The organism is Leptothoe sp. LEGE 181152 (assembly GCF_032906605.1).
GTDB classification, from domain to species: domain Bacteria; phylum Cyanobacteriota; class Cyanobacteriia; order Phormidesmidales; family Phormidesmidaceae; genus Leptothoe; species Leptothoe turfae.
The window spans coordinates 1-115343 of sequence record NZ_JASATU010000062.1; the positions used below are offsets into that span (position 1 = coordinate 1).

Consider the following 115343-nt stretch of genomic DNA (forward strand, 5'->3'; position numbering starts at 1 on the left):
ATCCATTGTGATGCACCTTAAAAACGATGGTTTGTTTTTCAAGGGTTCATCACCTTTCCTCTTTTGGCAATACGTTCAGCGATTCGGCATTGAGCATCGTGCCTTTTATTTGGCCTAAATTTAGGTACGTAGAAAGAGGTAGGCTCTCGGATATTTGGGAAGATTTAAATCTCCCTATACCAACCCTGCAAACACCATCCAAGACATTTGTTCAAAGCCTAGGCAGTGGGGGTAGTGCAACGAACTTTGATTCAAATGTTCATATTTCTAGTCAGCTAACGACAGATGAGCTAGCAGAACACTACTTAGGACAGATGCATCAGGCTGGCTGGCAGCAGCAAGCAGTAGCACAATCAGACAAATCACTAGTCAGTGTTTGGACCTTTACAGACGACTCGGGTGTGCTCTGGCGGGCGTGGTTAACCCTAATTGCGCAAACTGAAACAAATCAATGGCATGGTTCTTTGTCCGCATTCACTGAAAATAGGGATGTACAGCATATAGAAGAACCAGCTCTTGATTTTTCCGAGTAGTACGCATAGACTAATTTTAGTGACCTTCTAGTTCATATGATCTAGATTGTGGAATCATTGGTGATGGCTCATTTTCCGGAGGTGCTATGGGCAGCAAGCTTCTAGTTCGTGATGAGACCACATTGGGGCAAAGCAGCCATAGCCTGATGCTGACTTTCTCAACGGAACGTATTACCGTTCAAGAGCTGATTCGTAGCCGTATTTATCAAGAAGTTAAAGATTATAACGTCAAACTGTCGGATCATTTCCATGGCTTAGTAAAACCCACAGAAGCAGAGCAGACGCTAAATGGATATAAGTTGCGTCTGCCTAGGAAGATTGATTGGGAAAAGCAATATGAACAGGCTATTGAGGCATTTTTGGGTAATGGCTTTATTGTGCTTGTTGATGATCAGCAGGTGGATTCTTTAGAAGAACAGATTGAAATTCGGTCTAATACTTCGGTCTCTTTTCTCAAGCTGGTACCGTTGGTAGGAGGTTAATGTGTCTAGAAAACACTTTGATGATAGTATCTCCGTTGTGCAGTCGCTAATGAAGGAGCCAGATTTCCAGTGGCATCAAAAATTACAAGAAATCAATTCTGGGAGCCAGGTTTTAGCTATGAGCCCAGAAGAGCAATCTTTGGTAGTACTTGAGATTGCAAATCAACTATCGTTATGCAGTGACGATGATTGGAAATCTCGTTCTAATCTGCGACAAGCAATCTCTGAGTTGCTTGTAAAGCCACTGCCGATGGCCCATGATCACCTGTTGTTGTTATTCAAGTATTTAGAAGCGTTTGCCTACCCTTGTGAAGAGAAACAAAATAGGAACTCTTGGCATAATGAAGATGCCATCATTGAGAATTTACCCGCATTAGCTGAAACCGTTGAACGTTATTCGAAAGATAACGAGTTGACATCAGAACTCCAAGCAGCTATCGAGACACTCTGCTCAAAGTTGGAGGGCGGTCATATATATTACCGTCGGGAAATCTCTCAACTCAGGATAGCCAGCCAGCTTTTGCCTGTTGTCTCTGGGGAGGCTTGGTCAGATGTGGCAATATCGGATTTGTCAGCTCTATCAACAGCACAGTCTGATTGGAAAAAGTTGCTTATTATCTGTGCCAGTGCTAGGCAGTCCAAACCCAGTGCGAAATGGAAGCGTGTATCAGCGGCTGCGTTAGATAAGGTCGGTCACGAGGATTTTTGCCAAGCTATTGTGAGATGGTTCCCATTGGTTGATAAACCTCGTACTCAACCAATTAGACATTATGAAGATCAGAGTCATCTACTTCATGAGGTTAATGTAGATATTCTCAAAGGCTTAGTCTGGCTGTGCACCAATTTTGAGACGGCAGATATTGTTCGAGCAGTGGGTGCTTTGGGTTTATCTGCCTATCGACGAGTCAAAGGAGTCGGTGAACGCTGTGTCCGATTAGGCAATGCCTGTGTGTGGTGTTTGGGACAGATACCGACTGAAGAGACCATGGGGCAGCTGGCCATTCTCAAAGCTAAGGTTAAATATAGGGGGGCTCAGAGAGAGATTGCTAAAGCGTTGACGGTTATTTCCAATAGAACAGGGCAATCGCTAGAAGCCTTAGCTGAAGAGGCTGTTCCTACCTATGGTCTCTCAGAAGTTGGCAAAAGACAGGAGCAATTTGGAGACTTTACGGCAACGTTGTCAGTTGTCGACACTCAAACGATAGAATTTGCCTGGTATCGGCCAGATGGGAAAAGACAAAAATCTGTACCAAAGTTTGTTAAAGAACATCATCCTAATGAGCTAAAAGCGCTTAAACAAGCAGGAAAGGATATTAAGAAACTGTTGTCGGTGCAGTGCGATCTCATTGAGAGCAGTTATCTTCAACGTCGCACCTGGACCTATGCAACCTGGTGTAAAACCTACCTAAACCACCCATTAATAGGGATTTTAGCCAGACGCCTTATCTGGCAGTTTCATATCCAGGAGCAAACAATTCCAGCCATTTGGTGGCAAGGCCAGCTTATAACGGTAGAGGGAAAACCGCTGGAGGAAATACAACCAGACACTACGGTAGACCTATGGCATCCTCTAAATATGGTCACTGAACAGGTGTTGGCTTGGCGTAGGTGGCTGCTAGATCATCGAGTAAAACAACCCTTTAAGCAAGCCCATCGAGAAATTTATCTATTAACTGATGCAGAAAAAACAACAAATACTTACTCTAACCGATTTGCGGCACACATTATCAAGCAGCATCAATTTAATAGTTTATGCAGAATTCGAGAATGGGAGAACTATTTAATTTTATCGTTTGATTGCCGTGAACCGGGTTCACAAGCGCGACGACAACTATCTGAATGGTCACTACAGGCAGAATTTTGGATTGAGGCCATTGTTGATAATGCTGAAGATCCATACGGCGCATATCCATATCTCTCTACAGATCAAGTCAGGTTTTATAATACTGATGCACCTGATACTCCAATATCCCTATCAGATGTTCCAAAACTAGTATTTTCTGAGGTGTTGCGTGATGTGGATCTATTTGTAGGCGTTGCCAGTATCGGCAATGACCCCAACTGGCGACCTGGTCAGCAGCAAGAGCGCTACAACACTTACTGGCAAAATTATTCATTTGGGCAACTGTCAGAAACTGCCAAAACGCGACGGCAGCTTTTCGAGAACCTGATCCCTCGTCTGAAAATAGCTGACTGTTGTCACGTCACAGAGCGCTTTTTAGTTGTTCAGGGCAAACTACGAACTTACAAAATTCATTTAGGAAGTGGCAATATTCTTATGGAGCCAAACGATCAATATCTCTGCATCGTACCGGGTCGTACATCCAAATCTAATACTACGAATGTGTTTTTACCATTTGAAGGTGATGGCACCACAGCAATAATCTTGAGTAAAGCTTTTTTACTCGCTGCTGACGATAAAATTAATGACCCTACGATTGTTTCGCAGTTAAAACTCAGGAGTCTATCTGCTTGAAATCTCATCAGGCAGTATTAATGTGTGGAAGCTGGATAAAAGAAAAGCCCCCACTTATAGGTAGGGACTTAAAGAACTGAACAATCAGGGAATAGTGTGCGAAAAAAATTATTCGCTTTCCCTACTTTTTCTACTTGTCATCCAGGGCAGCAATACCGGGTAGAGTCTTACCTTCTAGCAGCTCAAGGCTGGCACCACCACCGGTAGAAATGTGGCTCATCTTGTCAGCAACACCCACTTTCTCAACAGCGGCAACGGAGTCACCACCACCGATGATGGACATGCAGCCATTGCTGGTAGTAATCTCAGCTAGAGTGTTCGCTACAGCTTCAGTACCCTTAGCAAATTTGTCGAACTCAAATACACCCATGGGGCCGTTCCAGATAACGCCCTTGCAGTCAGCCAGAGCAGCCTGAAATACCTTAATGGAGTCGGGGCCGATGTCTAGACCCATCCAACCATCGGGAATCGCTTCAGTACTAACGGTTTGATCGTTGGCATCAGGAGCAAAGTTGTCGGCAACCACCACATCAGTAGGTAGCAATAGCTCAACACCCTTCTCCTTAGCTTTAGCTTCCAGTGCCTTAGCCAGCTCTAGTTTGTCTTCCTCAACTAGAGACTTACCAACATCCAGGCCACGAGCCTTGTAGAAGGTAAAGATCATGCCGCCGCCAATGAACAGTTTGTCCACTTTCTCTAGAAGAGTTTCGATGACGCCAATCTTGGAGGATACCTTGGAACCACCTACGATGGCAGCAAAAGGACGCTGAGGACTATCTACAGCGCTTTGTAGATACTGAAGCTCTTTCTCGATGAGTAGACCACTAACAGAGGGGCTAAGATATTCAGTGACACCTGCAGTAGATGCATGGGCGCGGTGAGCAGTACCAAAGGCATCGTTGACATACATTTCAGCAACGGAGGCCAGGTTCTTCGCAAACTCAGAATCGTTGTTAGTTTCGCCATCGTAGAAACGTACGTTCTCAAGCAAAGCAACCTGACCATCAGACATGCCATCGACAGCAGCTTTAACTGCGTCGCCAATGCAGTCGTCACACTTGATGACATCCTGGCCTAGCAGCTCAGAAAGACGAACAGCAACTGGCGTCAGACGCATGCTGTCAACAACTTGACCCTTGGGACGTCCGAAGTGGCTGCAAAGAATCACCTTAGCACCCTTGCTGGTCAATGCTTGGATGGTAGGCAGTGCAGCACGAATCCGGGTGTCATCAGTAATTTTGCCTTGATCATCGAGGGGCACGTTAAAGTCTGCCCGCATCAGCACGCGCTTGCCTGACAGATCAGCCGCTGACAAATCAGTCACGGATTTCTTTGCCACAGAACTATCCTCCTTATCTCCTAATGCAGTTTTGTTACGTTACGTACACCCCACTTCAAAGCTAGGACAAGCTTGATTACCCTAGATGTAAAGCGTTGATACATTTTCGTTACTCACTAGGTATTATCGCTTATTGCGGCTCTGATTTTTGATCGAAGTCTGAGGGTTTTCCCACGTTATGTTTAAGACCGTTCTATTTCCGATAGATGCTAGTCCCGAAGCTCAACAGGCGGCTTTTAAGACTGCGGAGTTAGTGAAACATCATCACAGCCATTTGATTTTGCTGTCGGTCGTTGAGACCTCAAATGGGCACAATGCTCATCCTGAACAGGCTTCGCCTGAGGCGGTTGCCCAGCTGCTAGAGAAAGCGAAGGCTGTATTTACCAGTCAAGGAATTGAGACAGAAACCATTGAGCGAGAGGGCAATCCTGCGTTTGTAATCTGTGATGTGGCTGACGAGATGTCGGCGGATCTAATTGTGATGGGCTGTCGTGGTATTGGTCTGACCCCGGAAGGGCAGTCGGAAAGCGTCAGCAATCGGGTAATTAACCTGTCACCCTGTCCGGTGATGGTGGTGCCATGACTTCGCCGTCTATTCAGTGGTATCCCGGTCATATTGCTAAGGCGGAGCGCTCTTTGAAGGAGCAGCTAAAGCGCGTTGATGTGGTGCTGGAAATTAGAGATGCGCGTATTCCCTTGGCCACCCATCACCCTGAGGTGGATGATTGGATTGGGGATAAATCGCGGGTGCTGGTGCTGAACCGAGTAGATATGATTTCAGCGGAGGCGCGGCAGTCCTGGCAAACCTGGTTTAAAGAACAGGGGCAGGCGGCTTACTTTACCAATGCAAAGCAGGGTAAGGGGGTGCAGAACCTGCTGCGGGCTGCCCAGGATGCGGGCAAGGCGATGAACGAGCGGCGTTTACGCCGAGGGATGAAGCCGAGACCTGTGCGGGCTGTGGTTATTGGCTTTCCTAATGTGGGGAAGTCAGCTCTGATCAATCGGCTGCTAAAGCGTAAAGTTGTGGTGAGTGAGCGCCGGGCAGGGGTAACACGACAGTTGCGCTGGGTAAGGATTTCAAATGAAATTGAATTATTAGATGCTCCGGGTATTATCCCGCTGAAGCTCAATGATCAGGAAGTGGCGCTAAAGCTGGCAATTTGTGACGATATTGGCGGTGCTGCCTATGACACGCAGCGGGTGGCGGCTGCGTTTTTGGATTTGATTCAGGCTTTGGACCAATGGGATGAATCGGGGGGGTATAAAGGTGCGATCGCATCTCGCTACGACACCCCATTAACCTCTGAGACTGGCGAATTCTATACGGGGGAAACCTACTTATCAATATTGGCCCAGCGTCATAACGATGATTTAGAGCGAGCGGCCCATCAGTTGCTCAATGACTTTCGCAAAGGCCATCTAGGTAACCTGGTGTTGGAATTACCTCCAGTACCGGTGGTCGAACCCACATCATCAGTTGCTGTTGGTCAATAGCATATCGTGTCCCTAAGTGTACGTTTGACGTGTGAATCTTCGACAAAGATTAAATTCATCCATCGGTTTGAGATCACGTACTGAGATAGGATGCGGATCAAATGGGAAATCTTGATGGGTAATAGTGACAGATAGCCAGGCACGATTACCCAAAAAGGGACACAAATCAGATCGGTGAATTTATCTAATGCCCCCACGACCAAGGTGTCGGTCATCGCCCCAGATGTTTCTGGTGGTGGGATGACGCGTGTTTATCTAGTCAGTCAGATTCTGCAAAAACTAGGGCATGATGTCGAGGTCATTGGCTGTCAGTTTGGGGATGTGATTTATCCACCGCCCCCTGACACGTTGTCGGTGACTGCGGTGCCAGGCCAACAACTGCCTCAGTTTATTCAGTCGGCCACTCAGCTACTCAATCAGATTCGGGGCGATGTAATTTACGCCATTAAGCCTCGACCAACGAGTCTTGGTATTGCCCTTTTGAAAAAGATGTATACTCGCCGACCCGTTTTACTCGACATGGATGATTGGGAGTTGAGTTGGTTTGGGGGAGAGGACTATGCTTATCGTCCAACGGTTAAACAGTTGGCCCGTGACATTTTTAAGCCCGATGGAGCGCTGCGGGATTTGGAGCATCCCTTCTATATATCGTTAGGTGAACAGTGGGTGCGGCAGGCCGATGTGGTGACAGTCAATAACCAGTTTTTACAGCAGAAGTTTGGTGGCCATTATCTACCTAATAGTAAAGATACGGATATTTTTGACCCAGCTCGTTTTGACCCAGCAGTCAGTCGGCAGACCTACGGGTTGTCTGACTATCGGGTGTTGATGTTTCCAGGTACAGCCCGTCCCCATAAAGGGTTGGAGGATGTGTTAATGGCCATGGATCAGCTAGACCAGCCCGATTTACGGTTAGTCATTGTTGGTGGTCGTAAACCAGATGGCTACGAAGATGACCTGATGGCTCGCTGGCCCCAGTGGTTGATTAAGCTGCCGCGATTTCCCTCGGATCAAATGGCGGAGGTGGTGGCTGCTGCCCATGTGGTGGTGGTGCCCCAGCGAGATACATCGATAGCTCGCGCTCAGTTTCCCATTAAACTCACTGACGGCATGGCGATGGCCAAACCCATACTGTCTACCACGGTGGGGGATATCCCTAAAATTTTGGGAGATACGGGCTATCTTGTAGCGCCCTGTGCTGCTGATCAACTGGCCCAGATGCTACAAACTATTTTAGATAATCCAAAGCAAGCGGCTGAGCGCGGGCGTCTGGCACGGGAGCGTTGTATTCAACACTACAGTGTCAATGCCATGGCAGAAACCCTAGGGCCTTTGATCCAGCAGTGTGTGAAGAGGCAGCCACGGAATCAGTTAGGCTATAAGCAAAATTACAGGCGTATGGAGAGTGGCCGCTAATTGCTTGATTTAAACAATATCCATACATACGTATTCAAAGTTATATTTCTTAAGCGTCGCCTGCCTACTTATTCATGTCTTCCACCCGCTTATTACTTCAGTCGGTTCTCAGATATCCAGTTCTGTTATTTTTTACGATATTACTGGGTTTTTCAGGGGCGCTATTTAATGGTGTAAGCACCTTGTTGATTGTGCCAATCTTACTGGAGCTGTTAGGGCAAGCGGCGCAGTACGCAAGATCTCTACCGCCGATTTTGCAGCGCTTTATTGGCATATTTGATGGCCTGCCTGACAATGCGCGTTTACCGGTGATGGCGTCCGCTGTAGTCGGTGTCATTGTTCTTAAAAGTCTTTCGGCCTATGCCAGTGCTCTGACAGCTGGCACATTGAATCGAAAACTAGCGATGTCGCTGCGGCAACGGGGACTTAGGCTGCTTTTAGATGTGGATTTAGGGTATTTTGCCAGGACTAAAATTGGAGATCTGATTAACCAATTAAACGTTGAGGTGAATCGCACCACCATTGCCATTCGAAATTTGGTGCGCATCATGGTAGTGATCATTACGATCACGGTGTTTTTGATCTTGTTGCTGCTGACTTCTTGGCAGCTGACGCTGATTTCAATCGTGACACTGGGGTCGGTTACCCTGCTGAATCAGTTTGTCGTTAAACGCTCCAAGTCCCTGGGTAAAGAACTGTCTAAAATCTCCAAGGCGTATTCTTCGCGTGTGTTTGAGATTTTGTCGGGTATTCGTTTGGTGAAGGCAACAGCCAATGAAGAGCGAGAATATCAACGTTTAGACAAAATTATCGTCGAACGAGAAAGCGCTGAGTTTAACTCCCAGCTGATTTTTGCGGGTATTGGTCCTTTTAACGAAATTATTAATATTCTGGCGTTGATACTGATCACTGTACTGGGTCGAATGGCCTTTAGTAATCAGCTTGAGGTATTTTCATCGTCGTTGCTGACATACCTGATTATTTTATTTAGAATGCTGCCTTATATTGGTCAGCTCAATAGCCAACGCAGCACTTTAGCGAATACTTCGGCCAGTGTTGAGGTTGTGACTGCCTTGCTCCGGCGAGATGATAAGCCGTTTATGCCTCGGGGCGCTCAGCCATACCGAACTTTACAGGAAGGTATTCGGTTTAACCAGATTCGATTTAGCTACCCAGGCCATGATCAGGAGGTTTTGCAGGGGATTGATCTGTTTTTGCCAAAGGGGCAAACCCTAGCTTTAGTCGGTTCTTCAGGGGCAGGTAAGTCCACATTGGCGGACTTATTACCCCGATTTTATGATCCCACCCATGGGTCAATTGAGTTGGATGGTGTGGATCTGAAGACCATAGATATACATAGCTATCGTTCTAACTTAGGGATTGTCAGTCAGGAAACCTTTTTGTTTAATGCGTCTGTGCGGGAAAACTTGCTATACGGTCGCCCCGATGCCACAGACGAGGAACTTAGGGCAGCGGCTAAGCAGGCCAATGCCTATGAGTTTATCGAGAACCTACCCCAAGGCTTTGAAACCATGATTGGCGATCGCGGTGTATTACTGTCTGGGGGACAGCGCCAACGGTTAGCCATCGCTAGAGCCCTGTTGCAGGATCCTGACATTTTGATTTTGGATGAAGCGACGAGTGCTTTAGATACGGTCTCGGAACGGTTAGTCCAAAATGCAATTGATGATCTCAGTCGTGGCCGTACCACGCTGGTTATAGCCCACCGTTTGTCCACTGTGCATAAAGCTGACCAAATTGCGGTCCTAGATCGAGGCAAAGTAGTGGAATTAGGGACCCATACTGAGCTATTGGAGAAGAGGGGGGCCTATGCCAAACTCCATGCGATGCAGCTGACTAAAAGTATTCGTGAGAATGCCAATGGCAGTGGCACCCTTGTGTCGAATGTTTTGCCTGTTTACCGTAAGGCGATTGGTAAGTCATCCTATGAGTTGCGATCGCAGCTAAACTCCATGATTGGTCTGCTGGCGTTGATCCAGGACGATGTTGATGACCCCTATGAGCAAGCAGAGCTGATGGTTCATGCCCAGAACATCGCCATTGACCTGCTCAGTGTTGTGGAAAATCTCGAATCCATTAGCACACCTGTGAGTAAATCCCAACAAACCGAGGCGTCTAGTCCAGCACAATCCACCCCGTGATGCTGACAGGTCTGTTCTCTCTAGCATTCCATCTTGTCTGACCCTGTATTTTTAATGTGATTTTTTATACTTAATTACCCATTGGACGTCCTATGAAGCGCGGTATATACACCCTGGCAAACGATGTAGTTTACGACCAGTTGGTCGCTCTGCTCAATAGCATTGAACAAAATTCGGGGCATATTCCGGTCTGCGTGATTGCCTACAACGACCAGATAGAGAAGGTCGCTGCTGAAGTCGCCAAGCGAGAGAATGTATCTCTGCTGAATGACTCTGAACTATTTAAATTTTGGGAAAACTTTTCACTACGGGTATGGCAAACCCATCCAACGGCGATACAACAGTGGAAAGCGTCAGGTGTGAAAACCCAATTTTATCGAGTGGGAGAAAACCATCGCTATGTTTCCTTTGACCCGGCGGCTCCTTTTGAAGAATTTATTTATCTAGATGCTGACACGTTGGTAATGCAGCCTCTGGACTTTATGTTTGAGCGTCTAAACCGTGCCGATGTCGTGGTTTATGATTTTCAGTTCAAAGACCTCAGCCACATTTTTAATGTCAATTCTGACAAACTGACCACGGTACTGTCCGAGGAACGACTCAAGCGTGACATCTTTTGTTCTGGTTGCTATGCCTCTAAGCGCAGTCTATTTCCTGAAGCAGAGCTGGATCATGTGGTAGAGACCCTGGCCCAGGGGAATTCAGATGTGCTGTACATGGGAGCGCCCAATCAATCGCTGCTGAACTATATGGTGCAGATTAATGATCATACTGTTCACAATGTGGCATTAGAGTGGCGTGCTGAAGGCAAAGCGACGGGAAATGCAGTTTCATCGAAACATTTTGAGGAGAAAGACGGTCTGGTTTACGACGACGGTAAGTTGTTGAGCTATCTGCATTTTATTGGGCTGTCCTCAAAGATATTTCGTCGCGTTTGTGGTGGTGAAAACCTTGATTTTCCGTATCGTAAAACGTTTTTGCACTATCGATATTTACATGAGCCCATGCCAGAGTTTCAGGGCAAACCCCAGCAATATAATCAGCCACCGTCCCTACAGAAACGACTGATGAAAAAGATTGGACTTACCTGAAGGGAGGACTATTGATGATTGGTAAGAGAGGTGTGTATATTGTTGCGAATGAGAAGGTGGGGGACAATGCGATCGCACTCCTCGCTAGTCTGCGCCTTCATGATCCGGATGTACCGGTATATATGATTCCGTTTAACGATGACTATCAATCGCTGTTTCAAAAACTAAATACACTTTACCAAGTGCAGCTCTTTCCAGATCTAGCTTTTCTTGAGGCGTTTACCCAAAAAATTAGCGAGATTTTTCCCCGTGATTTCTTGGCACTCCCCAATAAAATGCGCAAGTTAGCAGCCTGGTTTGGGCCGCTGGATGAGTTTCTTTATATAGATACCGATATTCTTTTTTTTGAGCCAGTTTCTGATACCCTCGCCTATCTAGATCAAGCAGATTTTATTTGTTGTGATTATCATTTCAAGGGTCGTAAACTGCGTGATGTGTTTTCGCCCAGTGTGATTGAACGAGGCATTTTTCCTGAAGATATTGTCAATTCTGTTTTTAATAGCGGTCTCTGGGGGGCTAAAAAAGACACCATCACCCTTCACCAGATGTATCAGCGTTTAAGCGAATGTGCCCAAAATCGCGATTATTTTGATTTTTCGGGGGGCACAACAGACCAGCCCATCATGAATTATCTGGTCCTCAACAGCATCGATACACGGCTCAACATTGTTCAAGTGAAGGCTGATGAGCCCGGCAGCTGGGGAGGGATGCAACACTTTGTATCCCGAGACCATGCTCTCTACGATGGCGATACACGGCTGCGTTATTTGCACTGGGCGGGCACACCGATGAGATCGGGGGGGCCTTATCGAGACCTGTGGGAATATTACCGCTACCTCGATGATCCGGATGGTCGTCCGTTAGCTGGCAAGTCCCCATCTCAATTACAGCGTCAACCGATCCGCAAACTTAAACAAGCAATCGGTCGGTTGGCTAGACGGATGAAGAAATAACGTTTCACCCATAGTGGGCAGTACCCACCCTAAAACGACCTATGAATCTTCCTCGCTGTTCATTGTCCATCATGGTGGCTCGCACCGATATTCCATTCATGATGGAGACGATTCCCCACCTGGTGCACACTAGCCATTATCCCTTTGTGGAGCGGGTGTTGTTTTTAGATACGGCCCCTTTGACGGGGGATAAAGTGGGGCGACCCGGCATTGGTACCTTAGAGCAACTGCGGGATAACTGTGCCCAGCTGATGGAAATGGGGGTAGTGGATCGGCTGGTTGATATGGACTATGACAACGCCTATCGTCAGCGAGTCTATAAAAAGCACTTTGGCTCTGTTCCTAAACCCACCCACAACTGGAAGGGCTATCCCATTCTGGGCACAATTTTCTCTTTAGAAGAAACGGTGGGTGATTATGTGGTGCATTTTGATAGCGATATGCTGCAGCATCAACAGCCTGGCCACAGCTGGATTACTGAGGGCATAGAGCTAATGGACAAGCGACCCGATGTGTTGTTTGTCAGGCCTTTATCGGGGCCACCACGGGCTGACGGTACCATGAACCAGCGTGTGCCCTATGAACAGGACGATGGGTTCTATCGGTTTAAGTTTTTTGGCAGCCGTGCTTATCTGATTAAAAAGCAAAGCTTCGATGCATTTCTACCAATTCCTGTCCTGTGGATGGACTATAAAAACGAATGGCTAAAGCAGTTACCACCCAGGGTGCTGACCTGGTTAAATTACTGGACCGGTCGTGGCAAGTTAGATTCTTGGGAGGTGATGATTTCTCGGGAGCTTGAACGCACTCACGGTTGGCGGGCAACACTTTCAAATCCTGATGCCTGGACGCTTCATCCTGTGGTACGGAGCCAAGATTACATTGCCGCTTTGCCGCAAATTATTAATGCCATCGAACAGGGGGAATATCCTGCTGGCCAAGAAGGCTATTACGACCTCAACCTCGATCTGTGGTTAAACAAAGTTGTAGGGGCGCACAGCCGTGCGCCCCTACAACTAGAGGATTCCTAATCTTGTCTACGCCGCTCGACTAGGATACTGGTGCAGATATTCTAAAAAGTGAGCCCAGTTAAAGCTGCGGGGATCCTGTCGAGAACCTGAACGATCAACCGCTGCATGGGTGGTAATCCGTGCCTCAGGAATTGTTGTCTGGGCCATTAGCCAGGCTAAGGACTTATACTGCGCATCCGTATAACCACTGTGGGTAGAGGCATTATCCTGGCCATCGGAGGGGGTGACTAAGGAAATGTGATACGCAAAGTTATTGACAGATGACGCAAACGCGGGATTCGTCACAGCGGTTTCAGGACCGTTGGGCCCCTCAAAGACAGAGTTACCTGCGCCAAAGGCCCGTTTTTCAGGAGGGACAACATAGATAACCGTGCCATCGCGGTCAATGATGCTGTGGTAACTCACCTGGTCTTCGTCCCGTGGGTGATACGTTTGAAAGGTATTAATCGCACTGTTGGCGCTCCATACGGTTTCGTGAAGCACGGCCAAAAATTCATGGTTGAGGGGCTGACCATAGGCATCGACATCGTATCGTTCGCCATAGTTCGATGGGTCAGCCAGTTCTACCCGCTCAAGGGGTCTATAGGTAGGGTTATTTTCCGCCGTGTATATGAGCCCATGGTTAGCTGAGGGCACGTTAGCTCCTGTCGGCGCTACTTCTACGGTGTAAGAGGGGGCTGCTGCTGCTATTCCCTGGGGTGGCCCAAAAAATACTTTGTAGGTCGTTGCCAATACCATTGTCACTACCATGGCTAAACAAAACGCGCCTACGTATACCCCAATTTTGAACCAACGACGATCACCCATGAAAGTTTTTAGGAAAGAACCGGATGGTGAATTTGTATGTGCTCATTAAGGTAATGCCTGAATGGCCAATACTTCAAAGAATATTACTCATTTTTTCTAGAATATTGGGTTTGTTCCGATTGTTGAAGTAGCCAAATGAGCAAATTATCTAAATTTGTTGAGGGTATTTAGGCAAACCGTTGATGTTTGGACAGCTTAGCGGTTCTGACGATGCATAAACTTTCGATAATACTGTCGATAAGCGATTTCAATACGGCCACCATAATCTGCGATCGCAGCCCGCTGCCGACGATATAACCCTTGAAAGACATTGGCAAAGAACAGAGTCACCATGGCGACCACTAAGCCAAGGGCTGTGGAAATCAATGCTTCGCCAATGCCTGCTGTAACACCGGATGCCCGAGCCGTACCCACATCGCCAATTTGCAAAGACGACAGGGCCTGAATCAACCCTAAAATAGTGCCCAGTAGTCCCAATAAGGGGGCGAGACCAATGACGGTTTCAAACACAGTACTAAACCGCTTAAGCATCGGGATCTCTGCTTGAGCCGCGCTCTCTAAAGCCAATTTAAATTCATCAGGGGTGGCCTGCTCTAGGGACAGCGCCGCCAAAAAAATTCGCACCATGGGTAACGACGGCTGCTGCTTTAGTTGTTGAATCGCTGCCTTAGGCTGCTGGGCATAATCTACTAGAAACGTATTGACCACACGTTCCTGGTGCTGAGAAATCTGCCACCAAAACCAGCTCCGCTCCAAAATTAGAGTCACTACTAAGATTGATGCGACCAGTAGTGGCCAAATGACGACCCCACCAGCCTTAAAGAGTTCTGAAATTCCCACTGATAGCTCCCTGTTGGTTTTTGGCAGTTTTTGCTATTTATAAAGCAAAAAAACGAAGCTTGCGATCGCAATCGCTATTTATCGGCATATTGCAGCTTAATCCATGATAAGGCTCGATAATACTGACATTTAAATGCTGACATTGAATACCTCAGCGGTAATAATCTGCGTTTATGAGCATTTCAAGACATGTGCTTTTATATAGCATTTTTAACCCTTGTAAACTTATTTGCCAATGACTTTTAGTTAGGTGTCAAAACCTATTATTTTCACGTCAGGATTTCAATAAATACCCACTCAATTTTTAATCACATTTATTTTCTACTTCTTGAGAAGAAATTAAGTTACAGCCATATCGCTTTCATCTACAAATGCCTCATGTATGATGAAAACAAGCCTTTATTTAATGGCGTGTGTACTTTGATTGGTGGGTTTAAAGGACAATTCAAGACAGGCTCAAAATTGTGCATGGCTAAGTAATTATTCGCTGTGTTTCTTCCCCTAGGAGCCCTTTGTAAACTCTTGACAAAATATCCCTCAATTGCCCTTGAATACTGGGGGTTCGTTAAAGGGCAATACTAACCACAAGTTAGGGGTGTAAATCATAATAAATTGGATAGGATTAAATCATGTTGAATCACCGTAATACCCTCAGTCATGACACTGGATTTACGCCAGAGCAAGTATTAGAAAATCGTGGTAGGGTTGCCATTTTTATTGATGGTTCGAATCTGTTTTATGCAGCGCTTCAGCTTGGAATTGAAATTGACTACACCAAGCTGCTATGCCGATTAACCGCAGGTTCTCGATTGTTTCGTGCTTTTTTCTATACAGGTGTTGATCGTACTAATGAAAAGCAGCAAGGGTTTCTACTGTGGATGCGCCGCAATGGATACCGAGTCATTGCCAAAGATTTGGTACAGCTGCCTGATGGGTCTAAAAAAGCTAATCTAGATGTTGAGATCGCTGTCGATATGATGGCCCTTGTCGGCTGTTACGACACAGCTATTTTGGTGAGTGGTGACGGAGATTTGGCCTATGCGGTTGATGCTGCTAGCTATCGTGGCGTCAGGGTAGAGGTGGTCAGTTTGCGCTCTATGACCAGTGACAGTTTGATCAATGTATCTGACCGCTATATTGATTTAGACGGTGTCAAAGACGATATCAAAAAGACTCCACGCAGCCACAGCAATGGCTATACCTATCGCCCACTCACTGGTTTGAGCGTTATGGAAGAAGAGGCAACCAGTGAGCCGGGGTAAGAACCGTTATCCGTTAGGATAATCTGGGTGACTAGATTATGTACTGGCACAACTAACGCTGTATGAATAAATGGTATCGGTTTGCGGTGATTGCGGCGTTTGTTGCTGTGATAGTCGTAGCTGTACGAACTTGTCAATCGTCAGGAGATACCCTGCAAAGTCTTCAAAATCAGGACGGCACTGAACAAACCGAAGCAGAACTAACGCTTAAAGATGTCACCCTAGAGCAGCCTGACGAGAATGGTGGGCTGCTTTGGCGTGTGAAGGCAAAAGCAGCTACCTACAGTCCCGATCGTCGATTAGCTAGCGTGAAGTCCCCAGAGGGTGAGCTTTTTCAAGACGGAAAGTTAGTATACCGAGTCAAAGCCGATCAGGGGGAAATCCGAGAAGATGGCAAGTCAATATTTTTGCAGGGCAACATTGTCGCCACTAATCCAGACAATCAGCTCACGCTCAATGGCAATAGTTTGGAATGGATCCCCGCAGAAGATCTACTGTTAGTGCGAGACCGTATTCGTGGCGATCATCCCCAGCTCAAAGCCACAGCCCAGGAAGCCCGACTATTTAATAAAACTCAGCGTCTGGAGTTACTCAACGGTGTGGTTGCTAAAACTCAACAAGAGCCTTGGATTGGGTTTGAGTCAGACAAATTAGTATGGCAGCTAGATGCTGAAAAACTCGAAACAGACACCCCCCTAAAGGTAGAGCAGTATGTCTCTGAAGATGATTCTACGGTGACTGATCGCTTAGTGGGTAAGCGGGGAGAGTTTGACCTGGCACAGCAACAAGCCACATTACAGCAGCAGGTACAGCTCAACGCATTTGAAATTCCTTTGCAAACCAATAGTGATATCGCTGTTTGGGATGTGGAGCCAGGTATTATCACGATTGATAAGCCTGTACGCATTCAGTATCCCGAGCGAAAAATCACGGCTAATGCTAATCAAGGCCGTCTAAATTTGATCACTGAGATTCTTGTCTTAAATGGCAACGTTAGATCCGTCGATCAAACCAGACAATCCCTGTTAACGGCTGACCAGCTCACTTGGAATATCAAGACCCAGGATATAGATGGGCAAGGCAATGTGAGCTATCGCCAGCAGGATCCTGCTGCCACGGTGAACGGTGATCGTGCGGTCGGTAACCTAGAGCGGCAAACGGTGGTCGTTACTGGTCGCAATGTCGTCACTGAGATTGTGCCTGAGGCGGTTGAATAATCTCATTGCGTTTAGGATCGCCTAAACGGTACGGCTCTTGATTGAACTGTAGTGTAGCCTTAATGGGATTGGGAACTTGATTCGCCTTACCCCACTGTTTTTCAAGGGAAGCTAGCAACCGATCCTGACGGGCACGCAACGTTTCTAGCCCTGAGCCGTAGTTAATAATGGCAAACCAGACAATACCCTTTTGCTCAGTGGGAAAAGCCCCTGCCAGCGCGCTAACCACGGCTAGGCTCCCTGTTTTGACTGAAGCATTGATGGGTAACGTACGGTCGATCAAGGTGCCCGTGTCGGTGCCAGAAACTGGAAACAGGTCGGCGAAGTTGAGATTGTAAGGCTGTAGTCGGTTCTGAATTGCTTGCATAAGTATAATCACGGCACGGGCTGAGAGTTGATTGTCTTCTCCCAAGCCCGAACCGTTAATCAGACTAATTTCACCAGGAGTGACTCCCGTCTGCTCGGCAATTTTGACCACATTGGCTGAGCCACCGGATAGATTAGCGATCATCTCGGCCATCACATTGTTGCTGTAGATATTCATCGCTTTCAGAATCACTGCTAGCGGTAGTGACTTGTGGCGTACCAACCAGCCTGAGGCCTGATTGATGGTGGGTGCTGCAGAGGCTATCTGTACTGGTCCTTGGATTTGCAGTGTGGGTTTAGGGGTGCCGGGTGGCAGTGTGGCGTATTGTTTCTCTACTGCCCAGCCCCAAGCAGCAGAGTTCATGGCCTGTTTCAACATTTCCCCTGATGCCAATGGGTCTGTGTTGAAATTCATTACAAACTGATCAATGACAATTAAGCTACCCGTGACCTGTTGAATACCAAGCTGCTGTAGTGTATTCCCCAAGGCAATTCCCTCTTCCCAAACAAATAGGGGATCGTAGGCCCCTTTGATAATGAGATTGCCCTGGAGGGTGCCGTTGGTGATGGTTCCTTGCCAGCCGATAAAGGTTTCGAACTGATGATTGACGCCATAGGTCTCAAGGGCAGCTAAGGTGGTGGCCACTTTAGTTAAGGATGCTGCCGGTAAGCGACGAGATTCTTGGTGACGAGCCACTGGATAGCGCCCCACATCGACGGCCACACTTTGCTGGCTAGCCGTAAACCCCAGACTCGTTAGGTCTGCTACATAGCCATTAAGGATGGTCTCAGCGACCGGATCGGCTGCTAGTTTTTGCTGGAGCCATGGTGATTCCCAGGTCGGTCGGATATCAATGTCGGCGAAGTTGATGCTGCCCATTGGTTGCCAAGGACGGGGACCAATGAGAGCGGAGATGAAGGCTAGTTGGAAAAGCCAGTTCACAGCAGTAGAGTATCAGCAGTTTTACTGGCTAAAGATACACTAGTAATCGACTAAAGGCAGTAGTTAATTGACGGGTTTATCTTAAAGATACCCATGGGCAATCGGGAGATAGGGGATGGCTAAAGCAGCGAATGATAACCAGTGGTTGCGGCGATTACCGCTGATTGTAGGCAGTGTGGGCGGTACGTTGCTTATGCTAAATCGGCTGTTAACCCCCGTTGTGACTGACTCCCAGGCGCGTGCTGATGTGGTGGGTGTCTTTTTAAGTGCAATTTTGATTTTGACAACATTGCTGTGGCGTCAAATTCAGCCGGTACCACCAGAAGCTGTGATTTTAGAAGGGGAAGAAGGCTTTGAGTTAGCAGATGGTCTGTCGGAAGATGTTGCTACTGAATTGGCCTGGGCTTCTCACCTATTGCTGACCAATACGGTTACTCGTTCGTTGGTGGCTTACTACGATGGTCAGACATTGATGCGGCGCGGTATTCTTGGTCCCAATAAAGAGGTTGAAGTTGGCCCCATTATGGAGCGTACGCTGACTAGAAAACAGCCGGTTTATTTGGTGAATCTTAAACTTTATCCTGGTAAGGTTGAATTCAATTATTTGCCTGAAAACACCCAAGGAATAATTTGCCAACCCATGGGGGAAAAGGGGGTACTGGTTTTGGGGGCCAATGCGCCTCGCAGCTACACTAAACAGGATGAAAGCTGGGTTGAGGGCATTGCCGATAAGCTAGGGGCTAGTTTGGATACGCAGGCTACTCGTGAAGTGAAGGCCTGAGGCGATGGTCTTGTATTCTGTCTATTGTGCTAGTGAACAGATAGCAGGAGTAAAGAGCCATGGCCAAGTTTGTGATGTGGGGGAGCTACTGTGAGAATGCTCTGGAGAAACGCACCCCTTATCGTGCAGATCATCTCGCTGGACTGCAAGCACAAAAAGAAAAGGGCGTGTTGACCTCGTTGGGGCCAACAACCGATAACAGTAAAGTGTTCGGTACCTATGAAGCTGATGATGAGGCCATAGTTCGGCAGCTAGTGGAGAATGATCCTTATTGGGTTAATGGTATTTGGACCGAGTACGAAGTGTACGAGTGGAATAAAGTCTTCTAACGCTGGCATCGGTCGCTGGCATCGGTCGCTGACATCGGTCCAATGGCTCAGGATATTGTCTTCGTCTTTGTTTGATTGTTAGGCATTTGGTTAATATGCTCAGTTGTTGTCTAGTGCGCCTGTTATAGGCACACTAGACCAGCTATAGTCCTAAGCTTCGATGGATTGCTTCCGCTTACGAATAGCCGCCAGCCCTAGTCCAATTAAGCTCGGCAGTAGAGCCGGTGTAGGAACCTGTTGGAGTACGGCAAACTGAACATCAGATATGTCAAAGGGGGTGGGTATACATTCGTAGAAATCAGGGCGATCGCAAGAAGCGGCAAACACAACCTCTTGATATACCTCGTCTCCGTAGTCTCGAAACTCGGGAGGAATGGTGGCAACAAAGGCAGGATCATACTTGATTCCAATGAAATCGAGGCCAACGAAGCGCTCACCAAATAGATGTGCGAACAGGGGACCTTTAGTTGCATGCTGTGTTGCTAGATCTACGGCGAGTTCCTCGTTCCCGTAAAAGAGCTGTTTTTTTAGTGTGGGCAAGACATCTTCATATGTCTCACCAGAAATTGTTGAAACAGAAAATTCGCGGCTACCAATAAAGATATTGGCGGCAGCAGCAGGTGTTGTCGTCGAAAGTATGGCAATGCCAGCCGCAACTAGTGCCACAGAAGTATATTGAGCTTTCATCGAGCTTAGCTCCAAAACAACAAAGTAGATGTAAGCCACAGCTTTTACCACTTTGCCAAGATCTCATAGACGATTTGACGAGAGAGATTTGGCGAGTTTGAGATCGCAACAAGGACGTGACTCGCGATCGCACACAGACAATCAGCACAGACGAGCACTGCATACAGCCCCATACCATCAATCAGGTCACAGCGCTACGTTATTACTGAGTCAAAAGGGCGCAGACTGAGATGAACCAGTAGATGAAAGCTGTGGGATAGATGACAACAATACAGTGATGGACACCACTGGAAAGTGGTGGGCAACCCTTACGGTCGATTATTTAGTTACTACGCAATGAACGTAACTCGTCAGGCAAAAGCTGCATCATAAATTCACTCAGTTGGGCCTGACGCGCAGCAGATTGGCAAAACGTGATGCACGGGCACAACTTTAACGAAACAGTGACCTTTGCAAGCGGTGCTAATGGACAGTTAGTGATGCGTCTAAAGCATGGTTAACGCTTATCGAGGCACTTAAACACGTCTATTCTGACCTCTGAAACCGAATAATGAGTGGTGGGGAATGTTAGTGTTTGTTTAGCTCTGCCTAAGTCCATTGGATTCAAATCCCACTATGGTGACCTCCCCCAGTCAAATTGCTGCCGTTAATACTCGGTATGAGTTATCGGTCGTTGTGCCTATTTATAACGAATATGACAGTATTCCGTTGCTGGTGGAAAAAATTACCAACGCAGTTCGGACCATGGGGGTTTCCTATGAGTTGATCTGCGTGGATGATGGCTCAACGGATGGTTCAGCGAAGCTACTTAAAGCCCTGGCCAAAGAACGCCATGATTTGCGGGTGATTTTGCTACGACGTAACTATGGCCAGACTCCTGCCATGGCAGCTGGATTTAACTACGCTAGGGGGCAGGTGATCGTCACCCTGGACGGAGACTTGCAAAATGAGCCTGCAGATATTGCCACGGTCTACCAAAAGCTGCACGAAGGCTACGATCTGGTAAGCGGCTGGCGTAAAGATCGGCAGGACAATGCCATTACTCGACTGCTGCCATCCAAAATTGCCAACTGGCTAATTGCCACGGTAACCGGCGTTAGGCTGCATGACTATGGCTGTTCACTGAAAGCCTACAGCGCCGATGTGGTCAAAGATATGAACCTCTACGGTGAGCTCCATCGGTTTCTACCAGCCCTAGCTTACATTGAGGGAGCGCGTATTAGTGAAGTCCCCGTACGCCACCATGCCCGTCAGTTTGGCCAAAGTAAATACGGTCTGGGTCGCACCTTTCGAGTTGCCCTAGATTTATTGACCATTTACTTTATGAAAACCTTTTTGACCCGCCCCATGCACGTCTTTGGGCCGTTTGGAGCCATATCCGTGTTTGCCGGGTTAGGGCTGAGCATTTATCTAGCATTTGTAAAGTTTATTTTGAATGCTGAGATCGGCAATCGCCCTCTGTTGATGTTGGCAGTGGTGTTATTTATTTCAGGAATTCAGTTATTGAGCGTAGGACTGTTAGCTGAGCTGATGATGCGCACCTACCACGAATCGCAAAAACGCCCCATTTATCGGGTGCGCGAAATCGTGGGTGGCAAATTGAGTGGTGTTCAGGACTAATCCTGAACATAAGGCTCATCATTGACCAGGGCAATCTCAGCGCGCACAAACTCTCGACCAAGATAAGCAGCATGGTCTAAATAGCTTATGGGGCAAGGGTTTTCTTTGTCTTCGAAGATTTTCATGCACAACTCTTTAGCGGTGCGACCCTGATATAAGCGAGAAGACTGGCGTGGGGCCTCAGTCTTTTTCCCCAATAAAGGTTTGCCTGTGTCTGGATCGCAGGCTACGCCCTTGTCGTTAATGACATTGGTAAAATGCTTGGCGCAGATCAGCCCTTGCTCAGTGTCTAGATAGATCAAAAAATAACCGTCAGGATCGAGTTCAATAAACCGTTTAGACAGTTTGTCGTCTAGGGTTTTGAGGGTGGCGGTAGATGGGCGTGTGTCTTGACTTATAGCCATGGTAAAGAGACGGTTTCACAACGTGAGAACATTTTTGAGACCCATAGGGTCCTTTGGGTCCCATATTCTACCGTGCAGATCCCTTGATTTCACCTAGGACCGTGCTGATTTAGGGGATGTACCGGTCTAGCACTATGGCGATTTGACGGTGTCTCACCCCTCAAGTTATCCCGAGGCTCAGCAATGCTTCTATTTTATTCCGTCCTTAATGGCTTGAGGGGGAGGTCTGCATTGATGTCGTCAATTTCCTGCTGTTCGGCGACATTAATGCGGTCGATGTAATTGTCTAGCACCTGGGCCAAGGTGGGATGATAGAACTTATGCAGGCTGTGGTTAGGGGAAGCGGGGAAACCGCGTCGTTTTTTGTGGCGTCCTCCGGCACCAGGGTCAAATAACTTAATGCCGTTGGCGATGGCCCAGTCGATAGGTTCGTAATAGCAGGCGTTGAAGTGCAGGTGATTGTACTCTTCAAAAGCTCCCCAATAGCGCCCGTAGAGCTTTTCTCCCTTGGTCAGGCAAAAGGACATGCCAATGGGATCGTTGCTGTCGTCGCTGTAGGCGGCAAATACAACGGTGCGATCGCAAAACTCTGGATATAGCTGCTGAAAAAACTTGCGGGTTAAATATTTACTACCCCACCAGCCAAACTTGTCACAGGTATCACTGTAAAAGTCGTACACCAGGTTGCACAGGGTATCAGATAGGCCATTGCCAGTATGCACTTCAAAATGCAGTCCAGCCTTGGCGACAGACTTGCGTTCTCGCTTAATATTGCGGCGTTGGTTGGCATTAAATCGAGCTAGATAATCGTCAAAGCTGCTGTAGCCTTCGTTTTTCCAGATATAGCTATGGTGTAGCCATTTTTGAAAGCCCAGCTTTTCCATTGACGCCCGCCAGTCAGGGTTCGCGTAGAGAAAATGGCAGCCTGAAATCTGATTCTGGACGCAAAACTGGTCGATAGCTGCCACCATGACTTGGGTGAGTGCGGTCTCATCTTCCCCAGCCGCGATTAAAAACTGATACCCTTCGACAGGGGTAAATGGCGACATGCCCAGCAGCTTAGGGTAGTAGTCAATGCCCAGCTGATCTGCTAAATCTGCCCACTGATGGTCAAATACAAACTCACCGCGACTATGGCCTTTGAGATATAGCGGTGCGGCAGCCACTAATTTATTTTTGCACCACACTGTCAAATGGTTGGGCAGCCAACCGGTCTGAGCTTTAGTACTGCCAGAGACCTCCATGGAATTTAGCCAAAACCACTCGAAGAAAGGGGTCTTGATCGATTGTGCCATGCTATCCCAATCGGCTGCAGGTAAGTCTGCCATACGATTGACCCAACGCAGCGTATAGTCGGTCAACGGCTGATTGATGGTTTTCCCCATTACTTGGCATAGCGTATTGATCCACTACGGTAATGTAGCGCGGCAGATGGGGAATGGGAATGGGGCAAAGTCGGCGTAGGGTAAGTTTTGAGTTTTGTAAGTTCTTGGTTCCTGGTGCCTTGTTCTTAGTTAGTTGCGGCTTGGCAAGTTCAAACCAGGCAAACTACGTCAGCTCAAAACTCAATAGTCTTAGCGGTGACGTTTATAGTTTAAGAACACTTCATTCCCAACGGTTTGATGCGATATCAGGGTGAATCTTGGTGCATTGTCTAGGGAAAATCCATCTCCGTCGCATGGGGTGGGGGACTTGTCTCCGCCGATGATTAAGGGGCAAATGGTGAGCCAGAGTTCGTCAATCAAGTCAGCGGCCATCAGAGCCGCCACGAGTTGACCGCCGCCCATGATAATTAGTTGATGAATATTTAAGGCCTTGAGTTTGGTCAGGATTTGTTCCCAAGCGAAGTCTTGGCCTGTGGGGGCATTAGGGGCGATCCATAGCCGTTCAAAATGATCTGTGTCTTGCCAGTTGGCTGCCCCATGGCTGGTTGTTAACAACCAACGGGGGATTGGCTGAGTAAAGAACTTAGCAGTCGGATCTAATTGGCCTGATCTGGAGCAGACGATGTGGATGGGTTGGGGGGGTTGAGTGTTTTGACGCCGTTTTTCCAGGAGCTTTGCGTCTTTGATCAGGGCCGTGGTGCCGTAGGCTCGTAAGGTGCCAGCGCCGAATAGAGTGGCATCTGCGATCGCTAATCGCTTTTCTAGATGGTGCTGGTCGGCGGCTGATGGAAAACGAGCAGCACCGCGCTGAGGATTACTGATCTTGCCATCGGCACTCATGGCCAAAACAGTAGTGACGTAGGGACGATTGGATGTTTTGGCGTAGGGCTGTAGGTTTAACGGCGGCATTTATTCAAAAAGCGGTGATGGTTTCTTCTCGGTATGAAGCAATTTGTGAGAGGCTGAAGCATAGCGAACATGACCGATCGATTGACGAATTGAAGCATCGACACTGACCTGTCTGATGCCTGACAATATTCAATTTCAAGGGATTAAGCTACCTTTGATAAGGCTTCATCTATGTGAGTGCTACTTCAACTTTTGGCTTGCTAGCCGGTAGCTAGACAAGACCAGTCGATAAACTAAGTGGGTGTTAGTACCGGTATCAGTAATAACACGATGGTCATGGGTACGGTCGTTGCGAAAACTGATATTGGTTCATTGTGGTTTACCAGTAGATATAACATCAAAGTAAATGAGACGGTGACGTCTGCGGACCATTTTGGCTAGACTGCGGCAGACCAAGATGGCAAGCGTTTTCTTTTGTTGTTATCTACGAATTTGACTCCATGTCTTATCTACGTTTCCTTGTTGAAGTCAGCGACGATCCTATAAGTTGTTAGCGGTTTATGGCTAAGCGTCCTCTTTCATTTCGCCGGTTACTGATACTGCGTATCTTGCTATTGAGTACGCCTGTGCTACTCATTGGTCAGGCGATTACCTTGCGTAAGGCGCGTTCAAGCCTATTGGACACGGCCCGCCAAAACTTGACCAGCAGTGCTATTAACAAGGCAAGTGGTCTTAGGGACAGCATACGAGCAGTAGAATCAGAGCTGATGTTGCTCGCTGATAGCCAAGCTTTGAGAACTGGAGAGACCCCTGAAGTCTCTAGAGCCCTGAGGCAGTATACCGAAATAGCTTCCCACACGGTTGGGTGCTTAGAGCTGACTGATGCTGGCACCGGTAATGTCGTGTTAAGTACCTGTGAGTCTTCCCTCTTGCCCACACCGTTACAGCTGCCTTGGCAACAAGAATCCACGGGAAAGTCAGACTTCTATTTAGTGGACCTTGATAGCCCTAATCGGACGGTTTCAGAAACTGTCCTTGAAGTGGAAAATGAAGAGCAAGGGATGCACTCTTCCCTGCTTGATTTGATTGTCGCCACACCTATTTATAGCCCCGAAGGACAGCTGCGCTATACCCTATCAGCTCAGTTTGGATTTACGCAGCTAGAAGACACCAATCCCCGTTCTCTGGTAGGTAAAACGGTCATTATCGATCCCAATGGCATTGTCGTTACCCACCCCAATCCCAACCTAGTCGGTCTATCGGTCGATGACCTCCATGGTGCTGATCGGTTTGTTAGCATCATGAGCAGTATTCGCGTAGGGAATTCGGATACCCTGCACCTGTTTAGTTTGCTGGAAAGTGGTGACGAGTGGCTAGCGGGCTACAGCGGTGCCAAACTGCCGGTGTCTACCGGTCAGATTCAGACGTGGAATGTGTTAGCGGTAACGCCGCTTGATCAAGCCCTCCACGCGCTGTGGGAAATCCGGATGATTCTATTTTTGCTGACCCTGGGATTGCTAGCTGCCAATGCTCTGTTAGCGCTTTATGTGGCCCGTAGTCTGTCATTGCCGGTGGAGCGATTGATTCACTATACTCAGCAAGTTCAGGACCTTTCCTCTGAGGTCAAGGCTGCGCCCAAGAACCGAAGTATTTGGGAACTTGATTATTTGGGGCAAGTTCTAGAACGCATGCTGCGTCGTCTGGAAGGAGGAGCCCAGGAGTTACGCCAGGCTTGGGAAAACGCCCAGATGGCCAATCAGCTTAAGAATGAGTTTTTGGCGAATACATCCCATGAATTGCGCACACCACTGAATGCCATTATTGGCTGTGTCCGTCTGGTGCGCGATGGCTCCTGTGATGATCGCGAAGAGGAACTGGAATTTCTAGAACGGGCGGATAATGCAGCCATTCATTTGCTGAAAATTATCAACGACATTTTGGACATTGCCAAAATTGAATCGGGCACCGTCAGTCTTGATCTAGATACTCTGGACTTGGGGGGCATCGTTCAAGATGTTCTGGATATGCAGGTTCTACAGATTCAGCAAAAGGGCTTGACCCTGAATCGTCCTGAGAAGTCAGACCCCATCTGGGTGAAGGGGGATGGCGATAAACTCAAGCAGGTGTTCCTGAATATCGTTTACAACGCCGTTAAATTTACCCACAGTGGCAGTATTACGGCCAAGATTGAGATAGTGCAATCGGTTGATGCTCCAGATGACGATTCTGCACCAGTGCCCGCACCTCGCGTGAGCGTGACTATTCAGGATACTGGAATTGGCATTGATCCCAAGGATCAGCAAAAGCTTTTCCATCCTTTTGTAATGGTGGACGGTAGTCACACCCGCAGCTATGAGGGGACAGGGTTAGGCCTGGCGATTTCGAAGAACTTTATGAAACTGATGGGGGGCAGCATTAGCCTCTACAGTGAGGGGGTGGCTCAAGGTACGGCAGTTACCGTGAGCCTACCGCTCTTGGCTAACCAGGGTGAAGCCGATGAACCCGAGACTCCTGAAAAGGATAAGACAGAAGCTGCTGAGCAGGTGCTGGTGGGGCAGAAGACAGAGGGGTAAGTTTGGAGTGTTTAGTTTTGAGTTAACGGGTATCAACTCAACTCAAAATAAAGATCTGAGAACGCAAAACGACTCTTGTTTTTACTGTCTTGCTTTTACTGTGTAGAAATCCATGCGCCTGCTTGATTTAGGGATTTGGATAAGGCTTCTAGGATGGCGACTAGATCAGTGCCAACGATGCCCGAAGATATGGATGATGACTGATTGGTGAGCACACTTTGGACAAAATGCTCGCACATCGTGGCCAATGGCTCCTGCTTAGGAATGTCGATGGACTCTGTACTTAAGCCTATGGGACTAAATGTGTCGGCTTCTAGCTGCCCTAGCTGTAGTGTGAGGGGCGATTCAGGTCGCATTTCGTCAAAGATGAGGCTGCCGCGATCGCAAACCATAGTCAACTGTCGTTGCTTGTGGGGATTGGCCCAGCATAGATGTACCGTTGCTTCAAACCCACTGGCATATTTCAAACGACACCACACCACATCGGCTAGCTGCACTTGGTTTGAACGCTTTAGCCAGTTCAGACCTTGGGCCTGCACATGTGTGGGAAAATCCCCCAGCCAATGGTTAAAAATAGCAATGTCGTGGATCGCTAGATCCCAGAGGGCATCAACATCGTGACGTACGGGACCCAGGTTAGTGCGGGCGGCATAGCCGTAGCGTGGAGTGCCTAGACGGTTTAGATTCGCCTTGGCCACCATAACAGCCGGATGGAAGAGATAGGTGTGGTCAATAAATAGCTGCCGATTTTGCTGACGGGCTAATTGGCAAAGTGCCTTAGATGTATTGGCAGTCAGCGTCAAGGGTTTTTCACACAGCACATGCAGCTGACGTTTGAGGGCAGCGGTGACCATAGCCTCGTGGGTGGTGGCGGGGGTGGCGATCGCAACAGCTTCTAAACCGTCAATGTTTAAGGCCGCTTCCCAACTCCTGAGTAGTGCCACTGAGGCGTCTAGGTGAAACGTTTGGGCTATGGTCGTCAACCGTTCTGAAGACGGATCGACGACCGCCCTCACCTGAAGTTGGGGATGAGCCAGACAGTTACGCAGTAGATGGGTGCCCCACCGCCCCACTCCCATCAGTGCCAGCTTGATTTGCCTTGTTTCTGGATCCATTGCCCTATACCTCGCTGAGCGGTCCGCTGTCCATTTTGCCCATTGTGGCAGTCAGGGTTACTAGCTATTTGAGTTAACGGTAATCAAGGGTTCCAATTGTTGATAGGCTTGCTGCGCGGCGCGTTGTTCTGCCTGTTTAATGGAGGGACCTTTGCCATCTCCCCAGAGTTTGCCCTGATACTGGACCTGGGCATAAAACCGCTCCGGATCGCCGTGGCGCTGGCTAATTTCTTCGACAGTATATGCTGGCAGCTGTTTACTGTGGGCCTGGGTGAGTTCTTGGAGGGCTGCTTTATAGTTGTGGCGGGCTGGGTCGTTTTTGATGGTTTGGGTAAGCCGCTCAAACTGACGATCAAGCCAGGGATGAATCAGGCTGAGATCTTGGGTGCTCAGGTAGAGTGCGCCCAAGACAGCTTCAAATGCGTCTGCCAGCCGTGAACTTCTGCCGGCCTGGTCCCCAGCGGCACTAGACGATATATGTAGGTAGCGCCCAAAGTTGTAGTCTCTGGCCAAAACTGCCAACGTGCGGTCGCTGACAAGTTGAGATCGCACTGCTGCCATTTCTCCCACCGACATGTGGGGGTAGGTTGCTTGCAAAAATTCTGCGGCAGCTAGCCTTAGGGCTGCATCACCTAGAAACTCCAGCACTTCATTATTTTGATCTGCTGAGCGAGAAATATCTATCAGGGCCTGATGCAGCAGGTCCCAACGCACTGCCGTAGGATCCGTTACCCCTAACTTTGCTACAAATTGTGATAACTCTTGTTGTCGTCGTGGATCATCCTTGATTGCTGACTGATTGCTGTCTACTGCCCTGTGGCCACTTAGCATTCACTGTTATTTGGTGGACTTGCCCCACCCTCCTATGCTCAAAAAAATGGAAAGAGTCAGCCGTAAGCCGGGTTCTGTTCTCGCTGATGCGAACATCAACGGGCGGTTATCTATCTGGGACGACTGTTACCAGTTGCCTCTAGCGGTACACCAAAAGCGGGGCTGGAAAAAGGTCAACCATGACCCCTGCGACCTTGCTCCTAGCCGGGGTTTACCGAGCCAGCACCTCTCGACGCTGCTGGTGCGCTCTTACCGCACCTTTGCACCCTTACCTGTAAAAGGATGAAGGATGAAGAATGAAGGATGAATTTAAATTCCGCCTTCTGCCTTCCGCCTTCCGCCTTTCCATTGGCGGTATGTTTCTGTGGCACTATCCTCACGGTCACCCGCACTGGGAATTACCCAGCAAGCCTGACCTTTCAGGAGCCCGGACTTTCCTCAAGCTAAGGGCTTTGCTAAGTCCTTAGCCCGCAACCGCAGCACCAACTCTTTCCGACTAACTATAATATCGCGGCGTCACAGTGTAGCGTCAAAGCCGATAATTAAGTTAGGGCATCGTGAGTGCGGGCATGGACGATCAAGGCGTATTGTTCTATCGTTTGGCATTTAGCTGCCATTTACAATTCCTGTAAATGGTGCAGTAGGCCGGATCGTTCTAAAACAAGCTTGACCTGCTCATTCATGTCCCTAGCAATAATTTTGGCTCCTTCTTTGCGAGATTGTATAATTCCTGCCCAAAATACAGATGCTGCCGCAGGTTCGAGAAACTTAGTCTTTGCCATGTCGATGATGATGGTGACGCCAGGCTGAAGCTTCTGTTTCAAATCTTGCTCAAAAAACGGTGAGATAAAACTATCCACACGACTGGGTAGACGAATGACTACATGGGATGCAACCGAACTTGTATTCATGGGTAGTAAATGTTACTCAGTACATTACTAAATTAAGCGAGATATCTCGATGAATCCTTGGGTTTTTGCACGGAGATAGACACCATTTTGCGTAAAGTTTCCACATGATGTGTCGTTTCTAAGAACCGTAATATCCCTGAAAACACTTAGATCTTTGTCGTATAGAACTGCACATCTTTAAAGATCGGTGCTTGTGTGATTTAACTCACCCGTACTCATAATGAGTTTTAGTTAGTATGGAGTCCTGAGTCGGAGATTTTCTGTCGGAGGTTTTCTATGGAACAGCTCTCTCAATCCTGGTCTAGTGTCGCGTCGGATGTGATGTCTGACGGGGTTACATCTAGTGTGTTAGCCAGTTTTGGCACAGGTGTGGGTGCGGTACCCATACTGTTTACGTCTCAGTTAAGTGATCGTTGGCAGACCCTGTTGCTGAGTATGGGGAGTGGGGTGATGCTCTCAGCGGCAGCATTCTCGTTATTGATACCGGCTGTGCAGTTGGCGGGGCAGTCGGCTGGCTATGGCACAGGCACAGGAGAAATTGTGGCTGCCGTCATTATTGGTGTTGCGATTTTCTATGGTTTAGACCGTGTATTGCCTCAGCCAGAGCTGACACAGCCAGGCCATGGGCGACACCTGTGGCTGTTTGTGTTGGCTATTGCTCTACACCATTTTCCAGAGGGCTTGGCAGTGGGTTTGGGGGCAGCGTCTACCCATGATGCGGGCATTGCCATTGGTGTGGCTGTGCAAAATTTGCCTGAAGGCTTGATGGTAGCGCTAGCTTTGCGTCAGTTAGGCTATGGCATCGGTTTATCGCTGCTGTTTGCTACCCTATCTGGCTGGTTAGAACCCTTAGGAGGATGGTTGGGAGTAACACTGGTCGATGGGGGGCGTGCGATCGCCCCCATGGGCATGGCATTAGCGGCAGGTTCCATGCTGTTTGTTGTATTCCATGAGCTATTGCCTGAGTTAAACTTGAAGACCCTAAAAAGCAGCGGTTCGGTTGGGTTGTTGACTGGCGTTGTGATCATGGGAATGGTCGAACAGTTTTTAGGCTAAAGAGTTAGGAATTATTGAATGAAAAATTATCTCGTGTAGGGATGTGCCATGGAACGTCCCTACACGAGAAGAGAGATTAACCTTGAAGACGATTTTCTAACGCGATAATTTTTGCCTGTAGGGGCGCTGTAGCTGCCTCAATTGCCTCCTGAAGGTCTTGCTCAGAATAACGTACGGGAATATGTTGAGGGCAATTCTGGCTAAATGCTTCAAGGGTGAATAAGACTGCACGTTCGATCTTCGCTGGGTACCCTGGCATGTGGAGTTGTTCAATTAATTCAGGATCATTTTCGACATAGTGGGCACGACCCCACAGTTTGAACCGACGGCGATGTCGATAGTCCATCAAAAAGAGAAAAGATTTATCGTTTTCAGACAGATTACCCACCGTGATGTACTGCACATTGCCGGAGAAATCAGCGAAGCCAATGGTCTTATTGTCTAGTACTTTGAGAAAGCCAGGTGGTCCCCCGCGAAATTGTATATAGGGATAGCCGTTAGAACCGATGGTGCCTAGATAGCCACCATCCATCTGAGTGATAAACTCAGCCAACTCCGGCGTGATTGTGTCATTTGGCGGGGCTTTGGCGGTGTAGCGTTCGTAGGTTTTTCGAGAACCTCGCTGGGTTTGGGCGGCTTTGACGGCAGGGGTGAAGGCAATGTCGGCGAATTTGCTGGGCATGGGTTTAGGGGGGAAAGATTTGAGAATATTTAGGGTTTCACGAATCTTGTAGGGATGTTACATGCAACGTCCCTATAAGATTTGTTTTTCACTAGGCAGTCACTGCAAGAGTTTCGATTCCTCGCATGCCTACGAAACCAGGGAGCTGTTTGACTCGTTTAATCCAGGACAACACATGGGGATAGGGCGAGAGGTCAATTTTGCCATCGGGCGAAAGGGCAACATAGGGAAAGACGGCAACATCAGCAATAGTAGGCGTACTACCAACCAACCAATTATGGTCGCTCAGATGCTGATCGAGCTGGTTGAGAATAAATGTTGCTTTTTCGGTTGCGCGCTCAATGTTAATGGCTTTAGCGCCAAACAAATGGTATAAACGGGCTGACTCTGGACCTTGGCGTACTTCCCCCGTCGTGATGGAGAGCCAGCGAATCACTTCGGCCATGGCCAATGGTTCCGTTGGTAGCCATGCCCCATTGTTGGCATATTTACGGGCTAAATAAACCAGTGAACCTTGGGCATCAGCTAGAACAACGTCGCCATCGGTGAGTACAGGTACCTGGCCAAAGGGGTTGAGTTTTAAGAATTCTGGCTGTTTGTGTTCACCTTTTAGCAGGTCTACGGTGACCCAATCGTGGTCTATCCCTAGGAGGTTCAAGAACAGTTTGACTTTGTAGCTGTTGCCGGACATGGGATGACCATAAAGTTTTGGCATGGGTTGAGACCTTAAATGATTTAATATTGAACCGAACGATCGGTCTGGTTAATTTATACCGAACGAACGGTACAATGTCAATAAAGATGATTCTCTTTTAAAGGTGGCCGTAAGGTTGATCCCTTTTGGGAAGGCTCAAGACTGTAAGTTTGGTGGTTGTTTGTGGCGCGTGAACCCTATTTGCCAGTGCTATTTCGGTTATTTCGTCGTCATGGCTATGACGGGGTGAGTTTGGCGAACATTGCTGAGGCGACGGGTCTGGGTAAGGCGAGTTTGTATCATCATTTTCCAGGTGGGAAAGCGGAGATGGTACGGGAGACGTTGGCCTATTCGGGTAGATGGATGGCGGACAATATTGTGGCCCCGCTGCAAGGGGATGGCGAGCCGTTGGAGCGGTTAAGGGGGATGTGCGATCGCATCTCTGCCTTATATGAGGCCGGTGAACAGCCTTGTTTGCTGGCATCGCTGACGCTGGGGGCATCGCGGGATATGTTTCATGAAGCGATTAAGGATCGCTTGCAGACGTTGGTGGATGCGATCGCATCAGTCTTAATCGAAGCTGGCTTAGATCCAGACCTGGCCCAGCAGCGAGGTGAAGATGCCGTAATGACCATCCAAGGATCATTGATTTTATCTCGTGGTTTAGATGACCCCAAGCCATTTCAGCGAGCTATCGCTCAGCTTCCAGATCGCCTTTGGGACGGATTGCCTATGAAGGTTTAATTTTTGAGCTTTTGCACTACTGATTCAAAGCTTCTTGAGGTGTGGCCTGAATCGTTGCTGGTTTAAAGCACAGCTTACGATTCCAGCAATAGGCTCCTATTCCCACGGCTAAATTGGACACCAGCGCAGCAACAAAAATTCCTATAGGGCCAGCGATACGGCTACCTAGGTAGGCCAATGGAATATACAGCACAAACATCCGAGTAATGGTCATAATAATGGATGGCACCGGTTTACCCATGGCGTTAAACGCAGAACTGCTAACCTGAATGATGCCTGCGGTACCATAGCTGATGGGAACTAGCCACAGATACTGGGTGGCCACGGCAATTACATTGGGATCTTGATTAAACAAGCCCGAAAGAAGGCGTCCGCCCAATCCTAGACCTATGGCCATAAACAATCCCCAGCCCATGCAGAATAAAAAGCTTTGGTTCAGGGCAAGGCGGACTCGGCCAAACTCTTGTGCTCCCCAATTTTGACCCACAAAAGGTCCCATGCTGGTGGATAGGGCCATAACGGTAATGAGGGCAAAGGCTTCCAGTCTTGAGGCCACACCAAATCCGGCAACAGCTGCAGGACCGTGGATGGCGAGAAAACTGGTAATCACTCCGATGGAGATGGGGTTGATCATACTGGAGGCTGCCGCTGGGAGACCGACTGTGAGAATGTCTTTCCAGCACCAGAGGGTTTCGTTGATATCTGGGAATTGGGCAGAGAGAAGATTCTCTTTAAAGCGAAGAACGAGCAAGGCGGCGACTAAGGTGGTGGCACGGGCAATAACCGTGGCGAGGGCTGCGCCTTGGATTTCGAGGCGGGGGAAGCCGAGGGCACCCGTGATTAATAGCGGGTCGAGAATGATGTTGACGGCGGCGGACAGGGTCATGATGATACTCGGCGTCAGGGTGTTGCCTGCGGCACGGATAGCGCTGTTACCAACCATAGGTACAACCAGGAAGACCATGCCAAAGTACCAGATGCGCATGTAGTCACGGATGTAGGGGAGAACATCAGGACCTGCACCAAGGGCTTTGAAAAGTGGGTTGATGGTGAATAGACCCAGACTGACGAAGAGGATGACGGCAGTGACGGCAAGGGTAAGGCTATTGGTAGTGAAGCGTTGGACTCGACTCATGTCGCCTTCGCCAATGGCACGAGCGATGACGGAAGATGCACCAACACCAAGGCCCATGGCGAGACTGCCGAAGGTCATGACAACGGGGAAGGTGAAGCTCATGGCAGCCAGCTGAGCGGTGCCGAGTTGGCCGACGAAGTAGGTGTCGACAAGGTTAAAGGCGATGATGGCGAAGACGCCCCAGACCATGGGGATAGTGAGGGTAATGAGTTGTTTGCCGACGGGGCCTTGGGTGAGTTTTGGGTTCATAGAGGGGCAAGGGGTTTTGCTCAGTGTAGAGTAGGTGGTGATTGGAGGTTGTACTGAGATCTTGCACTAAGTCGATTGTGAGGCTAAAACCCACGTTGGGTTCAAAACCCAACGCTAATTGAGGGCTGTCTGCTAAAGCGACAACGTTGGCTATGATGCCCTAAATATAGGCTTTCAGCGATTCTTTAACCCCTTTAGAGGGTTTTGATCCAATTAGCCGTGCGACTTTGAGTCCACGGTGGGTTATCGCCACCACGCCAGGTGCAAGATGTGAGTTGGATTAATTAATTTGGATCACCTCATAGGGGCACTCCCTTGTGGATGCCCTCCGATATTTGCAGCGATTGACCAGACTCTCATAACGTAATTCTTTTTGTTTACCTAATCCTTAGGCAAACCTGAAAGCCCTCCAATGTTTGGGGATTTAAGAGTGGTGGATAACTGAATGTGTCTTTACTGAAAATTCTCTATCTAATCTGCTCTGAACCAGAATTCAATTTCTGAGGTTTCTTGTTCGAACCTTGCCGCATGGACTGCTTGGGCGGGAACGTGATACCAATCACCTGGCTGATAATGACTCTCTTTACCATTTATAATCAGAATAAGTTCGCCTTGGGTAATGACGCCAACATTGTCGGTATTGTGATGGTGGGGTGAGATTTCTGTTCCAGCGGGATAGGTGGCAAAGAGAACATCGCAGTTTTGGGCCATGAGTTTATAGGCATCAAATGGGCCATCGAATTTAGGTAAAGCACGTAGCTGTTTGGGAAAGTGGGTCATAGATCGGTGCTGAGAAGATTTGTAGATACTACTGTTTTCCAAAAAACCTTGGGAGTTACACCTAAACGTTATCAACAACTGCTGGCCTCACAGGGTGTCACTCCGAATCTATTGCTAGTTGTGGGAGGGTACAATGTTTCGTGCCAGATCATACCAATTACTATTCTGGATATGTTTGATTTCTTCGTCAGTCGGTAGATCTGTTGGGTCTAGAAAACTTTCGACTAAAGGGTGAGGTTTGCCTACACAAAGGTCTAGCGCTTTGCGGGTAGGATTTAGAGCATAGTTGCCTCGATGAATTATTTGAGCGCTAAAAATCAGTACATCCCCTGGTTCAAGTTCAATTAAGACAGAGCCAGGCAGGGATTCATAATTTCTATGGCCATTTTGCTCGAAGCGTACGTTTCTTTCTAGTTCAGTGTCCCAACGTTTGTGGGTTTCAGGTATGAGCTCTACTCCTTTTTCTGCAACAAGGGGAATTCTCACATGGAGACTAAGCATATTGTTATGTTCAGCGGCTTGCACATTATCATCAATGGGGCTGTATTGCAGATCACGATGCCAGTAGGGTCGTTTTTCCTTGTCGTGGGGGTTAAAAAAGAGTTGTGTATTGTGAAAATAAATATCTGTCTTGAAGATACTCTCTAATCTATTCGTGAGTTTACTTGGTAAGAGTAGTTCGAAGAACTCAGTTCTTTTATGACTGCAACCTTGAAAATATCTAGGGTTAGTCAGCGAGTGCATATTGATGAGTTTCTGCTCAATCAGGGCATCATGATTTTCCTCCTGCCACTGATTGTAGATGCGGTCAATGATACGAGTAAGTTGATCAATCTCCTCCGGGTTAAAGAATCTAGGCAGAATGACATGACCTTGCTCTTCAAATTGTTTAGCCGTATTCATAGAAGCCTGGTTGCAAAGTATAAAAAGACAAGTTTAGACAAGACAATAAGATCATAGTGCGTTGCTGCCTGGTCAAAATTTTTGCGAATTATCGACTCAAGCATAAATATAACTGAGACATTGTAAGGCTTAGCTTTTTAAGGATATACCGGCTGTTCTAATGATTTTAGGTGTAAAACCTCCATCAAAATGAAAATCTTGAGCCCATGCCATTGGCAATTCTCATGTCAACAGGGCTTAGAATTTGTAAGAATGCGAGAAATAAGTTAGCCTTCTTTGCCCCATGGATAAGCCTGTCATTCTGACCATTGACGATGATCCTGCTGTGCTACAGACTATTGCCCGCGATCTGCGCAAACAATATGGGGATCGCTTTCGCATTGTACGGGCCGACTCAGGTGCAACAGCCCTAGAAGCTGCCCAGCAGTTAAAGTTGCGTGGCAATACTGTGGCGTTATTTTTGGCAGATCAACGTATGCCGGGCATGAGCGGTGTCGAGTTTTTGAACCAGGGCTCAGACATCTTTCCTGCTGCTAAGCGAGCATTATTGACGGCCTATGCAGACACGAATGCAGCGATCGATGCCATCAATATGGCCCAACTAGATTATTATCTACTAAAGCCTTGGGACCCGCCAGAAGAAAAACTTTACCCAGTATTAGATGATCTGCTGCACGATTGGCAGGCAACATTTAAGCCAGTATTTCAAGGGGTAAAGGTAATTAGCGATCGCTGGTCACCAGATTCCCATGCGCTGCGGGATTTTCTCTCGCGGAATCAAGTGCCCTATCGTTGGCTAGATATTGAGTCGAACCAAGAAGCGCGGCAGCTAGTGACCTATGCCGGCGAGAAGGATAACCCCTGCTTGCCGCTGGTGCTGCTGCCCAGCGGTGAGAAACTGGTAAAGCCTAGTACGGCTGACCTGGCGCAGCAGGTGGGGATGCAGACTGAAGCGGCGAATCCATTTTATGACTTGGTGATCGTCGGTGGTGGTCCGGCAGGGTTAGCTGCTGCAGTGTACGGTGCTTCAGAAGGGTTGCGGACCGTGATGATTGAGCGAGAAGCTCCTGGCGGACAGGCGGGGACAAGCTCTCGGATTGAAAACTATTTAGGCTTTCCGGTGGGACTTAGTGGAAGCGATTTAGCTCGACGCGCAGTCACCCAGGCAAAACGTTTTGGGGTGGAGATTTTAACGCCTCAGGAAGTAACGGGGATTCGGTTGGAAGACAATTATCGGATTGTGACCCTATCAGATGGTAGTGAGATTAGTTGCCATGCTCTGATCTTAGCCATGGGTGTGTCATGGCGTCGGCTATCGGTGCCTGGTGTGGAGCAGTTTACGGGGGCAGGTGTTTACTACGGTGCGGCCCAAACAGAGGCGGCTGCCTGCAAGGATGAGGATGTGTATGTGGTGGGCGGTGCCAACTCAGCAGGGCAGGCGGCCATGTATTTCTCGAAGTATGCCCGCAAGGTACGGATGTTAGTGCGGGGTGAGTCGCTGACAAAAAGCATGTCGCAGTATTTGATTGACCAGATTGCAGGGACTGACAATATTGAAGTGATGCCGTTTCACAGTGTGGTGGAGGCTAAGGGCGGTGATCGACTAGAAGAGATTTTGGTGAAGGATTCTCAAACAGGAGAGGTGAAAACGTTTAAGACCAATTCGCTGTTTATCTTTATTGGGGCGACACCGAGCACAGGCTGGCTTGATGATGTGGTACAGCGGGATGAGCGTGGCTTTATTTATAGTGGGGCGGATATTCCCAATGGTGCGCTCTGGCCGTTAGAGCGCGATCGATTTTTGTTGGAGACGAATGTTCCGGGGATTTTTGCGGTGGGCGATGTACGCCATGGATCAGTGAAGCGGGTGGCATCTGGTGTGGGTGAAGGCTCGATTTGTGTGCAGTTTGTCCATCGACATTTAGCGAATGTGTAGGTTACTCAGAAAGAGAGTACATAGGTGATTTCCTCATGGTTAGACTGTGAGGAAATCACCTATGTGTGTTGATTGGTGGCAATGATATGAAATCCTGACGGATAGCGCTTGGTATCGAAGGGCATCCACAAGGGAGTGCCCCTACAGGATGGTCTATTGTTAATCGGACTGAATGAATTTGGATTTGGTATCACTTACATGCAGGATGTTCCACTATTAGTTTTTCAACCGTTAGCCAATTCTTTAGCAATTGTTTCACTAAAGAAAGCAGTTGTTCAATGGTGCGATCGCTGGAAAGTTCAGGGAATTTATTAAACCGGCAATCAAACAGGCATGGTTTTTCGTGCAGGCCTTATGAAATAGAAGCTTTAGGCTAAAGTCTCCTACTTCTATTTGATTGCCGGTTTAATATCTGTTTGGCTCAGTGTTTCGAGATGATTTTCAACTAGGATATAGCAATATCGATGTCATGGTGACATTTGCACCAGAAGCCAGATGGGGGAAGTATGAAGCAAGATTTGGAAACGCTTTTGGAGCGTAAGGTCAATGTACTGACAAAAGCTTCAGTGGGAAAAAATCACAGCTGGACTCATCGTCAAAAAATCTAGAAACTGCAAAACTGCTTTATAGTGTAACCTTTTGAGATATTTAGATGACATAAAGTCGGTGTAGTATTACAGAATTTGATATTGAGCTAATGAAGTATGCTTTTTTCGATGGTGACAAAGTAGGAAATTCCATTAGGAATCTCTTACTTTCAAATAAGATAGGTGAAGCAGAAATGCTTTCGAATAATATTAAAAGTGCTATATCTAAAATAGAGAAAGAGATAGATGCTTGTGAAGATATAAAAATTATTCTGGCAGGAGGGGATGATGTTCTATTAGCATATGAAGCTGATTATATAGAAAAAGAAATACTGCCTTCTATTCCTGCGATCTTTAAAGAAGAGACAGGACTATCAATGAGCTTTGGGCTTGGTAATACTATCTATGAGTCTATGGAGACCTTAGACCTTTCTAAAAGATATGCAATGATGCCCATCAATCAATTAGACACTTCTGAAGAAAATGTTTTAGTTAGACAACCTAAAAGCACTATTTCTTTATTGATATTTGCTGATTCTGCTTATCCTGATCCATATATTAATGTTATTTCTCATTGGTTTGCTAGGAAGCCTATCCAAGAAGTTGTACTTCTGAAAATTGATAGTGATGTGGGTAAGAGACGGTATGCTGAAGTTTATCTGGAGGAACTGAAGAAAAGAATTGAGCTTCAACTCTCATTGATGTCGAAGTCAAATTATTTGCGTAAGAAAACTGGTTCTAGAGATGAGTGGGAGTCAATTGCCATTACACTAGAAAAGCCTGCGCAAATGATATACAGGGATATAGCTAAAGCTATTCCATCTATTGACTTTAAGTTTAAAATAGTTAGTTATGAGGACCTAGGGAATTTTCTTCGAAAACATATTGAAAACAATAGAAATGTTTCTATTAAGTCTGTTTTTGATATCACTACTGTAAAGAAAGAGTTTATTGTTGATATCTACACTATATTATGTGTTGAAAATGAACGGGATATCAATACTTTTCAGCTTGTATTGCCTCCAACTTATTCAGAACAAGACATGATACATGCTCTCCACTGTGAGAAAACATATAGATATGTACCTGTTGCCAGCTCTAGTTATACGGCAGATAAGATGGTTGCTTCGAGAAAAGAGTCTGGTAATATTCAAGACTATAAGCTTCGTAATGCGTCTTTACAGATTAAGTTTGATAAATTACAGCAATCTAATAAGTTAATGGAACTCTCTCTTGCAGAGGGTTTTGCAAGGTTTTGGATGACAGTTGCTTTTTTTGTTGCAGTTCTGCCATGCTGTGTTTTATTGGCCTTACTTGCTCTTAAAGGATGGAATGACTTTGAAAAATATACTTTTATAGTTCCTGTGATTGTCTATTTCTTCACCGGCTTTTTCCTTCAGGCATTCTTTGGAAGAAAGCTTTCTATTAATCCTTTATCTATATATGAGAACTTGAAAAGTTGGAAGCTTCGAAGAATTTCGAAAGAAATCAATGAAAAGTAAATTCAGCTTTTCTTAACGTATAAATTACAATGTTTTTAGGCTGATTGGTTCTGTAATTGTTGTCGTAGCCAATTGGCGGTAGCTGTATTTGTTTCTGTTTCTAAGCGTTCTAGCGTTTGTTCTACGAGTGAGAGTTTCATGCCTGGGAGTATTTGCGAAACCTCAATTGACTGATAGCTACCCGATTCAGTTAACCCAAACGCAAAGAGCCGCATTCCTTTTACATCAATTACCCAGTACTCAGGAATGCTTCAACTGGCATAGAGTTGTTTCTGTTCATCCAAATCTAGACTAAGAGTGGTGTCTCCAATTTCACCGACCAAGTCTGGCAGCCGATAACGAGTTGTGCTAATCCGCCTGGGTTCACCCGATTGCCATTTAGGAATATTGTCACCCTTATGCAGTACCAAATCTGGAGCGCAAGCCTGAGTCTCTGGTTTCTCAAGCAAACAACGCCCATAGGACTGAAACACCTCATCAGGATGCAAGAAAGCCCAGATAAAAGAAAATTGCCGTTACTAAGTCACTAAACGAAGCATCATTTGGTATCAAAGCTATTGGCGATTGCTAAGATGATGCGTCATGATAGGCAAAGCCCAAGTCAAGTCACCTTACTAGACCTTAGAGGAGTAAGCCTGATGATATTGATCCAAAAAATCATCCACGAACTGCAAGTTATTCCTGAGGAAAAGTTGGTCGAACTTTACGACTTGATTCATTACTTTCGATTAGGGTTAGCAAAAGAACATCCTCAGCCTCGTACACCTGGGCTATTAACCGGTCAGCTGGATGATACCTTCTTCGAGCCTCTACCCGAAGAGGAGCTTCAAAGATGGGAATGAGCTATCTTCTCGATACACATATCCTATTGTGGTGGCTTTTTGATGATCCCAAGCTGAATGCTGACTGTCGGGATATTATTCGAAATCCGGAGCATCGCATTTTGGTAAGCAGTGCATCTGCTTGGGAAATTGCTACCAAATATCGCATTGGTAAACTTCCTGAGGCCAAAGAGCTGGTTGAGAATTATCCGCAGATTTTGCACAAAGCAAGGTTGATCGAATTAGCGATTACGGCTACCCATGCTCTTAGAGCTGGAAATTTGCCGATTGCCCATCGTGATCCTTTCGACCGTATGCTTATGGCTCAAGCGGAACTTGAGCAATTGCCAATCATTACCTATGACAATGCTTTTCAAACTGGACTCATTCAGTTAATTCCCGAACCAGAGTCAGAATCAGAAGATGAATAAGACCGAAACTTGTACCGTGCTAATCCGATGATGGCAACATACTTTCATCAGTATTTTCCAAGCCTATTACGACTATCCAATTCTCTAATCATTGTTTAGAGAAACTAGGTTGTTATCCTTTCTCTCTGATGAAATGCGGAAAATGTGTCTGAATTGATTATATTTGGCGTAAATTAACTGAATTCTGTTGTAGAAGTAAATCCTGTGCAACATTGGTTAGGGTGTAGGCGCTATGCAAACAGGTTTTTCTGGTCAGCGAATTGTAGTGGTGGGTACGTCCGGCTCAGGCAAAACAACATTGGCGCGTGAGGTGTCGCAGAGATTACAAATTCCTCATTTAGAGCTAGATGCCTTGTATTGGGAGCCAAACTGGGGAGAACCACCAGACGATATATTTCGCCAACGGGTATCAGATGCACTGATGGGCAATTGCTGGATTATTGATGGCAATTATGGCCAGGTGCGCGATATTGTATGGGGACGAGCCGATACGGTTGTATTGTTAGATTATCCATTTGGCTTTGTGTGGCGACGATTGTGGCGACGCACCGTACGACGGGCATTTCAGCAAGAAGAATTGTGGAACGGTAACCGCGAAACGATTCGGCAGTCTTTTTTTAGCCGGGAGTCCATTTTGTTATGGATGTTGCAAACCTATTTTAAACGCCGTAAACAATATCCTCAGTTGTTGAAGCAACCCGAGTATAAACATTTGAAAGTGGTACATCTGCAATCTCAGTTCCAAACCGATAACTGGTTAGCCACGCTTGGTGATGTGAAGGCTTAGGGGACTGCACAAAAATAAAGACCCAGGTTGGGGCTGTAGATGGGTGGATGAGTGATGGGGGATTATTTAAGCGTAAGCGCCTTAGATCAGTGTTAAACCCGCTAAAATAGCCGCAGGAACTTGAAAGTCATTTTTTTATCGAAAGAGTTAAAAGAATACAAATTAACGTTAGATAGTCTATTGGCCCCATCACTAAGTGTTTCCCATGCCTGATTTTGCTACCTTTTCATTGTTTCTCAGTGCTGCCATTGTGCTGGCGATTACTCCTGGTCCCGGTATTTTGTATGTGATGACCCGCAGTCTCAGGGGTGGTCGCATTGAGGGGATTGCTTCAGCAATCGGCACCTCAGTGGGGGGAATGTTTCATGTGGTAGCAGCGGCCCTAGGGATTTCGATTGTGCTGGCAGCGTCAGCGTTTGCGTTTAATTTGGTGAAATACCTGGGCGCAGCATACCTGATTTATCTTGGCGTCAAGACGATTCTGAGCCGAGATCACCACATAGGGATGGCAAATGTTCGTAGCACAGGGTATAAACGGGCATTTTTTCAAGGGGTGACTGTCGAAGTTCTGAATCCTAAGACAGCGCTCTTCTTTTTGGCGTTTATTCCTCAGTTTATTAATCCAGACGGTGTTGTGTTTGCTCAATTTCTGTTGCTGGGTTCCACATCTGTTGCCCTCAATACCAGTGTTGATTTTCTTGTTATTGTCCTAGCCGGCCCCATTGGTCAGTGGTTGAAGTCCAGTCCGAGGCTGAGGAGAGGACAGCGCTATGCGACGGGAACAGGGCTGATTGCGCTGGGTAGCTATGTGGCGTTAACTGGTGAGGGAGAATAACGATGCTCTGTGTTGATTCTCTGTTGCAGATGAAACCGTTTCAAACATTGCCTCGGGAGCGGTTGGATTGGATTTGCGATCGCGCCGAACACATCCATCTCTCTGCCGGTGAAGTCCTGGTTAAAGAAGGCGATCGCCCCCGAGGATTCTTTATTCAGCTAAGTGGTCAGACTACCATCAGCCGTAAAAGTAATGGTGTCGATATGCCCCTTGGTCGCCATGTGAGCCCATCCTTTTTTGGAGAGATTCAAGTACTCACAGAAGATCTGGTGCCGGTAACCCTGACAGCAGACACAGATGTTGACCTCTATCGTCTACAGTGTGCCGACTTTTTAGACGTTATCCACAGTTGCCGAGAATTTGAACGCGATATCTTTCGCACCGTTGGCAAACGATTACGGGGCTTAGAATCATTTATCCAGGGCCGCGAAAAAATGGCTGCATTGGGCACCCTGTCAGCTGGGTTAGCCCATGAACTCAATAACCCAGCCGCCGCTCTTGTGCGAGCACTTAAAGATCTGCAACCTGCCATGTTGGAGTTGCAGCGGATGAACCTGGTATATGGTCAACAGCAAGTTGAGGATGACCATACTGAGGAATGGGAAGCCATTCGAGATCGCGGGTTTGCTGCCATTGCCCATCCCGATAATGACCCCTTAGCCCAGGCTGATCGAGAAGATGCCTTAACGGACTGGCTAGACGATTATGGCGTAGAAGATGCGTGGAAGCTGGTAGAACCCTTAGCAGCTGGTCATGTTGACCCTGCTAAGCTAGAAGACTTAATGGCGCGTTGGCGCGATGACCCAACTGAACTGCGGGATATGGGACTACGCTGGCTAGCCTTATCCTTTGACGTCATGGGGATGATTCAGAACGGTTTAGACGGTGCCGAACGGATTTCTACCCTGGTTCAATCGATGAAGTCCTATTCCTACATGGATCGAGCGGCCCAGCAACAGATTAATGTCCATGACGGCATTGAAGATACCCTACGGTTGTTTGCCTTTAAACTGAAACACGGCATTACAGTGGAGCGCAAATATGATCAGACGCTTCCCGAGATTACGGCCTTTGGTAGTGAGCTCAACCAGGTATGGACTAACCTGATCGACAATGCCATTGATGCTCTCTGTGAGAGCGACTCAGGAGCACCGCCAAAGATAACGATTCGAACCTGTGAGAAAAATAACTGCCTTAGAGTAGAAGTAGAGGATAATGGTCCGGGGATTCCAGAAGAGATTAAAAACCGATTAACGGAACCATTTTTCACCACCAAACCCATGGGCAAAGGCTCTGGTCTAGGATTAGATGTGGTCCGTAGGATTGTTGAAAATCGCCATGAAGGTAGCCTGATGATTGAGTCTATGCCAGGATGTACCTGTTTTATTGTGCTGCTCCCACTTTAAGGGAACTGTATATCTGTAGGAACATCAATTATTCCGATCCTGTAGACGGAATCTAGGCATGGCCCAGATATTACCCAAATCATTACCCAGCCATACTCCTCCTGTGCAAATGGCATTGCAAGCCTATGCTCAGGAGCTAGCGCGATTGGCGAAAAACTCTGACACTATAACTAAGCAGCAAGTTTTGCGATTACTGTTGATCCGAGATGCCCTTGAGAGTAAGCTCCAGGCAACTAGCTCTATTATTCAGCAGGCAAATACGCTAGCTCGTCTCAGTGATTTGGATAATCAGCTCCAGCTTCTAGCTCCAGCTTTGCTTAAAGATGGCAAACTGGCTGACTGTCGTCGTAGTCGACAACCTGATGAAACTGCTTGGTGGTGGTGGTTAGAGCCCTATGTGTCCGAAGAAAGACGTCATAAATTAGATCGCTTTGACTGGCTGTGGAATTTTTTGAGTGCCAGTTGTTTGGTGATTTCAGCGTCATTCTTAACCATTACAGCACAGGCATTTTCGGTTGTCGGTGGGTTTGATTTGATCCAGGCCTTGAGTACGTTGTCCCAAGCGACAGGGCTGGTGGTAATTGCCAGTGGTACCTTAACCCACCGTGGTCGCAGGTTAGTCAAAAACACTCTCAAAAAATTTAATATTCCCACCTATTTTCACTCGGAAGCAACGCTGGTAGTTTCTATTTTGTTATTGTTGGCGTCCTATGGGGTGTATAACTCTCTGCCTCAGTTTTCTAATTACTACTATCATCAGGGGCTCAGGGCTCAACATGCTGGTAATCTCTATGTGGCGGTTGAGTACTATAAAGAGGCGATCGCATTTAATCCAGATGCTACAGAGCCCCATAATCACCTGGCAGAAGTGTATCAGAATTTAGAGAAATTTCAGGAAGCCCAAGCCGAATATCAGGATGGTTTGCTGAAAGGAGATCTGGTTGCCCTTAATGGTATGGGTACTTTGAGTTTAGCTGCCGCTGAAAACGAGCAATCTACTGAGTTTGGAGAACTTAGTGGTTTATTGGATGCAGAAGTTCTGTTTCGTATCGGGTTAAATCAGTTGGAGGATATGGACGAGCTAGATGACAGGAAGCTGTTTCTAAAGGCATCAATGCATCGAAACTTAGGCATTACCCTTATGAAACGAGGGAAATCTGAGGATGTTTCTGACGTAGAACAGCAGGCATTACTTACAGAAGCTCATCAGCACTTTCAAGCATCAATCAATATTGAGAAAATGGTCGTGAATGAAGGCACGTATCCAGGTCAGGGGGTGGCTTATTGCTATATTGCTACCCTGGATGAACAAAATAAGCGTTTGAGTAGTGCTGCGGATAACTGGCAGAACTGTCAACAGAATGCCTATCCCGCATCGTTGGAGCAGTACGAAGATATTTTACGACTAGGCACTGGGGCTATTGGTTTGCAGTTGAACACGAAGCACATTCTTGAATCTAATTTAAATTAGACTTGCATAAAATGGGAGACTTGAGGTGGGAGTGAAGGGTGTAGACCATTTTTCTACCGTTGCCCCTGACAGTTGACGTAACTGTAGTTTATCTGCGACCAAGGTAAAAGCAATGTGAGCCATGGCCCTGGCTGCAAAGTCTAATCAGTTGAATGAGACGATATTGAGCGAATTGGACCATTATGTGGCCTTAGGCCGACACCCCTGTGGTCTAAAGTGAGCCAATAAAAAGCGAGTGATTCCTAGAACCACCCGCGAATAACACTAACAAAATCTCGATTTAGTTAGCAGTTAAAAGTCTAGAAAGAGTTGCGACGATAGCCACCACCACCACCACTACCTGCAGATGCAGTACGAGGCTTGGCTTCGTTGACTCTCATCACACGACCCATCCACTCAGCACCATCTAGTGCTTCGATGGCTTTGGCTTCATCTTCTTTAGCCGCCATTTCTACAAACGCAAAGCCGCGAGGACGACCCGATTCACGATCCATGGGTAAACTGACTCGGTTTACACGACCGTATTCATTGAAAACGTCTTCGATATCTTCACGAGTGACATCATAGGACAAATTGCCCACATAAATAGACATAAGGAAATCCCCTTAATTGAAAAACATGTAGCGAGTTAAACGGAGATATTCCTGTTACTGAAATTGAGACTGCAACAAAACTGATTTCTCTGCCGAAAACTTACCGTACACTATCGTAGCATTTGACTTTAGGATTTGGGAACCCTATGGTGATAGCTTTTTTAGTTAATAGGGTGGAGTTTTAGCTTATTACTTTACTATTTCCGAAATTTAGACCTTTATTGAATTGGCGTAGTGGTGTGTTGCATCTACTAGATCAAGTCAATTCATAGCTCTAAACACACCTAATTCTTGGGCTTCCGTATATTTGCGATTACACGCTGAATCAGGCGTTATACATAGCTATTATTCTATAGGTCAAAAAAAATACGAAAAACTGCATAATTAATCTGGAGTATGAAAAAATCATGGATGTACGAGCGTCTTGATTCGATATCTATTCGTTCCATAGCGATACGGTTTGAGACTGTGTTAAGCCAATTTTGCCAGGTGAGTGAACTCCTAGAGATATGTTTTAGATGACTATCTCTAAGAGTTCAACTTTAGGGTTCGAAAGTTGCTATTACGTCACTTTTAGCTATTACGTCGCTTTTGGCTATTACGTCGCTTTTGGCTATTACGTCGCTTTTGGCTATTACGCTGCCTTTAATGGGTACTTACTCTGGTCCGCTAGCTTGCGAGAACAGAGACTTCCTTTGTCTGCATTGTTGTTCTAAGGGACTGGAAACATCATTGGTGCAAACGTTCTTAATGATTGGAGATCGCTTCGTTGCCGAAACCATAGGATGGCAAGTCATTAATACATCAGGTATCAATTACGTCAGATATCAAACAGTTCTCTGAGGATTCCTCTATTGGTGCTGCAAAGCGCGATAGTCTTAGGTGGATTAAAATAGCCAGGAAACTTGAAAATCGCGCCCAATGAGTTTAGAAAATGGCTGAATTTGCCGCCAAAATAAACTCGCCTCTGGAACCCAATAAATAGGAGCAAATATGAGAGAACAACACTGGTATGGTGCTCTATTAAGAGGACTAACACACTATCTTTCTCGCAGGTTTCGTCGCTGGCAGTTACTGGTGCTAGCGACAGGGATAACCCTTGGCCTGGTGATCTTGGGGCACGACGCGATCGCACAAACTGATCCGGTTGAGACGACACTTGAAACCGGCCCGACCAATGCCGCCGTCTATCACTTCAAAGTGGGTGACCTTAACGCCATGGTGGTAAGTGATGGTACCCTCTCCTTTCCCGCCAGTTTCTTTGTCCCCAATGCCGACCCCAGTGCCGTAACAGCGGTGCTGACAGAACATTTTCTCTCAACAGAAGATGTGTTTGCCCACGTCAATGCCCTGTACATTGAAACTGACGACCATAAAGTGCTGATTGATACGGGTGCAGGCAATGCCTTTGGGCCTACCGCTGGTCATCTGTTGGAAAATCTAGAAGCGGCAGGCATTGCTGCCACAGATATTGACACTGTTATTTTGACCCACGCTCACCCGGACCACATTGGCGGTATTTTAGACACCGATGGTCAGTTACGTTTGCCCAATGCCTGGTTCTACATCTCCCAGGCAGAATCTGAGTTTTGGATGGCGGACACCGTGGAGATGCCTAAGTCGCTATTGGACGAAGAAACACGCACCGGACTCATTGCTGCGGCTAAGGGGAACCTGACGGCAATTCGCGATCGCACCACCCTATTTGCCATGGGCGATGAGGTCATTCCCCATATCCAGGCGATTGATTCTGCCGGGCACACCCCAGGACAAGCGTCATTCCTCATTACCTCTGGTGAAGATAGTCTGCTCTCCACAGGAGATGTGTTCTTTAGCGATCCTCTCAACCTGGAAAACCCGGACTGGGAAGTTGTCTTTGATGATGATCCTGCACAGGGCGTGATGGCCCGTCGTGAGCTACTTGAAACGACGACAGCTGAGCGTCAACTGTTGTTGGTGCCCCATATGCCCTTTCCAGGGTTGGGGCACGTGAGAACCCAGGGGAATGCCTATGGTTGGGAACCTGTTGTCTGGCGGTTTACAGCTTAGCTTACTCCTAAATTTATGGAGATTGGGGTGCAGATCTTCTGTAGAGGTGTGTACCCCATTTCTTGTATTTCCAAGAGGGATTCCAGCAGGGTTGAGCGGCAGGGGTCGCGATTTTGTGGCAGTTATCCATGATCAAGCTGCCTTATACGAAATAATGAATCGCGACCACTCACCACCAGGCTACCCGTCGCTACAGATGCCCTGCTGGGCAATTTCACTCTCGGGATGATTGGTGAGATAGTCCTGGAGCCAGTCACAGCCAACTGCCATGGCCCGATTGAGATCTAGAACGCTGAGGTCCCAGCTGATTAGGGCATCGTCATAGCTGGCTGAGATCAAGGAGAGGCCGTCCTGGAAAAACTTCACATCAAGGACAGCGTCTTGGTGGCCTGACCAGGATGCGATCGCATCTCCGGATCGCTGCCAGAGGCGAATGGTTTTGTCAGCACTGGCGGAGGCCAGGAGCTGGCCGTCGGGACTAAACTCCACTCCGTAGACTTCTCCTGCATGGCCCGCCAGGGTTTGTAGATCCCCTGAACCCACTGTCCAAAGACCCACCTTGTTGTCACTGGCGGCAAAGGCCAGCAAATCTCCGGCAGGGCTATAGTCAAACTGGTATACGCTGGCGGGGTAGTCAATTTGTTCAACCTTCTCGTAGGTCTGCGTATTCCAGATCTGGAGGCCGCCTTCTCCGGCGACGGTCATATGCTGGCCGTCGGGACTGAAACCCACATTAAAGACTGGGTTTCCATAGGCCAGAGTATGTTTTACCGTGCCATCTAGCCCCAGCAGATAAACTGTTCCATCATCTGTGGCGGCGGCAATGGTCTGGTTCTCAGCGCCAAAGGCCACACTAACAACCCATTGACCATAGCGGCCCAGGCTGCGGAGGGGTCGACCTTCAGAGTCCCACAGCTCCACTAGGCCAGTGTTTGTGTCATCGTCGCTGCCGCCGCTGACAATATATTGACCGTTGGGGCTGACGCTAGCGTGATAGACAGTGTCGATCTCTCCTTGCAACGCCTGATTCTTTCCCGCCTGGTTCCAGATCCGGAGGCTGCCATCGGCGCTAGTGGACACCCACTCCCCCGCACCTGGACCAAGGGATACGCTGTAGACATCGTCTTGATGGCCCAAGTAGTGCTGGGTCAGCGGTAAATCCAAGGCCCAGAAACGCACAACGCTATCGCGACCGGCGGACAGCAAGCTGCTACTGTCGGGGGTGAAGGCAAAGGTCTGGATCGCTCCCCGGTGCTGCCGTAGAGTTCTTACCAGGGTCTGATCCTGGCTATGCCATAGCTTGATGGTGCGATCGCGGCTGGCGGTGGCAATCCACCTGCCGTCAGGGCTAAAGGCTACGGCGTTGATTCTGTCGTCGTGGGCTAGGAATTTTGTGATCAGAGTCCCATCTTGCTGCCACAGATGGACAGTGCCATCGTCGCCAGCACTAGCCAGGGTTGTGCCATCGGGGCTAAAGGCCACATCCATCACCCAGCTCCCATGACCTGCTAAGAACTTTAAAAACTTACCGTCGGACTGCCACAGCCCCACGGTGCCATCATCACTGGCAGAGGCCAGCAGTTGCCCGTCGGGGCTAAAGGCCATTTTATTTACAATATCCTTGTGCCCCGTCAGTTCTATGCTGGTTTGATTAGTCAAATTCCATAGTCGGACGGTACCGTCGTCACTGGCCGATGCCAGGGCGTTGCCGTCGGGGCTAAAGGCCAGGCCAAGCACAAAATCTTGGTGTCCTTTCAGGGTGTGTAGGGGGTCTCCCTCGGCGGTCCACAAGCGCACCAGGCTGTCTTCCCCGACGGAGGCCATCATTTGCCCGTCAGGGCTATAGCGCACGTAGTTGATCGCTTCACCACCATGGGCGTCGGTCAGGGTCTGGCGCAGCTGCCCCGATGGTTCCCAATATTTGATATCTCCATCCCGGCTAGCGGAGACGATCGTGCCATCGGTAGGATGTATTGCAAGACCGTATATCCAGTCGTTATGACCTTCGAGGCGGTTATATTCCTGGGTTTGATAGAGTGCCGTTACCATAGCGGTCCGCACCGACGCCAACAGATCTGGCTGCTTCAGCCAGTGGGCCTGCTGCTGCCGATGGCCCGCCTGGATGGCCTGATTTAGGCCATCCAGGGGATAGCCTTGAGCCAGGGTGGCGGCAGAGGCGGTGGTGAGGGCCGCAATTTCTCGGGTGACAGCGGTGCGTCGCCTCATCTCCCCGACAGTGGCGAAAAGACCAACCAGCAGCAGTAGGCTGGAAATTACCATCAAGGCCAGACGTTGCTGCCGCAGGGTTTGCTTTTGTTGCTGAGTTTCTGCTTGACGACTGGCAAGCAAATAGTTCCGCTGCTGCTCCGTCAGAGAAGAGCTTTGCTGAGCTGGGGACAGCGCCCACTGCTCGAAGAACGCTAGGTTTTTGCCCCTCAGCAACAGACTGGTATCCTGTTGGTGATGCAACCATTCATCGGTCTTAGTGAGCAGGCGGGTGTGGACACGGACAGCATCGAGATCTTTGCTGAGAGAATCGCACAGGTCGGTAAAAGCGGACTCGAATTGGTCGGGTTCTTTGTCAGGATCTGGAAAAAAGACCCAGTTGACGTCTGCGATCTTATGATTCACTGTCTGAGGCTCAACCGTTTGGTAGAGAATCGGCACTAAACGTTTGTTGTGGGCAATGGCACAGTCCACTTCATTAGTGCATTCTGCTGATGCCACAGAATCAGGGCTCATGATGTACAAAAAATTGTCTGCTGCAACAATCCCCTGACGAATTTCTTCTCGCCATTGAGACAGTAGGGGAATCTCTTCCCAATCTACCCATAGCTTGTAACCGACGGAGCGGAGCCGCTCCACCAGTTGTTGTACAAAGACCTTGTTGCGTCTGGAGTAGGAAACAAAGAGATCGTACTGGCTGCGAGGGCTCTCTTGAACAGTATCAGGTGACGCGTCAGGTGACGCGTCAGATGACGTAGGTGAAAAATCCATTGGGAACACTGGGTAGATGGTAGTTAGGTGTAATCGTTTGGGAAGCACCAGGCTGGGGCTCTAGTAAACGGGCCCTAGCAAACAGAACGTGGGACACCACTGGCGCAAAGCCTACTTGTCCTTTTTCGTTTTAATCGGTGTCGTTAAACGAGTATCAAGACCGTAGTTGCTCACCTCTACCCACTTGGTGGTCAGCAGCGTCCACCAGTGGGTGGCCAGTCCCTGGAGCACATAATCATAGGACAGCCAGCCATAACCTTGCTTGCCCCAGTCAGTTCCCCAGGAGTTTTGAATCAAAAAGGCTCGGCGATCGTCGTCGTAGCCTATCGCCAAAGCCGCATGGCCCGTCACCTGGCTGTTGTTAGGGTCGTGAATTTGCTGCTTGAGGGCGCTGATTTTCTCTGAATCTATCGGACAGACAATATTACCCCCGTTAGTATATGTTTTGCCGTAGGGCTGATCGTAGGTTGCATCGTGGATAAAGCCAAAGACAGCAGGAAAGCCCGAGGCTAGAATCACTTTAATTTGAGACAGTATGATTTGAGCACATTCCAAGGTCGGCTCATTGGGGGACCCAGGATTCTCTGTTATGGGATCCAATCGGAAATATTTAAGTGCCTGATAACTTTGGGCAAAGGCGTAACAGAAGGGGCTGGGCTCTAGATCAAAATCTGGAGAGCTAGAAGTATAGGGCCAGTAGCGCTCTTGGGGAATCCCAAATAGCTGTAGTGCTTTAAAGGTTTGCCGTAGGGAAGCGCCGATATCGGTAAAGTCGGTCATAAATTCGGCGATTTTTTCATCGTCAATGTACTTCTGCAGCTGTGCGGTGGACGTAAACGCGACCTCCATGTCTGCCTTAAGCTGTTGCAAGAGAGCCTGCTGCTTTGCCTCGGAGACAGCCTGGCCGGTCTCGGTTTTGAGGTATCGCCCATATCGTTTCACTGCGTCAGCTCCTAGCTCCCCAGCCCCCAACCGACGAGCAACCTTATATAAAAAGCGAGCGGAGAGATGGCTTGGGGTAAAGGTACCATCTGCTGATGAGCCCTGGGCGTAGCGATTTTGGAAATATTCCACCAGGGATGCAATGGCGCTGCTGGTACAGGCATTCAGGCTCCCTTGGTCCTTGACTGGCGAACACCAGTAGGATAAATCCACGACCCTAGGCAGCTCCAGCAGGATGTCTTCGCCATGGGTAATGCGATTCACCAGATGCCGAGTCAGGGGCAGTTGCAGTTTGATCGTCTTTGACTCCCCAGTAACCGAGTCTGGATCAGTAGTAGGGAGCGGAAACTGACGAATTTTAAGCTTGTCCCCCGATGGTCTAGTGGGTGATATCAAATTTTTGAAGTTGGTGAAGTTGGCTATTAGCTCTGGCTGCTGCATCAGCTCCTTTAGCATTTTTGAATCTGTGAAGTTGGTGAGGTTGGCTATTAGCTCTGGCTGCTGCATCAGCTCCTGTAGTATTGGTGCATTGGAGAGCTTAGCTATCAGCTCCGGTAGCAGGTGAAAAGCATCCTCAATCAGCTTTGAATAGGCTGCTTTTTCCTGTGCTGAAATAGGAGAAAGTTCCTGCAGAGCACCCTCAACCTGTGCCAGCAGCTCATGGTTAAATGCTACGCTTTTTGGCAGATTTGCTAGGCTGCTATCTAAAATCTTGGCGAGGTGCTGGCTGATTTCCGTGTCGATAGGGGGGGCGATGCGATCGCTATTGACCACATCTTTCTGGGCCTGGTAGTCATTCGGTATCACCAACTCAGCATCAAATAACTCTATGTCCGAATCAACATTAGCCAGAATCTGTTTAATGTTGTTTTGAAGATGCTTGATCGATGTGTTCAGCAGCTCATTCGAGCTAGCATCCTTTGTAAACCACTTTTTAAGGGATCTAAAAAATCTCGGGATGAGGTTTTCCTCAGATGGCTCCTGCTGAGTAGCCGCTAAAATTTCTTCATCATTCTGGGTAATTTCCTGCTTGGCCTTTTCCAGGAATCGAATAAACTGCTTGGTCACTTTTACACGGGTTAAAAGCGCCCTCACTTCTTGATTTTCTAGCTGGTAATCCTGGAGACTCTGCCCGTCAGTAATCCAGCCAGTTTTGCGATCGCCCATAGTACTCTTAGCACCCCTAATAGTGTTAGATACGATTGACTTTGCTCAAGTGCGAAAAAATCGTCAAAAAAGTCAGCAGTCAAGCTGCTACTTGGATCAGCCACCAACAGCTTGAGTGACCGTAGGTACCAATCTCTCCTTAAATTTGTAACTTCTTTGTAACTTCCTTGTAACTTCTTCTCCGAAACTACGGACTGATTTTTCGGACATAACTTAGTAAATTATCAAATTATTACCTGATTTCACGATCCGTTATGCTCAATCGCAGCAATTCTCAGTATGAGATCTTGGCATTGAAACTGGCCCCTAAAGCTCGGTTTTCTGAACGAAAAAATGGGCTTTCAATCCCTGGCTGATTTCAAAACAGCTCTGTCTATTGAGGGATAAAACAGTATTCATTGGTACCGTTCATCTGACAAAGTGGAGTGTGGTGGTTGCTCCATCTGTGGTCCACGCTGTTTTGGTGACTCGACATTGATGGCGACGAGTGGATTAGCCTCGCTATGGGACTATTACTGTTATTGCTTGATTGAGCAGACCATCGCCTAACAAATCTGTTGCCATAGAATAATGTAACGCTCTAGCATTGCCTGCACAAGGATTAACATCTCCCTGAGCGAGGCAAGATCATTATAAGCTAATGACTACCTACTGTTGCCTGAGATGAGGAGAGAACTTTGACGCAGTTAGATTCACAGTTTATTAGAAGTCAATTTCCTGCCTTTGCAGAACCGTCATTAGACGGATGGGGCTTTTTTGAAAATGCAGGCGGGTCCTATACATGCCGACAGGTAATTTCCCATCTAAACGACTACTATACACAGACCAAAGTTCAACCTTATTACAATTATCCAGCCGCACAAAAAGCTGGTGCGGCAATGGATGAAGCCTACCGTCAACTAGCTGCATACCTCAATGTTAGCGAAGATGACGTTCATTTTGGCCCATCCACTACCCAGAACCTCTATGTTTTGGCCCATGCCTTCCGGGAGATATGGCACGAGGGGGACGAAATCATCCTCTCTAATCAGGATCATGAGGCCAATGCCGGATTTTGGAGACGTCTTGAAAAAACAGGCATTGTGATTAAGGAATGGCGCATTGCCCCTGAGACAGGTAGGTTGAATCCGGATCATCTGGATACCCTGTTGTCCGATAGAACCAGACTGCTGGCATTTCCCCATTGTTCCAACGTCATTGGCCATACTAATCCGGTCGCAGAGATTGTCTCAAAGGTAAAGACTGCGGATATCTGTGTTGTTGTTGACGGGGTAGCCCATGCCCCCCATGGCCTGCCGGACATTAGGGCTCTGGGGGTCGATATTTATCTGTTTTCCCTATACAAGACATGGGGGCCACATCTCGGTCTCATGACTATTAAAAAAGAGATCATGGATAAATTACCCAACCAGGGACATTCCTTTAATGCACATAGTGCTCGGAAGAAGATGTTGCCAGCTGGTCCGGACCATGCCCAGATTGCTGCTGCTGTTGGTGTAACCCAGTATCTGGATACAGTTTATGAGCATCATTTCTCTGAAGCTGTTAACCATGCAGAAAAGGGACGGCAGCTTAAGAAACTGTTCCAAGAGCATGAGAAAAGCTTGCTAAAACCTCTTCTGGAGTGGCTACGGCAGCGCGACGATATTTCCATTATCGGGCCAGATGATCCAGCGTTGCGCGCGCCCACTGTATCTGTCGTACCCAAAAAGAAATCCATTGATGAGATATGTGCGGTACTAGCAGAAAAGAAACTGATGGTAGGGCAGGGAAATTTTTACAGCATGCGTCCGTTAGCGGAGATGAATATTCCCGTTGATACTGGAGTTTTGCGATTATCATTTCTCCATTACACAATCGAGGATGAGATTAGCCAATTGATTAACGGGCTTGCCGCTGCTTTGGATTAACACGATAAACCTCTCCATTTGCGCATGGGTTAGTCTAATCCGCCACTATCAATGCCAAAGCACATACCCGGCACATAGGATATGGCATCGGAAGCTAACCACTGGGGCGTTGCGGATGTCGACTTGTATGTAGGTGGCTTCGTCGCCCATGGTGCGGCGGGAGAGGTTTGGTCTGGTTTTGGTGTTGGTTAGTTTTTTAAACGGGTGCTCCTGTAGGGGGGGATCTATCGGAACGATTGAATTGGCCTACAGCGCGCGCCCAGGCAAATGCTTGAACAGATATGCTTATTAACGGTGGCTAAGCATATCTGAAAAAAATATTAATGGTCTGGCAAAAAAATGGTTGATCACTGGGCCAAAGATTGTGGACAAAAGCCTGTTCAGTGGAGTAGAGAGCTCTTTTCCAATATTAAAGGCTTCCTTAAGATCCGCTGGTTTGGTTTCATCGAGACGTTCTCGTTCGATGCCGATGTAGCCACGATTGCTATGGATGCTAGACCAGGCGAATTGCTGTTTTACGGTGAGGGGACGGTTAAAAAAAGCCGCGACTGATCAAAAGCTTGATCAATCGCGTATAAAGGAATGCCGTGGTTTTTTAGCTATAGAAAACCCACACCGTGGCAGGCTCGAAAAATTGCTTGCGCGGTGTGCTGCTGACTTTTTGGAGTGCCGACAAGAAATTTGGAACAGTCGATTATCGGTATCTCTGTTTACTGAGGTTGAACGTTATCAGTGTTCATTACCCAAGGATTAAGCGGCTTGTACTTGTAACACCTCTCTTACAAATTCGGTCTGAAACTCGGTGATTAAATCTTGCTGACCTTCATCCAGTAAATCCCACACTAATGTCTGTAGTGATTTTGGCACCTTTGGATAAAAGGCCTCCGCAATACCACCAGCAATGGCGGCCAGGCTTTTAGCATCACCCCCGAGGGCAATGGCTTTGCGAACAGCATCTTCAAAGTCCTTGGAGTACAGGAATGCAGTAATAGCTGCTTCCACAGTGTCTGTTGCTAAGCAGCTGAACTGATAGCTTTGTTGCAACTCTTGGTAAGGTGTCTTAAAGCTATAACCAAAAATACTGGTTAACAGCTGTGAGATGGTCTCCTTTGGAGCCTTTTCTTTGGCTAGAAAGATAGCAGCAGCAGTTGCTTGGGCACCTTTAATGCCGTCAGGATGGTTGTGACTGACCATGGCAGAGCGCTCAGCTTCTTCCATAACCTCTTTAAGATTGTCAAATGCATAGGCGATGGGGGCCGCTCTCAGTGCGCCATCGTTACGACAACTGTAGTAAGGCTTTAGGCCATTTGTCTTAGCCCACTCACTAAAGCTGTTGTTGTACCCTCCCTTTACATCGGGATACCAACTATACCAACGTGTATAGCTTTCTTCGTATTCCCCGCCATAGAGCAAGTAGTCTGCAGTAGCCAGTGTAAAAACTGTGTTTTCTGTCCAGTGGCTATCTGGAGTAATCAGTTCAAAGTCTTGGATTTTGGTGCGTTGATGGGCAGAACCAAACGCATCTCCAAGAATGACTCCGAGCATATCTTAGTTAATTGATTTCCATCGACATTCGCCGCTTCCGCATTCTAACGTATATGTGTTCAAGTGGGATACTGTTACTGATTAAAACCTGAAAATATCCTTTACAACTTGCGTTTGTGAGGCCTCATAAAGTTGATTTCCGGACCTTTGGGAACAATGCTGGTTGGATTAATGGTTTCATGACTTTGGTAATAGTGGCGTTTAATATGTGAGAAATTTACCGTTTGTGCCACACCAGGCATTTGATATAGCTCGCGCACATACCCCCAAAGGTTTGGATAATCCACAATCCGCCGCATGTTGCATTTGAAATGTCCGACATAGACTGGATCAAAGCGCACCAGCGTTGTAAACAATCGCCAGTCAGCTTCGGTAAGCTGATTACCGGTAAGATAGCGCTGATTAGTTAGAATCTCTTCCAGCCAATCAAGGGATTCAAACAGTGGTTTTAAGGCTTCTTCATAGGCTGTCTGGGTAGTGGCAAAGCCGCATTTATACACGCCATTATTGACGGTGTTATAAATACGTTCATTCAAGGTATCAATTTCTTTTCTGAGCGAATCAGGATAGAAATCTCCTGATTTAGCCCCAATTTGATCAAACGCACTGTTAAGCATGCGTATGATGTCTGACGATTCGTTGTTAACAATAGTTTGAGTTTGTTTATCCCATAGGATAGGTACGGTTACCCGCCCAGTATAGTTAGGGTCAGCATGGGTATAGATTTCATGTAAAACCTTAGCATTAAATAAAGAATCGGCAATGACGCCTTCTCCTGGTTCAAAGGTCCAACCATTGTTACCCATAAGCCAATGGACAACAGAGATCGATATGATCTCTTCTAGGCCTTTTAAGGTGTGAAAAATTAGGGTGCGGTGTGCCCAAGGGCAGGCGTAAGAGACATAAAGGTGATAGCGTCCAACTTCTGCCTTAAAGCCACCTGCTCCTCTGGGGCCAGGGGCACCATCAGGTGTAATCCAATTGCGGAATTGAGAGGCCTTACGAACAAAGCGTCCGCCGGTACTACTGGTATCGTACCATTGGTCTTGCCATATGCCATTGACTAATAGTCCCATCGCTATACGCTATTCTGGTAAAGTTCACTGTTTGAAATGTTGACAGTACTTTAGCTTCATAGCTAATAGGCTAAAGCACCCAACGCCTAACATCTGACAGCCAGGCAAAACGGGTATTTTATTCAGCGGTAAGTCCCTAAACACTCATGCTTAGCTTTTATCTAAAATCGTTTCTCTTCTAGCCAGGTTCCGTCGTTGCCTACAATCATATAACGGTAGTTTTGATCGGCAACTTGCCAATAGTCTTCTAGTAGAGCTGTGTCAAAATTCCCAGGGACATTAATTTCAAAATAGCCATTTTCTGGCACCCAGGCAATCCACCAGTCACGGTTTTCATAGCCTATGGATTTCCAGAAGTTAAGCCGGACTCTCTTTTCGGCCATGGCACCGATGGGGAAATTAACCTGTCGCCAGCTTGGTTGTCCCGCGTTGCGTAACAGGCTATCGGCTAGGTTATAGGGCTGGCTGCGACCCTGACTAAGATAGGCCCAGCTGTAGCGCTGCTTTTCGGTCAATAGGATAAACACAGTACAGCCGTCATACACTCCGCGTAGTAAACGGCCCTCATGGGTCATGACCTGGTAGGGAGACAGTCCCATTCCTGGTGCTTTCAGACGTTCTAAATAGTCTTCTTCGGTGAGGTAGTCTCGACTATCAAAGGAGAACAGTGTCTGAAGTACTTGCTGCTTTTGTTCTCCGTCGAGCGTATCAAAAGCTTCTGTTAGAAAGACCTGGCCGTTTTCAATACGTTCAAAAACACGGGCGTTACCCCATGGATAGCTGGTCTGGTTTTGTAGAAATTGGAAATGGGCGGTCATTGTAGGGCGATGCCACTCTACACTACCGACCCAATCGGGGCAGTTGGCCCAGGCTGGGGTTAGCTGAGTCAACCAGCTGATAACAATACCAGCGGTGATGCCAGAAAAGAATAACGTTTTGGATCTGAGGGATACCATCGCCTTTTCCAGATTGGTGAGGCTATTGTAGCCGCCCAATTTTGCCTTAATAGGTGCTAAGTGACACTTTTGCGATAAGAATCTTGATAAAAGTGGAAGGTGATGGAGGATAAGGAGAGTTCAAGGGGAAGAGGGAGTAAGGGGAGGCAGTTGTTTACTCTGTGCGATCGCATCCGACTTTCCATCAGCGTGATGCGATCGCACACCACTCAAAAACTTTTCCAAAGCCTACTTTAACGCCGCCAAAACAGCCTGAGCTGCTGGTTCAGACGAAGCTGGATTTTGACCCGTAATCAAGTTACCGTCCTGCTTAGCAAAAGCTCCCCAGTCTGGGCCGGCTTCAAAGATTGCCCCCAACTCCCGCAGACGAGTTTCTAACAAGAAGGGAACAACCGTGTCTAATGCAACTGCCTTTTCTTCACTGTTGGAAAAGGCAGTGACTACTTTACCCTTGATCAACGGCTCCCCCGCAGAGGTTTTCACATTCACCAATCCAGCAGGCGCATGACAGACAGCTGCAATGATTTTCTCTTCCTCATCAAAGGCTTCAATCAAATTGCTCAGGGTAGAACTGGTTGCAAAGTCCCACATGGTGCCGTGACCACCGGGCATAAAAATAGCGTCATAATCACCTGCATCAACCTGGTCAATAGCCAGGGTATTGGCTAATGCGTTTTGGGCTGCACTATCTGCTATAAAACGCCTTGTATCGTCAGTTTGACTCTCTTCTAGGTGACTTTTTGGATCTAACGGAGCCTGGCCCCCCTGGATAGATGCAAGCGTAACAGTGGCATCAGCATCTAAAAAGGTGTAATAGGGACAGGCCAGTTCTTCTAGCCAGAACCCAGTGGCATGTCCGGTGTCACCTAGTTGGTCGTGGGATGTGAGAACAATCAGAATACGAGGATTAGCCATGGAACGTTGCTCCTAACGAATTTAGAAAATCTGAAAAATTTAGCACAAAGAAATTAATCCGAAAACCCTAAAGCACGCTAAACCAATGCTATTTTGCCTAACTGTCAATACCCGTCGGCATTGTCTTAAAAGCCAGTACTACAGCCCCAGTTGGGTCGAATCGGTCAACTATATGCTTATTGTTGCTCAGACAATATAAAATCGAGTTTAGTTAAATGACCTTTGCTCAGCAGCAACAATATAGATCCATGGGCATTTGGGATGGTGTGTCAGAATTTGTGACCGTGGTGGATGCAGGCAGTTTCTCCGCTGCCGCAAAGCGGCTGGGCGTTTCCACATCCTATGTCAGTCGTCAGGTGGCTGCTCTGGAGGAGCGATTAGGCATTCGGTTATTGGCCCGCTCCACCCGTAAAGTGCGCATGACAGATGCTGGAGCAGAATACTATCGTCGCTGTTCTGAACTGGTGGCAGGGTTAGAAGAAGCCAACCAGGTGGTGGTGGGTGAGACGGCTGAGGTGGTGGGTCGCATTCGTGTATCGGCAGCAGGAGCTTTTGCAGAACGCTATGTGGCCCTCGCTTTGGCAGAGTTTGCTCGACAGCACCCCCAAGTGCACATCGACATCGACTTTAATACCCGTAATATCGACCTGATTGATGAAGGGTTTGACTTTGCCATTCGCTATGGAGTGCTGCAAGATAGCAGTCTGATTGCTCGCAAACTAACCGGGCGCACCCTGGTGGCCTGTGCCAGTCCTGACTATTTACGGGCATGGGGTAAGCCCATCGAGCCTGAGGAACTGCGCGACCATGCTTGTTTAATTGCCAATACCGACCGCTGGCGATTTTCCTACCCTAATGGAGAACGGTTTATCCGGGTATCTGGGGTCTGGCGTAGCAACAATGGACCAGCGTTAGCAGCAGCAGCTGTGATGGGATTAGGCATTGCCTATTCGCCTCGGGTAAATTTGGCGGAAGCTTTAGAGGCTGGACAGGTATTGCCTATTTTGCAAGACTTCTGGGATCGGGATCGCTCTACCTGGATTGTGTATCCCAATCGTCAGCATTTACCTTTGCGGGTACGTCGGGCGATTGATTTTTTGGTGGACTACTTTCGTCAGCGCCAGGAAACACTGGCTGTGTAGTCTAACGCCTACCGTCTTCACCTCCAGGCAATCCTATAATGTGTCCTTTAGCCTATGGAAAATCAATCTAATGAGCGATCTGGTGTTTCTACCTGCCCATAAGCTGGCAAAAATGATTCGGGACGGCAAAATCTCTGCTGTAGCGTTGCTAGAAGCTCATTTAGACCAGATTAATCGATATAATCCTCGGCTGAATGCTATTTGCACTTTGGATGCGGAGGGAGCAAGAAAACAGGCGCAACAAGCAGACGATGCTCTGGCAAAAGGAGAAAATTGGGGACCTTTGCATGGTGTGCCCATGACTGTAAAAGATATTTTTGAAACTGCTGGTCTCCAGACAACGGTGGGCTATCCGCCTCTAAAAGATTATGTTCCCAAGCAGGATGCCACCGTGGTGGCTCGTCTAAGAGCAGCTGGGGCTGTAATTATGGGCAAGTCTAATTTGGCGGAACTAGCGGCAGATTTTCAAAGTACGAATTCTCTTTTCCCTCGGGTGAATAATCCCTGGAATGTTGACTATACAGCTGGAGGGAGTTCAGGCGGCAGTGCGGCGGCGGTGGCAGCCGGATTATCGCCGCTGGAGATTGGTAATGACATTGCTGGATCGGTACGTCAACCCGCTCATTTTTGTGGAGTATATGGGCTAAAGCCAACAGAGCGAAGGATTTCCACAGCAGGTCATATTCCAGAAACACCTGGAATGCCCCACTGCCTGCGGCAAATGCTGACCATAGGGTGCTTTGCCCGTTCCATAGAGGATTTAAGGTTGGGATTCTCCTTGCTAGCAGGTGCCGATCCACGACGCCCAGAGATTCCGCCAGTGCCTTTAGATGTGCCTTCTGGCAAAGAACTCAGTGAGCTAAAAATTGCGTGGATTTATGAATGGCCAGAGATTCCGGTAGCCGCTGAGATTCTTGCAGCGATGCAAACGGTGGTACATACTTTAACAGAAGCTGGAGCCCAGACAGATCAATGGTCACCAGGTGATTTTGATTTGTCTGAGATATGGACGCTGTATGGTCAAATGGCGGCCTATCTTAATAACTACGCCCAACCTAAGGATTGGTATACGATCCGACGCAGTTTAACACTGTTATATCGAACGGCAACCCAGGGCGATCGCAACCTGCGTCAATTAGGTAATTTTGCCAAGTTCTGGCCAGAGCTGTTGCGACCTAGCCTCAAGGGTTACTTTGAAACCCTGACGGAGCGCGATAACTATATTGCTAGGTTGGATGCAGCCTTAGAACCATGGGATGTCTGGCTGATGCCCGTGGCGGCGACAGCAGCCTTTACCCATCGACCTGCCTGGACTGTTGTGGAGGTCAATGGCAAACAATATCCCCACAGTATTGCCAATGGTGCCTATACGATTCCATTTAGCTTAAGTGGCCATCCGGCGGTTGTCATACCCGTGGGGCAAACATCCCAAGGACTACCGGTAGGGGTTCAATTAGTGGGAAAACGTTGGCGAGAGATGGAATTGTTAAGCATTGCCCAAATGTTAGATCAATACATTGGAGAATGTTGGCAACCACCGGGATATTAGATGCCACACCTTGTAAGGTGCCCTATCCATGCACCGAAACCAATGCGGCACAAACGAGGGGGGGCTTTATCAGTGGGTTCTGGTAAGACCCTTAGACAGCCGCAGCCTTGCAGGGCAAATTGTTTTATGTGAGCTGTATGTTATTTCCGACGTGGACAAGACCCGGAGATAAAACGCGGGCATAGAGACGACTGGTACCGGGATGGTGTTTTTGGCTAATGCGGCTGTAGCGACGATCGCTGAAGTAGCGGCTAATGTGGCGGCAGGGGGCGGCATAGTCGGTGATCAGCAGCCGAACTGTATCGCCAAGCTGAAGTTGCATATTCGGTTCAAGTTGTGCCCACGTGAGGCCAGCCACCGTGATATTTTCGCCAGTGCTGCCTGGTGCTATGGGGTGGCCTTCGTTTTGTAAGGTTTGGATGATATCGGCGGACCAGAGGCAAACGGCACGGTCTGGGCCACCGTGATATTTGAGGTTGCGTTGGCGATCGCCGGTGAGACCAGCTGGGGTGATTTGAACTTCGAAAATAGGGCGTTTGGGAGTGCCACCGTCAGAGATGTTGATTTGGACGATTTGACCTGAGGATATTTTTTTCATAGGTATTAGGCAGTGGTCATTGGCATCTACCCCCAAAAATTAACGAAGGTTGGCGTTGAGCCGTATTTATGAAGTGCCAACTTTCGTCCCATGCCACCGAGGTCTATTTGCGTAAATTTGCGACTTTATTTTTCTTAAGAATAGAAGGCGTTTTCCCCAGGGTTTTCCGTGACTTTTCCCCAGTTCACATGGAGTTATCCACAAATTAAGACGAAGATTCAGTGCATTCAGCCCTTTTGTGGAAAATGATGAAGACCGGGGATCGCTCTCAGTTTGTAACGATAATTAACAAAAAAATGGGCTGAACCCTATTGGTGTCGTCAGCCTAAATTTCGAATTAGAACATTCCCAAAACTGACGGACATTGCGAATTCCTAGGGTCTCCTGCACAATGAAACACCACTGCACCAGGCGACCTAGTTGCGTCTTCTTTGTCCTGTGTTCCAAATGTCGTTAGCCCTCCGTGGCACGCTTGGGCAAAGAGTTTGTACTAGGCTCCAGTTTGTTGTGTCTATACATTTATTTCGTTATCTTTATGACTCCAATGACCACAGCTCCAGCCACTGTCAGCCTCATGATCGAGATTCCCGAAACGCTACATCAATCAATGCAGGATTATTTGAGCACCCATGAACTGTGGAGCCAGGAACGGGTGATGCAGGCCGCTCTGTCTCTCTTTCTCATGCAAAATGGTGTGAATCAGCCCCAGGTGAATAAACTCTACCTGAACAGTTTGTTCGGCTGTGCCGCATAGCGGTTGATCGGCTACGTGCTCTTCATCGTGAGTGTCCAATCCGCCCGTGTCCAGTCATCGGTCCTGTCGATGATCTTAGCGTCGGCATCAGCGACTCACTCAGCAGTGCAGAAATTAAGGCTTAACGGCATAAAAGGTCCCTGATCAATTGATCAGGGACCTTTTAGAGTTAATAAAAAAGAGGAGAGTAAACAGCGCGCTTACATTGGTTCAGTAGCAACCTGCTGAATAGTACGCATCAACATAGAGCGCTGACGGTTGCGCGATTGCTGACGATTGGCATGCTTAAGAAGGCGTCCTTTATTCTCAACAGAGGTTAGGGGAGTAACAGGATGTAGTGTCATGGGATTAACTTCCTCAATACAACGTGATGTGTCTAGAAATTGAGGTGCGTTCCTTCGGATGGCAGTGCATAGAAGCTCTGCTGCCTACTTCCATGACCCAACTCACTAGCAAAAGAAGTAGTGAATGGATCACGAACGTTCATTTCTGTATCTATTGTTACCGTTTTTCTAGAAAGTCGTCAAGTGTTCTGGTAAACATTTCTAACTTTAGGCGTCTAAGCTTTAGGTATTTGACCGACGGTGCTGCTCATCATTGCACTGTCAGTCAATATCAAAAAATGTGATTCTTATGGGCGTACTGGGCACTATTGCTCTATGAACAACGGCTGTAACTAATCATTGAAAGTTCTGCCGTTGCTGCTTGAGAGGATGAATCGATCTGCCAGACTTACCCTAAACTCGTAATTTTTCAGATTAAATCTTTCTGAGGATTACTTTCTGAGGATCAGTAACGCCAAAATTACTACTCATACGCACGCATATGGAGAGTATGAAACCCTTACTCACAATTTCTATCGGTGTTGGCTCTGCTTTAGTGTTCTTTGGTTCTGCTACCCAGGCACAGTACGATTCGTTTGAGCCCCCATTGGGTTTTTATGTAGATTATGTTTGTTCCAGTCAAGAGGGATTGGAAGACCTCAATGTCGAGTTGTTTACCACCCAAGGGGGATTATTTCTGACTAGTGACGAGAGAGATTTTCCTCAATTTCTGGGGGTCAGCGACGAGCTGAGTCCCTATGCTGACTACAACGAATTTGGTGAGCCATGGGCATGGGAGTATGAGTTTACTGGCAGTTCAGTAGATGAACAATTATTCTATGATATTGTTCTGTTAGATCAGTGGAACTCTGATGACAGTGAGTATTTGAGAGTAACGCAGTATCCGCCAGAGTTAGATGGAGCACCTCGGGCACCCGTTGTTCTGAATTATGTTTGTGAGGTGACAGGAGCCGGTGTAAATCCTTTCTTGTAGGCTGCTGGCATTGGATTTATTGCATCTTCAGGTATTTTATGAATGTGGGCTGCATGCGGTGGGTGTGGACCGGGTGATTGCTGAGGCGAAAATTGCGAAGACGAGCCTCTATCGCTACTTTCCGTCAAAGGATGCGTTGATTCAGGCGTACTTGGAGCAACGGAATCAGCAGTTTTGGCAGTTGTTGGAGGCATTTTTAGCGAACTGTGACCCTGAGCCCATGGCTCAGCTGGTGGGCATTGTGGATTTCATTGCCCATTTGCTAGAGATGTCTGACTGTCAGGGCTGTCCGTTTTTGCTGACGGCCAGTGAGTTTGCGGATGCAGAGCATTTATCGCGGCAGGTGGTTTTGGAGCATAAGGGGTGTGTGCGATCGCATCACAACCCTAGCCACAGCTGCCAATCTCAACCAGCCCAAAACCCTGGCAGCCCAACTAACAATGGTCATTGACGGCGGCTTTTCCCAAGCCCGATATTTAGGAACTGAGCAGATCGGCCATACTTTTAAGAGTGCTGCCATGGCCTTAATTGCCCAGGCTGTTGCAAAGTCATGCAAGTCGACCTAAACCAGATGCTGACTGCGCAATCGCTTTTGCTGTAACCACAGCACCACCAACAGAGTGAGCAGCACCAGCGGCCAGCTCATCTGATTAAGAAGTTCCCAGTCAAACCGATGAAATATTGGCCCTGCTAGGAATGTAGCTAGAGCGACAAAGCTAAACATAATAAAGTCGTGGATCGCCTGAACTTTTCCTTTCTCCTCAGGTGTATGGGTTTCTGTGAGTAGGGTGGTGGAACCCACGTACATAAAATTCCAACCTAGGCCCAGTAACAATAGGGCAATAGTAAAGTGCCAAAAGCTGGTACCGGATAAATTTAACCCCATACAAGCCAGATTTAGCACTGTTCCAGTCACGATAATTTGCAACGTGCCGAATCGCTTAATCAGCCAGCCCGTCACCAGCGAGGGAGCAAACATGCCAAGCACATGCCACTGAATGACAGAAGCCGTTTGCTCAAAAGAGTAGGTTGCTGCTGCCATGGCCAACGGCGTAGCCGTCATCACAAACGCCATGACACTGAAGCTGACAGTGCTTCCCAGGGTAGCTACCAAAAATTTAGGCTGTCGCATAATCTCGGCCAGCGGTCGTGTGTTCTGGGTATGGTGAGCTGATGTCATTGAAGGAATCTGCAACCCTAATAACAAAAGACTCGTGAATACATGTAGCCCCAGCAATGCCACTAGCGCACCGATGTATAGCTCACTGTTAAACCATCCTTGTGATCCTGTGGCCAACCATGGTCCCAGAATGGCTGCAATGATACCGCCTGCTAACACCCAAGAAATTGCTTGCGATCGAAATGCGCGATCGGCCACATCAGCTGCTGCAAAACGATAGTAACCAAAAAAGCCACCGGAGATACCGAGCACCGTCATGGAGAGGGTAAACAGCCAAAAATTAGCAATGGCGAGACTATAAATACCGACACCCGTACCAACCAGACCGATAAAATTGCCCATCAGAAATCCATTGCGTCGCCCAATTCTCTGCATGAGTAGTGAAGCTGGGATCGTGGCTACCATCATTGCAACTTGGCGTATGGCCAGTGGTAGTGTGGCCAGGGCTTTGTCTGTGGCGAGGGCGTAGCCGATGAGAACAGCAACAGTGACCAAGACCGTATTAATGGTCATGGCCGTCGCCTGACACAAGGCCAGTAGAGCAACCTGGGATTTAGCGGATTTCATGGGGGTGGGTTATGGGTAGGCTTCGAGCCTAGCATGGTTGTCCTTGGAGATCTATTTGTGATCTGTAGTATGGCTATCTATGGGATTGATTTAGGTTAAAACCGTTCTACCCAGGGGCGTAATTCTATTTCCCAGGTCCAGGCGCTGCGGTGTTGTTGCAGAATATGCCAGTAGCTGGTGGCATATTCATCCGGTTCCAGAAATCGATCAGGACTGTCCGCAGATTGTTGTTGCCCTGGTGGCAGGATGGCTCCATCGATAATGACGATGAGCGCTGTTTTGAAATCTGTCATGGTTTTTCCTTGGGGAATATGGGATGTTATATCAAATCCAAACGTATGGCTGCCTCTTGTGGTTACCCTGCGATATCTAGCAGCACAAACCGAAATTCCACATTACGTAGGGGCATCCCTTGTGGATGCCCTGCAATACCAAGAGCCACCAACCGAAATCTCACATTAACGGGAAGCTATCTGTCGCCGCTGTCTAAGCAGCGCATCAATTGCCATAATACTGCTTGCTCCGGTCAAGGGAACGCCAAATAAAGGAATGAGCACAATAGGGAAAGTGGCAATATTCTCCATCAGAGGTACTTGCAATACGGTGAAGGTAAGCCCAGTGCCAACGGCAAGAATAAAATCAAGCTGACCGAACAGGTGGAACGCGATGTACTTTTGGATGCTTTCTTTGCCTAAGAGGATGATAGGGACTAGGAAGCCGACGGCTAAGTCACCGTAGCCAGCGTTGATGACGAAGCGTTCTGGCAAGAGGTTTTGACTGCCGTAAGAGAGAAAGGCAAAGCCTGCGACGATGCGCCATAGGTGGAAGATGACTAATTGTCGGGGAGGTAGGTTGTTGATATAGATGTTCAGTGCTGGGTTGCGGTAGTAGAGGACGACTAGGATAGTGAGGCTGAGGATGACGAGTAGGGCAATGCCGTTGGCAGGGATGTGGGTGAAGAGACCGAGATAACCGGTGATAGCGACGGTGGTGGCCCATATGGAGAGAGAGAGGAAGACTTTTTGTTGGGTATTTTTATGGGTATAATGCATGATGATTGTCCTTTTTTGGGAGTAAGTTCTAAGAGTGTCCTCCCCTTACCGCCAGGGAGCTGTCTTAGGCGGAGGAGGGCGAGTGATGGCGTAAGTTTTCGAGCCTCCTCCCTGGCGGTTCCCCTTTGTTCGGAGAACCCTGCCTGAGGCAAGTGTTTAGCCTTGAAATAAGGTTTCTTTTTAGGAATGGTGCAGTAATGAGTCCTGCTGCTCATAAGAGCTACAAGAGTACTAATGGTGCAGACAATTTCTGAAGTTCTAAAGTGTTGCCCAGCCACCATCAACCAGGATCTCTTCGCCGAGCATGTAGGAAGAATCATCGCTGGCTAAGAACAGAACGGCTTTAGCAACCTCGTCAGGTTTACCAAAGCGACCAATAGGCGTACGTCCTAGCACTTGCGCAGGAACATCTTCAGGCAGATCCATCTTTGACCAGATAGGCGTTTCAATAGGACCAGGGGCGACTGCATTAACCCGAATCTGACGATCTAGCAGTTCTCTGCTGAGGGAACGGGCGAGAGAGCGAACAGCGGCTTTAGAGGCTCCATAGATGCCTTCACCAGGGAGGGCGGTTTGGTCGAGAATAGTGGTTGTCAGAATAATGCTGCTGCCATTGTTCATCAGGGGCTCTAGTTTTTGGACGGTGAAGAAAGCGCCTTTAAAGTTAATGGCAATTTCTTGGTCGAAGTCGGCTTCGGTAACATCGCGGAAGTTGGCACGTTTGGCGATGCCTGCATTGGCAAAGAGAATGTCGAACTGGCCAACGATTTCTTGGACTTGGGTAGCGAGAGAGTCAAGTTCATCGAGGGATTGGACATCGGCTTTGATGCCAGCGACATTGGAGCCAAGAGCAGCAACAGCTTCATCGAGGCGGGTTTGGTTGCGACCGGTGATGATCACCCGTGCGCCTTCGGCAATGAACAGCTTTGCGGTTTCAAAGCCGATGCCAGTGGTGCCGCCAGTGATAACTGCTGTTTTGTTAGTTAAACGTGCCATGGTGATACCTCCAAAGGTGAATAAATATTGACTGGTCGGTCTAGGTTTTTGCAAAAAAATACCCCTCATCCCCCAGCCCCTTCTCTCTCGGGGAGAAGGGGAGTTAGAGAACGTGGATCTTATTCAAAATAAGAAGATCTTCAGTCTTCAAAGCCCTTCTCCCCAGGGAGAGGGATTTAGTGTGAGGGGGGCTCTTCCTCTAAAAGTAGCAACGCGGATTGCACTGCGCCTTTTAGGGTGATGTCGTCTTCCATGACTCTGCCCAGGAGGGCAATGCCCTGGGTGGTGCAAAGTAGCAGGCGAGCCAGGTCCCGTGGGTTTTTGTTGGGGCTTAGCTCTCCGGCTTTTTGGGCGCGGATGAGGGCGCTGCTGAAGGTGTCTTCTAGCTGGTGCAGGTAGCCGCGCATAACTTTGGCGATGGCTTCATCGTCGGTATTGAAGTCGGCGATGTTGGTGCCGAGCATACAGCCGCAGCTACCAGGGCGACCATGCATGGTTTGCCAGTCGAGGAGTAGCTGTTTGATGTTGTTAAGGGCAGAACCCTCTGCTGACAGGCGTTTGCGGATATCTCGCAGCGTAGTATGGGCGTAGTGCTCCAGAGCTTTGAGAAACAGCGATTGCTTGTTGCCAAAGGTGTCGTACAGACTCTTTTTGCCGATACCCATTTGCTTGAGCAATTGTGAGAGGCTAGCGGCTTCGTAGCCGTGCTCCCAAAACACGTCCATGGCCTTGCTAAGGGCGATTTCGGTGTCAAATTGCTTGCTGGGTCCGCGTGTCATGGGTCTGGGTGGTTGACGACCTTGATTTAAGAGTAGCGAACTTAGACTGACTGGTCAAGGTTTATTTTGGATTAAGTTTTAGCGCTTGGCTGGTGTGGGTTTGGTAGAAGGCGGGGATGGTTTCTGGAGATGATCGGTATGACGCAGGATGAGCTGCTGGAGGTGATTGAGGAAGCGGCGAGGACTGGGGCGACGGAGTTGGATTTGTCGGGGGCGGGGTTGACGGAGTTGCCGCTGGAGATTGGGCAGTTGACTCAGTTAGAAATATTGCAGTTAGGTTGGAAACTTTATAAAGGGCAATTGATTCGGACCCAATTGAGTGCGCTACCACCCGAGATTGTCCAGCTGACGAGTCTTCAAACACTAGACCTTAGCAAGAACCAGTTGAGTGCGTTATCCATGAAAATGGGCTGCCTCCCCTTTTAGATGCGGCTAAGAATGAGGGCTGAAAATCATTTGGGTGCCGATTAGTTCTAGTCTCTATGAAGAGAGTGCTATAGCGGAATATCAGACTGCGCATGCTCCGGAGCGGCCTTTGAAAAGTCTTAGTGCTGCTGAGCAAGATCAGGCTTTAGTGGAGATTTGTAAGGAAATTAAGAAGGCTGCTGGTGGTTAGTAATAATCGGGAGCCCCACCCCGGAGCCCCTCCCCGGAGGGGAAGGTTGTCGAGTAGTTGCCTAAGCTCTGATAAGAACAAGCTCCCTTTCACCTAGACAACCGTCTATAACGGTTCGTCAAATACTGATTAAGCCAACGCTCTAAGTAAATCGCGAGTTTCTCCATCCAGCGTACCCGACAGCCCACTGTCAACCGCCGTAGCAACGGCAACAACAAGATTTGATGTCGCTGCTGACCTAAATGTTTAAAACGCAGCATAAAATCCCGATCAATATCCAGAGACCACTTCTTTTGGAAATGAATCAGACTTTCCGCTTCCCAAGCATCACTCCAGCGCAGCATAAAATAGAGCAGATCCGACCAACGACGGGGCATCTCAGGAACATAGGTGACCACTGATGCAGGTTCACAGTAAATTTTGCCACCTGCTTGGGCCACACTGAGACAAAAATCAAGGTGCTCCTGAGAATTCAAGAGATTTTCGTCTAAGGGACCAATGTCGCGAAAGATACTGCGCTTTACCAGCAAACAGCTTAACTCTGCATAGTCGCAGGCACGCTGATGTAGCTGGCGTTGCATCAAAGAAACAGAACGATTAACCAAATGACACTTTTTGTACAAACGACGATGCTCAAATTCGTCACCTGTTTCCACAAAAAATCTGATCTCACCCCCAGCCATCAAAATTCGCTCATGCAATGGCTTGCCAATACACATAAGTGGAGAGACGACGGTAGCATCTGTTTCCTGAGCACATTCTAAAAGCTTCTCTAACCAACCAGGAGAGACATGAATATCGTTATCGATAAAAAGAACATAGTCTGTAGTTGCATGACCTAACCCCAGATTACGAACTTGATTTGGCGAAATAAACCGCTCGGTGCGTAGTAAAGTGAAATCTTTGTCAGCAGCTGATTGAGCTAAGTAATGGCGCAGGTGCTTTGGAGAACCGATATCAATGTATATCAGCTCAAACGGTAGTTTCGTGTATTTGTAAATGCTTTCCAGTGATGGTTGGATATAGCTGAAACGTTCCCGTGGTGCTATGATAAGCGTGACTGATGGTATAGAGAGACGTGTAGCTGTAGCACGTTTAGCAAGAGCTTGTGTTTTCATGTCATAATCTTCTCAAAAAAGAGGTGGAGTTCACAAGTGTATGTCTTGAAGAGATGGTAACTGATGGGACGTCGAGCAATTGCACTCGTTTGTTGCTGAAAAAGAGATTTTATAAAACTCCTAGGCATAGAGGATTATCTCTACCTATTTAGGAGTAAAGTAAACCTTTGAATGGGCTTTTAAGCCAGTATAGGCTGCATCTGCCTAACCTAGGCAAAGTAACCGGTCTAATGGGGCATTAAATGTGGTTGAGATAGTTGCGTAGGATGACTGTGACTATCAAGCACTGACCTATGCAATTTTTTGTGAGGGACAGTCTTATGATTGGGTGAGGGAGATGTAGGGGTTAGCTTTTTTATAGGGGTGTGCCGCAGTTTGGCATGGCGATCTGCAAGTATCTGGTTCAACCACTGTTCTAGCTTTATGACAATGTTTTCTAACCAAGAGACTTTGCGGTTTCCTTGCAGCCGATGTAGCAGTGGGTATAAGAATGTTTGATGGCGACGTTGGCCCAGCTGTCTGTATCGTTGTAAAAAGTACTCGTCCATGTCCAAAGCCCACTTTTGCTGGAAATACATGAGACTTTCTACTTCCCACATATCGCTCCAGCGCAGCATAAAGTACCCTAAATCAGACCAACGATAGGAAATTTCAGGTACATGGGTGACCACTGAAGCCGGTTCACAGAACATTTGCCCATTGGCTCGACTAACGCTTAGGCAAAAGTCTATATCTTCTTGAGTGCCCAATAGTTTTTCATCTAAGCATCCTAATTGTTCAAAAATATCTCGCCTAACCAGTGTGCAGCGCAGTTCTACAAGCTCACAGGCGCGTCGGTAAAGCTGATGCTTGATGGCGGCAGCGGAGCGACTTACCAAAAAACGTTTCTCATAAAGACGCCGCCATATCTGTTCGCCCTGCACATCCATAAAAATCCTGGCCTCACCTCCTGCAAAGTGAATCCGATCATGGAGTGGTTTGCCGATGCAAGTTAAGGGACAGACAGCAGCTGCATTTGTTTCTTTTGCACAACGTAAAAGAGGCTCCAACCAGCCACTCGAAACATGAATATCATTATCGATAAAGACTACATAGTCTGTCGTTATTTGACTAAGACCAAGGTTACGTGCCTGATTTGGTGAGAGAAACTGATCGGAACGTAGGAGGGTGAATCCTCTTTTAGCTGCTTCTCTTGCTAAATATTTTTGAATATGTTTAGGGGAGCCAGCATCTACGTATATGAGCTCAAATGGTATTTTTGTGTGTTGATAGATGCTTTCCAGAGACTTTTGCGTGTAGCCAAAGCGTTCTCGTGGGGCAACCACAATGGTAACGGATGGCTGTAACGCAGTGACGGCAGGCGGTGAGAGAAGTGTAGCAGTCATGGGAACTATCCAGAATTTGGCAGTGAGGACAGTGGGATAGTGCGGTCACGATTGACCGCGGACCTGAGTCCAGATATGCTTTTTTCCTGATGGTATTGAAGCCCCCTGATTAAACTAAGGAGCTACAGACGTTAGTTCAACATTTCGGTAGTGGCACCGAACATCTCTGAGTCAAAATTATGACAGGTGCGACTAAGAATCTAATGAAGTAGACATGAGATTACTTTCATGGAGGTCCATCATCATTGACTGATATAGATCTCTGATTTAGGTGAGTACTAGCTTAGATACTGCTGCGGGGGCATTTCAGCGTTCTTTTGCTACTTACTCCAAATCATAAGGTAATTCTCATCAAGAAAAATCAGTATAAATTGGTATTTTTTGGAAATCTTGTAAAATAAGGCTTTCGCGCTTGATTTAAAATATCGTTATGAATATATAGGATTTTTCGAAGACTGTTGAGAATAAATGTGTATGTATTTTTATATGTCTACAGTGGTCGTATTTTTACTGATTGGATGTGATTAAAGTAAAGTTCCATAGAACTGTAGCTGTGTGCCTCGATAATAGCATTTCTGAGATCTAATCTGCGAGAGATAAGTTTTGAATTTAGTCATGGTTTTGATACTAGTCGATAAACTTGGAGAGACCTACTTCTAAGGGGATGGTTAAATGTTGATGGCTTGGACGATGGGGCGATGGTTTTTGGGATAGTGGATGACGCTAAGGTGACCGGGTGTTAAGGAGAGTTTTGCGCCTTCGTAGGAACGACCACCCAAGGTTTGGATGAGCAGGGTTTGGATACGGTTGGTGGGTGCGATCGCAATCCCCGTAATCAGTTTTTGCTCTGGCTCCAAAGCATCAGCTAAGATCTGTTGCCAATCCTGCAAAAAATCATCTCGGTCATCTATAAACTGAGCTGTTTGAGAATGATGCTGTAACAGCATCGGTAGCCAATACTTTCCGGTCGTATTCGACAGGCAAAAGTCCAACTTGATGGTTGCTAAACGGTGAGCGATTTGTTGACAGGCCTTATCGGTCAGTGAGTCTTCTGGTAGTAACAACAGTCGCAATCCTTCTTTGCCAGCTTTGAGTTTAGGCAGAGTCTCCTTAATCGCTGTCGTCTGATTCAGTTGAGTCAGCTGCACCCCCTGCCCCGAGAACTCCAAAATGCTGATGCCACAGTTAGACTGCTGCAAGCTATGGTGGTGCTCAGGAGATAGCCCAAACGCAGTACTAATTAAGGCATGATTAGTGCCCCCATGGCTAACGATTAAAACAGTTTTGCCTGTGTGATGATGTAAACTATGGGCCCAAAATTTTTGAGCACGCTGATAGAGATCCTTGACTGGAAAATGATAGCTATCATCAGCGGGTAGCTTAAACTCATGGGGCTGCTGTTGCCAACAGTTATAGGTCTCCCGATGGTATTGCCGGACATAGTCGTAGGTGAGACCTTCCCACACAGACAAATCAATTTCTCGGAGATAGCGACTCACGGTAATGGGTTTAGGGCGTTTATCCGCTATCGCTTTGAGAATCTCTCCTGTGGTTTGTTTTGCCCGCAGTAGGGGGCTGGTATACACAGCGTCGATGGTCATGGAGCGGAGATATGCACCCACCTGTTGGGCCGTGGCCACACCCTTGGGGGTGAGTATTGCCTCATCTGAACTGCCCTGATAGCGCCCTTGGTCATTAAAAGAACTGCGACCATGGCGAACTAAAATAATGCGACTAGGGAATGCGTCAGTTCGCATAACTCTTCTCTGTTGAATAACTACCGGATTGCAAACGATACATTTGGGCATAGCGACCCCCTAAGACCATGAGCTGATGGTGAGTCCCCCGTTCTAAAATGCAGCCTTGTTCGATGTAAAGAATTTGGTCTGCATGTTGCACAGTACTAAGGTTATGAGAAATCCAGAAACTGGTTTTACCCTGGGTGAGACGATTTAGCGCTTCGCTAACGAGGCTTTCGCTGGCGCTATCCAGGCCATTGGTGGGCTCATCCAAGATGATAATGGGGGCTCGACGAATGGCAGCTCTGGCAATGGCAATCCGCTGTCGCTGACCGCCGGAGAGAGTGGCCCCCCGCTCTCCAAGAATGGTTTCATAGCCTTCAGGTAGGTGCATAATAAAGTCATGGGCATTGGCCAGACGCGCTGCGGCCTCAATCTCTTCATTACTGGCTCCAATGGCCCCGTAGGCAATGTTGTCGCGAACGCTGGCAGCAAAAAGTACGCTGTCCTGTAGCACAATACTAATTTGCTTGCGGAGAGAGGTGAGGGTGTACTCTCTGAGATCATGGCCGTCGATGTGAACGCCCCCTTCAATAGGATCATAAAACCGTAGCAACAAACTGATGAGGGTAGATTTACCCCCCCCAGACGGGCCGACAATGGCAACCTGTTCTCCAGGCTGAGCTGAAAAGGTGAGGTTGCGCAAAATTCCCTGCTCCGGATTGTAGGCAAAGGTGACATGCTTGCAGTGCACATCACCTCGAAAGACAGGAGCCGGTTTAGCTCCTTTCAGGTCACGCACTTCAGGTTCGGTCTCTAGCAAAGCAATGACTCGTTCACCAGAGGCAACAGCCTTCGCAATTTGACCCGTATATTTGGCTAGCTGTCGCATGGGCTTAAAGGCGACTTTAAGGTAAGTGATAAACACTAACAGGTCCCCTGGTGTAGCACTGCCAGTCAGCACTAGCTGTACCCCACGCCACAACACCAGAGCTTGCACAATGGCAACAAGCGTTTCCACAAGACGTTCCTGTCCTGCTCGCAGACGCTGGGTTTCTGCACTTTCCTTTAGACTTTTACGATTGTTTTTGGCAAAAGACTTCCCCAGAAAATCTTGCAGTGATAATGCTTGCACCACTTTAATAGCTCCAATGGCTTCCGCTGCAGATGCGGCCATGGCTCCTTCCCGTTTACGCTGGGTGCGTGCCACCTTGTGGATTTTTTTTGACATGGTGGTGGTGGTGAGGATAAAGAGAGGGAGGATTGCGATCGCAATCAGCGCCAATTCCCAGTTCAGCCAAAACATCACACCCACCATGCCAATTAAGGTGAGAAAATGTGTGATCAATGGGAGTGCAGCCACCACGGTCACTTCCCGCAGACGTTCGATATCGTAGGTGACACGGGTGATCAGGTCACCACTTTTGGCACGACTATGGAACGACAGTGAGAGCGCTTGGATATGGCTATAGAGCTGTCCGCGGATGTCGGTCATCACATGGGTGGCGGCTACGGCCATGCCAACAGTACTAAAGTAGGCGGCAGCCCCTCGCGCTGCTGAGATCACAATTAGGGCAGCGGCAAGGCCTGTGAGTATTAACAGTGGTGAAATTCCTTCCAGAGCTTCAATGTTGTGACCATGAATATTAAAGCCAGTAGGTAAAATGACCCGATCAAACATCAGCTTTAGGGGCCAGGGCTCCAGCAAGCGCAGACCTGTTTCTGCCAGCAGGGCAAAGAATGCGCCTGTGAGTAGGTGAGCCTGTTTACAGATGTGGGGCCAAAAGCGTTGGGCTATGCGTTTCAAACCGGGTAAGGATGACCTAAAGGATTTTTGTTTAGCCATAATGCTAGGATTGGGGAACTTCCCGTTATGGGGAATATGGATTAAATAATTTGTTCAAATTAAAGATGGCCTTGTAGGGGCGCATGGCCATGCGCCCTTCAACATATTGACCATTGGCCTGTGTTTCGAAGGGGGCACTGTGGTGCACCCCTACGGAGACAATGTTGTGTTTATCCAGGCATCTTACTCATGGTCTGTGTACCTTGCACCTGAGTATTTGTTCCATACAAGCGTTGATATCGACTGGTGAGCATGCGATTCAACTGTCTCTCTAGCTGAATAACCAGCTTTTCTAGCCAAGGAATCGTTTTCCCAAACGTGAACTTTCGAACCAACGGACGCAAAAACGCATGATGTCGACGGTGTCCCAAACGCTTGTATCGTTTCTTAAAATACTTGTCCTTATCCAAATTCCACTTCTTGCGGAACCGTTTGAGACTTTTCACTTCCCACTCATCGCTCCAGCGCAGCATAAAGAATGCCAGATCCGACCAGCGATAGAGAATATCAGGCACATAGGTCACGACTGACGCTGGCTCACAATAAATGCGCCCACCTGTTTGACTGACATTCAGGCAAAAGTCAATGTGCTCCCGGGTGTTGAGGAGTTTTTCATCCAATACCCCAATCTGGTCAAAAACAGATCGTTTAACCAACATGCAGTGAAACTCTGCAAACTCACAAGACCGACGGTGCAACTGCTCTTCCACGTCAGCGACGGCACGATTCACAAAATAATGTTTTTCATGCACCCGACGATGGGTCTTATCACCCTTCAGGTCAGTAAAGATTCTGGCTTCACCGCCGGCTAGATGGATTTTCTGGTGTAGCGGCTTGCCAATACAGGTTAACGGACAAACAACAGTTGCATCAGTCTCTTGGGCACACTGCCACAGCTGCTGTAGCCAGCCATGGGACACATGAACATCATTGTCGATAAAGAGCACATAGTCGGTTTTGACATAGCTTAGCCCCAGGTTACGCGCTTGATTAGGGGATAGAAAACGTTCGGTGCGCACCAGGGTAAAACCTTTGTCCTCCGATGCCTGGCTTAGATACTGCTGGACATATTTAGGAGAACCCCCATCTACATAAACCAGCTCAAACGGCAGATTTGTGTATTGGTAGATACTCTCTAAAGACTGTTGGCTGTAGCTAAACCGCTCACGGGGTACAACCACAATTGTAATTGCGGGTTGAGTAATGTTAGATACGGTGGAGGTTTCTGTTGTGATCGTAGAAGTCATCATTAATCTCCTAAAGCTAAGATGCAAGAACGGTGAGGGGTTGGGTCAAGACCTGGCGGTAGACCTTGGCCCAATTTCTTTGTTCAACCATGGGAGAGAGTTGCTGGCGGACGGTGGCTTGAGCCGCTTTTCCAAAGCGCTGTCGTAACTCTGGAGACTGAGCCAGTATGAGAATGGCATCTTTAAGTTCAGCACTAGAGCCTGGAGTTACAACTAAGCCATTGTAGATATGATCTAAAATCTCGCCAATGGCGTCAACACTGGTACCGACAATGGCGCGACCAGCCAGCATGGCCTCCAGCAGAGCATTGGGGCAGCCATCGTGGAGAGAAGGTACAGCGTATACGTCCATATATTGCAGGTAGGCCATGCCTTCAGTCCGAGGAACCATTCCTGTAAGCACGGTGTTGTCCGCCATGCCACTTTCGCGAATAGCGGCTTCCCAGTAGGGACGTTCTCGCTCTGCAAAGTCGCCCACCAGTAACAGTGTTATCGGCATGGATTGTTTCAGATCTGCACAAGCGTCTAACAGATATTCCAACCCTTTCTTATCGCGGAATCGACCCACTGAGCCAATGACTAAGCCGGTGAGCCGATCGGCTAGGGGTGGTTTAGGTAGGTTTGAAAACTCTACAGGCTGAATTGAGTTCCAGAAGGCACTGGATTTCCCCTTAAGGGCAGGGACAAGCACCTGACCCCGTCGTTGTAAATCTCGACTGACAAAGGTGACCCAGTCTGAATTTTCTAAAATCCAGCCAATCTGACCATGTTGTTTGGGGCTAAATACGTGCTTGTGTAAGTCGCTGCCGCGCACGCTGTTGATGATGGGTATGCCTTCTTCCTTGGCCAACAACGTAGTGATAAAGCCAGTTTCATTAATGAAAAAAGCGTGGAACAGGTTGAACTGATGCTGACGATGCAGCTGTTTCAGTTGAAAGTAAACGTCGCTGCGATAGTCCTGCAAAATGGGTGTATTTGAGCGACTAGCTGGAGTCAGTCGGTGTACCTGAATGCCATTTTGCTCGGTAGTGTCACAGTCTGAGCGACAATAGCCTTCGGCCTTACGCTGTTTGGAATGAAAAACAGCAACGTGAACCTCATAGCCGATATCCTGAAGCAAATTGGCAATACGGGCCACTGACTCGCCAACGCCACCAACATCGGGGGGGAATTCTAAGGTGGTAATACAAATTTTAGACTGTGCCATGGATTGTAGGAGGTTAAGAGTTAAGAGTTTTGGATTTTGAGTGTTGAGCTGGGAGCTAAACTCAACACTCAGGGGCAAAGACTGATGCTTGTTGTAGAGGATGGGGTTAGCTCAAACCAAAATCTCTTCTTTGATTAGTGCCTTAACGCGAGCAGCCGTCATCTCCACCCCACGAAGACAGAAGTGTTGATGGCTGGGACTGGCACTCAACGCTTTCATCACCTTAAGGGAGAAGAAAATAGGATCCAAATCGTCAGGATTAATGACGTTGACAATGCCCAGATCTTCTAAACGGCTAGACCGCAGCCGTTGTTCCTGGTCGTCATTACCGGTAAACGGTAGCTGCATGGCCCGCACCCCTGTCTGCAAAATGTTGAGGGTAGTGTTGTAGCCTGCCATGCTAATGGATAAATCGGCCTTAGCCATGTAGCTGAGAAGATCGGGTGTATAACGCTGTACGGTTAGATTTGAGCGATTGGCTGCAATTGTCTGTAAACGTTTATAGACGTCATCTGGTGAAAATGGCCCTGTAAACATTTGAATGTGGTGAGGGATCTTGTTTTCTAACAACTGACTGGCTTCGGCCACACACTGTAGAAGCTCATGGCCAAAGCGCCCACCACCAACGCTAGCCAGGATCATCGGTGGATCGGATGCTGTTTTTTGGGTAAATTGTCGATCTACATCGGGAACTACGTAACCGGTATAGTGAACCTCACAGTCAAGATCGTTCACCCTAGAAAAACTGTTTTCTAGGGGTAAAAACTCTGGGTCGCCATGGATCAGCAGCTGGTCAAAATACCGATTCATCAGTTTGCATACTTTAGCTTCATGACGCTCCTGATCTTGCTTGGTAACAACAATGTCTCGGAGGCTACAGGTGATTTTAGCGCCGTGGTCTTTAGCGCGCTCTAACAGCGGAATTAACTCGGTAGAAAAACGCCGACGACCAAAGGGGAATAGTTCTACCATGACGACGGCGGGGCGGATGCGATCGCAAACCTCCAACAACCGATCACGACGATATTCCAATGTGGACTCGACATCGGTAAACCCATCAGGTACCTGTAGTTCCCGAAAATTTGCATCGGTTTTAATGGCAGGTAAATTAATCACTTCAACGCCTGCCGGTACAGGAAAGTCCTGAATGACCTCCCCACCATTGACAAAGTAAACTTTGAAATCCTTAGTCAAGCCATGGGCAATAGCCATACTGCGGATCAGGTGACCGATACCGAGAATGTGTTGACAGTAAAAAAGTAAAGTCTTCATAGCATAGTCCCTCGCAGAACAGAGTATTGACGTAGATAAATCTCGAAGATATTCTCTTCCTGGGAAGTGGTTTTAATGTCGCGACTCTCCTCTCCTAAGAGAGGAGAGTATAGGGTGGCACGTTGTTCAGTGCGTCACGACCTTAGGAAGCAGCCAGCTTGAGTAAATCCCCTAATACACTGGCTTGAATTTGTGGTCTCATGGGTTCCTTAATAGCCTGTAGTAACCAATCTTTAACTGCGCCCACATTGCGACTAAGGCCAAACTTATTTAACACCGTAAGACGCCCGGCTTTGCCTAAAGTTGTTCTCAGTTCTGGCTGTCGCACAAGAGCCTCCAAAGCCTGTGCTAAAGATAGGGCATCCTTTTCCGGCACCAGCACACCATTTTCATTAGACTGCACCAGCTCAGAAATACCTGAGATATTAGTCGAGACCACGGGTAATTCCATGGACATGGCCTCTAAAAGAACGTTAGGAATACCATCGCGGTCACCGTCATCGGTGACCAGGCAAGGGAGCACAAACATAGCTGCCTGTTGGTAATACTCAATTAGCTGGTCCTGGGTCAGTTTGCCGACTAGGGTAACGTGCTCGTTGAGTTCTAGATCGTTAATTTGTTGTCGAATAGAATTCTCTAGGGGACCGTAGCCAACAATGACACAGCGAAAAGATAGTCCCACCTGTTTAAGTATATGGCAGGCCTTTAATAAATAGGGAAAACCCTTTTTCTCACAAAAACGACCAACACTCAAGATTAAAGGCACATCAGACGTTTGAGTTTTTGGTGCAGGAGTAAAGCGGCCTACATCTAAACCATGATAAGCCAGGTGAATAGGAGTGCGAGATGTGGAAATCTGTTCAAGATAGTGACGGTTATAGTCGGTACAGGTGAGCACAAATTCCGCTTTGGCCATGCGCCGGTTCAGGGCATCATGGTTGCTTAAGTAAATGTCTTTGGCATGGGCCGTAATGCTGTAGGAGAGTCCGGTGAATGCCTGGGCAATTTCTGCTGTGGCTGTGGGCACATTGGCAAAGTGAGCATGGAGGTGAGTAATGCCTAGTGTTTTTAGCTTCCAGGCCAAGTAGCCGCCTTGTAAAAACTCGTGGAACCGGCGTTTCTCAGGACGACTCATATAAAACTTTAGGGCCTTTAAATAGGTGCTGCCATCCTGGTGGAATAAGTCGAGATGGGCGTCCAGAAGCTTTTTTTCTTGGGCTGGGTCAAACTCCGGCAGCAATGATGGCAGATAGGTGATTGGTGCTTTGACGGTGGCTACACCGGGATGGGTGCATCGCTCTGGTGGTTGTCTTAAGGAGAATATGTGTAGGTTAAGGCCTTGCCTTTCTAACTCTAGAATCTCATTCAGAATAAAGGTCTCAGACAGTTTGGGGTAGGTTTTTAATAAAAAGCCAATTAAAGGGCGCATGATAGTTCTGCTAAATCACGGTTGGATGGACGGACGGCACAAGCCATGAGATCATGCATGAGTTGGGCGATGCGAGGCAGGCCATCTAGGCGAAAGCTGTTGATGGCATGGGGTTTGATGGTCAGTGCCCGATGTAAGGTTTGGGATAACTGTTGGGGGGTGAGTCGTTGGGGATGAATGGCGTATAGAAGGCCGCTATCGGCAAAGCGTTTGGCCCGCATCCACTGTTCTTGAACGGGACGAGTACGAGGTACAACAACGGCAGGTTTGCGTAAAGAGAGAATCTCGCAGGTGGTGTTGTACCCGGCCATGGCAACGATGGCGTCGGCGGCATTGAGATAGCTAATCAGGTCATCGCTAAATTCGAGGAGACGAATTTGAGAATAAGCGGCCACTTGAGTCTGTAGCTGTTGCTGTTCTTCAGTGGGCATCTCTGGACCTGAAATTATCACCGTTTTTGGGATGGGTTGAGCCGCTTTTAGTTGTTGGTCCATGCTTGCCAAATAGGTTTGGATCAGGTGATGCCCATCGCCACCACCACCAGGGGTGACCACCACCAGTTTTTCCTGAGGGTGAATCTTTAACTGCTGGCGAAGGACAGTTTGGGATGTGCGGCCACAGCCACGGCTGAGATAGCCACAGAATCTAACTTTGCGCCGTAACGGTAGCGGAAAATTATACTCATCAGGTAGATTGAAAATCTCGGGTGTGCCTACAATCCATATTTGGTCATAATGTTGTTGGGTTAACTGGTAATAGTTGTTGACTTGCCATTGTTGAATTGTGGCAGCAGGAGTATCCAGGATATCTCTGAGTAGTAACACTCGTTTGGTGTTGGGGCCATGACGGTTCAGATGGTTGAGGGTTTCTTTGAGTTCATTGCGTAGGCCCAGAGGTTTTTTGTCAATGAGCAACACATCCGGTTGAAAATGTACTACAGCGGTGAGAATTAGGTGAGATCGCAACCGCACCAATGTCTCTGGCATACTCTTAAGATATCTGGCCTCTAGCTGACCGGAGGTGTTGCGCCCCAGACAGGGCAATTTAATATAATCTAGACCTTCAGGTAGTCTCAGGGTGTGCAGGGCGGGGGAACCTGACACCACTAATATGGAAATATTAGGCAAGGTTCGTAGCAAATACTCACAGATTGTTAGCATGCGGCGAATGTTGCCTAACCCAAAGGCATCATGGGAATAGACCATCAATCTCATGTCAGGATCTCCTTAGGGTATCCGAACCTAGGCAGCAAGAACAGAATGGCGAACAGTGGGCCACAGCAACTGACCGGCACTGGGTCGACCAATCGCTTGGTAGTAGAAACCTGACTGTTGCAGCTGTTGTGGGTTAAGACAATTGCGACCATCGATCAAAATTGGGTGTTTCATACGACGGGCTAAATCGCTGTAGTCCAGGTGTTGAAACTCATTCCAGTCGGTGACTAGAACCAGGGCGTCGCAGTTATAGGCCAATGCTGTTGGTGTATCCACCAGGATGACGGGGGCAGAGATTTCTTCGATAATGGGGTCATAGGCCTTTACTTTGGCACCTAGCCGTTTCAGCTCAACAATAATGTCGAGGGCTGGCGCATCTCGCAGATCGTCCGTGTTGGGCTTAAAGGTGAGACCCAATAGACCAATGGTTTTACCCTTGAGAATTTTTAGGGTTTTTTGGAGCTGATAGACCACCTGTAGTCGCTGACGCCGATTGGTGGCAATGGTGGCATCCAATAGAGTTGTATCTACCCCGTAGTCCTGGGCGATGTGCATTAGGGCTGATACGTCTTTCGGAAAACAGGAGCCGCCCCAGCCGATCCCTGCCTGTAAAAATTTGCCACCGATGCGACTGTCGAGGCCAATGCCCTGGGCCACCTGGGTGACATCAGCACCGATGCGATCGCAAATATTAGCAATTTCATTGATAAAGCTGATTTTTGTAGCTAAAAAGGCGTTAGCGGCGTATTTAATTGTCTCAGCAGAGGCCAGATCGGTAACGACCACTGGCACCGCAGGTAAGGTGGTATCCACTGCAAACTGTCGGTGAATAATGGGTGCATACAGCTGTCGCATACGTTCAATGGCCTTGGGAGAATGTCCTCCCAAAACAATCCGATCTGGATTAAAGGTGTCATAAACGGCAGATCCTTCCCTCAGAAATTCAGGATTGCTCACAACTTCGAAATTGGCCTGAGCGTCGCGATCTTCCAACTCATCTAAAATGAGTCGACATACCCAATCACCAGAACCAACAGGCACTGTAGACTTATTGACAATGACTTTATAGTTGTTACCAATATGCTGACCAATCCCCCGTGCCACAGCTTCTACATAGCGAGTATCGCTTTCTCCTGTGGGTAACGGTGGTGTACCGACAGCGATAAAAATCACCTCGCCATGGCTCACACCAGCAGCTAAATCAGTCGTAAATGACAGCTGCTCTGAGTCCATGATATCGGTAAGCCCAGGTTCATAAATAGGCGACTGACCCGCCTGCAACATGGCAACTTTTTCAGCATTGTTATCTACGCACACGACTTCGTGACCGATGTGTGCTAGACAGGCTCCAGTTACCAGGCCAACATAGCCAGTCCCAATGACAGATACACGCATGGCATCATTCTCCAGTAGTTGCTCTTGAACCGATAAAACTACTGTCGTCAGGCTGATTAAATTCTCAATGAAGTGATCGTTAGAAAATTCTCATGAAAATTTCATTAAGTAATTCGCTCGATAGCCTGTTTAAATTGCTGGGGAGTTATCTCAGCTACCAACGGTAAAAATATGAAAATGATAAGCTGACATTAATTAAAAAACTTAGGTTTCCTGCAAACTGACTCTATGTAAGACTTCCCTATCTAAACTGAATCTTTTTAAGCATTCATCAAAGGTTTTTTAAAACGCCGCTTAATCGAGGAAAATGAACGGAATTTTATATTGAAATATCCTTCTTAGGGCTAATTTTATATCAACTGTGGTCAGTTTTTGAAATGTCACAACTTTGATGGCTTTGTTAAACAGACAACCTTACTTTTTGAGCAGTTCTGGATGATTTTCACAGAAAATACTGAAAATCACGGATGTTTTCCCTCACAATTGAACTAAGTATTATCCGTATACGTTTGTAGGATGCAGCGCTTTAAATTATTCGGTTTATTTAAGGAAGCACGGACCAGAATCTTTCTGATTTATGTGATCTTGATGCTAGTGGCTGTCTGTTTGTCTGTTCCTATTTTTAGGATATTGCTGTTTCGAGCTGTTGACGAACGTGTCAAGGAAGATCTTTTGGAAGAGGTTGAAGAATTTGATGATGTCTATGCTGAATGGGCACAGTCGACCGATCTATCTTACGAATCCCTCCAGCAGGCTCTGGATGACTACATAACGAATACACTGCCAGAAGACGATAATTTTCTCATCGCTATTTTAGAGGATAAAGTTTATCGGTCGAATCCACCGGCTCTGCCTTCTGTGATATACACAGAGTCAGAGCTATTTGAAAAATGGATTCAACTTGATGAGAGTACCCAAGGGCAGAAGGATACAGGGGATCCAGAAGCGGGTAACGCTCTCTATGTAGTAGAACCTATAACAGTTGATGGTACTTTACAGGGCCAGTTTGTGATTGTTCACCTCTCGGCAGGGGAAAGAGGTGAAGCTTTGGCCGGGATAGTTGTGTTTATGGAAGTTGCTGGCATCCTAATTCTGTTGTCACTGTGCCTGGCTTGGGTGGCAACAGGTCGACTGTTGCGACCGGTGCAAGAGTTGGCCAAGACGGCTCATAATATCAATGAAACTGACTTGAGTGGCCGTATTCAGGTCACTGGCACGGGAGAATTCGCCCAGCTAGCAAAGACATTTAACTCAATGATGGACCGCTTGCAGGCATCGTTTAGAACTCAGCGTGATTTTATCAATGATGCGGGCCATGAGTTACGCACCCCGATCACTATCATACAGGGGCATTTGGAGCTGATGGGAGATGATCCTGAAGAACAGGCTGAAACCGTTGATCTAGTCCTGGATGAATTGGATCGGATGGGACGTTTGGTCAACGACCTAATTCTGATTGTTAAGTCTGAACACCCTCAGTTTCTTCATTTAGAGACGTTAGATATGGCTAGTTTTTGTCAGGACATTTTTACTAAAGCTCAAACCTTAGCGGAGCGAGATTGGAAACTGGTTGTTAAAACCCGTGTACGTATTGTTGCTGATTCTCAACGGTTGACAGGGGCCCTGCTCAATTTACTGAACAATGCGGCTCAGCACACTCAACCAGGAGATTCCATTGAGCTTGGTTGCCGTCAAGCTGGCAATCAAGTGGAACTTTGGGTTAAAGATACAGGGGAAGGTATTCCTGAGGCAGAACAATCTCGTGTCTTTAATCGCTTTGCGCGGGTGCAATATACCCAGCGTAAGTCAGAGGGGTCAGGATTAGGGCTAGCGATTGTACAGGCAATCGTTGAAGCCCACTGTGGTGAGGTGGGGGTATCCAGTCAGCCTGGTTTAGGCTCAGTATTTACTCTGCGTTTACCCATAGATCTGTCTCAACCGATTTCTGTCTTATAGCCTCGTAAGGAACTGTGAACAAGGAAATGTGAACAATGAACCGGATTTTGATTGTTGAAGATGAGGTGCGAGTAGCTGAATTTTTGGATAAGGGGCTACAGGCCAATGGATTTATAACGACAGTAGCAACTACAGGTCTTGAAGCCGTTGCCTATGCGTTGGATGGCGAATTTGAGCTGATTGTGTTGGACTTAGGGCTGCCGGGTAAAGATGGTTTGTCAGTCCTGACCGAGTTGCGTGGCCAGGGCTGCCAGAGCCCGATTATAATTTTGACCGCCCGTGATGACATTGCCGATAAGATCACAGGCTTTGAATCGGGGGCGGATGACTATGTTACCAAACCATTTCGCTTTGAGGAACTCTTAGCTCGTGTGCGGGCGCGGTTGCGTGCAGCCAGCTCTAAACCTGAAAAGAAGTTTATCCTTAGACACCAGAATATTGTGCTAAATCTACGTACACGGTTGGTACATGTGGGTGAGAAGGCCATTGAATTATCAGCCCGCGAATTTACTTTGATAGAAACCTTTATGAGTCATCCGGGGCAAGTGCTTAGCCGTGAGCAGCTCTTGGATCGGGTATGGGGCTATGATTATTCCCCCGGTTCTAACGTGGTGGATGTCTATGTCGGTTACCTACGTAAAAAACTAGGCAGTGGCCTGATTGAAACTGTACGGGGGATGGGGTATCGCATGCCAACTTAGGTGAGCTACTACGCATCGTTGCCCTTGATTAATCGTGACTAATTGCAGTGTGGCGTCTATATGTGGTAAGCAGGCCCTTGCCTTATCTATGTCTGGTAGGGTTGCCCTGATCTTAATCCCCTTGGTAAATATTTTTAGCAGCCTGGGGTTGTTTGGGTAATGTGAAAAACACTTTAGTCCCGCAGCCTTCCTCGCTTTCTAAATCAAGATTGCCCTCATGTAGGTCAATACAGGCTTTAGTAATCGACAACCCTAAGCCAATGCCTTGAATGTCACTAGCGTTGCTGGCCCGGCTAAAGGACTGAAACAAATGGGGCTGATCGGCACTGGGAATGCCAATGCCAAAGTCTTTGACGGAGAGCGTAATTGTGGTGTATTCTCCCAGCAAATGAATTTCGATGCGGCCTCCATCGGGAGAAAACTTAATGGCATTGGAGAGGAGATTGTCGATGGCTATGCGTAGCATGCCCTGGTCTCCCCAAAAACCATTGGTTTTGCCGGTTATTTGCAGAATTAACTCATGGTTTTGGCTTGTTTCTCGATGTTCTTCAACAATATCTGCAACAAACTGCAGAATATTCATGGGAGCAGCCTCAAATCGGGCTTGATCAAGCTCACACTGATGCATCATCAGCATGTTGTCCACAAGTCGGGTCATGTGTTTGGCCTTATCCTGAATCATGCTCAGAAAGCGGGTCTGCTGTGATGTATCTAAACGTTCGCTATGGCGGTCAAGGGTAGAAGCAGCACCGAGAATAACTGCCAGAGGAGATCGGTATTCGTGGGAAACCGTAGCTAAGATTTGGGATTTAAAGTGGTTCAGTTCTTGGGCTTTTGCTAATGCTATCTGGGTTTGGGATAGGAGTTCAGATTGTTGGATGGCGATCGCAAGTTGTACCGCTAATTCATTGAGAATATTATGTTCTTCAGGTTGCCAATCCGTTGTTTTAGAATGTTGATTAGCTACTAAATATCCCCAAATCTGATTTTGAAGTGACTGTGGTGAGTTGATGACAATGGGGGCACTCAGTTCTCGATAGTTAGGCCTGGGCGGACTATCAGTATTCTGGTCATTAAGCTGGGCTGGTGCATTGAAAGAGGAGGAGGGCTGATCGCGTGTTCCCAACTCGGCCTTGATGGTGGGTGTCTTCTGCAAGTCACATTGATAAACCGCCACATGGTCACATTCCAACAGCTGCTGTACTTCTGCTACTGCCGTATCCAAAATTTGCTCAAGGTCTAGCGATTGCCGAATACGTAACGCGGTAGTGGCGATTAGCCGTTGCTGCTCACGGGTTTTGTGCAGAGCAACATGGAGATGAGATTGTTGAATAACGCTTCTAACCGTGCGTTGTAATATCTCTGGTTGCAGATGGTGCTTCCCTAAATAATCTTGCACACCATTCTTCATTGCTTGCACAGCCAGCTCCTCATTCCCCTGACCTGTCAGCATGATGATGGGAGAATGAATTTTGCGTTGGTGTTTTTGTAACTGACTGAGAAACTCTAACCCAGTCATATCGGGCATATAGAAATCTAGCAACACAACATCAAACTGCTGCTTTAAAGAGAGTTCTAGAGCCACCTCGGCTAAACCAGCTTCGCAAAACTCATAGGTATTATGAGGATCGCAAGAAAGATATTCACGATAGACTTCCCTATCCTCTGCGCAATCATCAACGATGAGTAAAGTGTGAGCTACAGGCATATAACATAATGGGGCATCTCAAATAACAGCGTGCCACCATATTTTAATTGTTAATAAAATATAAAAGACAGTATACAAAAGTTAATAACGTGTCCGGGGCTGATCTAAAATCTGCTTTAGAAAGGTTTGCAAGTGCCCTAATCAAAATGTAAATGTGCAGACTTTGATCATCTAGAAGATTGCCTACCTTGTAAGGCAGTGAATTCATGCGCAATCTGACTTTCAGTCCGCTATACCCATTTGTCTGACTTTGATTTTTAAGCTTGATATATCCCTAATTTATCCCAGTTAATTCAACCCAATCAGGGGGAGTATTTGTATGCAACCAATAGTTTACAAAGGCTTGAATTGCTTTCTCAAATTTTTCTGTCCCAACCGGTTTTATTAGATACCCATTTGCTCCCTTTCTATAGCAAAATTTAATATCCCTTGGATCAGAATTGGTTGTAAAAATAACGATCGGAATTTCACGAAACTGATCATCTTGCTTTAGCCGTTCTAATACTTCTCTACCGTCGGTTCCAGGAAGATTTAGATCCAGCAAAATCATGGAGGGACGTGCTGTATTTTCAGGGGCTTCTTGATCCAGGTTTCGATACAAAAAATCTAGAGCTTTATCCCCGGTGGTGCAGCGATAGATAGGATTGGCAACAGCCAGATCTTCCATGAAGATCTGTAGGACTTCAAAGTCTTCATCGCTATCTTCAATGACTAATAGAGGCGTTGTGCTATTGTCGGGCATAAACTTAAGAAAGATTTAATTTTTCGTTAGAGTTTATTATTTTTCTTCACAGTTTAGCACGAAGTAAAAGGTAGTCCCTTGACCATAGTTAGATGCCACCCAAATGTGCCCACCATGGCGTTCGATGATTTTCTTCGCAATCGTTAATCCCACCCCTGTTCCACCACCGTAACTATCACGTTCATGGAGGCGCTTGAATAGCCGAAATATGTTTTGAAAATGGCGTTCCTGAATGCCAATGCCATCATCTTTAACGTAAAGTACGCATGTATTGGGCGCGATGGTGATTTTGTCTTGACTGTCAAGCTGCTGCTCATGCTCAACTAAATAGCCAATTTCAATCATGGGCTGGGGCTTATCAGTGTATTTAAGAGCATTGCTAAGGAGGTTGCTAAAAACTTCCAAAATTAATACGGGGTCAGCCCTGACTGTAGGTAAAGGTCGTGGAATCTGAATCTGGAGTAGCGGTCCGCTACCTTCACGACCAGCTTGCAAAATATCGATAACTGTTGGTAAAAGCTTATTCAGATCGATGGGTTGAGAGTTCAATTCAGCTTGCCCTAGTCGTGAAAATTTAAGCAAAGCATCAATCAACCCATCCATGCGCTCTGCTAGCTTGACCAAAGTTTCTAGTCGCTTGACACCAGAGTCACCTAAAGCCTGACTATGGCGTCTTAAAAGGATATTTGAAAAATTGCTAATCCCTCTCAGGGGCTCTTTGAGATCGTGGGAAGCTGCATAGGCAAACGAATCGAGTTCCCGATTGCTACGCTCCAATTCAAGATTGATTTGTGCCAGTTCATCAGCCTTATTCAGTACAATGCCAACGATGGCATTTTTTAAGGCTAGGGCGTTGTCTATTTCTGCTGCTTTCCAGGGCAGGGCTGTGGCTTGTACAGTCTCTTGCCATTGTTGAAATGACGTGCGAGGACAGAGAAAAATACTGCCATCTTCGGTTTCATGGATAGACTCTTGTGGATTTCCTGCCCAATTAACCGTTTGTAGAACTTCAGGCCGAAACCAGAGAATGAGATAACGCCGGAGTTGAGATATTTTGAGAATAACTAGACCACTGGCGATGTCCTTAAAATTGATGGCGGCTGGATATTCCTCAGACAGACAGTTGGTGTGAAAAATTTCTGTGGTTTTGGTTTCTATAGACCAGTTAATTAAGGCCTGCACATCTTCCGTGGCAGGGGTATGACCAATTAGCGTAATATCTTCACCGAGACAAACTGCGACGCCTTGAGCCTGGAGGACTTCTAATAGCCTTGGTTCTGGATGAATCAGTGCCTGTTTAAAGTCTGTTGCGCTGGCAATGGATGAGATAAAGTCAGCCTGGATTGCCTTGAGGGTGTTGAGATAGTGGAGTTCATTTTGGTTAACTTTGCTGGTTAGTTCAGCGGCAATAAACTGTCCTAATATCTCGCAGACCGCTCTAACGGTACAAGGAAGGAACTTCTCTGTGGGGTGGTGGCATGAAATCAGACCCCACAGCTGATTGTTACTGACTAAGGCAATCACCAGTAATCCAGTGACGGCCATGTTTTGATGATATTCAATGCAGCAGGGGTCAACACCTCTGAGGATGGAATAACTTAAATCTAATGGTGCCTTACCCGACTCAAGCTCTGTAGAAATGAGTTCAACGGGGGGGGCGGTTAGATTGGGGATAAATCGCACCGCGCTCTTTTGATAAAGCTGTCGCACTGAGGTCGGGATATCTGTGGCGGGATAGTGCAGATCTAAGTAAGACACCGCCTCAGCGGGCTTTACTTCGGCAACCACTGCACCAGCCTGTTCTTCATCAAACTGATAGACCATGACTCGGTCATAGCCAGTCAATGTCTGTATTTCAGTGGCAGCTGCCTGGAGAAAATCAATTAAGTCGTTGACACCGCGTAAGCGAGCAATAGCCTGTTGAGCGTTGCTTTGTAAAACTGCCAGACCCTGGGCCGTATATAGACGGGTTGGTTCTAGTTCTAGAATGATGGTTTCATTCATTCGATGCACCAGACCATCAAAGTATTTGGTGTCATCTGATGTGGAAATAGCAATGGGTATATAGCTGGGACGCTCCGTAGCGTTTGCTAAGTGGTGTAGCAGTTCCGCTTGCGTTGATACCGGGGACTCTAACAAATCCAGGAATGACTGTCCTAGCAATGTTTGGGGCTCCATACCTAGATAGTCAGTGGTATTACAACTGAGCTGTGTAATGGTGAAGTCTGATGCCGCTAGTGCCATCAACACGCCATGGGGCTGAGTCAAACCAATGCGATGGACAGGAAATGATTCATGGTCTTGCTGGAGCCTACCTGGACCGTGTGGCGGATCAAACTGTCTCATTCTGGAGGGGGCAACGAAGGGAGAGCTACACGGAACAACTTAATACATTTTCCTACTGCTACAAGTATTACAGAAAGTTAAGAGAACTTCAGCTTCTCTTAACAGTCCGAGGGATATTAGTTATAAATATGTACACACCTCTGATAAATGTGTTTGGTCCTAGCGCTTAGTCAGAGTTTTTAAGGTTCTCAATGTCGGATTTGAAGCGACTTGAGCTAGCATTTTTCCTTAATCAGCTATTTGCAGTTTGTTTTCAATAGGTTAAGTAAGTGCCTGAGACGGTTAACTGCTTTGCTTATTGAAAGTGTATGTCTCTACTGTTGATTTAGAATTCAAAGGCAATGGTTTCTCAGCGTCATTGGCCGGTAAAAGCGACTGTTATATTTTTGGCAAGTCTTGTTGTACTACCTACGGCCCTATATTGCTTTATTGTATGGAAGCTCTATGGGTTTGCTGCCATGGGTATTTGAGAACTGTTTTGTTCTGACATTGTCAGAAATGGGTTGATTGTTAGCAACTTCACGAATTAAGTGGCTGCGGCTGCGAATGTACGCTCTGATCTCATTAGTTTCATCGTGGCTCAGATGAATGTTATCTTTTATTTTTTTCAATAACCATAGGCAGATAGCCTCGTCACTTAAGCCTTCCAGTATATAGCTATAAGTTTCCACCATGCTCCAAATCAGACGGAGATGCTCACTATTAAATGAAATCATTTTTATAAAGTATAAAACTGCTAAAGGTTAAAGAGATATACGAGTTTCCTTAGAGGTAAGGAAACTCGTATTGTTTAATAAGCGTTTCAATCTGATGGAATGCAACTATGGTTGGGGTCTGATGTTTAGGCCGCACTAAATCTGGCACGTTTGTAGTTAGCATGCCGCTTTGCGATCGCATCCTTAAAACTTGCAAAATCAGTGGCACTATCCGTTTCACTAAGCAGGCGTTCGCTCGTAATGGACTGCAGGCTAACCAGCTCTGTGCGGGTGCTTGAATGGGCAAAGTGGTTAAGTAAGCGAGTAAAGCGACCATCTCCACTGACTAGCACAACGGTGTCGCAAAAAGCCGACTGTGTGATCATGTCCGTTGCTATTTCAACGCAAAAGTCAATAGAGCGCTGGGAGGCATCAGAATTCTCTTTTGTTGAAATCTCTTTAGTAATTACACGATAGCCATTGCGCTTCATCCATAGCAGAAACCCTTGCTGTTTAATGTTGTTGGGATCTACGCCAGTGTAAAAATAAGCCCGTAATAGCTGACCGTTGGGAACAAGCTGTGATATCAATTTGCTGTAATCAATCTCAATGCCCAGCGTTGACGCTGCATAAAAAACATGGGCAGCATCGATAAAGACAGATACCCTACCCTGTTCTAGAATTGCAGGGGAAGTGGGTAAGTCTTTAAAGGTAGCTGGGTTATTAGTTAGCATCGCAGAAAGATTCCTCTACTGAGTTAATAGATCAGAGAGATATTCGAGGCATTCTTTTGGATCGATTCCGGTGTTCTAGCGAATGGCTCGATTCTGAGCAGCTTGCAAGATCACTTGTGCCGAAAAACAAGATCGTCTACAGGACTCTCAATCGATATACAAATGAATTTTCGAAAACTCTCAACTGAGTTACTTAAAAAACTGCCAGATGACTAATAAAACCTGGCATGATTGGGGAGTTCAAAAAAACACTGATTTAATAATATCTTAAGATTTGCGGATTATTTTATATTCTGAGAAGTAAAAATATGTGAAAGTTCATTTAGGCCCAAGGTTAAGGGTGTTACGAAGCTGCTTAATCATCTAAACCAAAGACAGGTAATTGTTTAAAATGCTTGCCAGGCGTACTTTCAGGAATGTTGCGTGCTTTTAAAGTACTGGTTAGCCGCTGTCGCTTTTAGACTTAAGATTTTTGTTACATATGTCCATGAAAATAGGTGTCTGTACTGTGCTACTTGAGTAGATGGTGGGTGTCTGGTGGTCACTAGGTGAATCGTCTTTTTATGGACAGACCGCTCTGATTGCACCTGCATCACTCCCTCGGCTACACACATAGCCAGTGCTAGCGCTACCACTTACATCCATCCAGGCGGCATCGTAATAGATCTGATGAACAATAGAACGGATGCTGTCATCGGCAACATGCTCAATCCAGGTTGCTAGGTAGCCACCGCCATTGCCTGCATAATTGGTTACCAATACTTCCACCCAGGGGCGTTCAGCACTAATGCCTTCAGGGATTTCGTTGGGTAATATCCAGCCCCCTTGCAACCAACCTGCTTGTTTGGCTAATGCTCTGACCAGCATGTAAAGCGGCTCATTATCACTATCCCAAGGAGCAATATCCATATCCATAGTTGTTTCAATTGCCCAAGTACTGTTGTTGGGCTCTTCTATGGCTGCGCAGTCTAGTCCTAATCCACAGGTTGTAGCCCTATCAAGCGCTGATTGCTCAATTTGTGTAGCGGCTGGTAGCCAGTCAGCAGCCATATTCATCACAGGTAAAAATTCCAATCCAATGGCTAGGTGTGGCGTCGTGCTGTTTAAGCTAGGGTCCACATTCTCTACCCCATGGCTATCTACTAAAGCTTGATAAAGTGCTGGCGATAGATTGTAGTGATCGAGCTTTACGTGATAAAGAAACTCAGAATTTTGCCAAACCGGATACAAGCGCACTCTTACACGCCAAGTCGGTGTGTCTGGGATACCACCTAAACGTGTTGCATATTCTAAGGGTCCCATGGTTTGAAAATATCTGAAGCCTTGCTCATCAAGACTTTCTAGCCCATTGGGTGGTACCTGTTGCAGCTCGGCTGGTGTGGAGGTAGCTGGTGTGGCCGGGGCGGGGGCTTCAGCTTTGGCTAGACTGCAGGCAATCCACAGCGGCAGGATTAGGGCTACCACATGGCCTATATGACGAATACCCATGGCGAATCAGACTCCTAAGGAAATCAATTACAACTGGCTGACCACAAGCGGCAATCAGGTGCAAAGATATCTTCCAAATCTGGCTGGGGTTTTCCGGTAATGCTTGATGTTAGGGACCTATGCTAGCTCTCAGGTTGGTCTTACATGAGGAGTTTGGCCAGCTTTTTTCTATGAACTGTGGCTTTTCTCAGCAAGCCAACTGCATAATCAATACGCTTTAACCATATAACAAGGCTAGACTAGGTCAGATAAATAAGCCAAACTAATAATTGACAGAATATCCAATATGCCGGACGCATGGTTGAGCATGAACCAGAGGATCCTAGAATTCAAGAAATTATCCAGGCTGAAAACTTGCCACCTGAGGTTGTAGACCAGGTGGTGGATGAGTTTTTTAAGATCTTTAAGAGCTCTTACGCAACCATTTGCATACAGTTGAGTGAACGTCTCTTAGATGAAGCATTACGGATTGGCCGAGAAAGGATTAATCCTGACGATAGTTGAGAATGGGTAACTTAGTGTCAGTAAGCTCAGCAATTTAGCTCAATGCCACCAAAATCAGAATATTTTAATCACTGGCTACGTCATAGACCTGGAGGATGAGAGCATCAGGGGCTATTCTGCCAGTCGTACCCATAGCAAAGCCTCTAGTAATAAGTGCTAGAGGCTTCTTTATTTGAAAAATGTATCGTGGGTGGCTTATAGCTTTGGTCGCCCTAAAAGTAATGTAGTTAAGGCGTCTCGTGCACTTTCAGGACGGGGGCGATTAAGTAACCAACGTAGGGGCGGAAAGGCAATTTCATCGGGAAGTAAGACAGCTTGAAAATTAAACGGCAGCAACAGATAAGCAGTGTGGTTTGTCTGATCGTGAGTGATCTGGCGGATGCCAATCATCAATCCTAAGCTATAGGCCATCATCGGTGGAAGATCCTGGATGTCCTCAGGGGTCTCAATCAAATCTGTTATCAGATCCGCTACTTCAATCATCTCAATCAAAGGTCTGCCCGGTCTTAGGTTGCGGGTCTCTGGATCCAGGCCTAGACAATTCTCTCCTGTGACTCTGGTAACAAAAGATTCACCAGGGTTAATTACGCTTAATACTTGAGATCGAGATAAGTCGCCACTAATGGGGATGCCTGCACGTACAACGCGCTGTGTTCGTCGTGTAGTTCCTGAGCTGACCGTGCTTCTGTCCCAATCAATAAATACCTGGGCATCACTCGTTGTGTTGCGGATAGTGACATTGAGGTCCATCAGTGACATGGCCAGAGGCATGCGGCCCATGGGGCCAACATTGACGGTCACTTTGCGCTTTTGCTGAGCATTATTTTGAGATGTGACCGTTAGGGCCAGTTGCGGTGGTAATCTGAATCCTTTCAGCTCCAGCTCCTCGATTTCCGCCGTAATTTGCTGTGTATCGGGAAGTTGTTGCAGTTGTTGGTTAACCTGAGCAAGTAACCCCTCACGGTTTAAGTCAACCTTTAATTTGTTTTCCAGGGTATTTTCTACAGAGAGTGCCATTTGGTAGAGCACATAAATCACTACCAAAAAATAGACTGTCAAAATTAGAACATCACTACCCATTACCCGACTACAGCCCTATAGATTTACTACTGACCAAAAGTGCCTATAGGTTACACCTATTTGTAAAAAGTAGGGCTGTAGATTGGGGCAAGATGGTTAGGGATTAGAAGAGGATGAGTGGTCAGTGGTGGGTGGTGACTGAAAGGAATGTTCAGTATGCCAGTATTTGTCTAGGCTACGGGCTACCTGGTTGGATAGCAGTAGGAGACCCAGCATATTGGGAATACCAAGGGCAAAGACCATGATGTCACTAAAGCGAATCACAGTATCTAGGCCAATGATGGTGCCGCAAAAGCTACCCAAAATATAGAGTAGCTTATAGGTCAATAGACCTTGCTCTCCAAACAAGTAGCGCCAACAGGCTTCGCCATAATAAAAGCAGGAAATAATTGTGGAAAAGCTAAATAGGCAAACAATTATGGCCAGCCCCCAGGTCATCATCGGCACTTCGGTGGCAAAGGCAGTCGTTGTGAGCTCAATGCCGTTGACGATGCTTTCAGGTTGATAAACACCTGTTAGCAAGCAGACTAAGGCGGTTAGATTGCAGATAATAACTGTGTCGATCAGTGGCTCTATCAGGGCGACGATACCTTCACGGACGGGTTCAGGATTCTTAGTGGTGGCGTGGGCAATGGCTGCAGCACCCGTACCTGCACCATTGGAGAAAACACCTCGCTGTAGACCCTGTACCATGACGCCGACGATGCCCCCTTCAATGGCCACTGGATGCCAGGCCGAATGCCAAATTTGACCCATGGCGTTGGGGATATCTCCCAGGTGATGGCATACGATCCAGAGGGCGGCAGTTAGGTAAAGCCCTACCATGGTTGGCACAATGGCTGAGGCTACCTGGGCAATGCGTTGGATACCGCCAATAATCACAGTAGCAACCGCCAGGGCGAGAGCGATACCGTAAACGCTAGGCTCACTTAGCCAGCTCCACTGCAGGTGTTTCCCCAGGGCAGCGACTGCCATCCCCGACTGGTTGGCCTGAAACATATTGCCACCGCCGATGGCCCCAACCATGCAAAGAATGGCGAAGGTAGCTGCCAGCAACTGTCCCATGGGTTTGAGCCCGCGCTCGGCCAGGCCCTGGCTGAGGTAATACATGGGGCCCCCCAATGCCTGGCCATCTTGGATAACGCGATATTCTTGGGCCAGGGTGCATTCGGTAAATTTGGTGGTCATGCCCAGTAGTCCTGCTATGGTCATCCAAAGGACTGCACCGGGGCCTCCCAGTTGGATTGCGATCGCAACTCCAGCAATATTCCCCAACCCCACCGTTGCCGACATCGCCGTCGCCAACGCTTGAAAGTGATTCACCTCCCCAACCTCATGCGGGTCATCATAGTCACCCCGCAGTACCGCCAGGCTATGGCGCAGCCCCCGCACATTAATAAACCCCATGCGCAGCGTCAGATACACCGACCCTGCCATCAACCACAGCACAATCAGCGGCACACCCCACAGTCCAAAAAACAAGGTACGCTCCAACAGCGTCACCCCGATATCAAAACCATGGTCCATATGTGTTAGCAGTTGATTCAAGGTTGCGCTTTCCATTATCGGCAAATCATCTTTTCTAGGATCAAGGTCACCCTAGGGCCATCGGTACAGGCCTAACCCGAAAACAACTCAGCCCATGCCTGTACCTGCTGCTGTGCCGCAACGGTTCCCTCTGCCGGAAACTGCTGCATAAAATCCTTATCTGCTGCTGGTACGTAAGGCCCTTCCTTAATCTCAAACATCACCGTATTTGGAGCCAGGGCGATCAGCGAGTGGTACTGTCCTTCCGCCAGCTCTAAACCATAGGTTGGTCCCTGGGCACATAGGCGCTCAATCTGAATCACCTGCCCCTGCTCATTCAGTATTAAAAAACCAATCTCACCCTGAAGCACCAGAAATAGCTCAAACCCATTGCTATCTTTAGCCCGTAGATGTCGGTGTGGACGCACATAGGTGCCAGGCTGTAACACATTGATAAACCGTTGGACAGAGTCCGGTAGCTGATGCAAGTTGTGGTTTTTCCGTAAACGAGGCAGCGCTGATGCCTCCTGGGAAACGCTGTCAAACAGCTCTTGAGATACGCGTTTGATGACGGTGGGCATGGGATGGAACAGTGATGATTTCGGAATAAGTTACCAGTTATCTACTAGTGTAAACCTATGTAAAGGGTGCCTCAATTTGAAAGCGCCCGCACTTGCTTATAAAGCTTTTCCATCTCCGGTACTTTGACCCCTACCTCTGCCGCGGCCCTCACCGGGTTACCTAAAATCGCCTCCACCTCCAATGGTCGCCCTTCATCAAAATCAATTTTCATGCTGGTACGATAGGGCTTCATTTTTGTAGTGGCATTCAGCATGTCAGCGGCCCAATTTATAGGAATATGGCGAGTCGAAGCAGTTTGCTTAGAAAGATGGTCAACCCATGTGTTGGCAGCCGTGATCACCTCCGTCATCAGGGTGTGGATCTGTGCCTTAACCGCCTCATCTGCCATCAGCTCATTCGTGGTCGCATCCAACACCACCGACAATCCGTTATAAGGCACGTTCCACACTAGCTTGCGCCAACGGGCCATAAACAAATCTTCGGTGACATCTATGGGAATCTTTGCTCCACGGAAGTCATCGGCAATTTCCATCATCGTGGTTGTAAGTTCTCGCTGTTGATTTTTCCCACTGTAGGCTCCGAGCTGAATTTTTCCGTAATCCAGGTGATGAATGTGACCTGACCCGACCTTGTTAGAACAGATAAAACAAAGGCCTCCCATAATCTGTTGTGGTGACACCAGTTGGGCAATATCTTCTTCAATGCCTAGGCCATTTTGTAAGGTGAGTATTACTGCGCCCTTACGCATCGGTGGCATTAGCTCTGTAAGGCGATGATTTTGTGTTGTTTTTAAGGCAATAACAACAACATCTACCGGTGGCATATCTGCTGGGCTATTGTATGCATTTACCTGGGGCAGTGTGATATCACCATCGACAGATTCCACCAATACGCCGTATTTTTTTACATGCTCATAGTCGCTACGCAACAGAAAATTCACATCACAGCCGCTTTGCTGTAATCGTGCTCCGTAATAACCGCCAATGGCCCCTGTGCCAATGATGACATAGCGTTTAGCCGACATCCTTCCCTACTCCGATGTATCATGCCCATCAATTGTACGGGGCAAACTGAGATCTCTGCCGTTGCTGATTTAGACGATGAATCGCCCCGTAAAACTTGCCAGCAACCTAGATTGGGCGGGTTGAAACATACCGCAGATCAGCAATGGTAGATTTTTCTTGGTTGTGGTGTTCGAGTATTCGATTGTTCGACAAAAACTGCCTCTCAAAAACAGAGTTAGACCTTAATGCCATACTACAGCCGCTATGTTTTTGGTTTAGGCGTTGTGTGTGGTGATGGTTTGGTCGGGTTTACCATTGACAGAATGGATAGCATTGATAAATAGATAAAAATCTATTTTCATTATTTGTTTTTTATTGAGTTTTGTTTACATAAGCTACATATGTATCAATATAAAATTATTTATAATCCTGAGTTCCTATTATTCTACAGGCTATAAAAATCCCTATTTATACTGAGTTTTCTTGATGAGAACTAATTAATAATTTAGATGAGTAAGATGAGAGCTAATTATTAACTAAAAGCAGCAGCAACAGTTTCTTGGAAAGCCCCCACATTCCTCTAGGCTGTTTGCTAAGCTAGAGCCCAGTTAACGCTTTTGTCTTCTTCCAGTAAGCTTTAATTCGAATGCCGATAGGTTAAGCCTGTTAGCTATTTATGGCTGAATAACTGAGGCTATTTGCTAAGCTAGAGCCCGGTTAACGCTTTTAATTTCTTCTTCTAGTCAGCTTCAATGTTGGATGCTGATAGATTAGCCTGTCAGCTATCCATAGCTGAATGACTTAGAAGAAATTACACCTCATTCCATTCTTATCTATTTTTTTTCTGTGTCCGTGAGGTAGCAATGTGTATGGTTGCCACTACAATATTTGAGTAGAATTACCCATGCTTTTAGTTTAGCTGTAAGCATGCTCCATTGAGAAAAAATAAACTATATCTACGCTTAGAGCCACCCGTCATTGCTGACAGTTACTGTCTATTGTCCTTGCCTGAAAACTTTGAGTGGTTTCCATGACTGCTAAACGCTTTAACCCCAATGCTTTACCCCAAGCAGCCTCAAAGCCTTCGATTACAATCGTCGTCTCACCGCGCGAATGCTTTGGTAGTACACAGCAGACTCTGGAAAGTATCTACAGGCATACTAAAATGCCATTTGAACTTGTATATGTGGATACTGCTTCACCCAAACAGATTAAAAATTACCTATCCCAAGCAGCAGTTAAATATAATTTCACGTTATTACGTTCTGAGCATTTTCTTACACCAAATCAAGCCCGGAATCTGGGCCTAAGTCAAGTTACGACAGATTATATAGTTTTTATTACTAATGATATTCATGTCTCAAATGGTTGGTTAGAAAGGCTTTGGCAATGTTCCCAAGAGACGGATGCAGCCGTTGTTTGTCCCCTTACCTGTGTGGGTACACCTTTACATGAGCGCATTCATCTAGCTGGTGGTGAGGCCAGGGTCTTCATGGATGTTCAGGATGGACAGCCCCGTCGTTGTCTTTATGAACAACCCTTTCTTGTGGGTTGTTCAGCAACAGCTATGAAATCTCAATTGTCTAGACGAGCCTGTGAATTTGCAGAGTTAAACTGTCTGTTGATTAAACGAGAGATTTTTGCTCAGATTGGCTATTTGGACCCAAGGTTGGTGGGGGCTCAGGCAGATATGGATTTTTGTCTCAATGTGAATCGCGTTGGTGGGCTCATGTTCTGTGAACCTGCCTCAGTTGTGACCCATGTTCCACAGAAACCCAATAATTGGGCTGATTGGTCTTGTTTTATGTTGCGTTGGAGTGATGCGTGGGGGCTGGAAAGTCTGATGCGTTTTCAACAGAAATGGGATTTAGATGTGGAACGCTATTTTCAGACGCGCTACAGTCATCTAGGACAGCATCGTCAGGAGACTGTTGTTTATCCTTTACTTCGTCAGTTAACCATAGGCAATATCTCTCCATGGTTGGAGCAGCTGACCATTGATGTTGAAAGGTGGTTCAATCAAACACTTGCAGATCGATATGCTCAGTCTAGTGAGGAGGCTGTTGGTAAGGTGGTTCACGCTGCTTTGGGATCGACTCAAACGATGGAGTCTCGCACACGGGCTTTAGTCAGTATTTCTTTGTAATAGCAGCCTTGTTATTTGAAGATCACTTAAGGTTTCACCAATTACTAACTCCATAATATCGTTGGGCTTTACATCCAAAATCGATGGATGGGCTTAAGGGAGGGGGATAGGTGTTGGATGGGGTGTTGGGTTTCATGTTTCAACCCAACTACGGGCTATCGTATATGCACATCTCGAAAAGATGCTCGACATCCTGCCTTATCAAGGGGAGATCTAGCTCAGACACTCTTGTATTCAAAGTTTTATTCTTGTTGTCCTTTTAGCTCGTTGTAACCTTAACCAATGTTTTCCTAGGTCGATGAATTAACAAATGAGCTGACGGGATAAAATACAACGCCAACAGTGTTGCCCCCCCTAGACCCCCAGCGATCGCAATCGCCAACGGTGGCCAAAACCCAGTCAAATCGAGCAATAGCGGCGTAAACCCAATAATCGTTGTAACCGTCGTCGCCACTACGTGCCGCGTTGCCCTCATCACCACCTGTCGCGTTGCGCCTGCATCTCCCTTTCGTGCCAGCGGATCATTTCGTAAGGCTGCTAACACAACAATCGAGTCATTAATCGCTAGACCAATTAGACCCAGCGTGCCAAGAATGGCAGTAAAGCCGAATAGTGAGTTAAACAACCACAGGGCCATTGCTGCTAAACCCACTGCCGCCACTGCAACAACTGCCAGCAACCCAGCCAATGCAAAGGAATTAAATGACAATACCAGTGTCGCTGTCATCAATACCACCAAAACTCCCACCGTTGACAACAGATTACCAACAGCAGATCCTCTGGCATCAGCCTCCCCTCCATAGCTGAGACGATACCCCGTGGGTAGCTCAAAGCCCTGCTCTGTCAATGCCTGTTGAAACTCAGTCAAAACAGTGCTGGGCAAAGACCCCGCCGTAATAAATGCCTGTACCGTATTCACCCGCTGTCCATCCCGTCGAGCGATAGTGCTCAGTTCTGGACGTAGGTTAACTGATGCCACGGCAGAAAAGGGAACTGTTGTCCCAGTAGCACTGAGTAAATCAACAGAGGTAATGCTTGCTAAGTCACCGCGCTCCTGCTCCGGTAGCTGTACGCGCACAGGAATATCTTCTGTGTCTTCTAGAATAGAACCGCCGAGCTGACCATCTAGAAGAGTACTGAGTTGGGATGCGATCGCACCATTATCCAATCCCACTCGTTTAGCTGCTGCCTCATCCACCTTCAATGCTAGCTTTGGCGATAGCTCCGTCAACGTGGCCCGAGTATGGGTAACCTCATTCAGCTGAGACAATATTAGCCGCAGCTGATTTCCCAGTGTCCTCAACTGCTCCAAATCAGGTCCATAGAGACTGACCTCAAGCGGCGCATCAAAAGGTGGTCCCTGCTCCAGCTGTTTCACCAGGATCTGAGCATCGGGAAATGTCCTATCTAGTTCAGTTTGCAGTGTTCTAATTGTCTCTCGCAGATTATCGGTGGACTCCAACTGCACAATTCCCTGGGCATACTCAGATGCATTCCGACGACTGCCCATTACGTTATAGAAAAAAGACGGGGCGTTTTGGCCTAGAAACCAATGGATATCGCTGACTGCTGAATGTTGTTGGATCAGGTTGCGGATAGCCAGGGTTTGAGCGCGGGTGGTTGCGATCGCGCTAGATGCCGGACGTTCCACTTCAATTTGAAACTGGTCACGATTTGTTGGTGGAAAAAACTGTTGCGGTAAACTGGCAAACTGCACAAATCCCACCATAGGCAGCACCATGGCTATCAATACACCTAAAATAGGTCGACGAAAGACAGCTCGTAAACTTCCCTCATAGATACGTGAGAGAGTTTGATTAGAGAAGCCACCAATACTCCAATGTTGAGAGTGAGAACGTAACGGTCGCCAACGATAGACTAAGCCGGCTAAGGCTGCAATTACAGTTAGTGAAAGAGTTAACGAACTCAGTAGCGCTAAAATTACAGTGCTGCCAATCGTGCCAATAAACTCTCCTGTACCACCAGGAGAGGTGGCAATGGGAACAAATGCCAGCACTGTAGTCAGTGTGGATGCCAGCAACGGAACTGTCAGGTGCTTCACTGTTTCACCCACCGCGATCGCAGGATGGCTGCCACTTTGCAAGTGTACCCGCACCTCATCCACCACCACAATGGCATTGTCAATCAGCAAGCCCAGGGCAATAATTAACCCTGTAACAGACATCTGGTGTAGCGGAATGCCCAGCACGTTCATACTGCCAAATACCATCAGTGTAGAGAGCGGTAGCGCCATGCCAACAATCAAAGCTGAGCGCCATCCCAGCACCACCAGGGAGATGCCAATCACTAAAAGAGAACTAACAATCAGGTTGCCAATTACCCCATTCAATCGCTGTTGCACATACCGACTTTGATCCAGCACAATGTTGATGCCAAGACCATCTGACAGATCAGCTTCAAACATTTTGAGAACTTTTCTGGCCTGCTGTGCCCATTGGTCTACACGGTAGTCAGACTCAACAGTGGCTGCCACTACAACGGCGGGTTGACCACCGATCAATGCCAGATCAGAGACTGGAGTTTGTACTCCTTTGGTTACCTGAGCAATATCTCCTAGCTGAGCAATCTGCCCCTCTGCCCCTACCTGAATTGGAATTTCTCGAATCCGATCCAGCGAATCCAGAGAACTGTCCACCTCAAACAAGAGTTCAGTAGCATCACTTCGCAGCTCTCCAGTAGAAATCTTCGCATCGCTAGCCCTAATCTGTTGTGATAAACTTTGGGCACTAATGCCTAACTTCAGCAAATCAGCCTGACTAATTTCCACCTGAATCTCTTCATCCGGCTCACCAAACAGCTCTACACTGTCCGTCCCAGGCAAGTTTCTTAATTCAACTTCTAAGCCCTCTGCCACCCGACGCAGAATCGAATAGTTAACTGGCTCATTCAGCTCCCACGTTAGCCCCACAATCATGGCGCTTGCCTGTACCTCTTGATCCTCATACTCAGGCCGACTTGCCTCAGCAGGTAGCTCAGGAATCACATCGTCAATCTGACTCCGCACCCGTGCCCATACTGGCTCCACAGCAGACACCGTATCCTTCAGCTCCACTGTAACTACCGATATGCCAGGACCAGAAGACGAACTAATCTCCTCAACCTCTTCAATATCAGACAGCTCTTCCTCAATTTTGTCAGTTACTAAAGACTCTACTCGTTCTGCACTAGCCCCTGGGAAAAAGGTAGTCACCGTCGATGACCGCTGAACAATTTCAGGATCTTCCAACCGGGGTAATGATAAGAATGCAGACAGACCCCAGACAATAACTAATGTTAGCGTCAAAAATAGTAACTGCCGATTTCGAAAAAATAGATTAAACATAATTAGGTCAAGAGAAAAAGCAGTTCTTAGTCAAGACTTTGTATAGGAAAATAGCTTGGTTAGCGGTGGGGGAGTGGAGGCCCCCACGAAAGGAAGGGTTTCAGGGAGGAAAGCCCTGAGCAACCCCCACCGCTATTGACCAATTTTCACGCTCCTAATTCTTCACCAACTGCCCTGGCACCAGCCGATGCGTACCACTGGTAATAATCTCTTCCCCTGGCTGTAGAAGCCCCCGCACAAAAGCCCGATCACTTTCCGTATACAGCACCTCCACCTCTCGACGACTCACCTCATAAAGATTCTCACCAATGTCACTTTCCGCCTCATCCAATACATAGGCCGACCACAATCCTCGCTCTCCAGCAACAAGAGCACTGGTTGGTAACCAGTAGCCAATTTCATTCTGTTGATCTTGCAACTCCAGTCGTGCAGTTGCACCAATTGTTGGCTGTGCTGCCGGTGGCAAAGCCATTACCACAGTGACCGTCTGGCTAGCATCATCAAGCTCTGGCAACAGTGCAGTAACTCTACCCTCAAACGATGCACCATCAACTTCAACTGTCTGAACGTCGCCGCTATTAATACGACTTGCCATCTGGCGAGGTACTCCAATACGAGCCTCCAAAGCATTGCCTTCCACCAGACGCATAATGGTTTGACCTGGGCTGACAACGACACCTTCATCCATAAGCCTCAGAGAGACACGACCATCAAAAGGAGCGTAGATAACGCTTTTAGCAATGGAGACATCTAAATTTTTCAAACTGGCCTCAATTTGGTCTACCTGGGCATCCTGAGCGCTGACTTGTTCCACCCGAGTACCTGTGTTTAGCTCATCTAACTGACTTTTGGCCTGATTAAGACGACTTTCTAAGGCATCGGCACCAAATGTGGCCTCATCTCGTTCTTCTAAAGAAATTGCACCTTGAATATAGAGATTCTCACGGCGCACCTGCTGTAACCGCGCTAGGTCAAGCTGAGCTTGCAAGTCTTGAACAGCAGCAGCGGCAGCGGCAATATCTTCCTGACGGGGACCGCGTTCTAATTCTTCAAATCGAGCCTGAGCCTGACGACGTTGGGCCTCAATCTGCTGACGTTGAGCTTGCAGGCTGCGGGTATCTAACCGAGCTAGAGGTGCTCCGGCAGCGACGGTATCCCCTTCATCTACAAGCACTTCCACCAGGGTACCTGCTTGCTCAAAACCCAGATCACTACTGCGTCGAGCAACGATTTCACCGGTGTAGGTGCGCTCTACTTGATATTCATTAACACGTTCTAAGGCTTGGGTTTGAACGGGGAGCGGTTGAATCGCATCCTCAGCCACAGCTGAGCCAGACCGAAAACGCCCCAGCCAGATGGCAGGAGCTACTAATACCGGCAGCAACCATAACCAGTGCCAGCTAGGGCGCTTTGCACTGGTATCAGACGTTGATGAAACCATAGCTCAATATCCAAACAGTTGATATTCACTTAGTTGATATTCGCGTAGTTGATAATCAAATAATTGATATCCAACTTGTTGCTTATGATTCCATAGCGTATACTCAACATGTTGGATATGTCAACGGATTCTCCATTAAATCTGTCTGTTAAGTCTGTCTGTTAAGTCTTTAAATTCTATGGCCCTAGCCCACACCATCCTTGCGTTGTTAGCCCAGCGACCCGATAGCGGATACGACATTAGTAAACGCTTTGACGAAGGGCTTAGCTGCTTTTGGAAAGCCTCCCAGCAGCAGGTATATCGAGAGCTATCTAAAATGGAGTCCCAAGGCTGGGTGAATTTTGAAAAGGTGCCCCAGGAAGGTAAGCCGGACAAAAAGATTTACAGCATTACAGATTCGGGATGGAGTGAACTTACCCGCTGGTATGCAGAACCTACTGAACGCACCCAAATCCGAGAAGATTTGCTGGTGAAGGCGATGATTGGCTATAAAATGCCCCGGGAGATGTTGTTGAAAGAGTTACACCATCGTCAGGCACTACATCAGGTGCAGTTAGATGAGTATCGTGTTGTGGAGGAGACGTGTTTGGGTCATCCTGATCCTCCTGTGGAGCTGCAGTTTAAATATCTCACCCTGAAACGAGGGATTGCTTACGAAACAAGCTGGCTGCAGTGGTGTGCTGATGTGCTTTTATTTTTGGATCAGTACGATGCGCAGCAAAAGACTGTGTCTTAGGGTGGGGTGCGATCGCATACTAGTTTCGACGGTTGCCATGGCCTTAGTGCAAAATTATTGATTTGACTTCAGGCGTACAAGACTGATTATTATTCAATTGCAATTATCGTTATGCTTCTTTACGTATCCTAAAAGAAGTCTAAAAACCCTAACGATTTCTCAAGAATCTTTAGATATCAGTCGTTTCTAGTGGGTGAGCACCCCACTTAGAGCTCCCTTTTCTGAGGAAAATGCAACATAATTAAACAAATTGAGTAAATATACTTATCAGTTTTGCTAGTGGGGGACGGCCTGTCACTAATATGTCCTTGACTAAAGGGCTCTATGTCGGCCTGCTTGTCCATTTATAAAAGTCAATTAAAAATGCAGACACTTGCCAATAACAATCAGGTCATCCCCGTAGCCACCAACGGTGGTATCCGTTTAGAAAGTGGTGATGCCAGCGGCATTAAGATGTTTTCTACGATGGATAAAGCAGACTGCTTGCAAGCAGTTTATCGTCGTCTCTTCAAAGACAATCGCAACATTGATTTTCACCACAATGAGTCTCTGGATTCAGCTTATCTCAATGATGAAATTACCACGCAGGAGTTGGTTCGCGAGCTAATTTGCTCTGATATGTTCGTGAACTACATTCTGGCCAACAACAGCAACTATCGCTTTGTTCAGCTTTGCTTTGAGCGGGTTCTAGGTCGCCCTGCCATTCAGTCAGAAGTATTCAAGTGGAGTTCATTGCTAGCTTCAGAGGGCATTCGCACCTTTGCTGAGCAGCTGACCGGTTCTGAAGAGTACATGAATGCGTTTGGTTCTTACCAGGTGCCTAGCCGTCGTTCCATCAAGCTATCGTCCAGCGATCAGGATTTACCTGCTCTACCTAAGGAACTCAGCATCAAGCGTTATCAAGGTGAAGGTAACGTTAATCAGTTTAACTACATTGGTGCTATTAACCCACTATGGGACGGCAACATGCCGCCAGCTATTATCCGTAAGATTGGTGCTGTGATTACCGTTGCTGGCGTTATTGAAGTCACTCGCATATTGTTTACAGCGGCTGTGGGTGCCATTACTGCTGGCCACATGTAATGGTTGTTTCAATCATTTAATTACTGCCTAATTCTTTGGATTTCTGTAGGGGCAGCCACAAGGGCTGCCCCTACAACGTCTATCTTCAAAATTCAAGGTCTTCCTTGCATAAGGTCAGCACAAATAAACCCCATAGCGGCATAGGCTTGCCTCCATGGGGTTTTGTTTACGAGGAGATTTAGACAATTATCCCAGGGTGGAAGGCACCACCCCTACGAGATTATCCAGTTTGAGTGTAAATCAGAGAGACTTTATCGAATTTGATATTATTTCCCTTCTGGTAATCGCTGGGAGCTACTAGCCAGATTGTTCACGGCACTGGCAATATCCAGGCCAGTCGTCTGTTTTAACTGTTCGATAATGGCAATTGCCTGTTTTGCGGTGCCCCCTGTCTGACTGTCAATCATGGTGACATTCTGAATGTCAACATCGGGTACCGTAGCACTCAGGGTCTTCAACAACATTTCTAGCTTTTGTAGTAAGAAAATGTCGCGGGCATTTGCTCCAGCAGCGCGCCAGGACTCGGCTAACTGTTTAGTACCTTCGGCCTGGGCTTTACCATCTTCAACAATCTGAGCCGCATCCCCTTTGGCTTCTGCCAACGCTCGTTTGCAATTGGCCTCAGCTGGGGCAATCACATCTGCTTTAAGCTGTTCAGTCACTTGCTTGATGCGCTCTTGCTGTACTGGAATCTCGGACTGAATACGGACGAGTTCAGAGGCAATTTCAGCTTCTACCTCGGCCACAACAGCCCCTCGCTTAGTAAGGGCATCCTGGATTCGACGCTCGGCTTCCGCTTCAGCAATGCCAGTGTCACGCTCAATCCGGCGCACAGAGGTAATCTTTTCGTTCTCAGCTGTTTGAATAGCTGATGCTGCCTGGGCTTTGGCCTCGGCGATGCGGGCATCACGCTGGAGCTGGGCCTGCTGTTTACGACCGATGGAGTCAAGGTAGCGCACGTTATCAGAAATGTTCTGAATCTGCAGGGTATCGAGCACTAATCCTAGCTTTTCGAGATCTTCTTCTGCTTCATCTAAGAGACTTTTGGCAAAGGCAATTTTGTCTTCGTTTACCTGTTCTGGTGTAAGGCTAGCGAGAACGCCCCGTAAGTTACCTTCTAGGGTCTCTTTGGCAATTTTTTCAATCTCTTTTCGACTCTTGCCCAACAATCTCTCAATGGCATTATGAATGGCGGGTTCTTCACCAGCGACCTTGATGTTAGCAACGCCATCTACCTGCAGCGGAATACCGCCTTTAGAGTAGGCATTAGTTACCTTGAGCTCGATAATCATGTTGGTGAGGTCCATGCGCAGCGCCTTTTCTACCAAGGGCTTACGAATGCTGCTACCACCTTTGACCAGACGATAGCCTATCGTTTTTTGCCCCAATCGCTGCTGAGCGCCCGCAAAGATCAGTACCTCATTCGGCTGACAAATGTAGTAGAGGTTGCGGATGATTAGGGAGATTACTCCAGAACCACCACCGAAAATAACGAGTAAAAGAATTAAACCTTCCATTAGCGATTGCCCTCCATGTTGGGCTCTACAGTTGTTGTATGGGTTGTGACAGCGGGTTCTAACTGGCGCTGAAAATCTAAGCTTTGGTTCAGGGTGCCCGTAACATCGATACCCAGGGTGTCGTCTACCTGTTTAAGGAACTGACGGACAACGTCGGGATAGACATTGACCAGGTTGGCAATAGACTTACCGTCGCCATTGTCAATAACGTTGACATTCTTAAGATGGATGCGGTCAGGAATTTTAGCGGCTTCCTTCAGTACCATGTCAATTTGTTGAATCAAAAAGACCTGGGTGGCATCGGTTCCGGTTTCGGCCCAGACCTCAGCCAGCATGTTGTTGACGAGAGCAGCGGCCTTAGCATTCTCTTCGAGAGCAGCGGCTTGACCCTTGGCGTGTAGTTCCTGAGCTTGTTTTGCAGCTTGGGCAGGCAGTACTTCATCGGCTTGTAGACGCAGTCGCTCTAGCTCGGCTCGTACTGTCTGGAGCTGTTGCTCGGCACGGGCGCGGGCTTCTTTGGCGGCAGCGATGGTGCGTTCCTCTTCAGATTTGGCTCGTTCCTCTAGCTCAGCTTTGATTTTGCGAAGTTCGTTTTGCTGTTGCTGTACAACTGTCAGAGCCTGGGTTTTTGCTACTTCCGCTTGCTTTTGGCAATCGGCTTCGATACGGTCGGCTTCACCCACAGCTTCAGACTCGGCAATCTCAGCATCGCGAATGATATTGGCAATTTGGCGGCGACCAATGGAGCTGAGATAGTCCATATCATCGGTGACACTTTGAATTTTGAGCGTATCTAAATGCAGTCCCAACTTACTGAGATCTTTAGCAACGTCAGCTGCAATGCGCTCGGCAAAGTTCATGCGATCTTCGTTGACCTGCTCAGGGGTAAGTAGGGCGACAACACCGCGTAGGTTACCTTCAAGGGTTTCGCGGACCACCCGACGAATTTCGGAGCGGTTGCGGCCTAGAAAGCGCTCAATGGCGTTACCAACAACGCTGCGATTGCTAGAAATTTTGACATTAGCGATGGCTTGAATATTCAGTGGTGTACCCCCTTTGGCATAGGCATTTGTCACCTCAACGGGGATAGGCATGGTGGTCATGTCCATGCTTTGCACCTGTTCAATAATGGGTACCACCAACGTACGACCACCAAACACTACGCGGTAACCGACTGTCTGCCCCCTTTTGTTTTTGTATTTACGACCCGAGATAATCAAAATCTGATTGGGGTTGCAAATACGCAGGCAGGTTTTGAGCACTATGATTAGCGCGCCAATGCCAATCAGGCCAAGAACTAAGGCACTACCGCCTAAAACGGCACCTGCCTGGGCTGTATTTTGGTTAGCCTGTGAAATAGGAATGGCCTGGGCAAGTTCGTAACTAACGGTCTCAGTGGTTTCGGCCTGGACCGATATTTTTTGATCCCCTGCTGGTGTAGTCTGTCCCAGCAAGAATAAAGTGTGTGTCATGGGTATGAAATGGGTATAAGTTAGTTCTGCTGAGCAGCGGTTTCGTCTGAAACGACCCAAAGCCGGTTTTTCTCGACATTAACGACGAGCACTTTATCACCCGGTACAAATTGTTTGGTGTCGTCCGTGAGTGCCATCATGTGCAAAGTGCTACCACGTAGTTCCAGACGCACTTTGCCTTTGCTTTTGGCATCAAAGGGCAGTTCTACGATGCCCACCCGTCCAGCAAAATCCTCGGTACGAATAAGGCTGTCGGCATGGCGACGAGCCAGGTGGCGCAGGGTAATGGCCAAGGTGCCTCCTAGCACAATGCCCATGAGCAAAGCGACGATAAAGATGACTGAGGCGGGCCAATTGGATTGTACCCAGCTCAGGCTGAGGCCCGTCAAACCAAAGAAAAATCCGCCGACAGTCCAGAATTTGAAACTGGTGAGGATGTTCAGGCTGAAGATGTAGGCTCCTTTAACTTTTCGTAGGAGCTGAAGATCAGTGTCTATCTCGGCATCGAAGCCACCACCTGTACTGATATTGGGGCCAATATCTGGCGCATCGCCGTCAAGGTCTAGATCACCATCAAGATCTAAATCTGCATCTAGATCTATATCGGCATCAATGTCAGCGTCAAAATCAACATCGGTATCGGCATCGAAATCTGCATCACCGGCACCACCTAGTGTGGCGATCGCAACAAAGACGCCGCCAATGACAAAACAAAACCAATAAATTGACTGCACAGTATCTCCTTAGGGTTCATTCCCTAGTGATAGTCAGATACAGTCTGTACCTCTAAAATTCCTGACAATTTTTAATGATTGGTAGGGTGGGCAGCGCCCACCAATCCTTGCCGCGGAAGTGCTACCCAATATCGTCGGGATCAACGCCCAGTTCCTGAAGCTTGGCTTGTAATCGTTCCAATTTTTTCTGAGTTTCTAGCTGGACTTGCTCGGCTGTTTCAGCACGCTGTCGTTCTTCTTCAGCACGCTGTCGTTCTTCTTCTATCTGTCTTTTTGCCTGCTGTTTGGCCAAGGATTCTTGTTTCAGAGCGACTGCCAGTTCGCTGGGTATAAGCAGCCGTTCACCATTATCTTGTCGGTAGAAACCAATCAGCTGTTCCTCATGTACCAATTGCAGTTGAAGCGGCTCACAGATCCCGTTGTTGATCGGTTCGTAATAGGATTCCTCGGGGCCGACTCGCAAACGATAGCCTTGAAGGGCAGGGTCTAACCATTCATTCTTAGGATCAAACAGCCAATATTCCTGAACCCCTAACTGGGCATAGAGAGTTTTCTTAAAGACCTCGTCTTTACTACGAGTCCCCTGGGATGTCATCTCAAAGATGACGGATGGCACTTTCCCCTCTTCCCAAATTTTATAGTTATCACGCCCACCAGGCTCCACGCCAAAAATGATCATTACATCTGGAGCCACCCGTAGTTTGGGAAACCCCTGGGCATAGTACATAAACTGGTTGCCCAGTACAGTTGCTTGTTGACCTTGTAAATATTGAGTTAGTACCTCGATGGTGACTAACATGGCATAGAGATGGACAAATGTTTCCGCCACGGGTTGCCCGTCAGAACTCGGATAAACAACAGCAGATTTTGCTTCAGTCTGAGGTGTAGGAACAGTAGTAACCATAGCCCACATAATAGAATAGATGTACTTATCATATCCCAGACACTTCAATAGAATTCATGAATGAAAACTATGCAGCTCTAGCTGTCACATTCGCGACTCATTACTATTCGTCCATCTGCAAGTTGATAAATAGACTGTGGTTCTGAAAAATTACTACTTTCTATCGAAGTATCAGGACCAATGCTTGTAACATCTCCTGTTGAATATATTGTGCCATCATCGTTGTCGGGACGTACTGGTAGGTTATCACCTCCAGCGATGATGAAACTTCCTCCAGTCCTCTCAGCTCTTGCAATACAACTATTAGCAAGTAACCTTTCTGAACTTGATAATTCAGTAGGCAAGTCAGTCAGACTATTTTGTAAAAAGGTGATTTCAGGAACTCCCAAAATTTGTCCTGAAACAACACCACTAGCATTAATATCGACGGTTTCATTACCATCTAATCGCTCAAGTTCTTCACGGTTTTGTAATTGTTGCTGCTCTCCTTGATATAGCGGATCTGTTAGTAATGCCAATGAATTAAATGTAATGTTACCTCCCTGACCATCTGGTGCAAATGCCAGAATGTCGGAGTCATCTAACAAAACAATTACTGGAATATTTAGGGTGATATCGCCTCCGTCTACACCAAAGCTATTGGTACGTATATCTCCATCATCTCGCAAAATAGCAGACCTTGCGCCGATAGTAATGTCACCTCCTGAAGATTGTTGTGAATCTGAGGCAATCTCCCCATTAGTCATACGCAATACTTCAGAAAGGGTAATGTTTATCGAACCTGCATCTCCAAAACTGTTGCTGCGGCTAATTACTCGACCTCCATCTAGTAAACTTAAGTTTCTGCCTGATATGACTACTTCACCTCCAGTTGCATCACCGGAAGCAAAGTTAGATGAAGAATTGATGCCGCTGGGTAGGCTGTCATCTGGAGATGCACCACTGATCAAAATATCACCAGTCGTGTAGACTTCAAGCCTGCCCGCATCGCCTTCACCAAAGCTAGCTACGGCAATACCAGCTCCATCTTTAATAATTAATTGATCTGATTCCAAAATAAGATTTCCACCACGACCACTAGATTCGGTGATTGCGTTGATATTGCTTTTGATCAACCCTTCAGTGTCAGTGCCAATTAGTTCTACAGAATCGCTAGCTTGAATTCGTAAATTGCCTGCATTCCCTCTACCAAAAGATGTAGTTCTTATTCGAGCACCATCCTTAATAGTTAAATGGTTGGTATTCACTAATAACTCACCACCATTACCAAATGCTTGACTATCTACAGCAGCTTCAATAAAGCTAGAACCACCATTCTCGGAAGAAGCACCATTGAGCAAAATGTCAGATGCATGAATGGTAAGCTTTCCACTATTTCCAACGCCAAAAGTGCTAGTGGTTATATATCCTCCATTTTGAAGCTGGATATTATTAGAGCGCAAAGTCAGATCACCCGCATTTCCAAATCCAGCTGTGACTGTACTTATAAATCCACCTTCTGCCAAAAAAAGTTCACCAGTTTCTACATTTAGACTCCCGCCAATGCCAATGCTTCCAGCCTCAATACCAGTAGTTATCGATCCTCCATTTTGAATTTGGATATCATCTGACCTCACATCTAATGTGCCACCGAAGCCAAAACCTCCAGACCTCACTCTAGTACTTAGAGAACTTTCGTTTTGAAGCTCAACAGTGTCAGATTGGACCCGAAGATTTCCAGCATTTCCAAACCCAGATGTAGATGTGCTGATAAATCCACCATCCTCCAGTAGAAGACTATGTGACTCTATCTCAATTGTTCCACCAGCACCAAAGCCTCCAGCATCAATGCCAGATGAAATCTGGCTTGGTGTAATAACATTAGGATTAAGATTTGCAGGGCTTTGCCCTCTAAGAATTAAATTATCTGTAATAGTAATTTGAATATGACCAGCGGTTCCATAGTACTCATTATCTGCTAAAACTGATGAACCATCAAAGAGAAACAAAGAACGCGCAGTCAATGTGATATTGCCACCGTTGACTGGAACTGTATCTGTAAAATCAATTGGCACATCACGTTTACTGATTTCACTGATCAAGTCTGAATCAACGAGCGTAATGTCCTCTCGTGTACTTATAGCAATATTGCCTGCATCACCTTTACCTTCAGTTTGTGTAAGGATTTGCGCACGATTTAAAAGATCTAAAGAACCTGTGTTAATAGTAATATCACCCCCATTTCCTTCTCCAATAACATCGGTCCTAAGGGCACTGGGAATAAATCCAATACTTCCTGCTATCGGGATATTCCCCGTTAGCTTTACTGACTCACTTGCCTGTATTTCTATATTTCCTGAGTCACCTTCGCCGACTACCTCAGATTGTATTTGAGCACCATTTTCAAGAATTACGTTGTTGGCATTTAAACTGACACCTCCGGAATTACCTAT

99 protein-coding genes, 1 other RNA gene and 1 pseudogene (1 of these 101 running past the window's edge) are annotated in these 115343 nt (G+C 47.4%); 41 read left to right on the forward strand and 60 right to left on the reverse strand.

What is annotated here, in order from left to right:
• The first annotated feature begins 26 nt into the window (after nucleotides 1–26).
• From QGP82_RS27560 to QGP82_RS27570, 3 genes are all read left to right on the forward strand, one after another.
• Nucleotides 27–533: a hypothetical protein gene (locus tag QGP82_RS27560; protein WP_499061620.1), complete on the forward strand. Its 507-nt coding sequence runs from the start codon at nucleotides 27–29 to the stop codon at nucleotides 531–533.
• 86 nt (nucleotides 534–619) lie between these two features.
• The gene (locus QGP82_RS27565) at nucleotides 620–1015 is read left to right on the forward strand and encodes a hypothetical protein (RefSeq protein WP_499061621.1); all 396 of its coding nucleotides are present in this window, start codon (nucleotides 620–622) and stop codon (nucleotides 1013–1015) included.
• A 1-nt stretch (nucleotide 1016) separates the two neighbouring features.
• The gene (locus QGP82_RS27570; RefSeq protein ID WP_499061622.1) at nucleotides 1017–3491 is read left to right on the forward strand and encodes a DUF4132 domain-containing protein; all 2475 of its coding nucleotides are present in this window, start codon (nucleotides 1017–1019) and stop codon (nucleotides 3489–3491) included.
• Between the two features lie 130 nt (nucleotides 3492–3621).
• Here QGP82_RS27570 and QGP82_RS27575 read toward each other — a convergent pair whose 3' ends face one another.
• A complete protein-coding gene (locus tag QGP82_RS27575; RefSeq protein WP_163669363.1) occupies nucleotides 3622–4830 on the reverse strand; it encodes a phosphoglycerate kinase in 1209 nt (402 codons plus the stop codon).
• 178 nt (nucleotides 4831–5008) lie between these two features.
• On the opposite strand from QGP82_RS27575, the gene QGP82_RS27580 reads away from it, so the two are divergent.
• From QGP82_RS27580 to QGP82_RS27610, 7 genes are all read left to right on the forward strand, one after another.
• Nucleotides 5009–5413 carry a universal stress protein gene (locus QGP82_RS27580; RefSeq protein ID WP_163669365.1) on the forward strand — a complete coding sequence of 135 codons (405 nt, stop codon included), beginning with the start codon at nucleotides 5009–5011 and terminating at the stop codon, nucleotides 5411–5413.
• Nucleotides 5410–6324 carry a ribosome biogenesis GTPase YlqF gene (gene ylqF / locus QGP82_RS27585; RefSeq protein ID WP_499061623.1) on the forward strand — a complete coding sequence of 305 codons (915 nt, stop codon included), beginning with the start codon at nucleotides 5410–5412 and terminating at the stop codon, nucleotides 6322–6324. The genes QGP82_RS27580 and ylqF overlap by 4 nt, the downstream gene beginning before the upstream one ends.
• 174 nt (nucleotides 6325–6498) lie before the next feature.
• Entirely contained in the window at nucleotides 6499–7740 is a 1242-nt protein-coding gene (locus QGP82_RS27590) for a glycosyltransferase family 4 protein (protein ID WP_499061624.1), read from the forward strand.
• Between the two features lie 74 nt (nucleotides 7741–7814).
• Nucleotides 7815–9902 carry an ABC transporter ATP-binding protein gene (locus QGP82_RS27595; protein WP_499061625.1) on the forward strand — a complete coding sequence of 696 codons (2088 nt, stop codon included), beginning with the start codon at nucleotides 7815–7817 and terminating at the stop codon, nucleotides 9900–9902.
• A gap of 92 nt (nucleotides 9903–9994) precedes the next feature.
• The gene (locus QGP82_RS27600; RefSeq protein ID WP_499061626.1) at nucleotides 9995–10993 is read left to right on the forward strand and encodes an Npun_R2821/Npun_R2822 family protein; all 999 of its coding nucleotides are present in this window, start codon (nucleotides 9995–9997) and stop codon (nucleotides 10991–10993) included.
• 14 nt (nucleotides 10994–11007) lie between these two features.
• Nucleotides 11008–11946 (forward strand): Npun_R2821/Npun_R2822 family protein, encoded by a 939-nt coding sequence (locus QGP82_RS27605; RefSeq protein ID WP_499061627.1) that lies wholly within the window; start codon nucleotides 11008–11010, stop codon nucleotides 11944–11946.
• Nucleotides 11947–11987: 41 nt separating this feature from the next.
• Nucleotides 11988–12977, forward strand: a complete 990-nt coding sequence (locus QGP82_RS27610; protein ID WP_499061628.1) for a hypothetical protein — start codon at nucleotides 11988–11990, stop codon at nucleotides 12975–12977.
• A 6-nt stretch (nucleotides 12978–12983) separates the two neighbouring features.
• Here the strand turns inward: QGP82_RS27610 and QGP82_RS27615 are convergent, their stop codons facing one another.
• Complete coding sequence (locus QGP82_RS27615) at nucleotides 12984–13784, reverse strand: N-acetylmuramoyl-L-alanine amidase (RefSeq protein WP_163669379.1); 801 nt, start codon at nucleotides 13782–13784, stop codon at nucleotides 12984–12986.
• A 195-nt stretch (nucleotides 13785–13979) separates the two neighbouring features.
• Complete coding sequence (locus QGP82_RS27620) at nucleotides 13980–14624, reverse strand: MotA/TolQ/ExbB proton channel family protein (RefSeq protein ID WP_163699470.1); 645 nt, start codon at nucleotides 14622–14624, stop codon at nucleotides 13980–13982.
• A 629-nt stretch (nucleotides 14625–15253) separates the two neighbouring features.
• Here QGP82_RS27620 and QGP82_RS27625 point away from each other — a divergent pair.
• Both QGP82_RS27625 and lptC read left to right on the forward strand, forming a co-directional pair.
• Complete coding sequence (locus QGP82_RS27625; RefSeq protein ID WP_163669383.1) at nucleotides 15254–15886, forward strand: LabA-like NYN domain-containing protein; 633 nt, start codon at nucleotides 15254–15256, stop codon at nucleotides 15884–15886.
• Between the two features lie 62 nt (nucleotides 15887–15948).
• Nucleotides 15949–17103 (forward strand): LPS export ABC transporter periplasmic protein LptC, encoded by a 1155-nt coding sequence (lptC, locus tag QGP82_RS27630; protein ID WP_163669384.1) that lies wholly within the window; start codon nucleotides 15949–15951, stop codon nucleotides 17101–17103.
• On the opposite strand, the gene QGP82_RS27635 is transcribed toward lptC, so the two are convergent.
• Entirely contained in the window at nucleotides 17072–18412 is a 1341-nt protein-coding gene (locus QGP82_RS27635; RefSeq protein WP_348918704.1) for a D-alanyl-D-alanine carboxypeptidase, read from the reverse strand. The two genes, lptC and QGP82_RS27635, sit on opposite strands and share 32 nt — an antisense overlap.
• Before the next feature lie 115 nt (nucleotides 18413–18527).
• Between QGP82_RS27635 and QGP82_RS27640 the strand changes: the two genes are divergently transcribed.
• On the forward strand, nucleotides 18528–19193 hold the full coding sequence (locus tag QGP82_RS27640) for a cofactor assembly of complex C subunit B (protein WP_163669388.1): 666 nt from the start codon (nucleotides 18528–18530) through the stop codon (nucleotides 19191–19193).
• Nucleotides 19194–19252: 59 nt separating this feature from the next.
• Nucleotides 19253–19522 (forward strand): YciI family protein, encoded by a 270-nt coding sequence (locus QGP82_RS27645; RefSeq protein ID WP_006515648.1) that lies wholly within the window; start codon nucleotides 19253–19255, stop codon nucleotides 19520–19522.
• 150 nt (nucleotides 19523–19672) lie between these two features.
• Here QGP82_RS27645 and QGP82_RS27650 read toward each other — a convergent pair whose 3' ends face one another.
• The gene (locus QGP82_RS27650) at nucleotides 19673–20209 is read right to left on the reverse strand and encodes a PTPA-CTERM sorting domain-containing protein (RefSeq protein WP_163669390.1); all 537 of its coding nucleotides are present in this window, start codon (nucleotides 20207–20209) and stop codon (nucleotides 19673–19675) included.
• Nucleotides 20210–20824: 615 nt separating this feature from the next.
• Here QGP82_RS27650 and QGP82_RS27655 point away from each other — a divergent pair.
• Nucleotides 20825–21829, forward strand: coding sequence for a glycosyltransferase family 2 protein (locus QGP82_RS27655; protein WP_163669392.1), 1005 nt, complete (start codon nucleotides 20825–20827; stop codon nucleotides 21827–21829).
• On the opposite strand, the gene QGP82_RS27660 is transcribed toward QGP82_RS27655, so the two are convergent.
• From QGP82_RS27660 to QGP82_RS27670, 3 genes are all read right to left on the reverse strand, one after another.
• On the reverse strand, nucleotides 21826–22233 hold the full coding sequence (locus QGP82_RS27660) for a DUF4346 domain-containing protein (protein WP_499061629.1): 408 nt from the start codon (nucleotides 22231–22233) through the stop codon (nucleotides 21826–21828). The genes QGP82_RS27655 and QGP82_RS27660 overlap by 4 nt on opposite strands.
• 194 nt (nucleotides 22234–22427) lie before the next feature.
• Complete coding sequence (locus QGP82_RS27665) at nucleotides 22428–23618, reverse strand: GNAT family N-acetyltransferase (RefSeq protein ID WP_163669396.1); 1191 nt, start codon at nucleotides 23616–23618, stop codon at nucleotides 22428–22430.
• A 189-nt stretch (nucleotides 23619–23807) separates the two neighbouring features.
• Nucleotides 23808–24527, reverse strand: coding sequence for a RibD family protein (locus tag QGP82_RS27670; RefSeq protein ID WP_499061630.1), 720 nt, complete (start codon nucleotides 24525–24527; stop codon nucleotides 23808–23810).
• A gap of 500 nt (nucleotides 24528–25027) precedes the next feature.
• On the opposite strand from QGP82_RS27670, the gene QGP82_RS27675 reads away from it, so the two are divergent.
• Entirely contained in the window at nucleotides 25028–27040 is a 2013-nt protein-coding gene (locus QGP82_RS27675) for a sensor histidine kinase (RefSeq protein WP_163669401.1), read from the forward strand.
• 95 nt (nucleotides 27041–27135) lie between these two features.
• On the opposite strand, the gene QGP82_RS27680 is transcribed toward QGP82_RS27675, so the two are convergent.
• From QGP82_RS27680 to QGP82_RS27695, 4 genes are all read right to left on the reverse strand, one after another.
• Nucleotides 27136–28155 (reverse strand): Gfo/Idh/MocA family protein, encoded by a 1020-nt coding sequence (locus QGP82_RS27680; protein ID WP_250565137.1) that lies wholly within the window; start codon nucleotides 28153–28155, stop codon nucleotides 27136–27138.
• Nucleotides 28156–28215: 60 nt separating this feature from the next.
• Nucleotides 28216–28986 (reverse strand): ribonuclease III, encoded by a 771-nt coding sequence (gene rnc, locus QGP82_RS27685; protein WP_163669403.1) that lies wholly within the window; start codon nucleotides 28984–28986, stop codon nucleotides 28216–28218.
• 47 nt (nucleotides 28987–29033) lie between these two features.
• An RNA gene (rnpB, locus tag QGP82_RS27690) (RNase P RNA component class A) lies at nucleotides 29034–29477 on the reverse strand.
• A 126-nt stretch (nucleotides 29478–29603) separates the two neighbouring features.
• Nucleotides 29604–29897 carry an STAS domain-containing protein gene (locus tag QGP82_RS27695; protein ID WP_036018518.1) on the reverse strand — a complete coding sequence of 98 codons (294 nt, stop codon included), beginning with the start codon at nucleotides 29895–29897 and terminating at the stop codon, nucleotides 29604–29606.
• A 276-nt stretch (nucleotides 29898–30173) separates the two neighbouring features.
• On the opposite strand from QGP82_RS27695, the gene QGP82_RS27700 reads away from it, so the two are divergent.
• Entirely contained in the window at nucleotides 30174–30953 is a 780-nt protein-coding gene (locus QGP82_RS27700; RefSeq protein WP_163669404.1) for a ZIP family metal transporter, read from the forward strand.
• 76 nt (nucleotides 30954–31029) lie between these two features.
• On the opposite strand, the gene QGP82_RS27705 is transcribed toward QGP82_RS27700, so the two are convergent.
• Together QGP82_RS27705 and QGP82_RS27710 are read right to left on the reverse strand one after the other, a co-directional pair.
• Nucleotides 31030–31635: a pyridoxamine 5'-phosphate oxidase family protein gene (locus tag QGP82_RS27705; RefSeq protein ID WP_163669406.1), complete on the reverse strand. Its 606-nt coding sequence runs from the start codon at nucleotides 31633–31635 to the stop codon at nucleotides 31030–31032.
• Between the two features lie 91 nt (nucleotides 31636–31726).
• A complete protein-coding gene (locus tag QGP82_RS27710; RefSeq protein WP_499061631.1) occupies nucleotides 31727–32350 on the reverse strand; it encodes a glutathione S-transferase family protein in 624 nt (207 codons plus the stop codon).
• Nucleotides 32351–32512: 162 nt separating this feature from the next.
• On the opposite strand from QGP82_RS27710, the gene QGP82_RS27715 reads away from it, so the two are divergent.
• Entirely contained in the window at nucleotides 32513–33073 is a 561-nt protein-coding gene (locus QGP82_RS27715; protein WP_163669411.1) for a TetR family transcriptional regulator, read from the forward strand.
• Between the two features lie 16 nt (nucleotides 33074–33089).
• Here QGP82_RS27715 and QGP82_RS27720 read toward each other — a convergent pair whose 3' ends face one another.
• The 3 genes from QGP82_RS27720 to QGP82_RS27730 all read right to left on the reverse strand — a co-directional run bounded on the left by QGP82_RS27720 (nucleotide 33090) and on the right by QGP82_RS27730 (nucleotide 36140).
• Nucleotides 33090–34457 (reverse strand): MATE family efflux transporter, encoded by a 1368-nt coding sequence (locus QGP82_RS27720; protein ID WP_499061632.1) that lies wholly within the window; start codon nucleotides 34455–34457, stop codon nucleotides 33090–33092.
• Nucleotides 34458–34928: 471 nt separating this feature from the next.
• The gene (locus tag QGP82_RS27725) at nucleotides 34929–35237 is read right to left on the reverse strand and encodes a cupin domain-containing protein (protein WP_163669415.1); all 309 of its coding nucleotides are present in this window, start codon (nucleotides 35235–35237) and stop codon (nucleotides 34929–34931) included.
• Nucleotides 35238–35351: 114 nt separating this feature from the next.
• A complete protein-coding gene (locus tag QGP82_RS27730) occupies nucleotides 35352–36140 on the reverse strand; it encodes a phytanoyl-CoA dioxygenase family protein (protein ID WP_499061633.1) in 789 nt (262 codons plus the stop codon).
• Between the two features lie 283 nt (nucleotides 36141–36423).
• Between QGP82_RS27730 and QGP82_RS27735 the strand changes: the two genes are divergently transcribed.
• A complete protein-coding gene (locus QGP82_RS27735; protein ID WP_499061634.1) occupies nucleotides 36424–38076 on the forward strand; it encodes an FAD-dependent oxidoreductase in 1653 nt (550 codons plus the stop codon).
• A 697-nt stretch (nucleotides 38077–38773) separates the two neighbouring features.
• Nucleotides 38774–40165, forward strand: coding sequence for a mCpol domain-containing protein (locus QGP82_RS27740; RefSeq protein ID WP_163669421.1), 1392 nt, complete (start codon nucleotides 38774–38776; stop codon nucleotides 40163–40165).
• A 35-nt stretch (nucleotides 40166–40200) separates the two neighbouring features.
• On the opposite strand, the pseudogene QGP82_RS27745 reads toward QGP82_RS27740, so the two are convergent.
• A pseudogene (locus tag QGP82_RS27745) lies at nucleotides 40201–40711 on the reverse strand (Uma2 family endonuclease); the annotation flags it as partial.
• 95 nt (nucleotides 40712–40806) lie between these two features.
• Here QGP82_RS27745 and QGP82_RS27750 point away from each other — a divergent pair.
• The 6 genes from QGP82_RS27750 to QGP82_RS27775 all read left to right on the forward strand — a co-directional run bounded on the left by QGP82_RS27750 (nucleotide 40807) and on the right by QGP82_RS27775 (nucleotide 45916).
• A complete protein-coding gene (locus tag QGP82_RS27750) occupies nucleotides 40807–41007 on the forward strand; it encodes a hypothetical protein (protein ID WP_163671665.1) in 201 nt (66 codons plus the stop codon).
• Nucleotides 40998–41417 (forward strand): type II toxin-antitoxin system VapC family toxin, encoded by a 420-nt coding sequence (locus tag QGP82_RS27755; RefSeq protein ID WP_499061635.1) that lies wholly within the window; start codon nucleotides 40998–41000, stop codon nucleotides 41415–41417. The genes QGP82_RS27750 and QGP82_RS27755 overlap by 10 nt, the downstream gene beginning before the upstream one ends.
• A 232-nt stretch (nucleotides 41418–41649) precedes the next feature.
• A complete protein-coding gene (locus QGP82_RS27760; RefSeq protein ID WP_499061636.1) occupies nucleotides 41650–42204 on the forward strand; it encodes an AAA family ATPase in 555 nt (184 codons plus the stop codon).
• Nucleotides 42205–42409: 205 nt separating this feature from the next.
• Nucleotides 42410–43039, forward strand: coding sequence for a LysE family translocator (locus QGP82_RS27765; protein ID WP_499061637.1), 630 nt, complete (start codon nucleotides 42410–42412; stop codon nucleotides 43037–43039).
• Between the two features lie 2 nt (nucleotides 43040–43041).
• Entirely contained in the window at nucleotides 43042–44445 is a 1404-nt protein-coding gene (locus tag QGP82_RS27770; RefSeq protein WP_163664619.1) for a sensor histidine kinase, read from the forward strand.
• A gap of 58 nt (nucleotides 44446–44503) precedes the next feature.
• Complete coding sequence (locus QGP82_RS27775) at nucleotides 44504–45916, forward strand: tetratricopeptide repeat protein (RefSeq protein WP_163664621.1); 1413 nt, start codon at nucleotides 44504–44506, stop codon at nucleotides 45914–45916.
• A 299-nt stretch (nucleotides 45917–46215) separates the two neighbouring features.
• Here QGP82_RS27775 and rbp read toward each other — a convergent pair whose 3' ends face one another.
• Nucleotides 46216–46509, reverse strand: coding sequence for an RNA-binding regulator (gene rbp, locus QGP82_RS27780; RefSeq protein ID WP_163664623.1), 294 nt, complete (start codon nucleotides 46507–46509; stop codon nucleotides 46216–46218).
• Between the two features lie 993 nt (nucleotides 46510–47502).
• On the opposite strand from rbp, the gene QGP82_RS27785 reads away from it, so the two are divergent.
• Nucleotides 47503–48558: an MBL fold metallo-hydrolase gene (locus QGP82_RS27785; protein ID WP_163701086.1), complete on the forward strand. Its 1056-nt coding sequence runs from the start codon at nucleotides 47503–47505 to the stop codon at nucleotides 48556–48558.
• A gap of 180 nt (nucleotides 48559–48738) precedes the next feature.
• Here the strand turns inward: QGP82_RS27785 and QGP82_RS27790 are convergent, their stop codons facing one another.
• Nucleotides 48739–51555, reverse strand: coding sequence for a WD40 domain-containing protein (locus QGP82_RS27790; RefSeq protein WP_499061638.1), 2817 nt, complete (start codon nucleotides 51553–51555; stop codon nucleotides 48739–48741).
• A 111-nt stretch (nucleotides 51556–51666) separates the two neighbouring features.
• The gene (locus QGP82_RS27795; RefSeq protein WP_499061639.1) at nucleotides 51667–53664 is read right to left on the reverse strand and encodes a C1 family peptidase; all 1998 of its coding nucleotides are present in this window, start codon (nucleotides 53662–53664) and stop codon (nucleotides 51667–51669) included.
• Between the two features lie 677 nt (nucleotides 53665–54341).
• Between QGP82_RS27795 and QGP82_RS27800 the strand changes: the two genes are divergently transcribed.
• Entirely contained in the window at nucleotides 54342–55574 is a 1233-nt protein-coding gene (locus QGP82_RS27800) for an aminotransferase class V-fold PLP-dependent enzyme (RefSeq protein ID WP_499061640.1), read from the forward strand.
• 288 nt (nucleotides 55575–55862) lie between these two features.
• Here the strand turns inward: QGP82_RS27800 and QGP82_RS27805 are convergent, their stop codons facing one another.
• The 5 genes from QGP82_RS27805 to QGP82_RS27825 form a co-directional block, all read right to left on the reverse strand.
• Nucleotides 55863–56066 carry a hypothetical protein gene (locus QGP82_RS27805; protein ID WP_499061766.1) on the reverse strand — a complete coding sequence of 68 codons (204 nt, stop codon included), beginning with the start codon at nucleotides 56064–56066 and terminating at the stop codon, nucleotides 55863–55865.
• Nucleotides 56067–56324: 258 nt separating this feature from the next.
• Nucleotides 56325–57119 (reverse strand): ADP-ribosylglycohydrolase family protein, encoded by a 795-nt coding sequence (locus tag QGP82_RS27810; protein ID WP_163664632.1) that lies wholly within the window; start codon nucleotides 57117–57119, stop codon nucleotides 56325–56327.
• A 101-nt stretch (nucleotides 57120–57220) separates the two neighbouring features.
• Complete coding sequence (locus tag QGP82_RS27815; RefSeq protein ID WP_499061641.1) at nucleotides 57221–58195, reverse strand: glutathione S-transferase family protein; 975 nt, start codon at nucleotides 58193–58195, stop codon at nucleotides 57221–57223.
• Nucleotides 58196–58356: 161 nt separating this feature from the next.
• Nucleotides 58357–59151 (reverse strand): phosphoribosylaminoimidazolesuccinocarboxamide synthase, encoded by a 795-nt coding sequence (locus QGP82_RS27820; RefSeq protein ID WP_163664636.1) that lies wholly within the window; start codon nucleotides 59149–59151, stop codon nucleotides 58357–58359.
• Nucleotides 59152–59379: 228 nt separating this feature from the next.
• Nucleotides 59380–60066, reverse strand: coding sequence for a type 1 glutamine amidotransferase domain-containing protein (locus QGP82_RS27825; protein ID WP_163664638.1), 687 nt, complete (start codon nucleotides 60064–60066; stop codon nucleotides 59380–59382).
• A 215-nt stretch (nucleotides 60067–60281) separates the two neighbouring features.
• Here QGP82_RS27825 and QGP82_RS27830 point away from each other — a divergent pair, with 215 nt between their 5' ends.
• Nucleotides 60282–61208: a LysR family transcriptional regulator gene (locus QGP82_RS27830; protein ID WP_348917968.1), complete on the forward strand. Its 927-nt coding sequence runs from the start codon at nucleotides 60282–60284 to the stop codon at nucleotides 61206–61208.
• A gap of 70 nt (nucleotides 61209–61278) precedes the next feature.
• Complete coding sequence (locus QGP82_RS27835) at nucleotides 61279–62757, forward strand: amidase (RefSeq protein ID WP_499061642.1); 1479 nt, start codon at nucleotides 61279–61281, stop codon at nucleotides 62755–62757.
• A 124-nt stretch (nucleotides 62758–62881) separates the two neighbouring features.
• Here QGP82_RS27835 and QGP82_RS27840 read toward each other — a convergent pair whose 3' ends face one another.
• Nucleotides 62882–63355 carry an MOSC domain-containing protein gene (locus QGP82_RS27840; protein WP_163702888.1) on the reverse strand — a complete coding sequence of 158 codons (474 nt, stop codon included), beginning with the start codon at nucleotides 63353–63355 and terminating at the stop codon, nucleotides 62882–62884.
• Between the two features lie 535 nt (nucleotides 63356–63890).
• Between QGP82_RS27840 and QGP82_RS27845 the strand changes: the two genes are divergently transcribed.
• Nucleotides 63891–64109, forward strand: coding sequence for a DUF2811 domain-containing protein (locus QGP82_RS27845; RefSeq protein ID WP_156828329.1), 219 nt, complete (start codon nucleotides 63891–63893; stop codon nucleotides 64107–64109).
• Nucleotides 64110–64309: 200 nt separating this feature from the next.
• On the opposite strand, the gene QGP82_RS27850 is transcribed toward QGP82_RS27845, so the two are convergent.
• Complete coding sequence (locus QGP82_RS27850; protein WP_163664646.1) at nucleotides 64310–64453, reverse strand: hypothetical protein; 144 nt, start codon at nucleotides 64451–64453, stop codon at nucleotides 64310–64312.
• 490 nt (nucleotides 64454–64943) lie between these two features.
• On the opposite strand from QGP82_RS27850, the gene QGP82_RS27855 reads away from it, so the two are divergent.
• Nucleotides 64944–65426, forward strand: coding sequence for a hypothetical protein (locus tag QGP82_RS27855; RefSeq protein ID WP_163702887.1), 483 nt, complete (start codon nucleotides 64944–64946; stop codon nucleotides 65424–65426).
• A gap of 10 nt (nucleotides 65427–65436) precedes the next feature.
• Nucleotides 65437–65877 (forward strand): TetR/AcrR family transcriptional regulator, encoded by a 441-nt coding sequence (locus QGP82_RS27860; protein ID WP_499061643.1) that lies wholly within the window; start codon nucleotides 65437–65439, stop codon nucleotides 65875–65877.
• A 111-nt stretch (nucleotides 65878–65988) separates the two neighbouring features.
• On the opposite strand, the gene QGP82_RS27865 is transcribed toward QGP82_RS27860, so the two are convergent.
• The 5 genes from QGP82_RS27865 to QGP82_RS27885 form a co-directional block, all read right to left on the reverse strand.
• The gene (locus QGP82_RS27865) at nucleotides 65989–67173 is read right to left on the reverse strand and encodes an MFS transporter (protein WP_163664652.1); all 1185 of its coding nucleotides are present in this window, start codon (nucleotides 67171–67173) and stop codon (nucleotides 65989–65991) included.
• Between the two features lie 95 nt (nucleotides 67174–67268).
• A complete protein-coding gene (locus tag QGP82_RS27870) occupies nucleotides 67269–67466 on the reverse strand; it encodes a Rossmann-fold NAD(P)-binding domain-containing protein (RefSeq protein ID WP_431732022.1) in 198 nt (65 codons plus the stop codon).
• Between the two features lie 165 nt (nucleotides 67467–67631).
• On the reverse strand, nucleotides 67632–68225 hold the full coding sequence (locus tag QGP82_RS27875; protein ID WP_499061644.1) for a DUF8737 domain-containing protein: 594 nt from the start codon (nucleotides 68223–68225) through the stop codon (nucleotides 67632–67634).
• A 258-nt stretch (nucleotides 68226–68483) separates the two neighbouring features.
• Nucleotides 68484–69221 carry an SDR family oxidoreductase gene (locus tag QGP82_RS27880; RefSeq protein ID WP_499061645.1) on the reverse strand — a complete coding sequence of 246 codons (738 nt, stop codon included), beginning with the start codon at nucleotides 69219–69221 and terminating at the stop codon, nucleotides 68484–68486.
• A 176-nt stretch (nucleotides 69222–69397) separates the two neighbouring features.
• On the reverse strand, nucleotides 69398–70000 hold the full coding sequence (locus QGP82_RS27885; RefSeq protein WP_499061646.1) for a TetR/AcrR family transcriptional regulator: 603 nt from the start codon (nucleotides 69998–70000) through the stop codon (nucleotides 69398–69400).
• A gap of 138 nt (nucleotides 70001–70138) precedes the next feature.
• On the opposite strand from QGP82_RS27885, the gene QGP82_RS27890 reads away from it, so the two are divergent.
• Both QGP82_RS27890 and QGP82_RS27895 read left to right on the forward strand, forming a co-directional pair.
• Nucleotides 70139–70426 carry a hypothetical protein gene (locus QGP82_RS27890; RefSeq protein ID WP_499061647.1) on the forward strand — a complete coding sequence of 96 codons (288 nt, stop codon included), beginning with the start codon at nucleotides 70139–70141 and terminating at the stop codon, nucleotides 70424–70426.
• Between the two features lie 34 nt (nucleotides 70427–70460).
• Nucleotides 70461–70616, forward strand: a complete 156-nt coding sequence (locus QGP82_RS27895; RefSeq protein ID WP_499061648.1) for a hypothetical protein — start codon at nucleotides 70461–70463, stop codon at nucleotides 70614–70616.
• A gap of 89 nt (nucleotides 70617–70705) precedes the next feature.
• Here QGP82_RS27895 and QGP82_RS27900 read toward each other — a convergent pair whose 3' ends face one another.
• The 10 genes from QGP82_RS27900 to QGP82_RS27945 form a co-directional block, all read right to left on the reverse strand.
• Nucleotides 70706–71734: a glycosyltransferase family 2 protein gene (locus QGP82_RS27900; protein ID WP_163702881.1), complete on the reverse strand. Its 1029-nt coding sequence runs from the start codon at nucleotides 71732–71734 to the stop codon at nucleotides 70706–70708.
• Between the two features lie 227 nt (nucleotides 71735–71961).
• Nucleotides 71962–73119 (reverse strand): glycosyltransferase family 2 protein, encoded by a 1158-nt coding sequence (locus tag QGP82_RS27905; RefSeq protein ID WP_163702880.1) that lies wholly within the window; start codon nucleotides 73117–73119, stop codon nucleotides 71962–71964.
• A 668-nt stretch (nucleotides 73120–73787) separates the two neighbouring features.
• Nucleotides 73788–74876 carry a histidine phosphatase family protein gene (locus QGP82_RS27910; RefSeq protein ID WP_163667955.1) on the reverse strand — a complete coding sequence of 363 codons (1089 nt, stop codon included), beginning with the start codon at nucleotides 74874–74876 and terminating at the stop codon, nucleotides 73788–73790.
• The gene (locus QGP82_RS27915) at nucleotides 74866–76704 is read right to left on the reverse strand and encodes an ABC transporter ATP-binding protein (RefSeq protein ID WP_499061649.1); all 1839 of its coding nucleotides are present in this window, start codon (nucleotides 76702–76704) and stop codon (nucleotides 74866–74868) included. The genes QGP82_RS27910 and QGP82_RS27915 overlap by 11 nt, the downstream gene beginning before the upstream one ends.
• Before the next feature lie 170 nt (nucleotides 76705–76874).
• A complete protein-coding gene (locus QGP82_RS27920; protein WP_499061650.1) occupies nucleotides 76875–77951 on the reverse strand; it encodes a glycosyltransferase family 2 protein in 1077 nt (358 codons plus the stop codon).
• Between the two features lie 16 nt (nucleotides 77952–77967).
• On the reverse strand, nucleotides 77968–79158 hold the full coding sequence (locus QGP82_RS27925) for a glycosyltransferase (RefSeq protein ID WP_499061651.1): 1191 nt from the start codon (nucleotides 79156–79158) through the stop codon (nucleotides 77968–77970).
• Nucleotides 79159–79269: 111 nt separating this feature from the next.
• Entirely contained in the window at nucleotides 79270–80430 is a 1161-nt protein-coding gene (locus QGP82_RS27930) for a glycosyltransferase family protein (protein WP_499061652.1), read from the reverse strand.
• Between the two features lie 142 nt (nucleotides 80431–80572).
• Complete coding sequence (locus tag QGP82_RS27935) at nucleotides 80573–81859, reverse strand: glycosyltransferase (RefSeq protein ID WP_499061653.1); 1287 nt, start codon at nucleotides 81857–81859, stop codon at nucleotides 80573–80575.
• Entirely contained in the window at nucleotides 81847–83073 is a 1227-nt protein-coding gene (locus QGP82_RS27940) for a glycosyltransferase family protein (protein ID WP_499061654.1), read from the reverse strand. The genes QGP82_RS27935 and QGP82_RS27940 overlap by 13 nt, the downstream gene beginning before the upstream one ends.
• A gap of 27 nt (nucleotides 83074–83100) precedes the next feature.
• Nucleotides 83101–84468 carry a UDP-glucose dehydrogenase family protein gene (locus tag QGP82_RS27945; RefSeq protein WP_499061655.1) on the reverse strand — a complete coding sequence of 456 codons (1368 nt, stop codon included), beginning with the start codon at nucleotides 84466–84468 and terminating at the stop codon, nucleotides 83101–83103.
• A gap of 516 nt (nucleotides 84469–84984) precedes the next feature.
• On the opposite strand from QGP82_RS27945, the gene QGP82_RS27950 reads away from it, so the two are divergent.
• Complete coding sequence (locus tag QGP82_RS27950; protein WP_499061656.1) at nucleotides 84985–86424, forward strand: sensor histidine kinase; 1440 nt, start codon at nucleotides 84985–84987, stop codon at nucleotides 86422–86424.
• A 35-nt stretch (nucleotides 86425–86459) separates the two neighbouring features.
• Nucleotides 86460–87125, forward strand: coding sequence for a response regulator transcription factor (locus QGP82_RS27955; protein WP_163667964.1), 666 nt, complete (start codon nucleotides 86460–86462; stop codon nucleotides 87123–87125).
• A gap of 112 nt (nucleotides 87126–87237) precedes the next feature.
• On the opposite strand, the gene QGP82_RS27960 is transcribed toward QGP82_RS27955, so the two are convergent.
• From QGP82_RS27960 to QGP82_RS27985, 6 genes are all read right to left on the reverse strand, one after another.
• Entirely contained in the window at nucleotides 87238–88833 is a 1596-nt protein-coding gene (locus tag QGP82_RS27960; protein ID WP_499061657.1) for a hybrid sensor histidine kinase/response regulator, read from the reverse strand.
• A 274-nt stretch (nucleotides 88834–89107) separates the two neighbouring features.
• The gene (locus QGP82_RS27965) at nucleotides 89108–89575 is read right to left on the reverse strand and encodes a response regulator (RefSeq protein ID WP_163667967.1); all 468 of its coding nucleotides are present in this window, start codon (nucleotides 89573–89575) and stop codon (nucleotides 89108–89110) included.
• Between the two features lie 36 nt (nucleotides 89576–89611).
• A complete protein-coding gene (locus QGP82_RS27970; protein ID WP_499061658.1) occupies nucleotides 89612–91921 on the reverse strand; it encodes an ATP-binding protein in 2310 nt (769 codons plus the stop codon).
• 416 nt (nucleotides 91922–92337) lie between these two features.
• Nucleotides 92338–92637: a hypothetical protein gene (locus QGP82_RS27975; RefSeq protein ID WP_499061659.1), complete on the reverse strand. Its 300-nt coding sequence runs from the start codon at nucleotides 92635–92637 to the stop codon at nucleotides 92338–92340.
• 125 nt (nucleotides 92638–92762) lie between these two features.
• Nucleotides 92763–93350 (reverse strand): LabA-like NYN domain-containing protein, encoded by a 588-nt coding sequence (locus tag QGP82_RS27980; protein ID WP_006515587.1) that lies wholly within the window; start codon nucleotides 93348–93350, stop codon nucleotides 92763–92765.
• Between the two features lie 561 nt (nucleotides 93351–93911).
• Nucleotides 93912–94838 carry a hypothetical protein gene (locus QGP82_RS27985; protein WP_499061660.1) on the reverse strand — a complete coding sequence of 309 codons (927 nt, stop codon included), beginning with the start codon at nucleotides 94836–94838 and terminating at the stop codon, nucleotides 93912–93914.
• A 297-nt stretch (nucleotides 94839–95135) separates the two neighbouring features.
• Between QGP82_RS27985 and QGP82_RS27990 the strand changes: the two genes are divergently transcribed.
• Complete coding sequence (locus QGP82_RS27990; protein WP_006515584.1) at nucleotides 95136–95342, forward strand: hypothetical protein; 207 nt, start codon at nucleotides 95136–95138, stop codon at nucleotides 95340–95342.
• 195 nt (nucleotides 95343–95537) lie between these two features.
• On the opposite strand, the gene QGP82_RS27995 is transcribed toward QGP82_RS27990, so the two are convergent.
• From QGP82_RS27995 to QGP82_RS28010, 4 genes are all read right to left on the reverse strand, one after another.
• On the reverse strand, nucleotides 95538–96422 hold the full coding sequence (locus QGP82_RS27995) for a hypothetical protein (RefSeq protein WP_499061661.1): 885 nt from the start codon (nucleotides 96420–96422) through the stop codon (nucleotides 95538–95540).
• A gap of 96 nt (nucleotides 96423–96518) precedes the next feature.
• Nucleotides 96519–97985: an alanine/glycine:cation symporter family protein gene (locus QGP82_RS28000; RefSeq protein WP_499061662.1), complete on the reverse strand. Its 1467-nt coding sequence runs from the start codon at nucleotides 97983–97985 to the stop codon at nucleotides 96519–96521.
• A gap of 56 nt (nucleotides 97986–98041) precedes the next feature.
• The gene (locus tag QGP82_RS28005) at nucleotides 98042–98530 is read right to left on the reverse strand and encodes a WbuC family cupin fold metalloprotein (RefSeq protein WP_163703349.1); all 489 of its coding nucleotides are present in this window, start codon (nucleotides 98528–98530) and stop codon (nucleotides 98042–98044) included.
• 71 nt (nucleotides 98531–98601) lie between these two features.
• On the reverse strand, nucleotides 98602–99555 hold the full coding sequence (locus tag QGP82_RS28010) for a putative 2-dehydropantoate 2-reductase (protein ID WP_499061663.1): 954 nt from the start codon (nucleotides 99553–99555) through the stop codon (nucleotides 98602–98604).
• A gap of 1010 nt (nucleotides 99556–100565) precedes the next feature.
• Between QGP82_RS28010 and QGP82_RS28015 the strand changes: the two genes are divergently transcribed.
• The gene (locus tag QGP82_RS28015; RefSeq protein WP_499061664.1) at nucleotides 100566–101681 is read left to right on the forward strand and encodes a glycosyltransferase family 2 protein; all 1116 of its coding nucleotides are present in this window, start codon (nucleotides 100566–100568) and stop codon (nucleotides 101679–101681) included.
• Nucleotides 101682–101940: 259 nt separating this feature from the next.
• Here the strand turns inward: QGP82_RS28015 and QGP82_RS28020 are convergent, their stop codons facing one another.
• Nucleotides 101941–105024: an efflux RND transporter permease subunit gene (locus tag QGP82_RS28020; protein ID WP_499061665.1), complete on the reverse strand. Its 3084-nt coding sequence runs from the start codon at nucleotides 105022–105024 to the stop codon at nucleotides 101941–101943.
• Nucleotides 105025–105178: 154 nt separating this feature from the next.
• On the reverse strand, nucleotides 105179–106465 hold the full coding sequence (locus tag QGP82_RS28025; RefSeq protein ID WP_163702620.1) for an efflux RND transporter periplasmic adaptor subunit: 1287 nt from the start codon (nucleotides 106463–106465) through the stop codon (nucleotides 105179–105181).
• Between the two features lie 178 nt (nucleotides 106466–106643).
• Between QGP82_RS28025 and QGP82_RS28030 the strand changes: the two genes are divergently transcribed.
• Nucleotides 106644–107201 carry a PadR family transcriptional regulator gene (locus QGP82_RS28030; protein WP_499061666.1) on the forward strand — a complete coding sequence of 186 codons (558 nt, stop codon included), beginning with the start codon at nucleotides 106644–106646 and terminating at the stop codon, nucleotides 107199–107201.
• A gap of 363 nt (nucleotides 107202–107564) precedes the next feature.
• The gene (locus QGP82_RS28035; protein WP_499061667.1) at nucleotides 107565–108284 is read left to right on the forward strand and encodes a phycobilisome rod-core linker polypeptide; all 720 of its coding nucleotides are present in this window, start codon (nucleotides 107565–107567) and stop codon (nucleotides 108282–108284) included.
• Nucleotides 108285–108550: 266 nt separating this feature from the next.
• Here QGP82_RS28035 and QGP82_RS28040 read toward each other — a convergent pair whose 3' ends face one another.
• From QGP82_RS28040 to QGP82_RS28060, 5 genes are all read right to left on the reverse strand, one after another.
• Entirely contained in the window at nucleotides 108551–109801 is a 1251-nt protein-coding gene (locus QGP82_RS28040) for a flotillin family protein (RefSeq protein ID WP_163668001.1), read from the reverse strand.
• A complete protein-coding gene (locus QGP82_RS28045; protein WP_163668003.1) occupies nucleotides 109801–111273 on the reverse strand; it encodes a flotillin family protein in 1473 nt (490 codons plus the stop codon). Before QGP82_RS28045 ends, QGP82_RS28040 begins: the two co-directional genes overlap by 1 nt.
• A gap of 20 nt (nucleotides 111274–111293) precedes the next feature.
• Nucleotides 111294–112007, reverse strand: a complete 714-nt coding sequence (locus QGP82_RS28050) for a hypothetical protein (protein ID WP_499061668.1) — start codon at nucleotides 112005–112007, stop codon at nucleotides 111294–111296.
• 121 nt (nucleotides 112008–112128) lie between these two features.
• A complete protein-coding gene (locus QGP82_RS28055; RefSeq protein WP_499061669.1) occupies nucleotides 112129–112911 on the reverse strand; it encodes a Uma2 family endonuclease in 783 nt (260 codons plus the stop codon).
• Nucleotides 112912–112988: 77 nt separating this feature from the next.
• On the reverse strand, nucleotides 112989–115343 hold the 3' portion of the coding sequence (locus QGP82_RS28060) for a two-partner secretion domain-containing protein (protein WP_499061670.1). Its footprint extends 1317 nt past the window's final position; the window shows 2355 of its 3672 coding nt (coding positions 1318–3672); its start codon lies beyond the right edge, outside the window; its stop codon occupies nucleotides 112989–112991.

Coding starts and splice junctions, on each gene's coding strand:
- QGP82_RS27940 (WP_499061654.1), bottom strand. CDS start 83,073: ATGAGATTGATGGTCTATTCCCATGATGCCTTTGGGTTAGGCAACATT.
- QGP82_RS28055 (WP_499061669.1), bottom strand. CDS start 112,911: ATGGTTACTACTGTTCCTACACCTCAGACTGAAGCAAAATCTGCTGTT.
- QGP82_RS28020 (WP_499061665.1), bottom strand. CDS start 105,024: ATGTTTAATCTATTTTTTCGAAATCGGCAGTTACTATTTTTGACGCTA.
- QGP82_RS28045 (WP_163668003.1), bottom strand. CDS start 111,273: ATGACACACACTTTATTCTTGCTGGGACAGACTACACCAGCAGGGGAT.
- QGP82_RS27580 (WP_163669365.1), top strand. CDS start 5,009: ATGTTTAAGACCGTTCTATTTCCGATAGATGCTAGTCCCGAAGCTCAA.
- QGP82_RS27960 (WP_499061657.1), bottom strand. CDS start 88,833: ATGCCTGTAGCTCACACTTTACTCATCGTTGATGATTGCGCAGAGGAT.
- QGP82_RS28010 (WP_499061663.1), bottom strand. CDS start 99,555: ATGTCGGCTAAACGCTATGTCATCATTGGCACAGGGGCCATTGGCGGT.
- QGP82_RS27970 (WP_499061658.1), bottom strand. CDS start 91,921: ATGAGACAGTTTGATCCGCCACACGGTCCAGGTAGGCTCCAGCAAGAC.
- QGP82_RS27875 (WP_499061644.1), bottom strand. CDS start 68,225: ATGCATTATACCCATAAAAATACCCAACAAAAAGTCTTCCTCTCTCTC.
- QGP82_RS27770 (WP_163664619.1), top strand. CDS start 43,042: ATGCTCTGTGTTGATTCTCTGTTGCAGATGAAACCGTTTCAAACATTG.
- lptC (WP_163669384.1), top strand. CDS start 15,949: ATGAATAAATGGTATCGGTTTGCGGTGATTGCGGCGTTTGTTGCTGTG.
- QGP82_RS27680 (WP_250565137.1), bottom strand. CDS start 28,155: ATGGATCCAGAAACAAGGCAAATCAAGCTGGCACTGATGGGAGTGGGG.
- QGP82_RS27660 (WP_499061629.1), bottom strand. CDS start 22,233: ATGGCTATAAGTCAAGACACACGCCCATCTACCGCCACCCTCAAAACC.
- QGP82_RS27935 (WP_499061653.1), bottom strand. CDS start 81,859: ATGCGCCCTTTAATTGGCTTTTTATTAAAAACCTACCCCAAACTGTCT.
- QGP82_RS27760 (WP_499061636.1), top strand. CDS start 41,650: ATGCAAACAGGTTTTTCTGGTCAGCGAATTGTAGTGGTGGGTACGTCC.
- QGP82_RS28030 (WP_499061666.1), top strand. CDS start 106,644: ATGGCCCTAGCCCACACCATCCTTGCGTTGTTAGCCCAGCGACCCGAT.
- QGP82_RS27825 (WP_163664638.1), bottom strand. CDS start 60,066: ATGGCTAATCCTCGTATTCTGATTGTTCTCACATCCCACGACCAACTA.
- QGP82_RS27835 (WP_499061642.1), top strand. CDS start 61,279: ATGAGCGATCTGGTGTTTCTACCTGCCCATAAGCTGGCAAAAATGATT.
- QGP82_RS27980 (WP_006515587.1), bottom strand. CDS start 93,350: ATGCTAACTAATAACCCAGCTACCTTTAAAGACTTACCCACTTCCCCT.
- QGP82_RS27735 (WP_499061634.1), top strand. CDS start 36,424: ATGGATAAGCCTGTCATTCTGACCATTGACGATGATCCTGCTGTGCTA.
- QGP82_RS27865 (WP_163664652.1), bottom strand. CDS start 67,173: ATGAAATCCGCTAAATCCCAGGTTGCTCTACTGGCCTTGTGTCAGGCG.
- QGP82_RS27950 (WP_499061656.1), top strand. CDS start 84,985: ATGCAGCGCTTTAAATTATTCGGTTTATTTAAGGAAGCACGGACCAGA.
- QGP82_RS28000 (WP_499061662.1), bottom strand. CDS start 97,985: ATGGAAAGCGCAACCTTGAATCAACTGCTAACACATATGGACCATGGT.
- QGP82_RS27765 (WP_499061637.1), top strand. CDS start 42,410: ATGCCTGATTTTGCTACCTTTTCATTGTTTCTCAGTGCTGCCATTGTG.
- QGP82_RS27965 (WP_163667967.1), bottom strand. CDS start 89,575: ATGCCCGACAATAGCACAACGCCTCTATTAGTCATTGAAGATAGCGAT.
- QGP82_RS27900 (WP_163702881.1), bottom strand. CDS start 71,734: ATGAAAACACAAGCTCTTGCTAAACGTGCTACAGCTACACGTCTCTCT.
- QGP82_RS27945 (WP_499061655.1), bottom strand. CDS start 84,468: ATGCGTGTATCTGTCATTGGGACTGGCTATGTTGGCCTGGTAACTGGA.
- QGP82_RS27645 (WP_006515648.1), top strand. CDS start 19,253: ATGGCCAAGTTTGTGATGTGGGGGAGCTACTGTGAGAATGCTCTGGAG.
- QGP82_RS28015 (WP_499061664.1), top strand. CDS start 100,566: ATGACTGCTAAACGCTTTAACCCCAATGCTTTACCCCAAGCAGCCTCA.
- QGP82_RS27810 (WP_163664632.1), bottom strand. CDS start 57,119: ATGCTCGGAGTCATTCTTGGAGATGCGTTTGGTTCTGCCCATCAACGC.
- QGP82_RS27840 (WP_163702888.1), bottom strand. CDS start 63,355: ATGAAAAAAATATCCTCAGGTCAAATCGTCCAAATCAACATCTCTGAC.
- QGP82_RS27905 (WP_163702880.1), bottom strand. CDS start 73,119: ATGACTGCTACACTTCTCTCACCGCCTGCCGTCACTGCGTTACAGCCA.
- QGP82_RS27820 (WP_163664636.1), bottom strand. CDS start 59,151: ATGGTATCCCTCAGATCCAAAACGTTATTCTTTTCTGGCATCACCGCT.
- QGP82_RS27615 (WP_163669379.1), bottom strand. CDS start 13,784: ATGGGTGATCGTCGTTGGTTCAAAATTGGGGTATACGTAGGCGCGTTT.
- QGP82_RS27930 (WP_499061652.1), bottom strand. CDS start 80,430: ATGAAGACTTTACTTTTTTACTGTCAACACATTCTCGGTATCGGTCAC.
- QGP82_RS27955 (WP_163667964.1), top strand. CDS start 86,460: ATGAACCGGATTTTGATTGTTGAAGATGAGGTGCGAGTAGCTGAATTT.
- QGP82_RS27925 (WP_499061651.1), bottom strand. CDS start 79,158: ATGGCACAGTCTAAAATTTGTATTACCACCTTAGAATTCCCCCCCGAT.
- QGP82_RS27655 (WP_163669392.1), top strand. CDS start 20,825: ATGGTGACCTCCCCCAGTCAAATTGCTGCCGTTAATACTCGGTATGAG.
- QGP82_RS27995 (WP_499061661.1), bottom strand. CDS start 96,422: ATGGGTAGTGATGTTCTAATTTTGACAGTCTATTTTTTGGTAGTGATT.
- QGP82_RS27695 (WP_036018518.1), bottom strand. CDS start 29,897: ATGAATACAAGTTCGGTTGCATCCCATGTAGTCATTCGTCTACCCAGT.
- QGP82_RS27705 (WP_163669406.1), bottom strand. CDS start 31,635: ATGCCCAGCAAATTCGCCGACATTGCCTTCACCCCTGCCGTCAAAGCC.
- QGP82_RS27975 (WP_499061659.1), bottom strand. CDS start 92,637: ATGATTTCATTTAATAGTGAGCATCTCCGTCTGATTTGGAGCATGGTG.
- QGP82_RS27595 (WP_499061625.1), top strand. CDS start 7,815: ATGTCTTCCACCCGCTTATTACTTCAGTCGGTTCTCAGATATCCAGTT.
- QGP82_RS27915 (WP_499061649.1), bottom strand. CDS start 76,704: ATGGCTAAACAAAAATCCTTTAGGTCATCCTTACCCGGTTTGAAACGC.
- QGP82_RS27845 (WP_156828329.1), top strand. CDS start 63,891: ATGACTCCAATGACCACAGCTCCAGCCACTGTCAGCCTCATGATCGAG.
- QGP82_RS27795 (WP_499061639.1), bottom strand. CDS start 53,664: ATGGGCGATCGCAAAACTGGCTGGATTACTGACGGGCAGAGTCTCCAG.
- QGP82_RS27605 (WP_499061627.1), top strand. CDS start 11,008: ATGATTGGTAAGAGAGGTGTGTATATTGTTGCGAATGAGAAGGTGGGG.
- QGP82_RS27665 (WP_163669396.1), bottom strand. CDS start 23,618: ATGGGGAAAACCATCAATCAGCCGTTGACCGACTATACGCTGCGTTGG.
- QGP82_RS27640 (WP_163669388.1), top strand. CDS start 18,528: ATGGCTAAAGCAGCGAATGATAACCAGTGGTTGCGGCGATTACCGCTG.
- QGP82_RS27720 (WP_499061632.1), bottom strand. CDS start 34,457: ATGAACCCAAAACTCACCCAAGGCCCCGTCGGCAAACAACTCATTACC.
- QGP82_RS27890 (WP_499061647.1), top strand. CDS start 70,139: ATGACGCAGGATGAGCTGCTGGAGGTGATTGAGGAAGCGGCGAGGACT.
- QGP82_RS27830 (WP_348917968.1), top strand. CDS start 60,282: ATGACCTTTGCTCAGCAGCAACAATATAGATCCATGGGCATTTGGGAT.
- QGP82_RS28035 (WP_499061667.1), top strand. CDS start 107,565: ATGCAGACACTTGCCAATAACAATCAGGTCATCCCCGTAGCCACCAAC.
- QGP82_RS27855 (WP_163702887.1), top strand. CDS start 64,944: ATGAAACCCTTACTCACAATTTCTATCGGTGTTGGCTCTGCTTTAGTG.
- rnc (WP_163669403.1), bottom strand. CDS start 28,986: ATGCTAAGTGGCCACAGGGCAGTAGACAGCAATCAGTCAGCAATCAAG.
- QGP82_RS27790 (WP_499061638.1), bottom strand. CDS start 51,555: ATGGATTTTTCACCTACGTCATCTGACGCGTCACCTGACGCGTCACCT.
- QGP82_RS27990 (WP_006515584.1), top strand. CDS start 95,136: ATGGTTGAGCATGAACCAGAGGATCCTAGAATTCAAGAAATTATCCAG.
- QGP82_RS27850 (WP_163664646.1), bottom strand. CDS start 64,453: ATGACACTACATCCTGTTACTCCCCTAACCTCTGTTGAGAATAAAGGA.
- QGP82_RS27885 (WP_499061646.1), bottom strand. CDS start 70,000: ATGACACGCGGACCCAGCAAGCAATTTGACACCGAAATCGCCCTTAGC.
- ylqF (WP_499061623.1), top strand. CDS start 5,410: ATGACTTCGCCGTCTATTCAGTGGTATCCCGGTCATATTGCTAAGGCG.
- QGP82_RS28025 (WP_163702620.1), bottom strand. CDS start 106,465: ATGGTTTCATCAACGTCTGATACCAGTGCAAAGCGCCCTAGCTGGCAC.
- QGP82_RS27675 (WP_163669401.1), top strand. CDS start 25,028: ATGGCTAAGCGTCCTCTTTCATTTCGCCGGTTACTGATACTGCGTATC.
- QGP82_RS28005 (WP_163703349.1), bottom strand. CDS start 98,530: ATGCCCACCGTCATCAAACGCGTATCTCAAGAGCTGTTTGACAGCGTT.
- QGP82_RS27755 (WP_499061635.1), top strand. CDS start 40,998: ATGGGAATGAGCTATCTTCTCGATACACATATCCTATTGTGGTGGCTT.
- QGP82_RS27565 (WP_499061621.1), top strand. CDS start 620: ATGGGCAGCAAGCTTCTAGTTCGTGATGAGACCACATTGGGGCAAAGC.
- QGP82_RS27650 (WP_163669390.1), bottom strand. CDS start 20,209: ATGAAAGCTCAATATACTTCTGTGGCACTAGTTGCGGCTGGCATTGCC.
- QGP82_RS27600 (WP_499061626.1), top strand. CDS start 9,995: ATGAAGCGCGGTATATACACCCTGGCAAACGATGTAGTTTACGACCAG.
- QGP82_RS27880 (WP_499061645.1), bottom strand. CDS start 69,221: ATGGCACGTTTAACTAACAAAACAGCAGTTATCACTGGCGGCACCACT.
- QGP82_RS27740 (WP_163669421.1), top strand. CDS start 38,774: ATGAAGTATGCTTTTTTCGATGGTGACAAAGTAGGAAATTCCATTAGG.
- QGP82_RS27775 (WP_163664621.1), top strand. CDS start 44,504: ATGGCCCAGATATTACCCAAATCATTACCCAGCCATACTCCTCCTGTG.
- QGP82_RS27625 (WP_163669383.1), top strand. CDS start 15,254: ATGTTGAATCACCGTAATACCCTCAGTCATGACACTGGATTTACGCCA.
- QGP82_RS27985 (WP_499061660.1), bottom strand. CDS start 94,838: ATGGGTATTCGTCATATAGGCCATGTGGTAGCCCTAATCCTGCCGCTG.
- QGP82_RS27610 (WP_499061628.1), top strand. CDS start 11,988: ATGAATCTTCCTCGCTGTTCATTGTCCATCATGGTGGCTCGCACCGAT.
- QGP82_RS27670 (WP_499061630.1), bottom strand. CDS start 24,527: ATGCCGCCGTTAAACCTACAGCCCTACGCCAAAACATCCAATCGTCCC.
- QGP82_RS27870 (WP_431732022.1), bottom strand. CDS start 67,466: ATGACAGATTTCAAAACAGCGCTCATCGTCATTATCGATGGAGCCATC.
- QGP82_RS27785 (WP_163701086.1), top strand. CDS start 47,503: ATGAGAGAACAACACTGGTATGGTGCTCTATTAAGAGGACTAACACAC.
- rbp (WP_163664623.1), bottom strand. CDS start 46,509: ATGTCTATTTATGTGGGCAATTTGTCCTATGATGTCACTCGTGAAGAT.
- QGP82_RS27910 (WP_163667955.1), bottom strand. CDS start 74,876: ATGCGAACTGACGCATTCCCTAGTCGCATTATTTTAGTTCGCCATGGT.
- QGP82_RS28040 (WP_163668001.1), bottom strand. CDS start 109,801: ATGGAAGGTTTAATTCTTTTACTCGTTATTTTCGGTGGTGGTTCTGGA.
- QGP82_RS27710 (WP_499061631.1), bottom strand. CDS start 32,350: ATGCCAAAACTTTATGGTCATCCCATGTCCGGCAACAGCTACAAAGTC.
- QGP82_RS27730 (WP_499061633.1), bottom strand. CDS start 36,140: ATGAATACGGCTAAACAATTTGAAGAGCAAGGTCATGTCATTCTGCCT.
- QGP82_RS27700 (WP_163669404.1), top strand. CDS start 30,174: ATGGAACAGCTCTCTCAATCCTGGTCTAGTGTCGCGTCGGATGTGATG.
- QGP82_RS27920 (WP_499061650.1), bottom strand. CDS start 77,951: ATGACTTCTACGATCACAACAGAAACCTCCACCGTATCTAACATTACT.
- QGP82_RS27725 (WP_163669415.1), bottom strand. CDS start 35,237: ATGACCCACTTTCCCAAACAGCTACGTGCTTTACCTAAATTCGATGGC.
- QGP82_RS27560 (WP_499061620.1), top strand. CDS start 27: ATGGTTTGTTTTTCAAGGGTTCATCACCTTTCCTCTTTTGGCAATACG.
- QGP82_RS27815 (WP_499061641.1), bottom strand. CDS start 58,195: ATGGGACTATTAGTCAATGGCATATGGCAAGACCAATGGTACGATACC.